A 115,343-nucleotide genomic window follows, 5' to 3' on the forward strand; every position below is an offset into this window, starting at 1 on the left:
GGGTTACGGCAAGTTACGATTGCGTGGATTCTTCAATGACGATCGGACCGAAACTCCCGGCCCATTCATTTCAGCACTTAATGATTATATCCTGGAAGACGTCAACTTTGGGGCAGCTTACTTTGTTGTTCACAACATAGAGGCTCGGCCAGTCATTAGAAAATCACGCAATAACCGCAGTAATCATCGATCCAACCGGAGTCACAACTCGCGGAACCGGAGTAATCACCGTAATCGCCGGAACCACTCATTTGAAGAGAAAAAAGTCTCAGCTCGCCGGCCATCGGTTGAAAAACGCAAGAATATGGTGGTCAAGACCGAAGAAAAATCAGAAAAGCATCACTTTATTATTCGTGAAAGTAAAAATTAACGAGAAGGATTGACTTGATGACAAAGTATAAAGGATATTTTATTGACCTTGATGGAACGGTTTATGCCGGTAAGAAACGAATTCCGGCCGCCAAACGATTTATTGAAAGGCTCCAAAAAGCTGGCATTCCATTTTTATTTGTTACCAACAATTCCACCCAGTTGCCCAGGGATGTAGTGAAGAATCTTGCCGACAATCATGATATTCATGTCCAACCGGAAAATGTTTACACTTCGGGGATGGCGACCGTTGACTATATGAATGCGCATAAAACATCCGACGAACCCTCTGTTTATATCGTTGGTGAGTTGGGACTCAAACAGGTGATTTTAGCAAATAATTATCGACTGGCTGCTGATCATCCTGACTATGTGGTTGTTGGCCTAGACTCCGACTTAACCTATGAGAAGCTCTCAGAGGCCGTATTAGCCATTAGAAGCGGATCGACGTTCATTGGTACCAATCCTGATACAAATATCCCTAAGGAGCGGGGGATGATGCCTGGGGCAGGCTCTGTGGTGAAGTTCGTTGAATATGCCACCCAAACTGAGCCGATTATGATTGGCAAGCCCAAAGCCAGAATTATCGACAGTGCCCTCACAAAAATCGGCCTCAATCAAAGTGAGGTCGTCATGGTTGGGGATAATTACAATACGGATATTAAAGCAGGAATTAATGCAGGTGTGGATACCTTGCTGGTATACACGGGGCTTTCAACGAAGACCCAAGTTGCTGATGAAGCCATTCAACCGACTTACCAAATTGATTCACTTGATGATTGGCGGCTATAATTTTGAAGCTATTAGGAAGACAAATTGGTTACGGGGCTGTGATTGTTCTAGGATGCTTGGCACTGGCAATCTTTTTGACGGTCAATAGTGTTTGGCTATTCGACATTAACATTCATCCTTTAAATTTGGCATCAGCCACCGGCTTAACGGCTGCTCAGATGCATCATGACTATGTCAGAATTATTGGCTATTTACAACTCCCGTGGATCCCGTCTTTAAAGCTGGACTATTTTTTTAGTTCTGCCAAGGGACTCCAGCATTTTCATGACGTTAAGAACCTGGTTTTGTTCAATAACGCGGTCGGAATCGTTTTGGTACCACTTGGTGGGTATCTGCTGCACCAGCTTAATAAAAAATCACTGACTTGGCTGTTGATAACCCCGATTAAAGTGATTATCACAGCTTCGTTAGTGATTATTGCGTTGATGTTTGTGAATTTTGAACAGGTTTTTATCGCGTTTCATGAAGTTTTGTTTCGTAACCAGGATTGGATATTTGATCCCAACACTGATCCGGTGATTAACATGCTGCCAGACACGTTCTTCCTGGAATGCTTTTTGTTGTTCTTTGTCCTGTTCTTTGGTGCAATGGCTGTGATCTACTGGATGGGCAGAAGGTCACTTCGAAAAGGATAAGCCCTTTATTGTGGGCTTCTCATCAAAATCCAAAGGATTAGATAAGCAATGATCCCTGGGAAAAATGGGGTAAATGCCAGGACCACAAAAATCACTCTGGCCAAGGTTGGATTCCACTGATAATGTTCAGCTAAACCGCCGATGACGCCTGCAAAGACTTTATTGGTTGCTGAACGATAAATGTTAATTTTCAAAATGATCATCTCCATGTTTTAATATATGTTTAAACTTACTATAACCAATTCGCATTTGCATTGCAATTATGCTATATTATTATGTTGTACAAAGGAAATAACTAGGAGAATTTTAATGTTAACTATTAATGTAAATGGAAATTTAGGAAACCAGGAAGTTGTCCTTTCTGACAATACAGTTGGAACGTTGACTGGTGCCAGAGTATTCGGCTCAGCAATGAGTGGTAATCAAGTTGTTCAATGGACTTTTATTTCAACCGGACACCAACATGAAGGCTTCGTCTATGCTGGAGAACTTATGGAAGGCTTAGTCATTCAGTCCATGAACGGAAACGATACGTATCAAATTCATTTCACGAAAAAATAATCAATAACAATTAGTGGCATACATAATGAGACTGGATATTGGAACCTCAAATATCTGGTCTCATTCTTTCTTAAAAGGAGATTATTATGACAGTTGGAATCGATAAAATCGGCTTTTTTACGTCAAACTACTATCTGGACATGACTGATTTAGCGAATGCACGTGGTGAGGATCCGAATAAGTATTTAATTGGAATCGGCCAGCAGCAACAGGCCGTGATTCCGCCAACTCAAGATGTCGTCACAATGGCTGCCAACGCTGCTGAAAAAATTTTGACTGAATCTGATAAGCACGATATTGATATGGTGATTTTTGGCACTGAAACCGGCATTGATAATTCCAAATCAGCCGCAATCTATGTTCAATCATTGTTGGGGATTTCCAGTCGGGCCCGTTCATTTGAAATCAAGCAGGCGTGTTACGGTGGGACCGCGGGAGTTCAAATGGCGGCCGATCATATTGCCATGCATCCCGAGAGCAAAGTGCTGGTCTTGGCGGCTGACATCGCCCGATATGGAATTGGCACTCCCGGTGAAGTGACTCAGGGCGGTGGGGCAATTGCAATGCTTTTGAGCGCTAACCCCAGCATCTTAGCCCTAGACAATCAAAGCACTTTTCACTCAGAAAACATCATGGATTTTTGGCGGCCATTTTATAAACGGGAAGCAATTGTTGATGGTCATTATTCCACAAACATTTATATTGATTTTTTTAATCAGACCTTCAAAGATTATTGCCAAAAATATCATCGCAATCTGAATGACTTTGCTGCGATTGCCTACCATCTTCCATTTACTAAGATGGGATTAAAGGCTCTCAGAACAGTGATCACAGAGGACGCTCATTCTCAACAGCTGTTAAAAGAATTTGACGCTTCGAAACGGTATAATGCCCTGGTCGGTAATCTATATACCGGTTCACTTTATTTAAGCTTGCTTTCATTATTGGCCAATTCTACCGATTTAAAGGCTGGTGATCGAATTGGTTTGTTCAGTTACGGTTCTGGTGCTCAGGGGGAATTTTACAGTGGCACCATTTCTGATGGCATGCATGCGGATAAAATGGCTGATGAATTTGAATCGGTGATTGCTGATCGGGTTCGGCTTTCAGTTTCCGAATATGAAAAAATGTATGCGGATGGATTGCCAACCACTGGTGGAGATGTTACATTTGATTCCGCCAATGATCCGAGTCGGTTCATTGTACTCGGTAGGCAAGCTGACCAGTTGGTTTATAAGGACCAAAAGGGATAAAAAAATAGACTAAAACATGATGTTTTAGTCTACAGGTTACAAACAATTACGAAATATCGCTTCGATAGAGGCTGACAACCTTACCCAGGATACTGACTTTGGTTAAGATAATCGGCGCCATCGTATCGTTTTCTGGTTGGAGTCGATAATGATCGCTCTCTTTGAAGAAACGTTTACACGTTGCTTCATTCTCATCGGTCATGGCAATTACAATATCACCATTGTCAGCAGTTTCCTGTTTGCGGACAACAACGTAATCACCGTCAAGGATACCAGCGTTGATCATACTTTCTCCACGAATCTGCAACATGAACAGTGGCTGATCACTGTGCGATAGTGCAGGGGGGAGCGGGAAATAGTCGGTCGCTTCTTGGACAGCCAGGATTGGTTCACCAGCAGTAACGGTTCCTAACACTGGAATTTGTTTCTGCTGGGGTTGCATTCCCAAGACATCCAAACCGCTGTCGGTTACTTCCAAAGCACGTGGCTTTGAGGGATCTTTTACGATGTATCCCTTACGTTCCAGTCGTGAAATATGACCGTGAACGGTTGAAGTGGAAGACAGATGAACAGCTTCACCAATTTCTCTAACCGTTGGTGGGTAACCTTGTTCATTAACTTGTTCCCAGATGTAATGTAATATTTGGTACTGTTTGCTTTGGGGATCATTCGTCGTTTTTGACATTTTAGACACCTCATAAGTCCTTTGTTAATGCCTTTATCGTATCATAACCCGGTCAACTTTTCAAACACATGTTCGCGTATTACAAAATAAATGTGTTATTATTAAAATTATTGGAGGGATTTCAATGAATGAACAAGAGAAAAAAGAATTACAATCCAAAATTGGTGACGACGTTTTTAAAGAACTGATTCCTAGAATTAACGAATTAGCTCATAAGGCCAAGGAAGAAGGCTTGACTGAAGTTGAAAAATTAGAGCAGGCCAAGCTTCGCAAGAAATACGTTGCCCATTTCCGTGAAAACTTTAAAAAGCAAATTGAAATGATGAAAGTTTACGATAAAAATGGCAAGGAGGTCACGCCTGGAAAAGTCAAAGAAGTACAACGTCACAAGGGTCTCCGCGACGATTAAACGTTCTGCCCGAGCCGACGAAACAGCAATTTGTAGATTAACCCTTTAATTCTATGGCATAATTGTGTAGAATTACTTAGTGATATTATAAAGGAGGCCTTGTCTTGGCAACTTGGATTTGGATATTAATCGTTGTATTGGCCTTGATCTTGGGCTTGGTTGGTGGTTTTTATGGTGCTCGGAGATATATGGAAAAGTACCTCAAAGAAAACCCACCATTCAGCGAAGATCAATTACGTCAATTGATGATACAAATGGGTCAAAAACCTTCCCAAAAGAAATTAAATCAAATGATGCACTCTATGCAAAACCAAACTGGTAAAAACTAGAATGCTTCTAATTATAAAAAGACCTAACAACAATTTGTTAGGCCTTTTTATTATGGATTTAGGATTCTTTTTTAGAAACATCGACATATTTAAAATCAGGGTTAACCGCATAGTCCAAGGCGTCAAACGCACTTTGCATCTCAACTTCAACTTGTTTTTGAAATTCATCGGTCAATTTTTGCTTGCGATCAATTGTGATTGGTTCACCAAATGCGATTGTGATCCGCTTGCGGGTGAAGAGTTGCTTGAAAGTGAGTGGACCCTGGTAAATTGCCGGTACTAATGGGACACCAGAAAGTTGAGCAATTAATGCTGCGCCACTTTTTAGCTGAGTGGAGTGTCGAGTTCCGGATGGAAAGAGAATTAACGACAAATCGGATTTTCTAAGGATTCGAACCGGTTTCTTGATTGCAGAAGGTCCTGGATTGTCACGGTCAACGGAAAATGCGTTGGCGTGCAACAGAATCCATCTCAAAATGGGGTTCTTAAATAATTCTTTTTTGGCCATAAAGCTAAATTTTTTAGGGCTACCAGCTAATGCAAAATAAATTGGATCAAACCATGTTCGATGAGGACCGACTAGGATATAATTACCCTTTGGAAGCCGTTCTTTGTGTTCATAGTGGGCATTGCCGTTGATAATGAACACCAAAATTCGAACAAGGACTCTCATGAATGAATAAAACAATTCATTTCCTTCTTTCATATCTGATAGAATTATATTAACTTAAAGTAGAACGGTTTGGCAAACTTAATTGTGAAGGAACAAAGTGATATGCAAGTAAACTTACATGGTGACGAACGAATTGATCAATTATATAGCAAAGGGATCCAAATTATTCAAAGTAAGGAAGTTTTTTCCTTTTCTTTGGATGCTGTATTGTTGGCAGATTTTGTTCAAACATCAGGCCATAAAACTAAAAAAATTGTTGATATGTGTGCCGGCAACGGGGCAGTTGGCTTGTTTTTAAGTGAGAAAACGAGTGCCCACATTACCATGATTGAAATTCAAGCAAGATTGGCGGACATGGCCCGAAGAAGTATTGAGCTTAATGGACTAGCCTCCCAGATAACAGTTGTGAATGATGATTTGAAGAATGCCGCCCACTATGTGAAAAAAGATTCAGTCGACATTGTAGCCTGCAATCCGCCTTATTTTGTGAATTATGAGACCAGTGAAAAGAATCCTAACCAATATTTGGCGATTGCCAGGCATGAAATCACAACCAATTTGAATGAAATTGTTGAATCTGCTGCCGGCTTATTGAAAATGAATGCCAAACTTTTCATGGTCTATCGGCCGGATCGGTTGACTGATTTGATAGTCGCCCTGCGAACGCATCGACTGGAACCCAAACGCCTAAAACTCGTGAGGCCACGGATTGGTGAAAATGCCAACATGGTCCTGGTTGAGGCTATCAAAGACGGTAAACCGAATGGATTAAAGGCTGAACGAGACATTATCACGTATGATGGCGATGAATATACAGATGAAGTAAAGAAGATGCTTTATGGAACAGACAAATAAATACTACATGTATGTCTTATTGTGCGATGACGATACACTTTACACCGGTTTTTCCACGGATGTTGAAAGAAGATTTCAACAACATGTGAAAGGGTTGGGTGCCAAATACACCCGATCACATCGGCCAATTAAAATTTTATTTAAAAAACAATTTGATACCAAACACGATGCATTGAGTGCTGAGTATGCATTTAAGCAGCTCACCCGCACGCAAAAAATTCAACATTTAGCTCAAGCGGGTATCAAAATGGAGTGAATTGTTGAACAAACTATGAAAAGTAGTGAAAATTATTATCAAAAAGTGTTATAATTTAGGTATTCTGTTAGGAGGTAATATTCGTGAAAATTATTGCATATGGCATTCGTGACGATGAGAAACCTTATTTAGACAAGTGGAGTGAAGAAAACCCCGACGTTGAAGTTGCTTCAACCGGTGAATTGCTTGACGACTCAACTGTTGACCAAGCAAAGGGCGCTGATGGTGTGGTTACATACCAACAAAAGCCTTACACTGCATCTGTTTTAGATAAATTAGGCAGCTTTGGGATTAAGTTCCTTTCACTTCGTAATGTGGGTGTTGATAACATTGACGCCGCAGCTGCAAAGCGTAACGGAATTCAAGTTACCAACGTTCCTGCATATTCTCCAGAAGCAATTGCCGAATTCACTGTAACTCAGTTAATGAGATTACTCCGTCGGACCAACACATTCGACCGTAAGCAAGCCAATGGTGACCTTCGTTGGGCACCAGACATTGCTGACGAATTGAACCAAATGACTGTCGGTGTCTTTGCAACTGGCCGAATTGGCCGTGCTGCAATGCGCATTTACAAGGGCTTTGGTGCCAAAGTTATTGCTTATGATATTTATCATAATCCAGAACTTGAAAAGGAAGGCGTTTATGTTGATACACCTGAAGAACTTTATGCTCAATCAGATGTCATTTCATTACACGCTCCCGCAACCAAAGAAAACGAACATATGATTAATGACAAGACAATCGCCCAAATGAAAGACGGTGTCTTCATCCTTAACCCAGCTCGTGGTGCCTTGATTGACACTGATGCTTTGATTCGTGGCCTTGATTCAGGTAAGATCGGTGGAGCTGCTCTTGATACTTACGAAAACGAAGTTGGTATTTTCAACACTGACTTTGGCAGCTTTGACAAGATCCCTGATGAAAGACTTAAGAACTTAATGAAACGTGAAAATATTTTGGTAAGTCCTCATATTGCCTTCTACACAAAACGTGCTGCTCGTAACATGGTATACTTTGCTATGGACGCAAACAAATCATTAATTAATACTGGTAAATCAGACAAATTAGTTGAACTTTAAAACTAAATAATCTGGATACAAAAATAGGTTTCAATCAGACATCATTGTCTGATTGAAACCTATTTTTTGATTAATCGACTTGAGCTGCCAAGTCCATAAGTAAATCCTTTAATTCTTCAGGTGTTTGGACGGTTTGATCCGGGATAATTTGTGGATCTGCAATCGGGCTTTGATGGCTATTGTACCAAACGGTTTCCCAACCAGCTTTTTTTGCGGGGACAATGTCTTCATAATAAGAACTGCCAATATACATCATTTCGTTACCGCGCAAATTGAATTTGCGATTCATTAATGTAAATATGAGGGGATCCGGCTTCTTCGCCTTGGCGTCCTCTGAAGTAATGATTTGCTCGCGATTGAACCAATGATGAAGCTTTAACTTCATGATCTTGGCCAGCTGAACATCGTTGGAGCCGTTTGTGATGATTCCTAGTTTGAATTTAGTGGTTAATGTGTTAAAAACGGTGGTCAGTCCATCAAATAGGTGAATTGAATTGCTTGCAGTCTCAAAAGCGGCTGCGAACGCATTGGCCGTTTCTTGGGTTAAGCCGGGTAAGTCAAATTTCTTAAATGTATGGTGTAGTGAATGGAAATTAATTTCCTCATCAGATAACTTCAGATCGGAGTCCGAGTTTGATTCTGCAATCGCTAATTGCTCCTGTTGGGTGAAGTTAGAGAAGATGTCATTCATTTGTTTTTCTGGTATATTTAAATTGAATGTTTCTTCGAAAGCTTGAACAAATGACGGCTTTGTATCATACAAAGTATCGTCAACATCGAAAACGATGGCTTTAATCATGTATATTCCTCCTCGCCACGAAATATCATTCTAACATGATTCATCGAAATTTAACAATTTTGACAAGAATTTAATGTGAAACAGGTATTTGTGCTTGCGCTTCCGCTGCTTTTCTTATATACTTTTAAAGGTGTTTTAAATACACACCTAACGTAATGCAATGGGAGTTGCCAGGGATGGTTCTCAAAGCAGATGATCGTTGGGGAGGATAAAAAAACAATATGGAGGCTACATCATGGCTGTTATTTCTATGAAACAATTACTGGAAGCCGGAGTACATTTCGGTCACCAAACTCGTCGTTGGAACCCAAAGATGAAAGAATATATCTTTACTGAACGTAATGGTATTTACATCATTGACTTACAGAAGACTGTTAAGTTAATCGATGTTGCTTACAACTTCATGAAGGACGAAGCTGCTAAGGGCGCCGTTGTTCTGTTCGTTGGTACTAAGAAGCAGGCTCAGGATTCAATTGCTGAAGAAGCAACTCGTGCCGGTCAATACTACGTCAATAACCGTTGGCTTGGTGGTACTTTGACCAACTGGGAAACTATTCAATCACGTGTTAAGCGTTTGAAGGATCTTAAGAAGATGTCAACTGATGGTACTTTCGACATCCTTCCTAAGAAGGAAGTTTCACTTTTGATCAAGCAGGAACAGAAATTGGAAAGATTCTTGGGTGGTATCGAAGACATGCCTAAGATCCCTGATGTTATGTTTATCGTTGATCCTCGTAAAGAGCAAATTGCTGTTCACGAAGCAATGAAGTTAAACATTCCAATCGTTGCCATGGTTGATACCAACACTGATCCAGATCAAATCGATGTTGTTATTCCATCAAACGATGATGCTATTCGTGCCGTTCGTTTAATCACTTCAAAGATGGCTGACGCTATTATCGAAGGCCGTCAAGGTGAAGATGACGTCAACGAAAAGACTTTTGAAGGCAAAGATGGCGACAAGAAGGACAAAAAAGAAGATTCAATTGAAGACATTGCAGACGCCGTAGAAGGCAGCAACGATTCTAAAAAATAAATATTAGCACTTAGGCTGACTCTATCGCTTTGGACCAATTTGGCCTTGGTGTGGAGTCAGTTTTTATTCACAATTAAAGGGAGGCCACTAAGATGGCAAAAATTTCAGCATCTCAAGTAATGGATTTACGTAAAAAGACTGGTGTTGGTATGATGGACGCTAAGAAGGCGTTGGTTGCTACTGACGGTGATTTTGACAAGGCAATTGAAGTATTACGTGAAAAAGGTGTTGCCAAAGCTGAAAAGAAGAGCGGCCGGGTTGCTGCCAATGGTTTGACAACGATTGCAACTAACGGTAATACTGCAGCGATTGTTGAAATCAACTCAGAAACTGATTTTGTTGCATCAAGTGATCCATTTAAGGAACTTGTTAAACGTGTCAGCGATGCAATTGTCGCCAACAAACCAGCCGACGTCGATGCTGCTATGGCATTAAAGACGGACAAAGGAACTGTTAAGGATGATTTGATTGAAACGACTCAAGTTACTGGTGAAAAAGTTACTTTGCGTCGTTTTGAAATTCTTGAAAAGAACGATGACGAAGCATTCGGTTCATACTTGCATAATGGTGGCTTGATTGGTGCCTTGGTTCAATTAAAGGGCGCTGACGAAGAAACTGCCAAGGATGTTGCAATGCACGTTGCTGCAACCAATCCTGAGTATTTGAATAAGGCAGAGGTTCCTGCTGACCGTTTAGCTCACGAAAAAGAAGTTTTGACTCAAGAAGCTTTGAACGAAGGCAAGCCTGAGAAGATTGTCGAAAAGATGGTTGAAGGTCGTCTGCACAAGTTCTTGGCAGAAATTTGCCTTGAAGACCAAGACTTTGTTAAAGATCCAGACGTGACAGTTTCCAAGTATGTTGCCTCAAAGGGTGGCTCAATCGTCAAATTCGTCCGTTACGAAGTTGGTGAAGGAATCGAAAAGAAGACTCAGAGCTTTGAGGATGAAGTTAGAGATCAATTGAAGTAGGCATCTTCACGATTACATTGGTTATTAATATCAGGGGTTAGGACAAACGCAAACTTTGTCCTGACCCTTTTTATTTTGAATTACCCCACCCCCTTTCTGACATATCTCTGTGAACCAGGTAAGAATATTTGATAAGAATTCTTGAATATCCTTGTTTTCTTGTTGATTGCAACGTTAATATGCTAAAATTAGTAGTAATGATTAACTATGGGAGGCACTTGGATGTCTAAAGTAAAATATAATCGAATTATTTTAAAATTGAGTGGAGAAGCATTAGCCGGAGATCGCGGCTTTGGAATCAATCCACCCGTTATTAAAAACGTCGCCCAAGAAATCAAAGATATTTTTAAATTGGGTGTACAAATTGGTATTGTTGTCGGTGGTGGCAACATGTGGCGTGGTGAAGCAGGTGCCGAAATGGGCATGGAACGCGCGCAGGCTGATTACATCGGCATGTTAGGAACTACGATGAATGGTCTCGCACTCCAGGATAACCTTGAACATTTAGGTGTACCAACCAGAGTGCAAACCTCAATTGAAATGCGTCAAATCGCAGAACCATACATTCGTCGAAAGGCCGTTCGACATCTTGAAAAAGGTCGCGTTGTTATCTTTGCTGCCGGAACTGGTAATCCTTACTTCTCAACGGATACCACAGCTGCATTGCGGGCTGCTGAAATTGGCGCCGATGCAATTTTGATGGCTAAAAATGGGGTTGATGGGATTTATTCATCCGATCCACGAACCCACAAAGACGCAACCAAATTTGATACACTTTCATATATGGATATTTTGGAAAAGGGCCTTAAAGTGATGGATTCAACGGCCAGTTCACTATCTATGGATAATCATATTCCATTGGTAGTCTTCAATTTGAATAAACCAGGTAACATTCGTAAGGTCGTTACTGGTGAAAATATCGGAACAACTGTGAAGGAGAAATAATTTATGGCAGATGCACAATCAGTATTAAGTGAAGCTAAAGAAAAGATGAAAAATACCCGTGAAGTTTTGGAACATGACATGGGTAGCATTCGCGCCGGTCATGCCAACGCCAGTTTGCTTAGTGGCGTGATGGTTGATTATTACGGTGCGCCAACACCTTTGAACCAAATTGCCTCAATTACGATTCCTGAAGCCCGGGTCATTTTGATTACACCTTATGATAAAAGTGCCCTCGAAGGCATTGAAAAGGGGATCTATGAAGCTGATTTGGGAATCAGTCCTGCCAATGATGGGACTGCCATTCGTTTGGCTGTTCCGGCGCTGACTGAGGACCGTCGAAAAGAAATTGCCAAACAAGTTAAAGCAACTGGTGAAAAGAGTAAGGTTGCTATCCGTAACGTCCGTCGTGAAGCAATGGATACCCTCAAACGCAGCAATAAGAGCGAGGATATCACCGATGACGAACTTCATCGTTTTGAAGATCAAGTTCAAAAATTAACTGATGAATCTATTAAAGGTGTCGATGGAATTGTATCCGACAAAGAACAAGAAGTAATGAACGGTTAGAAAGAGGGACAATATCATGGCAGACAATAATAACAATAATAATTCAGATAACGATGAAATTGCAGTGGTACCAGGTACTGACGAATTTGGCAAGATGCTCTTTAAGTTAAACACCCCGGTTACTGATGACAATTTAGGCGTTCTTGATTATAATGGCGGACATTTGCAACCTGTTCAAGACGGTTTGTATGCAATGCCTGCTTATGTCACTGATGGTTTTAACTTATTCTTTATCGTTTCTCAATTAGTTGAGAACGATTGGGTAATTGCATTTTCGACTGCTACAATTGAAAATGACAATGAGATCACTGACTTATCTGAACCATATACAACTGGCAAGGGTTTAAACTTGTTGGGTCAAAAGAGCCCGGAAGATGCCAATAAACTGTTGAAATATTTCAACACTTTGGCAGAAGCCAACCGTGGCGAATGGCGAATGGTTGAGCGTCCCGATGGCGAGTCTGATTAAAATTTAATCGCATTTTATGGCTGGGAAAAAACTTATGTTTTGTTCCAGCCATTTGGTGTTTAACGATATTTTGGCAGGGTAACGATTTTTGTCGCTGCTTAGGTTTAAATGATCTGTCAAAATTCATTTTTAAGGAGCGTGCAATGTTTAAGAACACACAAGACAATCAACAGTTGAACGTTGATAATATTCCAGCTCACGTTGCTATCATTATGGATGGCAATGGCCGCTGGGCACAAAAGCGGCATTTACCAAGAATTGCCGGTCATAAGCGTGGTATGGAAACTGTCAAAACAATTACCAAAGTTGCAAGTGATATCGGAGTGAAGGTTTTGACGTTATACGCATTTTCAACGGAGAATTGGAAACGACCCCATGATGAAGTGAGTTATTTGATGGGATTACCAGTCAAGTTCTTTAATGACTTTGTACCTGATTTGATCAAAAATAACGTTCAGGTTCGGGTGATGGGATTAATTGATCAATTGCCCGCTCAGACCCAAAAAGCCGTCAATGATGCTGTAAAAGACACTGCTGATTGTACTGGAATGATCTTAAACTTCGCACTTAACTATGGCAGTCGTTTAGATATGACGATGGCTGTTCAAAAAATTGGGCGTCAAGTCAAAGCTGGTATCCTTGATCCAAATAAGATTACCGATCAGACAATTGATGACAATTTGATGACGAGTTTTCTCGGTCAATTGGCCGATCCGGATCTATTGATTCGGACAAGTGGTGAGGAACGAATATCCAATTTCTTACTCTGGCAGATTGCTTATAGTGAATTGGTTTTTACAGATGTCTTGTGGCCTGATTTTGACAAATCAGTTTTTGAACAAATGATTTTAGAATATCAGCATCGTGACCGTCGTTTCGGCGGGATTAAAACTAGCAAATAGGGGAGAAACATCTTGAGACAACGTGTAATAACAGCTGTAGTTGCTTTATTAATCTTTATTCCGATCATTGTGATGGGAGGAATCTGGGTTGACATTGCTGCTTTGGCACTTGGAATTGTAGCAATTTCAGAAATTCTGGTAATGAAGAAGAAGTTACTGATTTCACCAGAATCAGTCATTGCTTATTTGGGGGTCTGTTCACTCATTCTGCCAAATGCTTGGACCAGTTTTTTACCAGGACATATCAGTCAGAACTTTGTGTTCTTCCTGTTTGTATTGATGCTCCTACTCCAAACGGTCTTGAGCAGAAACTTGTTCTCATTTGACGATGCTGGTGTGATTGCATTAGGTATGCTATACATCGGTATGGGGTTCCATTACTTTATCGCAGCTCGAGGATTAGGCTTGACCGTTTTGCTTTACGCTTTATTTATCGTTTGGGTAACCGATAGTGGTGCCTACATTTTTGGTAGAATGTTTGGTAAACACAAGTTGGCACCAAGAATAAGTCCTAATAAAACCTGGGAAGGATCAATTGGTGGTTCGCTTGCCGCAACCATTTTATGTACGATTTTTGTGGCGTTTTATCCAATTGCCGGCCACTCACTCTTGCAAATGTTTATTTTCACGATTATTCTCTCTATAGCTGGTCAATTTGGTGATTTGATCGAATCAGCATTAAAACGGTATTACGGTGTTAAAGATTCAGGCAAAATTTTACCCGGTCACGGTGGGATTTTAGACCGTTTTGACAGCCTATTGTTTGTGTTGCCAATGCTCCATTTACTCGCCGTCATTTAGTTTTTAGGAGGAAAGTGTCACTTGATAACTACAATTATTGTTTTTATAATCGTTTTCGGTATTCTTGTGATCTTTCATGAGTTTGGCCACTATATTACTGCTAAACGCTCGGGCATTTTAGTCCGAGAATTTTCCGTTGGAATGGGACCAAAAGTTTTCTATTATCGAAAAAATAGTACAACCTTTACTTTGCGGCTGCTACCATTGGGCGGTTATGTCCGAATGGCAGGTGAAGCAGACGATGGTGAGGATGAATTAAAACCAGGAACTCCAGTTACGCTTCAGTTGAATGATAACGGGGTAGTAACCTCCATTAATACCAGTAACAAACACTCACTGTTCCAAGGAATTCCCTTGACTGTGACTGATACCAACCTGGATGACAACTTGTACGTCAAGGGGTACGAAAATGGTGATGAATCCCAGATTAAATCATATCCGGTTGACCATGACGCCACAATTATTGAAAAAGATGGTACCGAGCTGCAGATTGCCCCTCGGGATGTTCAATTCCAGTCGGCATCGTTGCCAAACCGGATGTTAACTAACGTAGCTGGTGTATTTAATAACCTGTTGTTAGCGATCTTGGTCTATACAATCTTAGGGTTTGTTCAAGGGGGTGTAGCATCCAACACGAACAAAATTAACGTGATGCCTTCTGACTCAGTTGCCAGAACTGCTGGGGTCAAATCCGGTGATCGAATTATTGAAGTTGATGGTCACAAGACTACCGACTGGCAAGATTTGACCGTTCAGATTCGCTCAAAAGCCGATAAAAAAATCTCAGTTAAAGTTAACCGAAATGGTCAAGATAAGATTTTAACCATGAAGCCAAAAGCGCAAACTTCTGGTGGACAAAAATCTGGTTTTATTGGGATTACCCAATCAATGGATACCAGTTTTAAGGCTAAAATTCTTTCTGGATTCACAATGGCTTGGACTGTTGCTAAGCAACTATTTGGCGCACTTTGGAGCATGGTAAGTGGTCACTTTAGTCTCAATGACTTGGGTGGGCCGGTCGCAATCTTTGCCACTACTTCTCAAGCAGCTAAGATGGGGCTTACCGGCGTCTTAAACTTCTTGGCATTCTTGTCCCTTAACTTGGCGATCATTAACTTGATTCCAATTCCGGGGCTTGATGGTGGCAAATTAATTTTAAATATTTTGGAAGCCATCAGAAGAAAGCCGGTTTCTCAGACGACCGAAACGATAGTGACACTCATTGGTTTTGCATTCTTAATGGTGCTGATGATCCTGGTCACTTGGAACGATATTGAACGATATTTTTTACATTAATTAAGTAAATTTGAAGGAGAACCTTATAAATGAAACAGTCACAAATGCTAATTCCGACACTAAAAGAAACCCCTAAGGGTGCAGAAGCTTTAAGCCACCAAATGTTGGTTCGTGGTGGTTATATTCGCCAAATCTCAGCTGGTATGTATGCCTATTTACCAATGGCTTACCGGGTGTTGAATAAAATTGAAACAATTATCAGGCAGGAAATGGAAAAGACATCGGCGCATGAAATGTTGATGCCTGACATTTTACCTGCTGATCTCTGGAAAGAATCGGGTCGTTATGATACATATGGTCCCGAATTATTCAAATTTAAAAACCGGCATGAGACTGATTTCATTTTGGGACCAACTCATGAGGAAACCTTTACCGCGTTAATTCGCGACTCAATCAAATCTTACAAACAATTGCCTTTGGTCCTCTATCAAATTCAAAATAAGTATCGTGACGAAAACCGTCCTCGGTACGGTTTACTCCGAAGTCGTGAGTTCATCATGAAAGATGCATATTCATTTGCGACCAACGATGAAGACTTGGACAAAACCTACAATGCAATGGAACAGGCTTACCGAAATATTTTCGATCGAATTGGCTTAAAGTATAAAGTCATCATTGGCGACGGCGGCGCAATGGGTGGTTCAGATTCCAAAGAATTCTCTGCAATGGCTGCAGTTGGTGAAGACACCATCGTCTATTCAGATGAAAGCGACTATTTTGCCAACCTGGAAATGGCTAAGTCAAAAGTCACCGACAAACCATCCGATGCGCCTGAAGAAGCTTTAAAGAAGGTTGAGACCCCCAATGTTAAGACCATTGCGGAAGTCGCTGAATTTCTGAAAGTTTCAGACAAGCAAACGATCAAGTCAATGTTGTACATTGCCGATGAGAAACCAGTTATGGTTCTTGTTCGTGGTGATTACGATGTGAATGATGTGAAATTGAAGAACTACCTGGGCGCCGATTTTCTTGACTTGGCAACTGACGATCAAGCTAAAAAATACTTAGGTGCTGATTTTGGTTCACTCGGCCCCGTTGGTGTGGGTAATGATGTCAAAATTATTGCCGACCAACGTGTTGCAAATATGAAGAATGCTGTTGTGGGTGCCGATGAAGATGGTTATCACTATGTGAATGCTAATTCCGGCCGTGATTTCCGCATCGATGATGTTGATGACTTTGTCGTTGTCAAAGAGGGTGAGCCAACCCCTGATGGCAAGGGTACCTTAAAATTTACTCGTGGAATTGAAATTGGCCATATTTTCAAACTGGGAACTCGTTATTCCAAGAGTTTGAAAGCCAATGTGTTGGATGAAAATGGCCGGGCAGTGCCGGTCATCATGGGATCATACGGAATTGGTGTCAGTCGTTTGCTGTCAGCTATTTCCGAGCAAAATGCGGATGAAAATGGTTTAGTTTGGCCAAGATCTGTTGCGCCATTTGATGTTCATGTAATTCCAATTAATGCCAAGAAAGCTGTTCAAATGGACTTGGCTGAAAAGATTGAAAATCAATTAACTGATGACGGTTTCCAAGTACTGGTTGATGATCGTAAAGAGCGTGCAGGTGTAAAATTTGCTGATTCTGATCTGATGGGTATTCCATTGAGAATTACAATTGGTAAAAAAGCCGAAGACGGTATCGTGGAAATCAAGACGCGTAAGAATGGTGAGACCGTTGAAGTTAACGTTGATGAATTAAGCGATACAATCAAAAAAACGTTGAAGAATCTTGACTAATTATGTCGTAACTAATTAATATAGACGTATGTTTTCGTCACTTCTAAACTGGTTGGGCCAAAACTTGGGTTTTGTGTCCAACCAGTTGTTGTAAAAACGTTATTTTTAAAAGAGGTACTGTGATGAGTTTGGATCGAAATCAATTATTTGAAAAGCTGCTCGAACAGCTTCAGTGGACGCAGGCAAGTGAATTGCCTTATTTTAAAGATGCCAAAATTGACCGTCTGGAAGTCCATAAACAAAGTCAAAGATGGCAATTCGATATTTCAATACCCCGGATTTTACCGTTTGAAGTTTTTAACGATTTCAATGCCAGACTTCAGTCTGCATTCAAGGAAATCGCTGATGTTTCCCTCAATATTTCGGCTAATAATGATACCTTCACGGAGCAATTGCTACGTCAATATTGGCAATGGGTCGTCCCTCACAGTGGCGTCACGTCACCGTTAATGAAGGAACTCTGTGCCGACAAGTATCCATCAATTGTGGATTCACGAGTGGAGTTTATCGCTGAAAACGACATTGTAAAGGATTTTATGACCAACACTGCGTTGGGACCGATTGAAGATACTTTCCAACGGGCTGGATTCCCTGATTTTACGATTCATACGATCGTAGATGAAAGTTCATCGCAGCAAAACATTCAAGCACTCAAAAAGAAAAATGAAGCGGCCAACGCCCAGTTGGTCAAAAAAGCAAACCAAGCAATCCAAGAAAACGCCAAGTCCCACCCCAAGAAAAGTGGCGGGGGTGGTAAATCAACAATTGGTCGACGGATCAAGGATGATTTGCCAGTTATGAAAATGGAAGAGATTGTTGAAGAAGAGCGTTCGGTGGTGGTTTCTGGCTACGTTTTTGATAAAGAAATTCGTTCTTTGCGTTCTGGCCGTCAGCTTCTCATGCTAAAAATTACCGACTATACATCATCCATTCAGGTTAAAAAGTTTTCAAATAAGGGTGAAGAAGCCTTGTTTGATGGCATTAACGAAGGCGACTGGGTGAAAGTTCGGGGGAGTGTCCAAGAGGATAATTATTCTCACGAACTTACTTTGAACGCTTATGACATTAATCCAATTAAAACGGTTAGCCGAAAAGACACTGCACCTGACGATAAGAAACGGGTTGAGCTGCATCTTCATACAACCATGAGCCAGATGGACGCAACCAATAACATTGCCGATTTTGCCAAACAGGCTAAAAAATTTGGCCAAAAGGCACTGGCAATTACCGACCACGCCGGCGTTCAAGGATTTCCTGATGCTTTTCACGCCGGTCAAAAAAATGACATTAAGATGCTCTATGGTGTTGAAATTAATCTGGTTGATGACGGTGTTCCCATTACGTATAACGATAAGCATATGCCATTAAAAGACGCAACCTACGTCGTGTTCGATACTGAAACAACTGGGTTGTCCGCTATTTATGATAGGGTGATCGAACTTTCTGCGGTTAAAATGCAGAATAGTAACGTGATTGATCAATTTGAAGAGTTTATTGATCCGGGTTTTCACTTATCAGACAGGACCACGAATTTAACCTCCATTACCGATGAAATGGTTCATGGCTCGAAATCTGAAGAAGAAGTCTTCAAACTGTTCCGCGAATTTTGTGGGGACGCAATTGTCGTTGGTCATAACGTGACATTTGATATGGGCTTTATGAACACAGGTTATGTTCGTCATGGCATGCACGAAATGGAAAATCCAATCATCGACACGCTGACTTTGGCCCGATTCCTGTATCCTAATCTGCGTGGTTATCGATTAAACACATTGGCCAAGAAGTTTGACGTTAGCTTGGAACATCACCATCGCGCCATTTATGATGCTGAAACAACTGGTCATTTGAATTATCTTTTCTTAAAAGATGCTGAAGATCGATATGGAATTGTCTATCATGATGAGCTTAATGATCATATGACTGACAATGATGCTTACCGTCATGCCCGCCCATCCCATGCCATTTTACTGGCTAAGACTCAGGCTGGTTTGAAGAATATGTTCAAAATTGTGTCACTTTCAAACGTGAACTATTTCTATCGAGTTCCGCGAGTTCCACGGACGCAATTGGAAAAATATCGTGACGGTATTATTGTCGGCTCAGCCTGTTCATCAGGTGAAGTCTTTACGGCGATGATGCAGAAGGGTATGGATGAAGCCCGCCAAAAAGCCGGCTTTTATGATTATCTGGAAGTTCAGCCTAAGCGCGCCTATGCGCCTCTGATTGAATCCGGGCTCATTGCAGATGATAGCAATCTCGAACAGATCCTAACCAATATGGTTAAACTTGGCGATGAACTCAAGAAGCCGGTGGCTGCCACTGGTGATGTTCATTACCTGAATCCACAAGACTATATTTATCGCAAAATTTTAATCAATTCTCAAGGCGGCGCCAACCCATTGAATCGCCAAGAATTGCCAGATCTGCATTTCCTAACAACGGATGAAATGCTGGGTGATTTTGAATTTTTGGGTAAAGACAAAGCTGAAGAAATTGTGGTGACCAACACTAATAAAATTGCTGATGAAATCGAAGATGTTCATCCTCTGAAGGACAAGTTGTACACGCCCAGAATGGAGGGTGCTGAAGATGAAATCAAGACCCGGACGATGAATACTGCCCACGCGTGGTATGGTGATCCATTACCAAAGATCGTTTCCGATCGTTTGGATAAAGAGTTGAAGAGTATCATTGGTAACGGATTCTCCGTCATTTATTTGATTGCCCAACGACTGGTTGCCAAAAGTAACAAAGATGGGTATTTGGTAGGGTCCCGTGGTTCCGTTGGTTCCAGTTTGGTGGCAACTTTGACCGGAATTACTGAAGTCAATCCACTGCCGCCGCATTATCGTTGCCCAAATTGTCAGCATACAGAATTCTTTACTAAAGGTGAGTATAGTTCCGGCTATGATTTGCCTCATAAGAAATGTCCTGAATGTGGCACAAAAATGATTGGTGACGGGCACAACATTCCGTTCGAAACTTTCTTGGGCTTTACCGGAAACAAAGTTCCTGATATTGATTTGAACTTCTCTGGTGATTATCAGCCAATCGCCCATAATTACACCAAGGTACTGTTTGGTGAAAAGAATGTCTTCCGGGCTGGAACCATTGGTACAGTCGCTGACAAGACCGCATATGGGTACGTAAAGGCCTTTGAACGGGATAAAGGTGAAGTCTACCGCCAAGCTGAAGAAGATCGGCTGGCAAAGGGAGCGACCGGGGTTAAACGAACCACCGGCCAACATCCTGCTGGAATCATTGTTGTTCCCGATTATATGGATATTTATGATTTCACACCGATCCAATATCCAGCTGATGATCAAGACGCTGCTTGGCAAACAACTCATTTTGATTTCCATTCGATTCATGATAATATTTTGAAAATCGATATTCTGGGCCATGATGATCCAACCATGATCCGAATGCTCCAAGATTTGTCTGGGATTAACCCTAAGACCATTCCAATGGACGATCCGGGTGTGATGTCGATCTTCTCAAGCCCAAAGATTTTAGGCGTGACAGAAGATCAAATTCAATCCAAAACTGGAACCTTGGGTGTGCCTGAATTCGGAACGCGATTTGTTCGTGGGATGCTTGAGCAAACCCATCCAAGCAATTATTCAGAATTGCTTCAGATTTCTGGATTGTCACACGGAACTGACGTGTGGATGGGCAATGCTGATGAGTTGATTAAGAATGGGACAGCGACGATTGCTAACGTGATTGGATGTCGTGATAACATTATGACCGACTTAATCAACTGGGGCCTTGACCCCGAACTGTCCTTCCAGATTATGGAAAGTGTTCGTCATGGTCGGGGAATTCCAGATGATTGGCAAGCTGAAATGAAGAAGGCCAAGATTCCCGATTGGTACATTCAATCCTGTCTGAAGATTAAGTACATGTTTCCTCGTGCCCATGCGGCAGCCTATATCTTGATGGCGTTAAGAATCGCTTATTTCAAAGTTTATTTCCCGATGGTTTACTACGCTTCTTACTTCTCAGTGCGGGCCGATGATTTTGATATTGTCTCAATGTGCCGCGGCAAAGAAGCAGTTAAGAATGCGATGCGGATGATCAACGATAAGGGAATGGAAGCTTCTACCAAGGAGAAAAACTTGCTGACGGTTTTGGAACTGGCCAACGAGATGCTTGAACGGGGCTACAATTTCCAGATGGTTGATTTGGACAAATCCGATGCGAGTCAGTGGTTAATCGATGGCGACACTTTGATTGCCCCATTTAACTCAGTCCCTGGATTGGGTTTGAACGTGGCAAAGCAAATTGTTGCTGCTCGTGAAGACAAACCGTTCATCTCTAAAGAGGATTTAGCTAAACGTGGTAAGGTTTCTAAGACGTTGATCGATTTTATGACAGAGAACAATGTCTTGGCAGGCTTACCTGATGAAAACCAACTCAGTTTGTTTGACATGATGTAGAATTAATTACAAATTAATCAAGATGAGCGGGTACAGTGTGCCGGCCTTGTAATGAATCAAGCATTATGTTATAGTTAATTTACTAAATAACTTGTAAGGGAGTGAGCAGAGATGCTCGCTCTTTTTAATGGATAATTTTAGGAGGCCTATCTTTGAGCAATGTTGTTGAAACGGTCAAGCAAGTTGTTGAACCAATTCTTGAAAACCATTCTTTTTACTTATTCGATGTTGAGTTTGTAAAAGAAAACAAAAGCTGGTACCTACGGGTTTATATTGATAAAAAAGGCGGCATTACCATCGATGATTGTGTTCTGGTCAGCGATGAGTTAAGTGAAAAATTGGATGCAATGGATCCTGACCCGATTCCCCAAGCCTATTTCTTGGAAGTTTCATCTCCAGGAGCTGAGCGACCACTTCGTAATGATGAGGAGCTCAAGCAGGCAATTGGTGAGTACATTCATGTTTCACTCTACAAGAATTTAAACGGTAACAAGACGTTTGAAGGAACCCTTAAGTCACTTGATGACGATGTGATGGTCCTTCAAAATTCAAAGTGGGGCAAGCAGGATACACTTGAAATACCGCGGAATTTAGTTGCCAAGTCGCGGCTCGCAATTCAATTTTAGTTAAAGGAGACACAATAATGAGTAAAGAACTTTTAGGAGCGCTTTCTGCTCTTGAAGAAGAAAAAGGCATCAAAAAAGAGGTTGTCATTGAGGCCTTGGAAGCTGCTTTAGTTTCTGCTTACAAGCGAAACTACGGCCAAGCTCAAAACGTTGAAGTTTCATTCGATGATAAAAAGGGTGAAATGCATGTCTACTCCGTTAAGACGGTTGTGGATGATGTCACAGACGACCAACTTCAGGTATCTCTCGACCAGGCACTTGAAATTAACAAAGGCTATGAGCTTGGGGATGAAATTAAGTTTGAAGTCACCCCAAAGAACTTTGGCCGAATTGCTGCGCAAACCGCTAAACAGGTGATTATGCAGCGAGTTCGAGAAGCTGAACGGGAAAATGTTTTTGACGAATTCTCCAAATATGAGGATGAATTGGTAACTGGAACCGTTGAGCGTCAAGATACCCGGTTTGTTTACGTTAATCTGGGTAAGGTTGAGGCCGTAATGGGTTCAAAAGACCAGATGCCTAATGAAGTTTATCGTCCACAGGACAGAATCAAGGTTTATGTCACCAAAGTTGAGAATGCCACTAAAGGCCCGCAAGTCTTTGTGAGCCGAACAGCGACAGGGATGCTCAAACGATTATTTGAACAAGAAGTTCCAGAGATTTATGATGGTACTGTGGAGATTGTTTCAATCGCCAGAGAAGCCGGTGATCGTGCCAAAGTTGCTGTTCGTTCGAACAACTCGGACATCGATCCCGTCGGAACAGCCGTCGGCCCAAGAGGTCAGCGGGTTCAGACCATCGTGAACGAACTTCATGGTGAAAATATGGATATCGTTGAGTGGGACGAAGACGATGCATCATACATTGCCAACTCACTTAACCCTGCAGAAGTGATTGATGTCATTTTTGATGATGACAACGAACGTGCCTGCACGGTAATCGTTCCTGATTATCAACTGTCATTGGCAATTGGTAAGAAGGGCCAAAATGCCCGTTTAGCTGCGAAGTTAACTGGTTTTAAGATTGATATTAAATCTGAAACCGAAGCAAAGGAATTCTTTGCGAATAAAGAAGCGGCTTCAGACGATCCGGCCACTGATTCTGACGAAGGCACTGATCAAGCTGATCAGCCAGATGACTCAACGGATGTCGATGAATCTGCACAAGATGAATCTGCTGTTAATCCCAACCCTGATGATTCGGACGACAGCACTAACGACTAATTTTTAGGAGGTAATTTTTTGAAAAAAAGAAAAATTCCAATGCGTAAAGATATCGTTACTGGCGAAATGGCTCCAAAGAAAGAATTAGTCAGAATCGTCCGCGATTCAGACGGCCATGTTTCAATCGATGAAACCGGGAAAAAATCAGGGCGTGGCGCGTACATTTCGATTAACGTTGAAATTGCCAAGAAAGCCAAAGCTGCCCACACATTTGAAAAAGTATTTTCAACCACTTTGGATGACAACTTTTATGACGACCTCATTGCCTATGTTGATCATAAGCAAGCCCGAAAAGAGTTGTTCGAAGATGGACAATAATCAAGCAATACTTAATTTCTTGGGATTGGCCCGCAGAGCAAGCAAAATTGTTTCCGGTCAAGATATGTTATTGTCCCAAATTCGCAGCGGCAAGATTTTCTTCTTGTTTATTGCGACTGATACTGGCAAAGCAACCCAAAAGAAATTTAATGATAAGTCGAATTACTATCATATACCCGTGAATACCAGTTACACTAAAGCAGTGCTAAGTGATGCAATTGGAATGAAACGAACCATCATTGGAATTTCTGATCGGGGTATGGCCAAAAAATTGGTTGAATTAACCGATAATAATAAAGGAGAGTGATTATATGGGGAAAAAGCGAATTTACGAATTAGCTAAAGAACTAAATGTCTCCAGTAAGCAAATCGTTGACCGTGGTAACAAACAAGGCTTCGATATCAAAAATCACATGTCAACAGTTGACGCTAATCAAGAGCGCCAAATTAGAGCAATGTTTAGTAAGGGTGGCAGTAAACCTGCCAGTCATACCAGCAAACCAGCTGGTAGCGGCCAGCATACGGCGGCTAAACCAAGCCATCAAAATGCTGCCCATTCGACTAGTTCGAAACCTGCAGAACACCACACAGCAGCCCACGCACAAAGTCGGCCCGCTGCACACACAAATAACAATAACAGTGGTCATTCAGTAAGTCGGAATACCAATCAGGCAAACCATTCGGTAAACCACGGCAATTCTAACCACAATAGTTCCAACCGTTCAAATTCCACTCACAGCAATAACACAACTGATCAGCGGAATCATTCGAACAACAATCATTCAAACAATAATAACCACTCATCAAATTCGAACAACAATCATAACAGTTCAAATAATGAGCATCGGAATAATAATCATTCGAACAATGCCACTTCTCGTCCAGCAGCCAGCCATTCAAACGGCAGCAATACAACGTCAAGTAATCGTAGCAGTTCGAATAATTCTTCAAACCACACCAATAACTTCTCAAACCACAACACTGGCAGCGGTCGTTTTGGTGGCAGTTTGAACCGAAATAATAATCGTGGTGGCTCACGAAAAGCCAACAAGAAGCGGAACAAGAAACAGCGTAAGCAAAAGAATCAACGTTTGCGTGAAGTTGAACATCATGGTGCGCCAGAACGTAAGAGTCGGCCGTTACCAAAGGTTCTTGAATATCAAGACGGCATGAATGCCCAAGAATTGGGTAAGTTATTGCATAGAGAGCCTGCTGAAATTGTTAAGAAGTTATTCATGTTAGGCGTGATGGTTAACCAAAACCAATCACTTGATAAGGATACAATTGAAATTTTAGCTGCTGATTACGGTATTGAAGCTAAAGAAAAGGTCCACGAAGACTTATCAGATTTGGATAAGATCTTTGAGAAGGAAATGAAGAATACCGATCATTTGGTTTCTCGTCCTCCCGTTGTTACAATCATGGGACACGTTGACCATGGTAAAACAACCTTGCTGGATCACTTGAGACATTCACACATTACAGCCGGTGAAGCTGGTGGAATCACTCAAGCAATCGGTGCTTATCAAGTTCGTCATGGGGACAACCAGATTACCTTCTTGGATACCCCAGGACATGCGGCCTTTACTGAAATGCGTGCGCGTGGTGCCAACATCACTGATATCACTATTTTGGTGGTTGCTGCTGATGATGGGGTTATGCCTCAGACCATTGAAGCGATTAACCATGCCAAGGCTGCCAAGACACCAATCATTGTTGCCATTAACAAGATCGATAAGCCGGATGCAAATCCACAACACGTTACCGATCAATTAATGCAATACGGTTTGGTTCCTGAAAAACTCGGTGGTGATACGATCTTCGTTAATATTTCTGCTAAATTTGGCAAGAATATCGATGAATTACTTGATATGATTATCTTGGAAGCTGAAGTGATGGAATTAAAGGCTGATCCAGATCAACCAGCTGCTGGTTCCGTTATTGAAGCCCGTTTGGATCAAGGAAAGGGCCCTGTTGCCACTTTGCTGGTTCAACAAGGAACACTTCACGTTGGTGATCCAATCGTTGCTGGTCATACATTTGGTCGAGTGCGGACAATGACCAACGAACGTGGTCGTGAAGTTAAGAAAGCGACGCCATCAAGTCCTGTTTCCATTACTGGCTTGAACGAGGTTCCAGAAGCCGGTGACCGTTACGTTGTCTTCGACGATGAGAAGACAGCGCGGTCTGTTGGTGAGGAACGTGCCAAAGAAGCCCAAGTTGAAGAACGTCGTAAGACTACTCGAGTAACATTGGACAGCTTGTTTGATTCGCTTAAAGAAGGCGAAATGAAGGAAGTTGACATTGTTATCAAGGCTGACGTTCAAGGTTCAGTTGAAGCTTTGGCTAACAGTCTGCAAAAGATTGAAGTCGAAGGTGTCAAGGTTAATATTATTCATTCTGGCGTTGGTGCCATCAATGAAAGTGATGTTGCCTTAGCTGAAGCAAGTAACGCAATCATCATTGGTTTCAACGTTCGACCAACACCACAAGCTAAGTCTCAAGCTGACAGTGACCATGTTGATATTCGTCTTCATCAAGTTATTTATAATGCAATTGATGAAGTTGAATCAGCTATGAAGGGAATGCTTGCGCCAACATATACCGAAGAAGTAACCGGTGAAGTTGAAGTTCGTGATATCTTCAAGGCCTCTAAGGTTGGAACCATCGCTGGTGGAATGGTTGTCGATGGTGTCGTTGAGAAGAATAGTAAAGTTCGTTTGATCCGCGATGGTGTGGTTGTTTACACCGGCGAACTGAACAGTTTGAAACGCTTCAAAGATGACGTCAACGAAGTTAAACAAGGATTTGAATTAGGCTTGACCATCAAAGACTATAACGATATCAAGGTCGGCGATGTGATTGAGGCATACGTTATGAAACAAGTGCCTGTCAAGTAATTTGGAGGTGTTTCTATGGCTCATTATCGGGTTGGCCGATTGGAACAAGAAATTCAAAAAGAAGTCAATGACATTCTGTTAAAACGTGTCCGTGATCCTCGCGTTCAGGGCGTTACGTTAACAGGTGTTGAAGTGACCGGAGATCTTCAGCAAGCCACAATTTACTACAGTATTTTGTCTGATAAAAAAGAAGACGAAGATACAACTGCTAAGGGATTGGATAAGGCGACCGGATTAATCCGCGGCGAACTTGGTCATCGTTTAAGCATTTACAAAACGCCTGAGATCAAGTTTGAGCTGGACACCTCGGTTCAGTATGGTGACAAGATTGACCGCTTAATTAATAAATTAAATCAAGATGGTGAATAATCATCTCAACTGCCCACGCCTAAATGGCTGGGCAGTTTTTTGTGATATAATTTTCTTACATGAAAAAAATAGGAGAATTCGAATGGATGGCGTAATCGCATTATATAAAGAGCGTGGCATGACCAGTCACGATTGTATCAGCAAACTAAGAAAGATTTTGCACACCAAAAAAGTGGGCCACACGGGCACCTTGGACCCTAATGTGGACGGCGTCTTGCCAATTTGTATTGGGCAGGCTACCAAAATTAGCGAAATATTAATGCAATCCGGCAAAATTTATCGGGGTGCTATTACACTTGGCGTTGCCTATGATAGTGAGGATTTGGATGGCAATTTAATCGAACAGGTTCCGGTGACAACACCATTGGCCAACGACCAGATCAACGCAGCGTTGGCCAAGCTTACCGGCGATATTATGCAGACACCGCCAATGTATTCAGCGGTGAAGGTCAACGGGCATAAATTGTATGAGTATGCACGAAAGGGAATTACAATTGAACGCGAGCCACGGCCAATTCACATTGATCATTTCAAACAAATCAAACCATCGACTTATGATGCCACAGCGAAAACCCAGACAATTTATTTTGAAGTTGGCTGCTCTAAAGGGACCTATGTGAGGACTTTGGCGGTTGATTTTGGTAAACAAGTTGGTCTGCCATCAGTGATGTCTGACTTAACTCGGATCAAAAGTGGGGGCTTTGATATTTCTCAGACGTCTACTTTAGCAGAGGTTAAAGCCGCCGTTGATGATCAAAACGTCCAGGCGGTCCTTCATCCATTAGCTGAAGCCCTTGCTGATTACCCAATTTATCAATTGGATGACAGTCGCTGGGGAATCGTTTCTCACGGTGGTTTCTTAGATCAATCGATTTGTCCGGAAAAGGCACCGGTTGTCAGACTTGATTACCAGCAGCAGGTTAAAGCGTTATATAAATTTGATGAAACAGTCGGTCAATACAGACCGTTTAGAATGTTTTTAGCTTAATGAAGGTGGGTTGCTAACAATGAAAATTTCGAGATTACACTATCCATTGCCAGACGACTTTAAGGTTGAAGGACCAACAGTTGTTGCAATGGGATTTTTTGATGGCTTTCATAAGGGTCACCAAACAGTTTTACAGCGGGCAAAGGACGAAGCCGAAAAGCGCGGTGCTAAATTGGCCGTTTTAACATATGATCATCATCCGGCCATCGTCTACCGAAAGATGTCACCTCATGAACAGCGATACTTAACTTTGAATGATTATAAGATGCAGTTACTAAGCGATTTTGGTGTTGACCAAGTCTTCTTAGTCAACTATTCTTATGACTTCCAAAGCCAGACACCTGACGAATTTATTAAGAACTTCCTTAAGCGGTTCAATGCTGTGGCAGTCGTTGCCGGCTTTGATCACACGTATGGCGATAAAAAAGTTGCCACAATGGCCAACTTTCCGAAATATGCCAAGGGCGCGTTTGACGTTATCACGGTTTCTTCGGTAGACATTAATGACAAAAAGGTGAGTTCAACTCGAATTCGAATCGAATTGGATTCTGGCGATGTTGATAGTGTCACCGACTTGTTAGGACGACCATTTCAAACGCGGGGGGTCATTGTCCATGGTGAAGAACGTGGCCGCCTGCTAGGCTATCCAACTGCGAACGTTGAGCACTCGGAGTACCAGTGGCTGCCGGCGGTTGGCATTTATGTCGTAACCGTTCAAATTGCAGACAAAAAATATCTGGGAATGGCATCGATCGGGAGAAATGTGACTTTCTCTGACGTCCACCCAATGACTGTTGAAATCAATTTAATGGATTTTAACCGCAACATTTATGGTGAAGTGGTTAATGTGAACTGGCTTTCCTATCTCAGAAGTGAAATTAAATTTCAGACGCCAGAAGACCTGATTGACCAATTGGACAAAGACAAAACCGCTACTCGAGAATATCTGCAACAGCATCCTGAAGTTCTAAATTAGCACTATTAGCACTCTACACAAAATAATGCTAAAATAAGGCTATATTCCCTTGACTTATAACATATGGTTTGTTAAATTATAAATGTGCCTTAGCACTCGGGTATATTGAGTGCTAAAAAGAGGTGATTTGGGTGCTAACGGATAGGCAAAAAGATATTCTTCAAATAATCATTCGTGATTACACAAGAACGGGAATGCCAGTTGGTTCCAAGGCATTGGCTGAGGAGTTTCCGACCCACGTTAGTTCCGCGACGGTCAGAAATGACATGGCTGCACTTGAATCAAAGGGCTTAATTAATAAGACACACTTTTCATCAGGCCGGGTTCCTTCGATTGAAGGCTATCGGTATTATGTTGATAACCTGGTCCAACCAGATCCACTTGATGAAGGTGCCGAAGATTTAATCAAAACTTCTTTCAACAGCGAATTCAATCGAATTGATGAGATTGTTCAAGAATCGGCGAAGGTCTTGTCAGACTTAACCAATTATATGGCCTTGACATTTAATCCCGAGTCCGGTGACAACTTGAAACTTGGCGGTTTCAGGTTGGTTAAATTGGACGATCGGCAGGTTATGGCAATTATTGTCACCAACACCGGCCATGTGATCGACAAGATTTTCCGACTGGCAAACGTTTCATCTGAACAGTTGGAAACAATTGTGAACATCATCAACACCGAGTTGGTTGGCAAGCCATTAAAGGATGTCATGGACAAATTGAAATTTGATATTCCAATGCTCATGACCAAGTATATTCAGACACCTGAAGGATTCTTGAAAATCTTTGGGGATATGCTGGATGAAGCTGGACGTGATAAAGTGCATGTCGATGGCGAGCTGAATTTGTTGAAGTTCGCTGAACGGCAAAACATTGATCGTCTTAAGCCACTGTACAATTTGCTTGGCACTGAGGATTCGGTTTCAAAGATTATCGATCCGAATTCCAAAGATGTTCAGGTTCGAATTGGCGGCGAGCTTCGAAACGACCTGTTGAAAGATTATAGTATTATTACTGGAACTTATGATTTGAAAGAGTATGGCCACGGTGTGATTGCTGTGATTGGACCAACCCGAATGCCTTACTCAAAGGTCATTGGAATTGTCGGCGCTTTGCGGGAAGAATTGACGAAGAAGCTGCTCGGTTATTACGATGATGATAATGATTAATTTAAGGAGGCGATTGTTTGGCAGACAACAAAGATGATTCAGCCAAGAAGAATCAAAGTGGGCCAACGCAAGAAAAATCAACTCAACCAGATCAAGCTGCTAAAGAAGCAGTTAAACATGGCACTAAGGCTGATAAGACCAAGGCCCATGATTCAGATGAAACTAAAAAATTAAAACACACAGTGGTCGAATTGCAGAAGAAACTTGATGCAATGGAAGACAAGTTCTTGCGGGCAGAGGCGGATATGCGAAACATTGAAACCCATGCCAAGAAAGAACAAGCTGACTTGATCAAATATGATGGTCAGCAGTTGGCACATGACATTTTACCAATTGTTGATAATCTCCAGCGAGCCCTTAAAGTTGATGTCACCGACGAAAGTGGCAAGCAACTTAAGCAGGGTGTTTCAATGGTTTACGAGCATTTCAACAAAGCCTTGTCTGATAACGGGGTGGAAGTGATTGATGCGTTGAATAAACCATTTGATCCTAAGTTTGATCAAGCTGTTCAAACTTCGCCAGCTGATGATGATCATCCAGCTGACACCGTTGTTCAGGTCCTACAAGACGGATACCGTTTGAAGGACCGGGTTCTCCGACCAGCAATGGTTGTTGTAGCAAAATAAAACTTTAAAAGAAAAAGAGGATTATTTATGGCAAGTAATAAAATTATTGGTATTGATTTAGGAACTACTAACTCTGCCGTTGCTGTTCTTGAAGGCAGCGCGCCTAAAATTATTCCAAACCCAGAAGGTGCTCGTACGACACCATCAGTTGTTGCATTTAAAGATGGTAAGCCACAGGTTGGTGAAGTTGCCAAGCGACAAGAAATCACCAATCCAAATACGGTTCGTTCAATCAAGAGTCACATGGGTGAACAAGGTTACACCGTTGATATTGAAGGTAAGAAATATACACCACAACAAATTTCAGCAATGATTCTTCAATACATCAAGGAATTTGCTGAAGATTACGTTGGTGATAAGGTTGAAAACGCCGTTATCACTGTTCCTGCATACTTTAATGATGCTCAACGTCAAGCTACTAAAGATGCTGGTAAAATCGCCGGCTTAAATGTTAAGCGAATTATCAACGAACCAACCGCCGCAGCTTTGGCATACGGTATGGATAAGCAGGACAAAGATGAAAAGATCCTGGTTTACGATTTAGGTGGTGGTACTTTTGATGTTTCCATCCTTGAGTTAGGTGATGGTGTCTTCCAAGTACTTTCAACTAACGGTGATACTCATCTTGGTGGTGATGACTTTGATCAACGAATCATTGATTGGTTGGTTGAGGGCTTCAAGAAGGATAATGGCGTTGACCTGTCAAAAGACAAGATGGCATTACAACGTTTAAAGGACGCTGCTGAAAAAGCTAAGAAAGACCTTTCAGGTGTCACTGAATCAGAAATCAGTTTGCCATTTATTTCTGCCGGCGACAATGGTCCACTTCATTTGCAAACTACATTGACTCGTGCAAAGTTCAATGAATTGACTTCAGACTTGGTTGCTAAGACCAAGGTTCCATTTGACAATGCTTTGAAGGATGCTAAGTTAAGCACTTCAGACATTGACCAAGTTATCTTAAATGGTGGTTCAACTCGTATTCCAGCTGTCCAAGAAGCTGTTAAGTCATGGACTGGCAAGGATTCAAACCACTCAATCAACCCTGATGAAGCCGTTGCTTTAGGTGCTGCCGTTCAAGGTGGTGTGATTACCGGTGATGTTAAGGATGTTGTTTTGCTTGATGTTACCCCATTGTCACTTGGTATTGAAACCATGGGTGGTGTCTTCACGAAGTTGATTGACCGTAACACAACCATCCCTACCAGCAAGTCACAAGTCTTCTCAACTGCTGCTGACAATCAACCAGCCGTTGACATTCACGTTCTACAAGGTGAACGTCCAATGGCTGCTGACGATAAGACGTTGGGTCAATTCCAGTTGACTGACATTCCAGCTGCTCCTCGTGGCGTTCCTCAAATCGAAGTTAAGTTTGATATTGACAAAAACGGGATCGTTAACGTTTCTGCTAAGGATAAAGGAACTGGTAAAGAGCAAAAGATCACCATCAAGGATTCATCAGGTCTTTCAGACGATGAAATTCAAAAGATGATGAAGGAAGCTAAGGAAAACGAAGAGGCTGATAAGCAACGTAAGGAATCAGCTGATTTGAATAATGAAGTTGACCAATTGATCTTCCAGACTGATAAGACCCTTAAAGATGTTAAAGGTAAAGTATCAGACGACGAAATCAAGAAGGCTGAAGATGCTCGTGATGCCCTTAAGAAAGCCAAAGAAGATAACAACGTTGACGAAATGAAGTCAAAGAAGGATGATCTTAACAAGATCGTTCAAGATTTAGCTGTTAAGTTGTATCAACAACAAGCTCCTAAAGACGGTGGCGCTGCTGCCGGTGAAGGTGCCAAGGGTGGTTCAACTGATGGTAAATCTGACGGCAAGGGTGACGATGGCACCGTTGACGGCGACTTCCACGAAGTTCACGATGATGATAAAAAGTAATCTTTAAGCTAATATTTTTGATGAGAAGTCAAGGCCGGCTGGCTTTGGCTTTTTGTTAAAATATGGTATATTATCATGGTTAAGGAATTGAATGAGGATGGGAGTTTCTAATGGCAGAAAAAGATTATTATGATATTCTTGGAGTTTCCAAGGACGCCAGCGATGACGAAATCAAGCACGCCTATCGTAAGCTTTCTAAAAAGTGGCATCCAGACATTAATAAGGCTCCTAATGCTGAAGCAAAATTTAAAGAAATTAACGAAGCGTATGAAACGCTGAGTGATCCGCAAAAACGGGCCAATTATGATCAATACGGTTCAGCCGATGGTGCTGGTGCCGGATTTGGTGGTGGCCAAGGTGGCGGTTTTGGTAACTTTGGCGGCGGCGATGCCGGTGGCTTTGGTTTTGATGACATATTCAGCCAATTCTTCGGCGGTGGTCAACAAAGAACCGATCCCTCAGCACCACAGCAAGGCCGTGATCTTCAATACCAGATGACGCTTGAATTTGAAGAAGCCATTTTTGGCAAGAAGACGGTTATTAAATATAATCGTGAAGCACAATGTAAGACTTGTGGCGGAACTGGTGCCAAACCAGGAACGTCTCCAGTCACCTGTTCTAACTGTGGCGGCCGTGGATATGTGACTACTGAAACCAATACACCATTGGGCAGAATGCAGTCACGACAAGTTTGTCCTGTCTGCCATGGTACTGGTAAAGAAATTAAAGAGAAGTGCCCAACTTGTGGCGGTAGCGGTAAAACTGACGAACGTCATGAACTTGAAGTTAATGTGCCAGCTGGAATCGATGATGGCCAGCAGATGAGGCTTCAAGGCCAAGGTGAAGCCGGCGACAATGGTGGTCCTTACGGGGATTTGTACATTGTTTTCCGAGTTAAGCCAAGTAAGGACTTCACGCGTGATGGTGCAACGATTTATGTCAACCAGCCGATCACATTTGCCCGAGCTGCACTTGGTGGTAAGATCAAAGTCAAGACAGTTCATGGCGATGTTGAGCTGAAAGTGCCTGCTGGAACTCAGACTGGGACAACCTTCCGACTGAAAGGAAAGGGTGCACCTCGTCTTCGTGGTAACGGGAATGGTGATGAACGAGTCACTGTCAATGTTGTGACACCAAAGTCGCTTAATAAGAACCAAAAGATTGCACTTGAAGCATTTGCCAAAGCCAGCGGTGATAACATCGCCGGCAAGGGTGGTAGTAATTTTTTTGACAAGATGAAAGACGCTTTTGATAAATAACATGATCATTTACAGGGGTCAGCCGGCTGGTTTAGCCGTTGTTGGCCTCTTTTTATGTAAAATAACTTCCGCAAATCCCGTTTGACTTTGGATAAACGTTAATCGCTGGTATAATTGTAAATAGTTAAACAAATGAAAGTGAGAATACAACATGGATTTAGAAAAAATGAAAGAACATCAAAAATATATTCGAAACTTTTCCATCGTTGCTCACATCGACCATGGGAAATCGACCTTAGCTGATCGAATCCTGGAAATGACGGATACCGTTGCTAAACGTGACATGAAGGATCAATTGTTGGATAACATGGATCTTGAGCGAGAGCGGGGCATTACGATTAAACTGAATGCCGTTGAGCTGACTTATCATGCAAAAGATGGTCACGATTACGAGTTTCACTTAATTGACACCCCAGGACACGTCGACTTTTCCTATGAGGTTTCACGAAGCTTGGCTGCCTGTGAGGGCGCTGTGCTGGTTGTCGATGCTGCGCAAGGGGTTGAAGCTCAGACTTTGGCCAATGTGTACTTGGCAATTGACGATAACTTGGAGATTGTGCCGGTGATTAATAAGATCGATCTGCCGTCTGCTGAACCGGAAAAAGTCCGTACTGAAATTGAAAATGTCATCGGCCTGGATGCCTCTGATGCTGTCTTGGCCAGCGCTAAAAAGGGAATTGGGGTTCCAGAACTGTTGGAACAGATTGTGCATAAAATCCCTGCTCCTGATGGCGACGTTGAAGGGCCATTAAAGGCTTTGGTTTTTGACTCGGTCTACGATGATTATCGAGGCGTTGTGCTGAGCGTTCGTTTATTTGAAGGCACCGTTAAGCCTGGTGACAAAATTCGAATGATGAACAGCGGCAGCGAGTACGAAGTGACTGAAGTTGGTGTCAACTCACCGAAACCAGTGAAGCGCGATTATTTGATGTCTGGGGATGTGGGCTATATTACTGCCAGCATTAAGGACATCACCCAAACTCGAGTCGGTGATACAGTAACCAACGCGTTGGATCCCGCTGATGAGGCATTGCCGGGTTACCGGGAAATGCATCCAATGGTTTATGCCGGACTGTATCCGACTGACAACGCTAAGTTTGACGATTTGCGTGAAGCTTTGGAAAAATTAAAATTAAACGATGCCGCTTTGGAATTTGAGCCCGAAATCTCCAAAGCGTTAGGATTTGGTTTCCGTTGTGGCTTTTTGGGTCTGCTTCACATGGATGTGGTCCAGGAAAGACTCGAACGGGAATTCAATCTTGAATTGATTACCACGGCACCATCCGTTACGTATGAAGTGAAATTAACTGACGGTGAGTCGAAAACGGTTGAGAATCCATCTGAAATGCCGGATGTTTCATCGATCAAACAAATTTCCGAACCGTACGTCAAGGCAACCATCATGGTTCCTAACGATTATGTTGGACCCGTGATGGAACTGTGCCAACGTCGACGTGGTGAATTTGACACGATGGAATATCTTGACGAGTATCGGGTGAATGTGATTTATCACATGCCGTTATCTGAAATTATTTTCGACTTCTTCGACAAATTAAAATCCAGTACCAAGGGTTATGCGTCATTGGATTATGAGTTGGAAGACTACAAACCAAGTGATCTGGTTAAAATTGATATTTTGTTAAATGGTGAAAAAGTGGATGCTCTGAGCTTCATTTCTCATCGTCAATTTGCGGCTCCCCGTGCGCGGGACATTGTTGGCAAATTGAAGAATATTATCCCACGACAAAACTTCGAGATTCCAGTTCAAGCTGCGATCGGGGCCAAAATCATTGCCAGAACCAACATTAAGGCATACCGAAAGGATGTTACTGCCAAGTTGTATGGTGGTGATCGAACCCGACGGATGAAACTGTTGGAGAAACAAAAAGTTGGTAAGAAGCGGATGAAAGCTGTCGGGAAGGTTGATATCCCGCAAGAAGCCTTTATGGCCGTCCTTCAAACTGACGAGGAAGAAAAAGGCGACAAATAAATAACTAAAGTAAAATCCCATTACCCGGAATTTCATCCAAGTAATGGGATTTTTGAAATTGATTTATTTCGCTTCAGCTTCCATGCGGTCACAATTTGGGGCAATATGACTATAGATGGTTTCCAAATGCTCCAACTCTAATTTGTTGCTGATGACATCATTAAATAATTGCTCGACGGCAGCCGTCATGGCTTTTTCATCCGGCTGGGCGTCAGAGGATTCAACTTTTGCCTGCTGAATCTCGTACAATTCTTGTAAAAGGTTGATCAGGCGATGGCGGAAGTGAGAAAGTTGAATTGAAGTGGGTGCATCGGCATTTTCATGTTTAACATGATAGTCAAAGTACCGCTCCAGTTTTTCAACCGTATTCAATGATAGATTATCGACCCGTCTGGTGTGGTTTCTTAATCTGATAATAATTGAGGAGTTAACCCCCGTTAACTTCTGGATTTGATAGGCACTGTCATCACTATCGAGGACGGCCTGGATCTTTTCTCTAGTATTCATATTCATTTCCCCCAAATGACTAAAAATTTGATGATAAAAGCTCAGAACCTGTACCTGTTTACCCTGTCACAATTACCATATGACAAATGTCATATACTGTCAAACTTTTGAAAACTTGACGGGAAAATGGATTAGCCAATTCGTAATTCAGTAACGAGTTTTGTGTCGACGATCGGCGCATTGCCTTCGCCTTGATGGTGGACAACGCGATCAAGCAGGTCGTTATCAATAATGTATTGGTCAAAAAATTGCTTTGTCGGAACTTCTAACAAGCTGCGGTCGTGGGACTGTTCAAAAGCAACCTGATCAAGCACCAAATTTTGAGGGGTTGCAGAAAAAATATTATAAATTGCTTTGAGGGCAACCTCTCCTGATTTAAGAATGTGCGTATCTAAATAACTTCTTAGGAATAGCTGATGGCCTTCAAAAATCGTATCACTTGAATGTGACTCCAGAACTGCCCGATAGCGAATCTCGATGGTATCAGGGCGGATCTTATTAATAAATCGAACGCGAAATAATTCCATTATTCTCAGCTCCTTTACTACATCATATGATAAACTGATTAAGGAGTGCAACTTTGATTGATTATGCGAAAATGTTTGCGTTTTATCTCACATTCAATTATTATATATATTAATTCGTTTTTTATTCGATTTTAAAAATTAAAATTTAATAAGCTGGGAGGTGTTTATTATTCTAAGTCGAACAAAACAGTATTTGAGAAAAAATGGTTATTTCTATAAAAAAGAATATATTCGGCCTTTATTGACCCCGGACAATATTTACATTTTTAGATTTGGTCGTGAACGCTTGGATAACCGGCTTATTATTCGATACAGTCATAAGTGGACTGGCAGACAACGAATCAACGAAATTGATTTGCGTCTGCATAAGCAAAAGCATCCCCGGATTTTTGAAAATGAATCTGAGCTACTTAATTACTTGGAAGGGCACCTTTTGAAGCATGAAGCTAAGGTTCGTGCTCGAGAGAAAGAGAAACAAAAGGAACATGAGCATGAAGTATCTGACAGTGCGTCTAAGTGAGATAGATTCTAACAGGAAGCTGGTTTTTGCCTAAATTGGGCTGAAGCCAGCTTTCACTTTAGAATCAGATAAAGGAGAAATTCATGGATTGGACTGAATTATCAATTATCACAACCAGCGAAGCAGTTGAAGCTGTTTCTAATATTTTGATGGATCACGGCGCAGCGGGTGTTTCCATTGAAGATGCCAAAGATTTCGAAAAACTAAAGCCGGGACGCTATGGTGACCACGGGGAAATCGTTGATCCAAAAGATTTAACCCATATTTCTCAGGGAGCTATTGTGTCTGCTTACTATCCTAATAACCAGCAGATTGATCAACAGGCCAATCAAATTGCGGCCAAGGTCCGTGGTTTGACTGCATTTGGACTCAACCCTGGCCCAGTTGAAGTGAATTTAACACCGGTTGTCAACCAAGACTGGCAGACGGCTTGGGAGAAGTACTATCATCCAGTCTCAGTCTCTCGATTCATGACAATTGTGCCCAGCTGGGAGGATTACCAACCTAAAGTTCCGGAAGAAAAGATTCTCCGATTAGATCCTGGAATGGCATTTGGAACAGGGACCCACCCAACGACTCGATTATCGCTTCAAGCCTTGGAAATTGTGATGCAGGGTGGCGAATCGATCTTGGATGTTGGAACCGGCTCGGGCGTACTGAGCATTGCCGCAAAACTGATGGGTGCTGGTGAAATCAACGCTTTTGATGTCGATGAGATTGCAGTTCGCTCAGCCGAAAAAAACATTAAACTCAATCCTGCCGCGAAAGATATTCATGTAGCGGCCAATGACCTGCTTAAAGGAATCCACCAACAAGTTGACATCGTGGTCGCCAATATCCTTGCAGAAATTATCATCCCACTTGTTCCACAAGCGTGGGACAATTTGAAGCCGAATGGTTATTTTCTGACATCGGGAATCATCAAAGATAAATTTGAAACTGTCCGGGACGCGATGGCCGATCAGGGATTTGAAATTATTGAAACTTTGAAAATGAAAGATTGGTATGGAATCATTGCACAAAAGCCAAAGGATGAGGATTAACGATGCAACATTATTTTTTGGATCAAGCTTTAAAAACCGGCGAATCCGTTACATTGCCCAGCAATATTGGCCATCACTTGGGAAAAGTATTACGCGCCGAAGTTGGCGATCACTTTGAATTAGTCGCCCCTGACCATCAAGTTTTTGAAGCTCAGGTAAGCGCATTGGACGGAAATATTGTCAAGGCCAAGATTCTCACTCCAACTAATAAAGATGTTGAACTACCAGTGAATGTGACAATTGTCAGCGGTCTTTCAAAGGGCAACAAACCCGAATGGATCGTTCAAAAGGCAACTGAGCTTGGCGTTGCTCACATTATTTTCATGCCGATGAATTGGTCGGTCGTGAAGTGGAATCAAAAGGCTGCAAAGAAGATTGCCCGCTTGAATGAAGTGGCGTTAAGTGCTGCCGAGCAGTCGCACAGAAACATTGTGCCAACCGTCGAATATCTCGACGGACTGAAGGCCTTAACTCAGTTGGATTTTGACACCAAGCTGGTGGCTTACGAAGAATCAGCGAAGCAGGGTGAAGAAGCTAATTTGGTTAAAGCAGTCAAACAGACTGCAAAGGGCGGTTCGATTGTTGCTGTATTTGGACCGGAAGGCGGTGTCAGTGAGTCTGAAATTGAGGACCTAAAGGCACATGGCTTCATATTAGCTGGTCTTGGTCCGCGCATTATGCGAACAGAAACGGCCCCACTCTATTTCTTAAGTGCCATTTCCGTACTCACCGAACTGAGTGCGTTTGCTGAATAACTTTGACAACAATGATATTATTATGATAAAGAAGAATTGATGAACGCCTGCGGGCAAATGAGAGAAGAGTTGATACAATGGCGACTAAAATTTGGACACCAGACGATGTCATTGACAAGGTTTCTGAATACATGAACAAGGAACATGTTGATGAGATTCGTAAAGCCTATAAATTTGCTAAAATTGCGCATCAATACCAGAAACGGCAATCTGGTGAACCCTACATTACACATCCAACCCAAGTTGCAGGTATTTTAGCCGACTTGCATATGGATCCTGAGACGGTCTCAGCGGGTTTCCTACATGATGTAGTAGAAGATACCGGTGCTACTTTAAGCGACATTCAAGAGCTGTTTGGCCACGATATTGCCCTAATTGTCGACGGGGTAACCAAGCTGTCGAAAATTAAGTATAAATCAAGCGAAGAACGGCTGGCAGAAAACCACCGAAAATTACTGTTGGCAATGTGTAAAGATATTAGAGTCATGATTGTTAAACTGGCAGACCGGCTGCACAATATGCGGACGCTTAAATCGTTGCGCCCAGATAAGCAGCGCCGGATTGCCAGCGAGACGTTGGAAATCTATGCACCCATTGCGGACCGTTTAGGTATTGGAACCATCAAATGGGAGCTTGAAGATATCTCATTAAGATACCTCAACCCTCAGCAATACTATCGAATTGTCCATTTGATGAATTCCCGACGTGACCAGCGGGTGGATTATATTGAAAAAGCCATTAAAGAAGTCAAATCAGCTATTTCTGCTCTTGGCGTCAAAGCCGAAATTTATGGCAGACCAAAGCACATTTACTCGGTTTACCGGAAAATGGTGGAGAAGCACAAGCAGTTCAGCCAGATTTACGACCTGCTGGCAATTCGAGTAATCGTTGACTCAATTAAGGACTGTTATGCCGTTTTGGGTGCCATTCATTCAGAATGGAAACCAATGCCGGGGCGGTTCAAGGATTACATCGCGATGCCCAAGGCCAACATGTATCAGTCACTGCATACCACGGTCATTGGACCTGAAGGCAAGCCTTTAGAAGTACAGATTCGAACCGAGGAAATGCACCGGGTTGCTGAATTTGGTATTGCTGCTCACTGGGCATACAAGGAAGGCATCACGAGTGCCGTCAAAACGTCACAGGACAACAATAAACTCAACTGGTTTAAACAGATCATCGAACTTCAAGAAGATACCGATGACGCTGCTGATTTTATGGACAGTGTCAAAGGTGAGTTGTTTGGAGACCACGTATACGTCTTTACGCCTAAAGGGGATGTCTATGAACTCCCTAAGGGTGCAGGACCACTTGATATGGCTTACATGATTCATACTGAAGTGGGGAATCATACGACGGGTGCGCGGGTCAACGGAAAAATTGTGCCGCTGGATCACCAGGTTAAAACCGGTGATATCGTCGACATTATTACCGCAACTGGATCTGCAGGCCCCAGCCGTGATTGGCTGAAGCTGGTTCACACTAGACGAGCACGAAATAAGATTAAACAGTACTTCAGACAAGAAGACCGTGAGAAAAATATTGATGACGGTAAAAATCTGATTTCAAGGAAACTCCGCGAAGCTGGTTTTGAACCCAGTCGAATCATGATTCCTGATAAATTGGAGAAAGCTGCTGTTGACATGCATTATCAGCACGCTGACGATTTATTGGCAGCAGTTGGTTTCGGCGATGTTCAGCCAACTGGTGTAATCAATCGGTTAACTGAAGATGCCAGGGCGCAACTCAAAAAAGAGCGTCAAGATCAGGCCGAAAAAGAAGTTTTGGAAGGCCACCAGACAATTTCCGAAGATACCGAAAGTACCAAGAAGCAAAAGAAGCGGAAATCTTCAAATGGGATTGTGATCGAAGGCGTCGACAACCTGTTGGTTCGTTTAAGTCATTGTTGTACCCCAGTACCAGGCGACGAGATCGTTGGCTATATTACCAAAGGCCGTGGGGTTTCCATTCACCGGGTCGACTGCCCAAACATTCGGACAGCTGAAGAAAATGGTGAACGATTGATTCAAGTTGCTTGGGCCGACAACCCTGAAGAACGGACAATTTACGATGCCAGTCTCACGGTTCAAGGTTACAATCGGGCAGGCCTGTTAACTAATGTGTTAACGGCAGTCAACAGTGTCACCAAGTCGGTTTCTTCGGTAAATGGGCAGGTTGACAACAACAAAATGGCAACGATCACCCTGGCAGTTGGTGTTCGCAATTTGGAACAACTGGAGCGGTTGATCGGTGCGATTAAAAACGTTCACGACGTTTATTTGGTCGAACGAAAATTTAGATAGGAGTTTAGCTGAATGAGAGTGGTTTTGCAACGGGTTAAAGAAGCTTCGGTCAGCATTGATGGTACAGTACACGGCCGGATCGGCAAGGGATTTGCCCTGCTGGTTGGCGTCAGCGACACTGATGGCGATGAAGAGGTTGAATATCTGACCCACAAAATTAGTAAACTACGAGTGTTTGAAGATGAGAACGGTAAATTAAACCTCGATATTAACGCAGTGAATGGGGCAATTTTATCCATTTCCCAGTTCACGCTATACGCGGACACCAAGAAGGGCAACCGGCCGAGTTTCACAAAGGCTGGGGAACCAGCGCATGCCGACAAAGTTTATCAACAGCTGAATGAAAGTCTCCGACAAACTGGGTTGGATGTCCAGACAGGTGTTTTTGGGGCAGATATGCTTGTGAATATTCAAAATGATGGGCCGGTAACAATTATTTTTGATACAGATAATAAGTGATTTGTTTAGATAAAAAACAAAGTCGAATCGATGTGGTTCGGCTTTTTTAAGGAGTAACAGAATGATTAATCAATTGTTTTGGGATTTTGATGGGACACTTTTTGACACTTATCCAAAAATGGTGACTGCATTTGCACAAGCCTTGGGTGACCTGGAAATCGATGACGTCGAGATTGATAAAGTCCAGATTTATACAATCATGCGCCAACACGATGTTGGAACGGCAATTCGCAAGTTCTCAGCATTTTATGGAATTGATGAAAAAAAGCTGCGCAAGCTCAATAAGCAGTACCAAACCACGCTGGTTGAGGATGCATTACCATTTCCAGGGGCCAAAGAGGTACTTGAACTTGCCACTTCGATGAATGGCCGCAACTTTTTGCTCACCCATCGGGATGACCAAGCGAAAACGATGCTCAAAAAGTTTGACTTACTGGATTCATTTAGTGGTTTTGTGACTTCCAATCAGGATTTTCCACGGAAACCAAAGCCGGATTCAATTAATTGGTTAATTGAAACCAATCATGTGGACAGAAAAAAAGCGATCATGATTGGTGACCGCAAATTGGATGTCGCTGCGGGGCACAATGCAAATATCGCTTCGTGTTTGTTTGATCCTGATGGGACAATTGTTGATTCCGGAGATCCGGAAATCCGAGTCACAGAAATTAATGAACTCGTCCCTTGGCTGACAAACAAATAATTTAATTGTTGGTTTTAAAATAGTTTGCGATGCCGTCAACAACGTCATCAGCAAGCTTTTTTTGATAGGTTGGGTTTTGAATTTGTTTGAAATCTTTGCTGGTATTAATATAACCGCCCTCAATTAAAATCGCTGGGACTGAATTATCACGAATTACTAAGAAGTTCCCGAACTCAACGCCTCTGGAACTGAGTGGCAAGTTTTTCATTTGGTCGTTAACAGACTTTGCCAATTGCTTCGAGTCACCATTGTGGTAGAAATAACAGGTATACCCAGAAGCAACGTTATTTTCATCAGAAGAATCAAAGTGAAAACTGACAAATAGGTTTGCCGAAGAAGAATTGGCAATTTCTGGGCGGGCTGCCAATGGGACGGTTTTATCCGAACTGCGGGTCATGACCACCCGGGCACCACGCGCTTGGAGGTTTCTTTCCACTCGTTTGGCGACTTCGAGGGTGTAGCGTTTCTCGGGCTGTCCCGTCATCGACAGCGCGCCAGTATCAGAGCCACCGTGGCCAGGATCGAGAACAATTGTGGCTTCTGACAGCCGAGTAACATTTTGGACATTACTGTTTTGAACTAACCACGCGGCCACCCAGCCGATCGTCTTGTGTTGATAGATCACCTTAATCCAGTTGCTCTTGCGACTAATCACTTGGAGCCGCTGACCCTGTTTGACCTTTGCCCGAACCGAGTAGGTGACGTCCGGTCCGCTGCGGATATTTAACTGATTGACCTTCACGGTGACTGAATTGGACTCTAACGAGACGATCAGCACAAAGAACGTGATGATGATCGCCAAGGTTGCGACTATCCAGCTTTTGTTTTCCCAAATTCTTTTCACAGTTAAATCTTCCCTCACTCAAATAATAATATTATAGTTGAAATCAGCGCAAGTGGCCAGTCGGATTGGAAATCATGTCGATGTTCCCTTGACATTTGGTGGTTGGTACTCTAACCTTAAAGACAGTTAAATATTCAACCGATAAAAAGAACTATCAGAATAATCGATTTTCAGAGAGCGTTCGGTTGCTGAAAGAATGCATCGATTATTTTGAAGTGACACTTTTTGCTAAAGATGGTTAATAGTGAAATGCTATTCGTGCGAGCGTTATCCTTGAGAAATAATTAAGGTGGTACCGTGCGCATTGCACCCTTGTCTTCGGACAGGGGTCTTTTTTTTCGGAATTTAATATGGGAGGAAACAATTATGAGATATCAACGACCAAAAGGAACGGCTGATATTTTGCCAGGCGAAGCTCAAAAATGGAACTACGTTGAAGAGACTGCCCGGATGCTGTTTAACGATTATCGTTATCAAGAAATTCGGACGCCAATGTTTGAAAACTTTGACGTTTTTTCCAGAACGTCTGGTGATACTTCCGACGTTGTCACCAAAGAAATGTATGATTTTACTGACAAAGGCGATCGTCACATGAGCCTACGTCCTGAAGGAACTGCAGGCGTTGTGCGGGCCTTCGTTGAAAACAAGTTGTATGGACCGGAGCATCCACGTCCCGTTAAAGTCTTTTATATGGGCTCAATGTTTCGTTATGAACGGCCACAATCAGGTCGCCAGCGGGAATTTCATCAAATCGGTGTTGAAGCATTTGGCAGTGATGAGCCTGAATTAGATGTGGAAGTTATTGCAATGGGGATGGATTTGTTAAAGCAACTTGGCTTATCCGACCTCAGACTGGAAATCAACACCCTTGGAGATCAAAAGTCTCGGGATGCTTATCGTCAGGCGTTAATCGATTACCTTGATCCACATTTTGATGAACTAAGTGATGATTCCAAAGTTCGCTTGCACAAAAATCCACTTCGAGTGTTGGATAGCAAAGACAAACGAGATAAGGAAATCGTTAAAGATGCACCTTCAATTTTGGACTATCTTGACGAAAAATCTCAAAAACATTTTGATCGAGTTAAGTCTTTACTAGAAGCATTGAATATTCCTTACGTCATTGATCCTGATATGGTTCGGGGACTGGACTACTACAACCACACAATTTTTGAAATCATGGCTAATTCGAAGGCTCTTGGTGACGGCTACACAACTATTTGTGCTGGCGGACGCTATAACGGATTGGTTGAGCAGCTTGGTGGCCCAGAAATGCCAGGGATTGGCTTTGGACTTGGAATGGAACGCCTGATGGTATTGTTGGAAGCCCAAGGGGTTAAGTTCCCAGTTCTTGATCAGCTTGACGCGTACATTGTTGGCATTGGCGAACAGACCAGTGTTTTGACACTGCAAATTGTCCAGGCATTGCGAGCTGATGGCTTCGCTGTTGATCGAGACTATCTTAATCGCAAACCAAAAGCCCAATTTAAGAGCGCCAATAAGTTGAATGCGCAATACACGATCACCATTGGTGAAAGTGAATTGGAGAATAAGACTGCCAATGTTAAGCAGATGCGTACAGGTAAAGAAGTCACAGTTTCACTCGCTTCAATTTTCAAAGACTTTGATGATATCATTGCCCAATATTTTACAGATGATGAGGAGATTGATTAGACATGAAGAGAACCACTTATGCTGGCCTTGTTGATGAACAGCTCATCGGCAAGGAAGTTGTCCTAAAAGGCTGGGTCCAAAAACGTCGTGACCTCGGCGGCTTAATTTTTATTGAATTACGTGACCGTGAAGGTATCGTTCAATTGGTGTTCAGTGAGGAATTCGGTCAAGATGCTTTAGCCGTTGCCGACAAACTGCGTAGCGAATACGTTGTTGAAGCAAAGGGTAAGGTTGTTGCCCGAGATCCTAAAGAAATTAACCCTAAGATGAAGACCGGTAAGATTGAAGTCGATATTACCGATGCTAAAATCTTGGCAACCGCCAAGACGCCACCATTTTACATTCAAGACGGGATTAACGTTTCCGAAGATTTGAAGCTTAAGTACCGTTACTTGGATCTTCGTCGTCCTGAGATGCAGAAAAACATTTTGTTAAGAAACCGGATTATTCAATCAATTCACAGTTTCTTTGACAAAAACGGCTTCATCGATATTGAAACCCCAACGTTGACTAAATCAACGCCAGAAGGTGCCCGGGACTACTTGGTTCCTTCACGAGTATATCCAGGCTCGTTCTACGCATTGCCACAGTCACCACAACAATTTAAACAATTGCTGATGGGTGCCGGCTTTGACAAGTATTATCAAATCGCCCGTTGTTACCGTGATGAAGATTTGCGTGGTGACCGTCAACCTGAATTTACCCAGATTGATATGGAAATGTCATTTGCCGATCAGAAAGAAATCGAGGATGTCACCGAAGGCTTTATTGCCAAGGTAATGAAGGATGCCATGGGCATTGACGTTAAATTACCATTCAAGCGGATGGACTGGGATGAATCAATGGCTCGTTATGGAACCGACCAACCCGATGTTCGTTTCGGTATGGAATTGAAGGATCTTTCAGATATCATGAAGGACGTTGACTTCAAAGTCTTCTCTGGTGCCGTTAAAGATGGCGGCCAAGTTAAAGCCATTGCCGTTCCTGGTGGTGCTGAAAAGTATTCTCGTAAGGATCTCGACAAATTTGCCGATTACGTTGAACGTTTTGGTGCCAAGGGTCTTGCCTGGTTGAAGGTAACCGATGATGGCTTCAATGGTCCAATCGCCAAATTCTTCAAGGATGCTGATCTGCGTGAAAAGATTTTGGCAAAGGCGGAAGCCAAGCCTGGTGATTTGTTACTGTTCGCTGCTGATAACAGTCGGGTTGTTGCCAACACCTTAGCTTATCTGCGAGTTGAGATTGCTAAGGAACAAAACATGATCGACGAATCCAAGTTTGCCTTTCTCTGGATTGTTAACTGGCCATTATTTGACTGGGATGTTGACTTGAAGCGTTACGTGGCTGCTCACCATCCATTTACAATGCCTAACGAAAATGATGTTCATTACTTGATGAACGAAGGCGAAGACCCACATAAGGCTTATGCCCAAAGTTATGACATCATCTTGAACGGGCTTGAACTTGGTGGTGGTTCAATTCGTATCCATACCAGAGCGCTTCAGGAGAAAATGTTCGAAGCCCTTGGCTTTACCAAAGAGAGTGCCGAAGCCCAATTTGGTTACTTCTTGAATGCTTTGGATTACGGATTTCCGCCTCATGGTGGTCTGGCAATTGGTTTGGATCGTTTCGTCCGTTTGCTTGCTGACCGTGATAACATCCGTGATGTCATTGCGTTCCCTAAGAACTCGAAGGCTGTTGAACCGTTGACCAGTGCGCCACAACCTGTTGCAACCAAGCAATTGGAAGATCTTGGCTTATTCGTTGCCAAATCTGATGATAAGAAGTAATTAACAGTTTTTAAATTAATCAATTTGTATAAAATCCTGTAATCTATTCAATGATTACAGGATTTTTAATGTAATTTTTGTCAATTACGTTTATCATTAGGCAAGACGTTTAAAAAGTTTTCGAAGGGGATTTATTATGGATGATGTTTCCAAATTAATGCGTAGGCATACTTACGTTACCAAAATTTCAACCTCATTTATTTATGCGATTTTAGTATCAATTGCGGTTAATTTTTTCTGGACACCTGGACATATTTATTCTTCTGGGATTACCGGATTTGCGCAGTTGTTGAATACTATTAGTACCCGGGCATTTCCATTTGAAATTTCAACTGGGTTGGCTTTATTCATACTGAATTTGCCATTATTTGTCTTGTCGTGGCGGGCAATTGGCCACGAATTTACGATCTTTACGATTATTACCGTTTTCCTGTCCAGTTTTATGATTCAATTACTCAAACCGATTCCGTTGACCCACGATCCAATTATTTGTGCCATCTTCGGTGGAGCTGTCAATGGATTTGGAACCGGATTGGCACTGAGAAACGGGATTTCAACAGGTGGATTGGATATTTTGGGGATTGTCATTCGCCATCGAACTGGGAATTCGATTGGGACGATTAACATTGCATTTAACTCGTTGATTATCATTTCAGCTGCAATTATGTACGGCTGGCCATATGCGTTTTACTCCGTGCTGAGTTTAATTGTCAACGCGCGGATTATGGACATGACTTATACCCGCCAGCAGCGGATGCAGGTGATGATCATCACGACCAGGCCGAACACAGTGATTGATAGTGTTCAAAACCATTTGCGACGAGGAATCACAATTGTCCATAATGCGGAAGGAGCCTATCAGCATGATGCCAAAACGATTCTATTCACCGTTATTTCACGGTATGAAATGAACGAGTTGGAAGAGGCTCTACTGGAATCGGATCCAAATGCCTTTGCCAGCATCTCTGATTCCGTCAAGATTCTTGGCCGATTTTATGAACCTAAACCTTAACCGGATTTCTAAAAATTTCCTAAGAAACAAGTTCTCCAGAGGGTTTATGTTATAATATTTTTTGTGTGTGATCACAAAATACTGAAATACGGTGAAAATTTTGAAAGTCCTTTACTTATGGCTCATCAAATTATTCTCAATTTTGAATATTTGGCGGCCAAAAAACAAAGTAGTGTATGTGATGAGCTTTAATGATAATGTTGATTTCATCAAGCAATTGGCACAACGGCTACCTCATAAATATGTGTTGTACGTTCTTTATCGACCCAACACGGAAGCTGCCGCGACTGATTTAGCGGCCTTTGGCATCAAAACGCGACCATTTAAAGATGGTTTAAAGTTCGTGATGGACGATGTTTCGTTATTAATGTCGGCTAAGCTCATCATTTGTGATAATTACTATGCGTTTTTGGGTGGTTTAGTAAAGCTGTCGCTCGTCAAAATCGTTCAGATTTGGCATGCAGATGGTGCCATTAAAAAATTTGGCTGGGAGGATCCCACCACTGAGAAGCGCAGTTCTTCTGATAAACATCGATTTCAAAAAGTTTATGATCATTTTGATGAATATATTGTCGGTTCAAAAGCGATGGGCCAAGTTTTTGTCAATAGCTATCATGAAAATTCTGATAAGATGGAATTGTTGGGATATCCCCGTTCTGATCAGTATCTGAGTGAAGATTGGCAGAAGAAGGCACGTGAACGAATTTATCGTTCAGCACCGGAATTAAAGGATCATCGGGTGATTTTGTATGCTCCTACGTATCGGGAACATCAGGACTTTAAGTTACCCAAGGGACTTGGAAGTGCTTTGGCAGCTGATCCCAACGCGTTGGTGGTCGTGAAGCTGCACCCGGTGCTTCGTGATCGGGAAGTCCCAATGAGACGGATTGGTAATCCAAAGATTAAGTTTTATCATGAATTGGAAACTAGCGATCTGTTGGCGGTTGCCGACACCCTGGTGACTGATTACTCATCGGTGGCATTTGACTTTAGTTTGTTGCCAAACGCAAAATCAGTCATTTTTTTCATGTTCGATCTGGATAGTTATCAAAAAGATCCAGGAATTCAGGATGATTTTCTCGACTGGCTACCGGTAGAGCCGGTTTATAAGGTTGAGCAACTCAGAAATGAAATTTTGACATCGAAAGCCGTTAACTTTGATAAGTTTAACGAACATTGGAACACATATAATGATGGCCAGGCTACTGCGAGGGTCATCGACCGTTACATCAAATTCTTAGGGTCTAATTAAGGAGTGCCTCAAATTGAAAGAAGTCAGTACTTTAATAAAAGAGCAATTTCAAAACATTGGCATTATCTTCCGTATTTCAAAGTATGAAGATAAAGCAGAGTATCAAAGCCATTATTTAGGTTTAATTTGGGAATACTTGTACCCATTGATTCAAATTGGTATTTACTGGCTGGTATTTGGTATCGGCTTGAAACATGGGAATACCACTCATGGTGTTGATTATTTGGTTTGGATGGTAATCGGAATTACCCCTTGGTTCTTCATGAACCGCGCCAGCTTGGATGCTTCCAAGAGTATTTATCAGCGGGTAGGGATGGTTTCCAAAATGAAGTTTCCCGTTAGTATTTTACCGACAATTAAGATTGTTAGTAATTTGAGTGCCTTTTGGACGATGTTGGTCTTTTCGATCATCATTGGTTTCCTATACGGTGTCACGCCATCCATTTATTGGATTCAATGGATTTACTACTTCATTTGTATGGTTGCCTGGCTGATTGCCTTCGGGATCTTTAACTCAACCATTTCAGTGCTGGTTCGAGATTACCGAATTTTACTTCAGTCGCTTATGCGGATGCTGTTCTACATGTCTGGGGTTCTGTTTAACTTCCAGACAGATGCTTTCCCAGCGCCATTTGTTCACATCTTGCAGTTGAATCCATTTTTCTACGTGGTTTCAGGCTTCCGTGACGGAATGCTTGGGAGCGCTTGGTTCTGGCAGAAACCAACTTTAACCATTGTCTTTTGGGGAATGATTTTGTTCTTCCTGCTGGTTGGTTCACATCTGCATTACAAGTTCCGTTCAAGATTTGTTGATTTAATCTAGTTTTGAGGGTGAGTTTTTGAAACGTTCAATCATCAATTTTATTAAACTTATAGCCCGCTATATACTCATCGTGATGAACGATGGGTTTATTTGTATGCGAGTAAAAAAAGGCACCGTGTTGTTTGAAAGTTTTAACGGGAAAGATGTGAGTGATAATCCATTTGCTATATACAAGCAACTGATTAATGACCATCCAAGTGACCGTCAACGATACTATTTTAGTGTCAAACCCAGCGAGTATCAGAAACTGAGCAAGCAATATCCAGATATTCAATTTGTTAAACGGTTCACGCCGGGATGGGTAAAATATATTGCCCGGGCTGAATACTGGGTCATGAATTCCCGGATGCCAAAGTGGTGGCGGAAAAACAAGCAAACCGTTTTTATCCAGACTTGGCATGGAACACCACTCAAAAAATTGGGAGTCGATATTGACAACGTTGAAATCCCCGGCAGCAGTACCGCTGAATATCATCAGGAGTTTGTTACCGAGGCAGCTCGTTGGGATTATTTAATTGCCCCAAATCAGTATTCTCATGATATTTTTAAATCAGCCTTTAAGTATTCGGGACAGTTCTTGGACATTGGTTATCCACGGAATGATGTTTTATATACGGGTAACACCGCTGAGAACATCGCACAAATCAAGCAGGCTCTCTTCGGTTTTCAACCGAAACAAATTATCATGTATGCACCAACTTGGCGAGATGACAGTTTTTCCGAGCAGGGAAAGTATAAATTTGAAATGCCGTTTGACCTAAAGAAATTCTTTGAAAACGTTGACTCAAATACATTGTTGGTCATCAGACCCCATTACTTAGTCAAAGATAGGATTGATATCACCGGGTTTGAAGATCGGGTCAAGATTCTGGCAGATGTTGATATTAATCAGTTATACTTGATCACCGATCTTCTCATTACAGATTATTCGTCTGTGATGTTTGATTTTGCGAATCTGGAACGGCCAATGCTGTTTTATCCGTATGATTTGGCACATTATCGCGATCAATTGCGTGGGTTTTATTTTAAATATGATCAGGCCAATCTGCCCGGACCGATGGCAGAAAACCAAGCGGATTTTTATCAAGCTTTGAATGAATTTACTCAAGTCGGCAGTTTTGACAATTTTAGTCACAATCTTCAGGCCTTTCATCAAAAATTCTGCTCATGGGAAAATGGCCAGGCATCTGAAAAAGTTAGTCACTTAATTTTACAGGGAGGAAAACGTCATGAATGATGATCAATTTTTAATTGGGTCGCATGTCAGTATGAACGGCAAGGACATGTTCCTGGGTTCTGCCAAAGAAGCCGCCTCATATGGCGAAAATGTCTTTATGGTTTATACGGGGGCACCCCAAAATACCGTCCGAAAACCGATCGAGAAGCTGAATGCCGACGCCGGCAAACAGTATATGGTCGATAATGGTCTCAAAGAGGTGGTCGTCCACGCTCCATATATCATTAACCTGGGGAACACGTTGAAACCACAAAACTTCACTTTTGGCGTCGAATTCCTGCAACAAGAAATTCAGCGTGCCGAAGCAATTGGCGCTAAAGAGATTGTATTGCATCCTGGCGCTCATGTTGGTGCTGGGCCACAAAAAGCAATTGATCAAATCGCCAAAGGCTTAAACGAAGTGATCGTTCACGACCAACATGTTCAAATTGCATTGGAAACGATGGCTGGCAAGGGCACTGAAGTTGGCATTACTTTTGAGCAGTTGGCCGAAATTATTGACAAAGTTGATGATAATGACAAATTGTCAGTGACGTTTGATACCTGTCACACCAGTGATGCTGGTTATGACATCAAAAATGACTTTGATGGCGTCCTGAATGAATTTGACCATATTATCGGCTTGGACCGATTAAAAGTTATCCATCTTAACGACTCTAAAAACGAGCAGGGCAGCCATAAAGACCGTCACCAGATCATTGGTTTGGGAACGATTGGTTTTGACACACTGAACTATATTGCGCATCATGACCAACTAAAAAGCGTTCCCAAAATTATGGAAACGCCAATTTTGAAGGATCCCAACAATAAAAATATTAAATGGAATCCTCATGGTTATGAAGTTGCGATGCTCAAAAAGCAAAAATTTAATCCCAATATTATCGAAGATATGAAGGCCGGCAAACCATATTAATTTGTTGGTTTACCTAATCTTCAAATTCAGTTGTATCCAAGTTGAGACTCTCCAAAATAATTGTGGCGGTCTCTTCAATTGACTTGTTGGCCACGTTGATGGTTAAGCAGCCAATCTTGCGGTACAGCTTTTTTGCATAAGCTAATTCAGTCTTGATGTTTTTCGGATCTGAGTATGGGGTGTCGGCGTTAAGACCATAAGAAATCATTCGCTGCTTACGAATTTTACTCAATTTTTCCGGCGTGTTCAGCAAGCCGAACATTTTATCTTTATCAATCTCTTCAACTTCTTCTGGTAATTGAAGGTCTGGTCCGATTGGTAAATTGGCTACCCGTTGGTTCTGGTTGGCCAAATATAGGGACAATGGGGTTTTGGAGGTTCTTGAAACCCCAAGTAACACAATGTCAGCTTCCAATAAGCCTTTTGGATTTTTGCCATCATCATTTTCCACAGCAAATTCAATTGCTGAGATGCGTTCAAAATAATTCTGGTTCAAATCGTGAATGAGACCAGGAACATGGGCAGGTTGTTCGCCTGTCACTTGACTAAGCATGTTCATGGGTGTCTGAACACAATCAAAGTCATAGATGCCATTTTCTTTACAAAAATCTTTGACCATTTTACTCAGATCAATACTGACCAACGTGTGAAAAATCATCGCTTTTTTGTTGAGGGCAATTTTTAAAATCCCTCGCAGAATGGAGTCGGTTTGAATAAATGGGAACCGTCGAATTTCTGCCTTAACGTCCGGAAATTGAGATAGGGCCGTTTGCGCAATGGTCAGTGCGGTGGCACCACTAGAATCAGATATAATAAATATGTTTTGAGTTTCCATGATAAAATAACCCCCAAATTTATATTTGCTAATTAAATATTAACATGCCACAGCAATTTTATCTTAAATCATTGACGATATATCGATTAATATGTATAATTTACTTCGAACCGTTTTAGAAAGCACTTAATATGCTGATTAAACAGTTACATTTAAGCTCGGAGGGAGGGAATTTCATATGGCAAAGACAGTCGTTCGTAAAAACGAGTCTCTTGATGATGCTCTTCGACGCTTCAAACGTACAGTTTCTAAAAGCGGTACATTACAGGAATATCGTAAACGAGAGTTTTATGAAAAACCAAGTGTTAAGCGTAAGTTAAAGTCTGAAGCAGCACGTAAGCGTAACAATAAGAAGAAACGTCGTTTTTAATAAATGATGATTTAAAAGGTCGGAGCTAATGTTTATTAGTCTCTGATCTTTTTTAATGTTAAAATTTAAGTATTAACTGAAAAGAGGTTACTTTGATGAGTGTATATGATAAATTGCTTTCTGACATGAAGGATGCCATGAAGGCTAGAGACAAAGTCCGATTGGGTGTCATTCGTGGTATTAAAGCCCAAGTTATGAATGCCAAAGTAGCGGACGGAAACCACGATTTAACTGAAGATCAAATTAACGATATCATCATGAAAGAGATTAAGCAGCAAAAGGAATCTCTGGAAGAATTTCAAAAAGCTGACCGCCAAGATTTGGTAAAGGATCAGGAAGCAAAACTGAAAATTGCCGAAGAGTATGCGCCCAAACAACTTTCAGAAGATGAAGTTGAAAAGATTGTCCAAGACACCATGTCACAGGTTGGTGCTGAATCAATGGCCGACTTTGGTAAAGTGATGGGTGCCATCATGCCAAAAGTGAAGGGCAAGGCTGACGGCAGTGTGATTAACAAATTAGTTAAGAAGCAGCTGCAAAGCTAGAATGCTTTAGGTAACCACAACTTTGTGGTAGTATCTGAATAACGATTACTAATAAAAAGGAGCTCACTTACTTGGCTGATACTCAACAAGTTACAAGAGAGTTTATTGTATCCGACCCAAACGAATTATTGCAGATGGTGGGCGCTCAAGATGAGTTCATCACGATTATCGAAGAGGGCATGGATGTCTCTATCAATGTCTTCGGTAATTCACTGAGAGTGACTGGTCAGGACGAACCGGTTAGCATTACCCTGCACATTTTGGAGAATATTCTCTCTTTAATTCAAAAGGGAATTAATATTAACAGCAGTGACTTCATCAGTGCGATGAATATGGCCCAAAACGGCACCCTGGAGTACTTTAAGGATCTTTACAATGAAGTCCTTATCAAAGACGCAAAGGGCAAGGCTGTCCGTGTGAAGACCTTTGGACAGCGACAGTATATTCAGGCAATTAAGCACTCTGACGTCGCTTTTGGGATTGGGCCTGCCGGAACCGGTAAGACCTATTTGGCGGTTGTCATGGCCATCGCTGCGCTGAAAAAAGGCACTGTTGATAAGATCGTCTTAACTCGTCCGGCTGTTGAAGCTGGAGAAAGTTTAGGCTTTTTACCTGGGGACTTGAAAGAAAAAGTTGATCCATATTTACGACCGATTTATGATGCTTTGCACGCAATTTTAGGTGCCGAGCACACGGAACGGCTGATGGATCGTGGGACAATCGAAATTGCCCCGCTGGCATACATGCGTGGCCGGACTTTGGATAATGCATTTGTTATCTTAGATGAAGCTCAGAATACCACTAACATGCAGATGAAGATGTTTTTGACCCGTTTAGGTTTCGGCTCAAAAATGATTGTCAATGGTGACATTTCACAAATTGATTTACCAAAACATTCCGCCAGCGGGTTGGTTACTGCGCAAAAAATCTTAAAGGACATCGATCAAATTGAGTTTGTGACCTTTACCGCAAAGGACGTTGTTCGGCACCCAGTTGTTGCCAAAATTATCACCGCTTACGAAAAAAGCGGTAATTAATCTTTAATAGACTTGAGGAATTAATTTAATGGATTTAGAAATTTATGATAAAACTGAAAAAGGCGTTTCTGAAAAGGATCAGAAACTCATTCGGGATGTGTTGGATTTTGCCGGTTCATACATCCACTTGGCTGACAACACAGAGATGTCAGTGACCCTCGTCAATAACGACGAGATTCACCAAATCAACAAAAAGTATCGTGGTGTGGATCGAGCAACTGATGTGATTAGTTTCGCAATTGAAGATGACGACGATGATGATTTTCCAATCGTGATGGACAAAGAGCTAAAAGAAGCGATTCCAGAAAACATTGGCGATATTTTTGTTTCTGTCGATAAAGTTGCTGAACAAGCTGATTATCTTGGACACTCATTTGAACGCGAACTTGGATTCTTATGTGTCCATGGATTTTTACACTTAAATGGTTACGATCATATGAAGAAAGCTGACGCGGACGTCATGTTTCCGCTGCAAAAAGAGATTTTAAATGCATATGGACTCAAAAGATAAACGTAAACCACAATTGGATAAGAACAAAACATTCTTTCAGTCAGTCGGGCACGCGCTCGATGGGATTAAGCGACTTCTATTGGAAGAACGCAACTTCCGGATTGATTTGGTGGTGGCAATTGTTGTTTTGACTTTTGCCGTCGTCATGAAGATTAGCATCAACGAATGGCTTTGGCTGTTCGCCGCCTTTTTCTCTGTGATTGGTTCGGAAGTTCTGAACACAGTTGTTGAAAATGTCGTCGACCTGATCGTCGGCCACCATTTTGACTCACTGGCCAAACGGGCGAAGGATATTGCTGCCGGCGGCGTTTTACTGTCAGCACTTTTTGCTGTGATCATTGGGATGCTGATTTTTGTTCCCAGGTTCATTGCGTTACTAAATTAAGAGGGGTAAGAAATGGATAATCCAGATTTTCATTCAGGCTTTATTGCGATTGTCGGCCGACCAAACGTTGGTAAGTCAACGTTTTTAAACCGTGTCATTGGTCAAAAAATTGCCATCATGAGCGACAAACCACAAACGACCAGAAACAAGATTCAAGGTGTTTACACAACCAAGGACGCCCAAATTGTCTTTATTGACACACCGGGAATTCATAAACCTCAGAATAAACTGGGGGATTTCATGATGGAATCTGCTCTGTCAGCCTTGAAAGAGGTTGATGCAGTTTTATTCATGGTCAACGCGACCGAACATCGTGGTGCCGGTGATAATTTCATCATCGATCAATTGAAAAATGTTGATAAGCCGATCTATCTGTTAATTAACAAAATTGATGAGATTTCACCGGATGACATCATGCCGATTATTGAGCAGTATAAAAATGCCTTGGAATTTAAGGACGTCTATCCAATTTCTGCACTTCAAGGCAACAATGTGCCTGAATTGATTGACACTTTGATAAAAGAGCTCCCTAATGGGCCTCAATACTATCCAGCTGATGAGGTCACCGATCATCCTGAGCGGTTTGTCATCTCTGAATTGATCCGAGAAAAGGTCTTGGAGTTGACTCGCCAGGAGATCCCTCATTCAACTGCTGTCGTGATTGAAAGTATCAAAACCGAAGAAAGTCTCCTGCGAATTCGGGCCACCATTATCGTTGAGCGTGACGGCCAAAAGGGAATTGTCATTGGTAAGGGCGGCTCAATGCTTAAGAAGATTGGGACACTTGCCAGAAAAGATATCGAAAATATGATGGGCAATAAGGTCTTCCTTGAGCTGTGGGTTAAGGTTGAACCGCATTGGCGTGATAAAGCCAATCTGCTCAATTCCTATGGTTATCGAAAAGACAATTATTAGAGGTGAATCACTTTGTCAAAGGGTCAGCGAACGGATTTTAATGGTATTTTGCTCTATACAAAAGCCTATCGGGAACATGACCTGCTGATAAAATTTCTCACCAAGGAATTCGGCAAAAAGATGTTCCTGGTCAGAGGTGCCAAGCGGCCGAAGTTTAAGATGCGTGCAGCCATCCTGCCATTTACCTACGGCCTGTATGGCGGCGATATCATGGAATCGGGCTTATCGTATATCTTGAACGATAAGCATTTGGAACATTTTCAAAATATTAGTGAAGATATTACCAAGAATGCCTATGCCACTTATATCATGTCATTGATTGATCTCGCGTATCCGGATGGGGAACCAATTCCCGCCTGGTACGATAAGCTCTTGATTGGGATGAAATTGATTGACGAAGGCTTTGATGAGCAGATTATCACTAATATTTTTGAGGTCCAACTATTAAACGCTTATGGCGTTGCGCCGAACTGGGTTGACTGCACCATTTGCCATCGAACCGATCTACCGTTTGACTATTCCGAGGCATATGGTGGCTTGTTATGCCAGAACCATTGGGATAAGGATCCATACCGTATGCATTTGGATGCGCGGACCATCTATTATCTCCGGCTATTTTCCGTCGTCGATCTGGCCAAATTGACTCACATCAAGGTCAACGACCAGACAAAAAAGTCACTACGGGAAGTTCTTGACCAGATATATGCCAGAAGTGTCGGAGTTGTTCCGAAGAGTAAACATTTTATCGATCAGTTGGGAAAATTCAAGCTGTGATGGATAACAGCGTTGACAATAATTTAAATGTCAACTATGATTATTTTGAAATAAATAATTCAATGATGACAAAAGAAATTGGATGATGGATTTTTTAAACGAGATCAGGATAGTGTGAGCTGGTCAGAATCGATCATTTAAATGGCGCTTTTCGAGTTGAACAATTAAGTGCTGGTAGCAATACCAGAAGTAGGGTGGAACCGCGATTTCATCGTCCCTATGTTGAGTGGCTTAGTCTATAAGTCGTTGAACATAGGGACTTTTTTTCATGCTTTTTAATAATTAGGAGGAAATTTTATGACTGAAAAATTATCAGTTCAAGAGATTATCCTGCGGCTGCAGCAATATTGGTCAGCCCAGGGATGTATGTTAATGCAGGCCTACGATACGGAAAAGGGTGCCGGAACCATGAGCCCATATACATTCTTACGTGCCATTGGACCAGAACCTTGGAATGCCGCTTATGTGGAACCATCACGTCGCCCAGCTGATGGTCGATATGGCGAAAATCCCAACCGATTGTATCAACATCATCAATTCCAAGTAATTATGAAACCTTCTCCTGAAAACATTCAAGAATTGTATTTGAACAGTTTAAAGGAACTTGGGATTAATCCGCTCGAACATGATATCCGATTTGTTGAAGATAACTGGGAAAACCCTTCAATGGGTTGTGCCGGTGTTGGTTGGGAAGTTTGGCTTGACGGAATGGAAATCACTCAGTTCACTTACTTCCAAATTGTTGGTGGCCTGGAAATGGATCCAGTTGCCTCAGAAATTACTTATGGTTTGGAACGGCTTTCTTCTTATGTTCAAGACGTCAACTCAGTCTTTGATTTGAACTGGTCTGATGACGTCAAATATGGTGACATTTTCAAGGAACCTGAATATGAACATTCAAAGTATAGTTTTGAAGTTTCTGACCAAGAAATGCTTCTGAATTTGTTTAATGATTACGAACGAGAAGCCAAACGATTGTTGGCCCAAGATTTAGTTCACCCGGCTTATGACTACATTCTTAAGTGCAGCCACACTTTCAACTTGCTGGATGCAAGAGGCGCTGTTTCTGTCACTGAACGTGCCGGCTACCTTTCAAGGATCCGCAACCTCGCCCGTTCGGTTGCCAAAGAGTTTGTCGAAGCCCGAAAGCGATTGGGCTTCCCATTAATCAAAGATGAAAAGAAACGCCAAGAATTATTAAAAGACGACAAGGAGGAAAAATAATGGCTAACAATTTCTTATTAGAAATCGGCTTGGAAGAAATTCCAGCTCACGTTGTAACGCCCAGCATCAATCAACTTAAAAAGCGGGCCAGCGATTTCTTGAAGGATCAACGAATTTCATTTGCTGACATTAAAACATTCAGTACTCCTCGTCGTTTAGCTTTATACATTACTGGGTTGGCTGATAAGCAACCCGACATTGACAAATCTGTTAAGGGGCCTGCCAAGAAAATTGCTCAAGACGATGATGGCAATTGGACCAAAGCCGCGATCGGTTTTTCACGCGGTCAAGGTGCCACACCTGATGACATTACCTTCAAGGATGTCAAGGGAACTGAATACGTGTTTGTTGAAAAGCACATTGCTGGCAAGCCAGTTAAGGAAATTTTACCTGGAATGAAAGATGTTATCACCGCAATGACCTTCCCAACCATGATGAAGTGGGGAACCTACTCATTTGAATATGTTCGCCCAATCAAATGGCTGGTCGCACTACTCAATGATCAAGTCATTCCATTCAAGATTCTTGATGTTGATACGGATCGGATTACCTCAGGTCACCGATTCTTGGGTAAAGATATTGAATTGGCCAATGCAAACGAATACGAAGAAAAATTAACGGAACAGTTCGTGATTGCCGATGCTGCCAAGCGAAAAGAATTAATTTCCAAACAAATCAACAAAATCGCTGCTGACAATAATTGGAAAATTAACTTGGATCCTGATTTACTGGAAGAAGTTAACAACTTGGTTGAATGGCCAACTGCATTCTTTGGTAATTTTGACGAAAAGTATCTGACCATTCCAGACGAGGTGCTGATCACTTCCATGAAGGATCACCAACGTTTCTTCTACGTCACTGACCAGGACGGCAAGTTGTTGCCTCACTTCATTTCAGTTCGTAATGGAAATGATTATGACATTCAAAACGTGGTTGCCGGAAACGAAAAAGTTTTGACTGCTCGTCTTGATGATGCCATGTTCTTCTATCAAGAAGATCAAAAGAAGTCAATCGCTGATTACGTTGAGCGTCTGAAGAAGGTCAGCTTCCATGACAAGATTTCAACAATGTATGAGAAGATGCAACGAGTTCAAGTGATGTCAGCATACTTGGGTAAACTAGCTGGCCTTTCTGCACAGGAATTAAAGGATCTTAATCGGGCTGCTGCGATTTACAAATTCGATTTAGTGACTGGGATGGTCGGCGAATTTGCTGAATTACAAGGTGTAATGGGTAACAAATATGCCTTGTTGAACGGCGAGGATCAAGCCGTTGCCACCGCAATTTCTGAGCATTACATGCCAATTTCCGCCAATGGTGAGCTACCAAAAACGAATGTTGGGGCTATCTTGGCGATTGCTGACAAGTTGGACAGCATTTTGACGTTCTTTGCTGCCGGCATGATTCCAAGTGGTTCAAACGACCCATACGCACTTCGTCGTCAAGCTACTGGGGTGGTTCGAATTGTGGCTGACAAAAAGTTGAACTTTGACTTGGATGAAACCCTTGATAAGTTGATTGATTTGGAGGATCAAGCTAACGTCGCTCCGAAATTAGATATGAAGAGTCAGGTTGCAGCCGTCAGTGCCTTCACCAAAGATCGAATCAAACAATATTTGGATGACCTCGGTGTTCGTTATGATATCGCCGATGCGGTGACCTCTGGTTCTCACACCAATATTTTGTTCAATATTGCCAGTGCCAAGACACTCCAGGATCATAAAGATGAGGCCGACTTTAAGGACATCATCGAATCTCTTACTCGAGTACAGCGAATCTCCAAGAAGGGATCATTTGAAGCTGATGATTTGAATGTTGATCCAGATTTGTTTGAAAATGATTCTGAAAAAGCTTTGTACCAAGCAGTTTTGGATGCGTCAGAGGATTACACCGCTCAAAGTGCTGAGGAAGACTTTGACCGATTGTCACAGCTTAAAGATAAGATCAACGATTACTTTGACGCCACCATGGTCATGGCCAAAGATGAACAATTGAAGAACAACCATTTACGTCAATTAACAATTATCGCGAAGATGATTATGTACCTTGGCGATCTCGACAAGCTGGTTGTCAAAGGTTAATCTTCGAGGGCCAATGTTTGTACAAAGTTGACTTTTATGCTAATATTTAAATACGTATCGCTAGTAAAACAAGTCGCACTTTTCGGTGCGGCTTTTTACAGGTATTGAATTAGTTTTGAAGATGGGAGGCGAAGTAATGGCGAAGATCCCAGAAGATGTGATTGAAGAAATCAGGTCACAGGTTAACATTGTTGACGTTGTTTCCCAGTTTGTTCAATTGAAACAGTCCGGAAAGAATTTATTTGGCCTTTGTCCGTTTCATGAAGAGCGGACCCCATCTTTTTCAGTTTCAGAAGATAAGCAGATTTTCCACTGTTTTAGCTGTGGAAGAGGCGGGAACGTTTTCAAATTTATCATGGAACTGCAAAATGTTTCATTCCCAGAAGCAGTCAAAAAAGTTGCTGAGATGGAAAACATTTCCGTTGACGACAAGTATTTTCGTGAAAGCGGTCATTCTCAGACAAGTGCTGAGAATACGCAGCAAAAAGAATTGATTGACCTTCATGAGCAGAGTGTGAAGCTTTATAATCACATTTTGACGAATACCAAAATGGGCCAACCGGCGCTTGATTACCTCCACAAACGTGGAGTAACCGATGATACAATCGCCATTTATCAATTAGGATATGCACCAGCCCAACGTTTGTTGAAGCCATTTTTTGATGAACGTAAAGTGGACTTCCAATTACTTCGTAAATCAGGATTATTTTCAGAGGATCAGGATGGTCATTTGAGAGATCGATTCGTTGATCGGGTGATGTACCCAATCCGAAATGGATCAGGTCAGACAATTGCCTTTTCGGGTCGGTTATTAAGCACCGATTCGGATATGCCCAAGTATTTGAACAGTCCTGAGACTGAAATATTCAATAAACGTAAAGTTCTGTTTAATTTGGATTTAGCACGGCCAAATATCCGCAGCAAAGATCCAGCGATTCTCTTTGAAGGATTCATGGATGTCATTACCGCCTATCAAGCGGGGATTAAATCTGGAATTGCCTCAATGGGGACCAGTTTAACTGAACAACAGATTTATGATATTAAGCGGATTACCCATGAAGTCGTGATTTCATACGATGGTGATACGCCTGGTCAAAAGGCGATCAAACGCGCGATTGATTCGTTTAACGAGCAAAAGAGCAATCTGGAGATGAAAATTATCACTGTCCCGGATGGGATGGACCCCGATGAGTTTATTCGCAAAAAGGGTGCTGACAATTTTAAACAGCTGATTGATCATGCACAAGCACCGATTGAATTCGAATTAAGTTACCTTAAGAAACAGTACAATTTAGATTCTGAAGTTGATCAGAGCAACTACATTGCTGAAGCTTTAAAGCTGATTAGTCACGTAGATTCCAGTATTTCCCGGGATTTATATCTCAACCGGTTGGCGGATGAGTTCTCGGTGGATAAACAATTGCTGCAACAGCAGTTGGCACCACTGATTGCCCAACCTGCTCCGGCACCTGCACGGCAGCAATATAAACAGCCCGTTCAGGTGGCTAAGCAGCCAAAGCATTTCTCACTGGTTGAGAAAGCCGAGATGCAGCTTATGAATCGAATGCTGCACTACCATGACATTTGGTTAAAGGTAAGTAATGTTTCAGGATTCGCATTTGTTGATGATCAGTATCAAATGTTGTACCTTTTAGCGGAGGGTTATTTTACCAAGTTCGATGATTATAACGTTGCCACTTTCAGCAATTTGATTTCGGAAGATTCATTGCAAAGTCTATTAGTTGATATCGACATGCTCGAACTTCCCGATAATCCGACTGATGCTGAGATCAACAGTTATTTAAACATTTTAATGCATCGAGCCCCCGTGGAAGAAAAATTAAAGAAAAAACGGGCAGAACTCAAGCAAGCCGTTAAGATTGGTGATGTTGACAAGCAAAGAGAGTTAACAATTGAGATTGTCAAGCTTGAACAACAGAAGAGAATGAAGCAACAAGTATAACTTCAGGAGGCGTTTTGATGGCTACTAAAAAAACAGAAGATAAAGTAACAGAAACTAAGACAGCCGCAGCAAAGAAGACCACTGCTGCCAAAAAGACCACAACAGCCAAGAAAGCTACGACTGCAAAGAAGACCACTGCCACTAAAAAGACGACCGCAAAAAAGGCCACCGCTACTCGGGCTAAGTCGACTAAAGCCAAAACGACTAAGGCAGGCAAGTCAACCAAGAAAGCAGACAAGCCTTACAAAAAAGAATTTGATGCCATTGTGAAAGCAAACAAACCAATTGGCCATATCACCTATGATGAATTGGAAAAGAAGATTCAAAAGCCATATTCTCTGAGTGAAAAGGACATGGAAGGTTTGCTGGAAAGCATCGAAGATTCTGGAATCAGTGTCGTTGATGAGAAGGGTGATCCTGATCCACGGGCAATTGGGGCTGCCAAGAAAGTTACCAAGAAGGAGCTTTCAGACGTTTCCGCACCAACCGGTGTCAAAATCAACGATCCTGTCCGGATGTACCTGAAGGAAATCGGCCGGGTATCTCTATTGAGTGCCGACCAGGAAATTTCTTTAGCCAAGCGAATTGAAGCCGGCGATGAAGAAGCTAAACAAGAGCTTGCTGAAGCCAACTTACGACTGGTTGTTTCAATTGCCAAACGGTATGTTGGTCGAGGAATGCAGTTCCTGGATCTAATTCAAGAAGGTAACATGGGCTTGATGAAGGCTGTTGAAAAATTTGATTACCGAAAAGGGTTCAAATTCTCAACTTACGCAACTTGGTGGATCAGACAGGCGATTACCCGTGCGATCGCTGACCAGGCTCGAACAATTCGAATTCCTGTTCATATGGTTGAAACGATCAACAAGTTAATCCGAATTCAACGTCAATTACTTCAAGACCTTGGTCGTGAACCATTGCCTGAAGAAATTGGTGCTGAAATGGATATGCCAACGGAAAAAGTTCGTGAGATTTTGAAGATTGCTCAAGAACCTGTATCACTTGAAACTCCAATTGGTGAAGAGGACGACTCTCACCTGGGTGATTTCATTGAGGATCAAGATGCAACTTCACCAGCCGATCATGCTGCTTACGAATTACTCAAAGAACAACTCGAGAGTGTCTTGGATACTTTAACAGACCGTGAGGAAAACGTGTTGCGTTTACGTTTCGGTCTGGATGATGGTCGTACCCGCACCCTTGAAGAAGTTGGTAAGGTATTTGGTGTTACGCGTGAACGGATTCGACAGATTGAAGCCAAAGCTTTGAGAAAATTGCGTCATCCTTCACGAAGCAAGCAGTTGAAAGACTTCTTGGATTAATATAATCGATTAATAATTAAATTGAGGCCGGAACATTCACGTGTTCCGGCCTTTTTGTCGGCACGGCGATTCTGATAATGGAAAGTCCCACTGAAATCTGTCATTTTGCAATCGAATAATTTATAATGAATTTATACACAAACTTAGGAGCTTATTTATGAATAGCACTCATTTATCAAAACGACTACAAACTGTTAGCGATCATGTAGAAGCTGGCAGCCGCTTGGCAGATATCGGTTCAGATCACGCTTACTTACCAATTCATCTGGCAAAGAATCACATTATCGATTACGGTGTGGTGGGCGAAGTTGCCAAAGGACCGCTTTCAAATGCAATTTCAGAAATAAAAAAGGACAATCTGTTAGATGTTTTGCATCCTCGGTTAGCTGATGGACTCGCCGCAATTCAAGCCGGAGACAACATCGATGCCATCACAATTGCTGGAATGGGTGGTAACTTGATTACCCATATTCTCGAGGAAGGCAAAGCCAAATTAACTGGCCAAGAAAAGCTGATTCTCCAGCCAAATGTTGGCGAACCAGCCGTCAGAAAATGGCTAATGACCCACCAGTATCGCATTTTTGCTGAACAAATCCTCGAAGAAGACGGCCACATTTACGAAATCATAACCGCTAAAAAGTCGCCAGTTCCAGTCACGTACTCTGACCTGGAGCTCAAGTTTGGCCCGTTTCTACTGAAAGAAAAGTCACCGGTCTTCGTCGCTAAATGGCAGGAAGAAATTGGCCTCTTGCAGCGAGTGATTCATAATATGCAAAAGGCGGTCGAACCAGACATTGCCAAGATCGATGCGATTCAGTCAGAAATTAAGACAATTGATGAGGTGATCAAGATTGAAAGCTAGAGATTTAGTCGAACGATTTGAACAATTTGCACCCAAAAAACTTGCCATGGATAAAGATCCCGTTGGTCTGCAGATTGGGTCATTAGATCAAGAAATTCATAAGGTGATGACCACCCTGGATGTGAGACCCGAAGTCGTTGACGAAGCAATTGACAATGATGTGGACTTCATTTTTGCCCACCATCCGGTCATGTTCCATCCCGCACATAATCTTGATTTAGACGATCCACAAAATGCCATGTATGCCAAAATTATTGCCAACCACATCACCGTTTATGCCGCCCATACGAATTTGGATTCGGCTGATGGTGGGATGAATGATTGGCTGGCAGAATCATTACAACTCAGTCATTTGACCGGATTGGTGCCTGCTTATGACGAGTCGGTTTTTCGGCTAACTGTTCAAGTGCAGAAAGTCTATGCGGCTGCAGTTAGAATGTCATTGGTTGATGCTGGTGCGCAAGCAAGCGCTGATCAATACAGTGGTTACACTTATGAAATTGACGGTACAGTCTACTATGTTCCCAAAGCCGGTGCTGATCCGACAATGGGTGCGGCCGGTGAACCGAATGAGATTGAAGATTCTCGACTGGAGTTTGAAGTTCCCGAAAAAAATCTCCACAAAGTTTTGCGGACTTTGGCGGATGTTCATCCTTTAGAAAAACCACTGTATAATTTAATTCGGCTCGAGGACAAGAAACATCATTTCACAATGGGCCGGATTGGCGATCTGCCACGCAGTATGACTGTCAAAGAATTTGCTGAATATTGTAAACAGGTTTTCTCCGTTTCTGGACTCCGGGTCATCGCCAAGGACTTGACCAAACCCATTCAACGGATTGCCATTCTTGGCGGCGATGGGGGTAAATTCTTCCACTTGGCTCAGCAGAAAGGCGCCGATGCCTATGTGACCGGGGATGTCTATTATCACACCGGCCATGACATGTTGGCCGCCGATTTTCCTGTGATTGATCCCGGACATCACATTGAAAGCATTTGTATCCCCAAATTGGCCAGCATGTTCAAGCGTTGGTCAGACGACAATGACTGGCACCTCGATGTTTATCAGTCTAAAATCAATACTGATCCGTTCACATTTATGTAAAGCAAAAGGAGATCATAATTATGGCAAAATACGCAGAATTGATTCCTAATTTTTTGAAATTCGCTAAAATTAATACTAGATCAGATCCTAATTCAACCACGATTCCATCATCAGATAGAGAAACTAAATTCTTGAATAATCTCAAGGAATTACTGACTGAAATGGGCTTGGAAAATGTTCATACAAACGAACAAAGTGCCTATGTCTTTGCGACCTTACCTGCTAATATCGATAAAAAAGTGCCGACAGTTGGGTTTATTTCACATATTGATACCGCAGATTTTAATTCGGAAAATATTAATCCAAAGATCGTCGAAAACTATGATGGTCATTCAGTGATCAAATTGGATGAAAAAGGCGAATACACTTTGGATCCTAAAGTGTTCCCAAGTTTGAAGAAATACGCTGGTCAAACTTTGATTACCACCGACGGTTCAACGCTGTTGGGCGCCGACGATAAAGCCGGTGTTTCTGAAATCATTTCCGCGGTGAAATATCTACAAGCTCATCCAGAAATTAAACATGGCGATCTCAAGATTGCTTTTGGTCCTGATGAAGAGATTGGGACTGGGGCTGATCATTTTGATGTCAAAGATTTTGGTGCCGACGTGGCCTATACCGTTGATGGTGGCCCACTGGGCGATTTGAATTACGAAACCTTCAACGCTGCCGATGCCAAGGTTGCGATCAAAGGGACCGATGTCCATCCGGCTGAAGCAAAGGGCATCATGGTCAATGCAATTCAAGTCGGCATGGATTTCCACGCTGCTTTGCCTGACTTTGATCGACCTGAGAAAACCCAGGATCGAGAAGGCTTTTTCCACTTGTATGACTTCCAGGGAACGGTTGATCACACCGAAATGGGTTACATCATCCGTGATCATGACCGGGATCGCTTTGAAGCCCGTAAACGACTATTCAAAGGGATCGCCAATCAAATGAACAGCGACTTTGGTGAAGACCGTGTCAAAGTCACCATTAAAGATCAGTACTACAACATGGGCGAAATCATTAAGAAGGATCCAACTCCCGTTAAGATCGCCGAACAGGCAATGACCAATGTTGATGTGAAGCCACATGTCTTCCCAGTTCGCGGTGGAACGGACGGCTCCAAGATTTCTTATATGGGTCTGCCAACGCCAAACATTTTTGCCGGTGGTGAAAATATGCACGGTCGATTTGAATATGTTTCCGAACAGACGATGGAAAAAGCGGTGGATGTTGTTCTGGAAATTGCAAAATTGTACGCTGAAAAGTAATAGGTCAAAAAAGGTCAAATTATTGTTCAGTGCATTAAAAATTTGATAGTATAGCTTTAGTGGTTTGGAATGAAAAGATTGATTTTTGTTTCGAACCTTTTTATTAAAATCAATTTCTAAATTCTATTAATAAGGTGATAATTGAATGAATCCTGATAATTTAACTGAAGCAGTGACACAGGCAATCTCCCAAGCACAACAGATTGCCGCAACTCGTAAGCAGCAAAACATCACAGTTGCCCATTTATTTAAATTTCTGGTTCAACCTGGTGAGTTGGCACGAGAAATTTATTCGCAACTGGGTTTGAATTTGGAAGATGTCAATTCTGAGTTGGATGCTGAAATTGATGGCATTGCCACAGTTGAAGGCAGCAATATCAACTATGGTCAATCACTGTCTTCGAATCTGTATGAACTACTGCAGAACGCAGAACAGATCAAAAATGAATTTGGCGATACTTACATTGCCGTTGACACCTTGACGATTGCGGTCATGCAGCTTCACGGTGACAAATTCGCCGATTATTTAGCTGGTAAGGGCATCACTGAACAAAAGGTCCGTAATGTGGTCGAGAAGATTCGTGGCGGACAAAAAGTCACAACTAAGAACCAAGAGGACAGCTACCAATCACTTGAAAAGTATGGGACTGATTTGGTTCAAGCTGCTCGGGATAACAAATTGGGCCCGATTATTGGTCGGGATGAAGAAATCCTGGATGTGATTCGAATTCTCTCACGAAAGACAAAAAACAACCCAGTGCTGATCGGCGCCCCAGGTGTGGGTAAAACTGCCGTGGTTGAAGGATTGGCCATGCGGATTGCTTCAAATGATGTCCCAGAAAACTTGAAGAATAAAACCATTTTCCAATTGGATATGGGATCATTAATCGCCGGGGCCAAATACCGTGGTGAATTTGAAGAGCGACTGCAAGCTGTTTTGAAAGAAGTCAAAAAAGCTGAAGGTCAAATCATCATGTTCATTGATGAAATTCACAACATTGTTGGTGCCGGTAAAGCAGAAGGCAGCATGGATGCCGGCAATATCTTGAAGCCAATGCTGGCAAGGGGTGAGCTTCATTTGATTGGGGCCACCACCATTGATGAATACCGGAAGTACATGGAAAAAGACAAGGCCCTTGAACGCCGGTTCCAGCGGGTGATGGTCCACGAACCATCCGTTGAGGATACGGTCACCATTTTAAGAGGTCTCTCTGAAAGTTTGGAGATTCACCATGGCGTAAGAATTCACGATAATGCTTTGGTGGCTGCAGCCAAACTCTCTGACCGGTACATCACCGACCGTTACTTGCCGGACAAAGCTATTGATTTAGTTGATGAAGCCTCAGCTGAGATTCGGGTTGAAATGAATTCCAGTCCAACCGAACTTGATCAGTCAAAGCGCCAAATGATGCGTCTTGAGGTTGAGGAAGCGGCTTTGAAGCAGGAAACTGACGAAGCTTCCAAAAAGCGCCTCAAAGAGGTTGAAGAAGAATTAGCTAACATTAAAGAAAAGGTTAATCAACTGAATGCACGTTGGTCGCAGGAAAAAGAAGCGATCAAGAAGATTTCTGATAAAAAGAAACAGCTTGATCAGGCTAAAAACGACTTGAAACAAGCTGAAAACACCTATGATTTAAACAAGGCAGCTGTTTTACAACATGGTACGATTCCACAATTGGAAGCTGATTTGAAGAAACTTGAAGACAATGACCAACATTCAGACTGGCTGGTCAGCGAATCGGTGACCGCTAACGAGATCGCCGATGTTGTGAGTCGAGAAACCGGGATTCCGGTGACCAAATTAGTTGAAGGGGAACGTAAAAAGCTGCTCCATTTGGCAGACAATCTCCATAAACGGGTGATTGGCCAAGATGCTGCGGTCACTGCCGTCTCAGATGCCGTTATTCGCTCACGTGCGGGCTTGCAGGACCCAAGCAAGCCATTGGGTTCATTCTTATTTCTAGGCCCTACTGGGGTTGGTAAAACTGAATTAGCCAAGGCCTTAGCCGAAGACCTCTTTGATTCCGAAGATCACATGGTTCGAATCGATATGTCGGAATACATGGAAAAAGAATCAGTTTCAAGGCTCGTCGGAGCTGCCCCAGGATATGTTGGTTATGAAGAGGGCGGTCAGCTGACGGAAGCTGTTCGTCGAAATCCATACACGATTGTGCTGTTTGATGAAATTGAAAAAGCCCATCCGGATGTCTTTAATATCTTGCTGCAGGTTTTGGATGATGGCCGTCTGACTGATAGTCAAGGGCGGACGATTGATTTTAAAAACACAATTTTAATTATGACTTCTAACTTGGGATCGGATATTTTGCTTGAAGGCACTGATGAAAATGGTGTGATTTCAGATGAAGCCCAGAAGCAGGTGAACCAGTTGCTCAAAGCATCATTCAAACCAGAATTTCTCAACCGAATCGATGATGTGATTACCTTTACACCATTGACCAAAGCGGATATTGAAAAGATTGTTTTGAAATTAATTAACCAATTATCTGGCCGGACAAAGGCTCAAGATATTAAGTTGTCGATTTCGGATGAAGCCAAACGCTGGATTGCGGACAATGGTTATGAACCGCAATATGGTGCTCGACCACTTCAGCGATATGTCACCAACGTTGTTGAAACACCTCTGGCTAGAATGATCGTGGCTGACCAAATCAAGCCGCACAGCGTTGTTCATATTAATCTTGATGGTGACAAGTTGACGTTTGTGCCAGAACAGTTGCCAGCTGATAAGCCAATCTAAACTGGCAGGAAAATGGAGGAGGATTTTGCCGTGTTAACCCATTACACCATTCCAACTGGGAACCGAACACAGCTAGCTGTTGCCGTTTTTCCGACGGATCAGGCCAAAGGAATTGTCCAGATCATTCACGGGGCACTTGAGCACAAGGAGCGGTATTATGAGTTTGCTCAATTTTTGAGTGCTCATGGCTACGTCACTGTTGTGTCGGATAATCGCGGCCACGGCGCATCGGTCTCACAGGATGATCCATGGGGCATCATGCGCAGCATTCCCCAGTTAATTGATGACCAGCTTTTAGTGACCAAGTTTATCAAAGATCAGTATCCAGGATTGCAAGTCAGCTTGTTTGGTCACTCATTCGGGTCGATTTTAGCCCGATTATATCTCCAGCATCATGATAATGAAGTCAATGCAGTGGCACTAACTGGAACGGCGAATTATATTCCAATTGTGCCGTTGGGGCTTTTGATTGGTAAGGCATTCTTGAAAATTTACCCGGAAAATGCCAAATGGACTTTCTTGTCAAAGATATCCGGTCTGGCACCGGGCGATCATTCCTGGTTGAGCTATGATCACGAAAATATTCGCAAAGTAACTGAAGATCCATTGATGATGGACGAATATCCGGTAAAAAGCTTAGTTACATTGTGGCAGGGGGATTTTGCCCTTAAACAAATCCACCATTTTGATTGTGCCAACCCCCATTTACCAATTCTGAGCTTGGTTGGGGCAGAGGATAAATTCAGTGGTGGTGAAAAAGGGTTGGCCGACACAGTTTCGACCCTTCATAAAATCGGGTATCAAAATGTGATCAGCATTCGTGAACCACACATGAAACACGAAGTTCTTCAAGAAACTAAGCGAAGCGTCGTTTTTGACCGGCTTCTGAAATTTTTTGAAATTCACCGCTAATGATGATTAAGTATGACAAAAAAAGCTATGGCAGAAACTGCCATAGCTTTTTACGTTTCAATGAAACACTAATCTTTTGATTTACTTGATGTTGCTGAATCCTTGCTGATAAGATAAATACCGTTGACAGCAATAAATGCGGTAAGAGCGGCAGCAATCCCAATCTGGGAAGGATCCCATGTTCGTACTTCAAGGGCGGAACCTATGTAACCAATGATTTCTCCAAAGATATAAGCCCATAAAACAGCCACGATATTTGAACTAATAAGTTTCATGTCTAACGCCACCTCACAATCAATAGCATTTTAGCATATATTTTGTGAAAAATCATCATTTATTTAATTTGGAATTCGAATGTGGGCTTGATAAATTTGGTATAATTTCAGTTAGGAAAGAAGGGCAATATTGTGAGTTATGTTCCATTGCAGGTAATCAGTTCATATAGTTTGCTTCAAAGCCCGATTCGAATAGCGGAATTGATTTCCGAAGCCAAGGATCGTGGCTATCAGGCCCTCGCTCTGACAGATCTCAACGTGATGTACGGCGCTGTTGAGTTTTACGATGCTTGTTTGAGTGCGGGCATCAAGCCGTTAATTGGCCTGACACTCCAATTGCCCGGATTAATTTTGACCGACAAAAATTACAGCTTGGTACTGCTTGCTAAAAATCAGCAGGGGTATGCGAACCTGCTTAAATTATCGACTTTAAAAATGACCTTGCCCGAGCTAACCGTTTCTCAGTTAACTGATTATTTGAGTGACTTATTTGTCATTTTGCCGCCATTGGGTGAAATGAACGATCTGCTGCTTCAAGGGCGTTCTGAAGATTCCGTAGCGTTAATCGATCAATTGAAGTCCCTTGGGGTTGACCGAAATTCACTCAAAATTGGCGTGGATTATCATTCTTCTGATAGTGTAATTGATATGTTGAGCAAGTTAGCTGCTGACCAACAGGTAGCCTTGGTGGCGGATTCACCGGTGGATTACATCAATGCCACGGATTATTTTCCAATGCAGGTCTTAAAAAATATTGCTGCCGGGACCAAAATCGCTAACGTTGACCAACTTAGCAAACAAGTCGGCCCATATTGGTTGCGGCCGGCAGCCCAGGTTGAACAAGAGTATCGACAAATTCACCTGGCCGATTCATTGAACCAGGTCGAGCGCATCGCTTCAGAATGTAATGTTGAAATTAAAAAGCAACAGCCGAAATTACCGCAATTTGATACGCCAGATGGCATTGATTCAGGATCTTACCTGCGCCAATTATGCGAAAAAGGATTGCGTGATCGGCTCAAGAAAAATAAAATTTCTGATCCAACACCTTATCATCAACGACTGGATCGGGAATTATCGGTGATTCATTCGATGGGCTTTGACAATTATTTCCTGATTGTTTGGGATGTCATTAACTTTGCCCACCAGACCAATATCATTACTGGACCAGGACGTGGTTCAGCGGCCGGCTCTTTAGTTGCGTATGTGTTAACAATCACCGATGTTGATCCAATTAAATACGATCTGCTGTTTGAACGTTTCTTGAACCCAGAGCGGGTGCAGATGCCTGATATTGATTTGGATATTCCCGATGATAAGCGTGATGAAGTCATTCAATATGTTCATCAAAAATATGGTCACAAACGGGTGGCTCAGATTATCACGTTTGGGACCCTCGCTGCCAAGCAGTCAATTCGAGATGTCGGCCGGGTCTTTGGTTTGAACACCACCCAACAGGATCAATGGTCTAAAGCAATTCCCAGTGCTTTTCACGTCACTTTAAGGGATGCCTTGGATAATTCTCAACGATTGAAGAATCTGGTAGCGGATAGTCCATTGAATGAGGCCCTTTACCAAACCGCCCAAATTCTTGAAGGCTTGCCGCGTCATTACTCGACTCATGCCGCCGGACTTGTTTTAAGTGATGATCCTTTGGTTAATTTGGTGCCTCTCCAAAATGGAAATGAGGGCCTCTTAATGACCCAATATTCCAAGGATTATGTTGAATCAGTCGGGCTGCTCAAAATGGATTTTCTGGGTCTGCGGAACCTGTCGATTTTGGCGGATGCCTTACATCAGGTTAAACTAACGACCGGCAAAGATCTGGATATTTCAGCTGTGCCTTTAAATGATGCCAAAACTATTCAGTTATTCGCCGATGGCAACACCACCGGAATTTTTCAATTTGAATCAAACGGGATTCGTAACGTATTGCGAAGATTGCATCCGGAGCGATTTGAGGATGTTGCATTGGTTAACGCGCTATATCGGCCTGGACCGATGCAAAATATCGATGAAGTGGTCAAACGCAAGACGAACCATGAGGCCTTGACCTATCCGGATGATTCCCTGGAAGATATTCTAAAACCGACATACGGGGTGATCGTTTATCAAGAGCAGGTCATGCTGGTTGCTTCTAAAATGGCCGGATTCTCACTTGGACAAGCTGATATTTTACGGCGGGCAATGAGTAAGAAAAAGCTCGGTGTGATGGAGCAGATGAAAGTTCAATTTATGAGCGGCTCCAAACAGCGCGGGTATTCGGAACAAGTTGCTGACAAAGTGTTTGACTACATTGAGCGATTTGCTAACTACGGCTTCAACAAATCTCATGCGGTTGCATATAGCAAGATGGCGTACGAACTAGCTTACTTGAAAGTGTATTATCCTGGTGAATTTCATGTTGCCTTGCTAAACTCAGTCAACAATAATTCCGTGAAGATCAAGGAATACTTATTGGATGCCAAATCAATGGGGGTAAAGGTGGTTGGTCCGAACATCAATACAAGTGAGGCCAGTTTTACTTATCAAGATGGGCAGATTGTCTTTGGCTTAGATTCAATCAAGGGTGTCCGGCACGATATGGTGCTTGATTTATTGGCAGAACGGCAGAAAAACGGTGTCTTTAAATCATTCCCTGACTTTCTCAGTCGATTGTCGACCAAATATCGAAAGGTCGAACTGATCAATGCCTTGATTTATGCTGGCGCACTGGATGTTTTCCCATTCAATCGCTCAGAATTGATCGCTGCAGCTCCGGAGTTCATCAGTTCGGTTGAGTTGAGCGGCAATTCAATGAGCTTATTTAAGGCCTTGGAGCCGAAAATGCCCAGGATGCCGGAAATGCCGTTAATGGACCGACTGGAAAAAGAAAATGCCTATTTGGGTGCGTATTTGTCTGGTCACCCAACCGAAAGATTTGCCACATTGGCTCAACGATTGGCTGCTGAAACAACCAGCACGATTGCTGAAGGAATGAAGAATATATACTTGATTCTTTACGTAACCAAAGTGAAAATTATTCGGACTAAGACCGGCAAGCAGATGGCGTTTGTCGACGGTAACGATCAAGTGGGGGAAACTTCGGTGACCGTTTTTCCAAATTTATTTGCTAAAAGCCAGTCATGGCTTCATAAAGATTTGGTTATCCTCATCAAAGGCAACGTTGAAAAGACCAACGATCTTCAAATTGTTGCCAACGAAATGGAACCGGCTGCCAATGCACTTCAAAATTTAAAGCAGTCAACTTCTCAACAGAAATGGTTTCTTCGAATTGATAGTGATCATGATAAAAACACAATGTTTCACAAACTAACTGACTTGAGTAAGCAATATCCTGGTCAAGTTCCCGTCATCGTTTTTGAAATGCAAACTAAAAAAACGTGGCAGCTAGACCGAAATCTGTGGTTAAATCAAAGCCAGGATCTTAAAGAACAATTAATCACAATCTTTGGCAGGAATAATGTGGTTTATAAGTAATATTTTGACTTAATTTTCTACCAACCAGCACTTTTAAGTAAAGGCTTTCATTTGCGGTATGCCTAACTTTCCAATTCTGGCAAAAATTATATAAGTTCATTGATGCCCAAAAGGTGGGCGACAACCCGCGCAAAAAGTGATAAAATACGATTGAAATCTAAAAGGATACCGATACGTTATTTAAAGTGTTTTTACAACATTTTCAATAGGGTGTTGAGTGCCCAAAAACCGAAGGAGAGATTTTACTTATGAAGAAAACTAAGATCGTAAGTACATTAGGCCCAGCAAGTACTGATGTCGAAACAATTACCAAGTTGATTGAGGCTGGAGCTAATGTTTTCCGATTTAACTTTTCACATGGTGACCACCCTGAACATCTTGATCGTATGAACAAGGTTCACGAAGCTGAAAAGAAGACTGGTAAGACTGTTGGAATTATGCTCGATACTAAAGGTGCTGAAATTCGTACCACTGTCCAAAAAGACGGCAAGATCGAATTCCACACTGGTGATGTTTTCCGTATTTCAATGGACGCAAGTCTTGAGGGTACTAAAGAAAAGATTGCCGTTACCTACCCAGGACTCTTTGACGATGTTCACGAAGGCGGCCATGTACTTTTCGATGATGGTTTGTTGGACACTGTTGTAACCAAAAAAGACGCTGCTAACAAAGAATTAGTGGTAACTGTTCAGAACGACAGCACCCTTGGTTCACGTAAAGGTGTTAACGCACCTGGCGTTTCAATCAACCTGCCTGGTATTACTGAAAAAGATTCAGATGATATCCGTTTTGGCTTGGACAATGACATCGACTTTATTTCAGCATCATTTGTTCGTAAAGCTCAAGATGTTTTGGACATTCGTGAATTGCTTGAAGAAAAGCACATGGAACATGTTCAAATCTTCCCTAAGATCGAATCACAAGAAGGTATCAACAACTTTGACGATATCATCAAGGTATCTGATGGTTTGATGGTTGCTCGTGGTGACATGGGTGTTGAAATTCCAGCAGAAAACGTTCCGTTGGTACAAAAGACTTTGATCAAGAAATGTAACCAACTTGGCAAGCCAGTTATCACCGCTACTCAAATGCTTGATTCAATGCAAGAAAATCCACGTCCTACACGTGCCGAAGCTTCTGATGTTGCCAATGCCGTCTTTGATGGTACTGATGCAACCATGCTTTCTGGTGAAAGTGCTAACGGTGACTATCCTGTTGAATCAGTTCAAACTATGGCTCGGATCGATGTTAAGGCTGAAAACGCATTTAGCGAATTTGGTACCCCACGTCCTCAATTCGACTCAAGCGATGTAACTGAATCAATTGGTGACTCAGTTGCCCGTGTTGCTAAAGAATTAGGTGTTCACTGTATCGTTGCTGCAACCCGTTCAGGTTACACTGCAAAGATGATTTCTAAGTATCATCCAGATGCAGACATCCTTGCCATCACATTTGACGAACGTACTCGTCGTGGTTTGATGGTTAACTGGGGTGTTCACCCAATCTTAGTTGACGAAGTTAAGAGCACTGATGAAATCTTTGAATTAGCTTCAAAGAAAGCTCTTGAAACTGGTTTAGCCAAGGAAGGCGATTTGATTATCGTTACTGCCGGTGTTCCAGTTGGTGAAAGTGGTACTACTAACTTGATGAGAGTTCAACTCATCGGTTCAAAGTTGGTTCAAGGCCAAGGTGTTGGTGACAAGACTGTTATTGGTAAAGCTGTTGTTGCTAAGAACGCAGCCGATGCTAAGAGCAAGGTTACTGAAGGCAGCATTTTGGTTACTAAGTCAACTGACAAAGAATATCTTCCAGCTATCGAAAAGGCCAGCGCCGTTGTTGTTGAAACTGGCGGCTTGACTTCACACGCAGCTGTTGTTGGTATCTCAATGGGTATTCCAGTTGTTGTTGGTGCCCAAAACGCTACCACCAAGATTTCCGACGGTGAATTAATCACTGTTGATTCACATCGTGGTGTGATTTATCACGGTGCTTCATCATCAATCTAAATTTAACTTGTGAGTGATCACAATTAATAATGACAGGTCCGGGCGGTTAATCCGTTCGGACCTGTTTGTGATTATTGATCCCGCGGTCGAAATTTTCCTTGAAAACGTGTAAAATAAGAACAAGATGGATTAGATCGGAGATAAGCATGAATAATATTATTGCGCAAGTGTTGACTGGTAAGGTCATCGATGAAAATGACAAGGACTATTACGTTCAGATTGAGGGAGAAACTTTTCTGCTCGACAAAACTGAAGTCAAGAAACCTTTGAAGATCGGTGCTAATTTTACTGGTTTCACTTATGAAAATGAACAGCATAAAATGCAAATTACAAGAAATATTCCAGACATCCGCCGCGATCATTACGGATTTGCGACAGTTGTGAAGGAAAAGTTTGGGTTGGGTGTCTTTGTGGACATCGGTTTGCCTAACAAAGATGTCGTGGTTTCAATCGATGAATTGCCAACCGTTCGCTCATTGTGGCCACAAGATGGCGACAAGCTGCTGATTGACTTAACGGTTGATAACAAGAACCGAATTTGGGGCCATCTGGCCGATGAGGAGATCTTTGCGGCAATTGCCAAACCAGCCAAGGATGATTTGCAGAACAAGAACCTGAAGGCACGGGCATATCGCTTGAAGATTTCTGGTACCCGTCTGTTAACAGAAGACTATAATTTAGCTTTTCTGCACCCAGATGAACGGTTAATGGAGCCGCGACTGGGAGAAGAAGTTGAAGGCCGTGTGATTGGAATGCTGCGTGATGGCAGTGTCAATATTTCGACCAAGCCGCGAGCTTACCAAGAGATTGGCGAAGATGCGCAAATGATTTTAGCTGCAATTGTGCATACTGATGATAAACAGCTCGCCTTCAGCGACAAGAGCACGCCGGACTCAATCAAGGATTACTTTGGTATAAGTAAGGGCGCTTTCAAACGTGCGTTGGGTCATCTGCTCAAAGAGAATTTGATTGTTCAAGAAGACGGTCACATTTCATTAAAGAAGTAGGGTCTTAACATGCACGAACAAATTGAGGACTATCTTCATTATTTGAGAGTTGAACGCGGGCTTTCAGACAATACAATTAAAAGCTATCGGCAGGATTTGCAAGAGGCCGGTGCTTTTTTTGACAAGCATGCCAGCTCACTGAAAAAGATTGACCAGTTTGTCATTCTGAATTATCTGGAGACCTTGCAGCAGCAACATAAGGCACGCAATACGATAATTCGTGTCGTTTCAACGTTGCGGCGGTTCTTCCAATATCTGGTTCAATTCAATGTCATCAAAGATGATCCGATGTTGAAAGTCGATTCGCCCAAGAAGGCGCAAACCCTGCCGGATGTGTTGACCGTGACGGAGGTTAATCAATTGCTGTCAATGCCGGATGTCCACAAAAAGTTGGGTGTTCGTGACCGGGCCATTTTGGAAACCCTCTACGCCACCGGACTGCGGGTTAGTGAATTGGTCAACCTCAAGTTAGGCGACCTTCATTTGCCGATGAATCTCCTGCAGACAATTGGTAAAGGTGACAAGGAGCGGATCATTCCGATTAGCGATGTGGCGATCGACTGGTTGAATCAATACATGAAAACGACTCGGGTGCAGCTGCTCTCAGGAAAGCCCAATACGGAATACTTGTTTTTGAACGCCCACGGGCGTCAATTGACTCGCCAAGCAATTTGGCAGATGATCAAGAAGTATGTTCACCAAGCAGGCATTAAGCGTCATGTGACACCACATACATTGCGGCATTCATTTGCGACGCATTTGTTGGAAAATGGGGCCGACTTACGAATTGTTCAGGAATTGTTGGGCCACTCGGATATCTCGACAACTCAGATTTATACACATGTTTCGCATAAACATTTGACCGAAGTCTATAATAAATTTCATCCAAGAGCATAATTAGCGAGGTTAGATAAATGTTATATCAATACCGAAAAGATTATGAAAAAATAACCATGGGCCTGTTTTCACTGGTTTCTGAACTTCAAAATATGGATTTGGTAGCTCAAGAAATGAACTGGTACGCCGCTAAAGACAACCGACTGATTTATCTGTGGCGGGATCCTTCCAATAACTGGTCGGGGTTAGTTGGCATTGAACTCCAAAATGAGCAACTATTGGTTCACCAATTGGTATTGACGCCACAAAGCGTCAGCCAAGGAAACTACAACCGAATTTTTGATGACCTTCAAGATCTTTATCCAAAATACAAGATTGTGGTTGGCTTTGAAAATCGCGCAGCCTGGGAAAAATGGGAGAACGCAACTAACCATGCCTGACACAAAACAGCCAGAACTACATTTGAATGATTTCGATGGGCCGCTTGAAGTCCTCCTGCATCTGATTCAGGAATCTAAAATGGATATCTATGACATCCAAATTTCCAAGATTACTGAACAATATATGCAATATATTTATGATGCTCAACAATTGAATTTAGAAATTGTCGGTGAGTATTTCGTGATGGCCGCCAAATTGATGGTAATCAAGTCAAAGTTGCTGCTGCCAACAATTACTGATGATGATCCTGATGAGACCCAAGCCGATCCACGTGAGGAGTTGGTCTCCCAACTTCTGAACTACAAACGGTATAAGCTGGTGGCTGCTGACATGAAAAAGCGGGAGGCCCGTCGACGGGAAAGCTTTACCCGCTCAGAGTTAACGATGCCCCCGACCAAAGAAGAACTAATCCAGCCATCACCATTTAACAGTGGTGATATCATGGCCAGTTATGTGGATGCGTTGAAGCAATTTAAGTACAACAAACCGATGTCGACGGTTATCCACGAGTGGGAATTCACAATTGAAGGCCAGAGCCAGCGGGTTCGTGAGCTTTTAAGCCAAAGTCGTGACCAAATTTCCTTTGACAAACTGGTTGCCAATTCGACTCAAACTGAGGAAGTGGTGACTGATTTTCTGGCGATTTTGGAAATGGCGAAGTATAACGAAGTTCGGTTAAATCAGTCCGATGTTAAATCGGCAATCCAAATTCGAAAGGGGCCCGGATACGTTGATCAGTAATTTAGCAAAAATTGAATCACTCTTGTACGCATCCGGTGACCAAGGGATCACCCTTCGGCAGATTTCTCAGCGGACTGCATTAACGGTTGCCGCGTGTCGGCAATTGTTGGAGAAGATTGTTGAGAAATATGCCCAAGATGAAGATAGTGGTCTCAAAGTATTTGTCAGCGACAACGTTTATCGATTGGGCACTAAGGAAGAATTATCCGAATTGGTTGGAGACTACGTCAATGACGCTAAGCCACGGGTTTTGTCCGAGGCGGCGTTGGAAACCATTTCAATTATTATGTATAATCAGCCGATCACCAGAATTGAGATCGATCAGATCCGGGGCGTCAACAGCTCAGCTATCTTGCATCGACTGGTGAATCAGGATCTGATTGAAGTGACTGGCATTAAAGACGAAGTCGGCAATCCCAAGCAGTATGGCATTACCAATTTTGGTTTAGATTACTTCGGACTGAAATCATTAAAGGACTTGCCGCCACTGCCCAAGGATGAAGTTCTTGACGATGACACCAGCGATTCATTGTTAACCCGTTTTAATAAGGAAATTGATCAAAAAAATTAGGAGGTGGATGTATGAACGAACAACGTTTACAAAAAGTGATTGCCCATGCGGGAGTTGCATCCCGACGGAAGGCTGAAGATTTAATTGCAACCGGCCACGTGAAAGTTAACGGCGAGGTTGTTAAGGAATTGGGAACTAAAGTGACGCCCAACGACGAGGTTAAAGTCGATGAGGTGCCGATTTCAAAGGAAGCCCCAGTGTATTATCTGCTTTATAAGCCACGCGGCGTCATTACCGCCGTGACTGACGACAAACATCGTAAGACGGTTGTCGACATTTTGGACGAAGTGCCTGAACGAATTTACCCAGTTGGGCGTCTGGACTACGACACGTCAGGTTTGCTGTTGTTAACCAACGATGGTGATTTGGATAACAAATTGACCCATCCTAAATATGAAGTTGAAAAGACTTACGTTGCCAAGGTGAAAGGGATTGTCACCAATGACGATCTCAAGCACTTGCGGACCGGTGTTGTGATTGAACATCGTAAAACTGCCAAAGCAAAGACCAAATTGATCCGCACCAACAAGGATTCATCAATTGTTCAATTGACAATTCACGAAGGTCGTAATCATCAGGTCAAAAATATGTTTGAAAAAATCGGTCACCCGGTTGAAAAATTAAGCCGGGAGACATACGGCTTCTTAACCTTGAAAGGTTTACAACCGGGCGATTATCGGCCACTTAAGCCACATGAAGTTGAAGAGCTGAAAGAATTGACCGACAAGACAAATCGTTGACATTCAATTCAGTTCTGCTATATTTAAGTTAATTAAATTGGTTTATCTTCAGGGCAGGGTGTGATTCCCGACCGGCGGTGATAGTCCGCGACTCACGAGTGATCGTGCTGAGCTGGTGAAATTCCAGTGCCGACAGTAAAGTCTGGTATGTAGAAGATTAAATTTTACACGCTTTTTATGATGCCCTGACAAATTCTTTTTGTCAGGGCATCTTTTGAAGATTGACCATTGGAGGAGAGGTTTTTTCAATGGAAAATAGTGGTAAGCATGCACAGTTTGCAACAACTCGGTTAGTGGAAATGTCTGTTTTTGCAGGTCTTTCTTATGTTTTGATGTTTTTGTCAGTGCCGATCATTCCGATCGTGCCATACATGCGGTTGGATTTAGCTGATATGCCGATTTTACTGGGGACCGTTTTATTTGGACCGGTTGGCGGCATGACGATTGCTGGTTTAAAAGCGTTGCTGTACTGGGTCACTACCGGTGCAGACGTGATTAACTTCATCGGTGTCGGGTCATCATTAATTTCATCGTTAGTCTTAATTTGGGCCTACTATTTGGCTGATCGCCTGTTTTCATTTACCAGCGGTTGGAAGAAGGCCAGTCTGGTCGTCTTGACGATGGCGGTTTCCTTGACGATCATTATGTCGCTCACCAATTGGTTAGGCGTCATTCCACTTTACATGAATTTGATCGGTATGAAGCTGGGCTTCCCACTTGCCACTGTGATTTTATCTGGAGTGGTTCCCTTCAACTTCATTAAAGGAATTGTCGTCGGGGCGGTCTTTTATCTGATTAAAAACAGTTTCCTGCCGCGCTTAAAGTTTCGGTAAAATTCAGTAGTCACATTCAAAACGTTTCGTATATAATTAAATAGTGAGTACTCTTAGAAGCTAGGACAAACTTACCGGTTTGGACTGGCTTTTTGTTTGGAGGTTTATACATGGAGTTAGGCATTCTCTTGTTAATATTTGGAAGCGATCGGCAGTTTCGCCGCGTCAAGGCAGTCAAAAATACCTTGCGTGGGCGACGAACAGTTTCCAATTTATACTGGGCATTGCAGTACGGAATGCTTGATTTTGTGGACGCATTGCATGGCGAGCAATTCGGTGATGACCAAAAGACGTTGACTGCATTAAAGTCACAGGGATTGGTTGATGCCGATGATGCGTTTCAGATTCAGTTAACGCCCAAGGGGATTACTCAGCAGCAACAATACTTGAACCAGTTAATGCCACTGAAATATTTGGCGATCGCTTCCAAATATGACGTTGCCAAATTCATGCAGCGATTCAGTTTTGCTGTCCAAATTGTTTCCGAATATAGTTACGGTAACTCTAAATACTATCCGCAAAGAATTGATTACTTTGAAGATCAACTGTTGAAACGTTGGTTTGTTCAAAATAAAGAAAATGATTTACCGAATCATTTTCACAAAGAGCTGAATGACTTTTTGGGTGATCTTGGAGATGATCACTTGGCGGACACCTTCACTGAAAGTTTGATTGGGCATCATTTTTCGGGATTAACTGCGGATCAGATCGCATCTCAACACCAAGTGCCGGCTACAATCATTGAGCTTCAGTGGCTTCAGCTGTATGGTAAGCTGCTGACCAATTTATTAAGTCTGCCGAAGAACAATGTCTTTTCAATGCTGACAGCCGACTTGGAAAAGCCGATTGTTTCCAACAGTGCCAGGGAAACGTTTGATATGTTTCTCCGTCAGGGGGATGGAAATCTGGGACTGATCTCAAAGCGTCGTAAAATCAAATTGACCACGGTTTATGAGCACTTGCTGGAAGCGGCGATAATGGCGCCTGTTAAGGGGTTCCCATATCAAGCCCTGATTTCGTCAGATTTAATGGGCCAGTTACGGGCACATCAACCAGAAAATGTGGGTGACTGGAATTTTCAGGATGCCAGTCATGCAATTCCCAACTTAGAATTCTTTCAGTTTCGACTTTTTCAAATCTATAGGAGCAAATCGACTGATGAAGATTAATTTGCAAAGTAAATTAAAAAAATATTTTGGCTTTGACGAATTTCGACCGGGTCAGGAAGCAATTTTGCGGCATTTGCTGGGGAATCAAGACACACTGGCAGTTTTACCAACTGGTGGCGGGAAAACCTTGCTGTACCAGATGTATGGGGCTGTGACTCATCAAAGAGTCATTATTGTGTCGCCACTGATCTCATTGATGCAGGATCAAGTGAGCCGGCTGCAGTATTTGGGCTCCAAAAGAGTGGTTGCCCTTACTTCTGCCCTGGATTTTCAGGAGAAATCGATTATTTTAAATCATTTAAGCAATTATCAATTTATTTATGTTTCTCCTGAAATGTTGGCAAATGACCAAGTCCTGCGCAGAATTCGAAGCTTGAACGTTGGCTTGTTTGTCATTGATGAGGCGCACTGCATTTCCGAATGGGGGCCTGACTTTCGGCCAGATTACTTGAAGTTGGGCAAGGTTCGCCAGTTGTTGGGTAAACCATTGACATTGATGATGACCGCGACTGCGACGAAGCTGGTTCGTCGGGACATCATTGATCATTTGGACTTTGAAGACGGGGATGTTCAACAAATTATCTTGCCGGTTAACCGGCCAAATATCTTTTTGGCGGCCAAAATTTTGCCTAATCAACAGGAAAAAGATCAGACATTGATTGATTTGGTCCGCCAACTCCATGGTGCCGGGATCATTTATTTTTCCAGTAAAAGCAAAGCCGAACAGGCCGCAGTTGCCCTGACTAACCAGACTGACCGTCGAGTGATGGCCTATCACGGCGGGATGGATAATCAGCGTAGATTCCACATCCAGCAGCAATTTATGGATGGCAATCTCGACATTGTCTGTGCGACCAGCGCATTTGGAATGGGCATTGATAAGGACGATATTCGGTTCGTGATTCACTATCATCTGCCGGCAAACATTCAAAGTTACGTTCAAGAAATTGGCCGCTGTGGCCGCGATCAACAGCCTGGCTTGGCAATTCTGTTATATGAGCCTAATGATCGCTATCTGCAAATGAATTTGATTGATAACACGATTCCAGAAGCCGGCTTATTACGGTATTTGTATCGGCATCCCAAAGCAATCACGGATGACGATCAGTTCCGTGTGATTCAATATTATTTTGATAACGATTATTCACTAGACCAGGCAGCCGCCATATTTGACCGTTCACGGCAACGCCGAATCACCGAGCTGGGATCGATGGTGCAATATATTTATCATGATGGCTGTCGACGGGATGAACTGCTTAAATACTTTGATGAGAAGTTATCGACCGAAGATCGAAATCAAAATTTCTGCTGCGACAACGATGTTGATTTCTGGAATCATTGGCAGGATTTTAATGATAAATATTTGGATCAACAGGACGATGCTTCAAAAAGTGTGTCAAGAAGTTGGCATGAAGTCATCGATCAACTGTTTTTATCAAAAAATTAAGGTAAATTTAATCAGATTAATGATAAAATAAGTTTGTCTATATCCTGATCAAAAGGGGGTTCAATATGAATTCGAATGATGAACACAAAAAAACTGACGAAGATCAGCCATGGAATCAAACATTTTCTGAGGATCGTGACGAAAATGGCAATCTTTCTCGGGTTAAGCTCAGAAAGCAAAGTCAGAATCATCATCTGATTACCATTGTTTTGGCTGCGTTGATTTTGATCGTGGCAATTGTGGCATTGGTGTATGGATTAGTGCGTCAAAGCGCCATGGGGAATGATTCTAAGAGTGCTGAGTCGTCATCTGTCCGAGTTGTCCGCCAAGATACAGCAAAAAAAAAATCTTCAGCAACCCCAAAATCCAAATCGGATTCAACTAAAGCCAAGTCAACTGTGAAACATCGGACTGATAAGGCCGCCAAAGAATCCCAAAAAGCTGCGGTAAGGCAATCATCTGCCAGTTCTAATACAACTGCTGCATCTTCCAGCACCCAGTCCAGTGCGACTAGTCAGTCCAGTCAAGCAGCGAGTTCATCAACTAAGCGGCCAGCTTCAACTGCCGGACACAAATATGTGACCGTTCAGGCTGGCCAGGGGATGTTTCGGGTTGCGTACAACAATGGTTTAACCACTGCTCAACTGATGCAGATGAACGGCTTAACGTCCAGTTCACAGCTGTATCCAGGCCAACGTCTGCGGGTTAAATAGTTTCAAGATTCAAATTAAAATAATGTCAGGTAAGGAATGTTAGAATGCGAAAAAATGGATTACAAGTAGCAATTGATGGACCGGCATCGGCTGGTAAAAGTACGGTTGCCAAGTTGGTTGCCAAACAGTTCCACTATGTTTACTGTGACACCGGTGCCATGTACCGGGCAATCACATTAAAAGCAATTCGGGAAGGCGTTTCATTCGATAACGTTGCTGAAATTGCTAAAATTGTCAAATCATCAAAGATCACTTTTGAACCCAGCGATGACGGTCAAAAGGTTTTTATCGACGGCAAAGAAATCACCGAAGCGATTCGTCAAGAAGACGTGACCAATTCTGTTTCCGCAGTTGCCGCAATCGGTGATGTGCGCAAGGAACTAAGCGCTCAGCAGCAGGCGATTGCTAAAGACGGTGGCATTGTAATGGATGGTCGTGACATTGGAACATCTGTTTTGCCAGATGCTGAAGTCAAAATCTTTTTGATTGCCAGCGTTGCCGAACGAGCACAACGACGTTACAAAGAAAACATTCAAAAAGGCATCAATACTCCGCTAGATGAATTACAATTGGAAATTGAGGCTAGAGATTATAAAGATTCTCATAGAAAGATTTCACCGCTAACCAAGGCTGAAGATGCTGTAGAGATTGATACGACGTCACTTTCTATTGATCAGGTCGTCTCAAAAATTGCAAATGTTATAAATAAAACACTGAAATAGCAACTAATTGGTCAATTGACTGGTAATATTGGTCAATTTAAGATAAAATTATGATTAGAGTTGTTTCAAGGAGGAATTGTTTGATGAGTGAAAATGCAAATAATGATAAAAATGATTTATTAAACGCTTTAAATAGCGTTAATGAAGTAAAAGTTGGTGACGTTGTCACTGGTGAAGTTTTGGCCAAAGACGACAGTCAACAATTAATCGTGGGTATTGAAGGTTCAGGTGTTGAAGGTGTTGTTCCACCACGTGAGCTTTCATCTGACCAAAATGTTGATGACATTAAGCAGGGCGACAAGCTTAAGTTGGTTGTTACTTCCCGTATCGGAAGCGACAAGGAAGGCGGAAGTTTCCTGCTTTCATCAAAGCGTTTGGAAACCCGTAAAGTTTGGGACGAATTGGCTGAAAAGTCAAAGAACGACGAAACGATTACTGCCAAAGTCAGCCAAGCTGTTAAAGGCGGCTTAGTTGTTGATGCCGGTGTTCGTGGATTTGTTCCAGCCTCAATGATCTCTGACCACTATGTTGATGATTTGAATCAATTTAAAGGTCAAGAACTTGAATTAAAAGTAATTGAAATTGATCCAGTTGAAAATCGTCTTATTTTATCTCATAAGGCAATTGTTCAAGCTGAAAAAGCAGAAGAACGTGAAAAGTTGATGCAAACTCTTCACGAAGGCGATATTGTTGAAGGAACTGTTGCCCGTTTAACCAGCTTTGGTGCGTTTGTTGACCTTGGCGGCATGGACGGATTGGTTCACGTCTCACAAATCGCTTATGAACGTGTTGACAAGCCTTCTGATGTTTTGAAGGTTGGTCAAAAGGTTCAAGTTAAGGTATTGTCAGTTGACTTCGACCGTAACCGAATCTCACTTTCAATCAAACAAACTCTTCCAGAACCTTGGGACGGAATCGAAGAAAAAGCTCCAGTTGGCAGTGTTCTTGAAGGAACTGTTAAGCGCCTTGTTGATTTCGGTGCCTTTGTTGAAGTCTTCCCAGGTGTTGAGGGATTAGTTCATATTTCTCAAATCGCCCACGAACACATCGACAAGCCTTCTGATGTTTTGAAGGTTGGCGAGAAGATTCAAGTTAAGGTTCTTGATGTGGATACTGACAGAAAACGTTTGGCATTATCAATTAAAGCTTTGACTGATGCTCCTGAAGAAGAAGCTAAGCCAAAGAAGTCAAACAACCGACCATCACGTTCACGTAAGTCTAACGACCGTTCAATCAGTAATGCTCCGGAAGAAGAAACCGGCTTTACTTTGGGCGACCTCATTGGTGACGAATTGAAGAAGTCCGGCAACAATGACGATGATGATAACAAATAATCAATTATTTAAATCATGAAAAGGGGCTGGAAACAAAACGTAAGTTTTGTCCCAGCTCTTTTCTTTCTGAATTTACTTAGCAAAGGAGGGATTTATATGGCATTGCCAACAGTTGCATTTATTGGCCGTCCAAACGTTGGAAAATCAACAATTTTTAACCGGATTGCCGGCGATCGAATTTCGATCGTTGAAGATACACCGGGTGTGACCCGGGATCGAATCTATTCTCATGGAGAATGGTTGGCAACTAAATTTGCGATGATCGATACTGGTGGTATTCAGATCAGTGACGCACCGTTTGCAACCCAAATTAAAAGTCAGGCTGAAATTGCCATTGATGAGGCAGATGTGATTGTCTTTATTGTCAGTGGCAAAGAAGGGGTCACCGCTGATGATGAACAGGTGGCTAAGATTCTTTATCGTAGCGACAAACCAGTTGTATTGGCGGTAAATAAAGTTGATAACCCTGAAAGCCGTGAAGATATTTACGAGTTCTATTCACTTGGGTTTGGCGATCCAATGCCAATTTCCGGTGTCCATGGCCTTGGCCTTGGCGATTTACTCGATAAAGTCGTTGAAAAGTTCCCCAAGACAGATGAAAAAACTGATAACGACGATATCCGATTCAGCATCATTGGCCGTCCCAACGTTGGGAAATCATCGTTGGTTAACGCGATTTTGGGCGAAGATCGGGTCATTGTTTCAGATATTGCTGGCACTACCCGTGATGCGATTGATACGCGTTTTGAAGCAGATGGCATGAAGTTCACGATGGTCGACACTGCCGGGATTCGTAAACGAGGCAAAGTTTACGAAAACACTGAACGTTATAGTGTGATGCGGGCAATGAAAGCCATTGACCAAAGTGACGTCATTTTATTTGTGATGAACGCAGAAGAAGGCATTCGTGAACAGGATAAAAAGGTTGCTGGTTACGCTCACGAGGCTGGTAAGGCAATCATTACAGTCGTTAACAAATGGGATACTCTTAAAAAGACTAACCATACGCAACAGGATTTCGAAACTTTAATTCGCAATGAATTTCAGTATATGGCCTATTCACCAATCATCTTTGTTTCTGCTGTCACCAAGCAGCGCATTGAGAAACTACCTGAACTGATCAAACGGGTTTACGATAACCACGAAAAGCGGGTTCAGTCATCTGCTTTGAACGACGTCATCATGGGCGCGGTTGCCGTTCATCCAACTCCAACGGTTAACGGAAAACGACTGCGAATTTATTACGCCACTCAGGTCGTCACTGGGCCACCAACTTTTGTGGTTTTCGTCAATAATCCAGACTTGATGCATTTCTCATATGTCCGCTTCTTAGAAAATCAAATTCGGGATAATTTTGACTTTACCGGAACCCCCATTAGAATCATCAAGAGAAGCCGAAAATAGACCGAAAATGCTCGTTTTTTAACAAAATCTTGATTTTTAGGCGTTTATCGGCACTAAATTAGGCAAAACCATTGCAATGACGGCGTTCTTATGCTATCTTTGAAAAAGAAATGATGTTGTAAAAGGCGTTATTTCAGCATTCCGGATTTGTGAGAATTCGACTTGCAATGTTTTACATACCTATCTTTGAGGGAGGTGAATACACTCATGGCAAATAAAGCAGAATTAGTAACCAATGTTGCAACTGCAACTGGTTTGACTAAAAAAGACGCTACATCAGCTGTGGATGCAGTATTTGAATCAATCCAAGCTAGTTTAGCAAAAGGTGACAAGGTTCAATTAATCGGTTTCGGTAACTTTGAAGTACGTCAACGTGCCGCTCGTAAGGGCCGTAACCCACAAACAGGTCAAGAAATTCAAATTCCTGCAAGCAAAGTACCAGCTTTCAAACCTGGTAAGGCGCTCAAGGATGCTGTTAAATAGTATTCATCTGTTAAGCCAGAACGGCATTTGTCGGGCTGGCTTTTTTTATACACTTTGGAGGACAAACATGAGCTATTCAAAAACTGCTTTAGACCAACTTGAAGGCGGCCAAATTGATGATTTTAAGAAATCATTCCAGCAGGCACTCGACAATGACTCGGATGACCTGCTTTATTCCTTGGCTGAAGAGCTGTATTCACTCGGCTTTTCCAATTACTCAAATACTATTTACGAAAAACTATTCAAAAAATATCCTGAAGATGATGGCTTAAAAATAAATTTGGCTGAATTAGCGATTGATGACGATCAAGATGACAAGGCGCTGAATTATTTGTCCCAGGTTCCCCAGGAATCAGACGAATATGTCCGTTCGTTGATGGTAGCGGCCGATTTATACCAGACCCAGGGAATGTTCGAGATCAGTGAGCAAAAGCTCTTAGAAGCCCAAAAATTGGCTCCTGATGAGGATGTCATCAAGTTTGCCTTGGCTGAATTTTACTTCACTACCCGAAACTACCGCAAAGCAATTAATTTATACTTGGATTTGATTACGTCTGGTACGTTGGAGATGTCATCCGTCAATCTGGTTGAGCGGCTGGGGGTTTCCTACGCTGAAATCGGCAAATTCGAGCAGGCGATGGGGTATCTGGAACAAATCAAGCCGATCAACATGAACAGTGATGTCAAATTTGAATTGGCATTCACCTATTTCAATTTAAAAGACTATCAAAAAGCGATCAAGACCTTTGAAGATTTACGGGATTCTGACCCCCAATACAGTTCTCTGTATCCTTATTTGGCTGATTCTTATGTCAATCTAAAACGGGTACCTGAGGCTTTGAAGGCGATCCAAGAAGGAATTTCAATCGATCAATTCAACGAAAAGATCTGGCAGAAAGCTGGCCAAATCGCGGAAATGGCCAACGAGGATGATCTGGCATTGAAGTACTTCCAAAAAGGCCATGAAATCGCCCCTGACGACATGGAGATCTTAACCCTACTATCTGATTGGTATATCGCTCACGAACGATACAGCGACAATCTGAAGATTCTGGAGGGGGTCTTGGAGGACCACGTCGTTGATGCGCACTTGGCCTATAATTTAGCCCTCTCATATCAAAATACCGGTGAAACTAAAAAAGCTGCCAATAATTATGAATTGGCAGCCAATGAATTGTCGGACAACCCGGAGTTCTTGAAGCATGCCACGCTATTTTACCGAGAACTTGGCAAGCCCGAAGTTGAGAAGAAGTATTTGAAACAATATTTGGATCTTGTTCCAGGCGACATGGAGATGGAAGAGCTGTGGGACGAGATGTAGATTGTAACGAGCAACGGGTGGGGCGGTTTCTAAGGGTACTTTGATTGAAGTCCCTGGTTCTGGGGCTTTAATTAAAGTGCCCTTAGAAGTTAGCCCCAGTTGCGTCGGCACACGTTTCGACTAGAGTGTAACGAGACCCGGTAGATGCAGTCTCTAACCTAAATTTGGTTTAAGCCCTGGGCTTGGGGTTTAAACCAAATTTAGCTTAGAGGTTAGCATCTGGGTCATCGGCACACGTTTCAGCTAGAGCGAAGGCAAGTATCCACCAATCAGCCTCCCAACATAAAAAAAAGAGCCACTGATCATATCAGCGACTCTCAACATACATATAAAACTAAAGCAACTTAAACCGTTTAGGCCGCTTATAAGTGAACCCTTCACCAATCGCTTCGTTAACCTCAATAATCGAAATAAAGGCTTCCTCATCAATCGATTCGACCAATTTCTTGAGAGTATGCAGCTCACTGGGTGAAACAACACAATAGACAATTTGCTTGGAACGATGGGAATAGCCACCTTCAGCATTGAGGAAGGTCACACCGCGATGTAATTCGTTTTGAATGGCATTTGAAATCTTTTCGGATTCATTGCTGATAATTAAGATTCCCCGTGCGGTGTAAGCGCCTCGCTGGGTAAAGTTGACAATCATCGAAAAGATCCAAACGTAAATTAACGTATATGCCATCTGGCGCACATTCAAATAAATTAATGATGAAAGCAAAACGGCGACATCAATTGTCAACAGTGTTTGTCCCATCTGAACACCTTTGAATCGTTCGAACAATCTGGCAACAATGTCAACACCACCGGTTGTGCCGCCAAACCGGTAAACAATCCCACAGCCAAAGCCACCAAATAAACCAGCACCGATAGCCGAAAGCAGTAGATCGTGGTCAATGTTAATCACAATTGGCACTCGCTGCCAAATCCATAAAAAGACGGCCAGCGCGATGGTTCCGTATAAAGTGTAGAACATATCTTTCTTTCCTAAGAAACGATAGCCAATGGCAAACAACGGAATGTTGACCAAGATCGTCGAGTAAGCTGGATCGATGTGAAACAGTGCTCGCAAAATCAAAGTAATACCTGTGACACCGCCATCCGCCAAATGATTATAAATGTTAAAGAAGACAATCCCAAATGAGTAAATTGCCGTCCCGGCCGCAATTACCAGCAGGTCGACAAATGAAATATCAATTTTAAAGCGGCTCTCTTTTTTCGCCATCGTTTTTCCTCCCTGAATGATCTGACAACTCATCATAGCAATTCTGGCAGATATTTGGCAATGATTTCAGCGTTCTTTTTGTTTCACACCAAAATTCTGTTAAAATTACATCAGGATAAATATTAAATGGATGGCGATAATTGTGCGGATGGTAGAGATTCCTAAAGAGTTCCATGAGGCATTACCAATTTTACAAAAAATTGAATCGGCAGGCTACGAAGCCTATTTTGTCGGCGGTTCTGTGAGAGATACGATTTTAAAACGACCGATTCACGATGTGGATATTGCTACCAGTGCGTACCCCAGTGAAGTAAAGGCGTTGTTCAAACGGACTGTAGACACTGGAATCGAGCACGGAACTGTGATGATCCTTGACCATGGGACTGGATATGAAGTGACGACTTTTCGAACAGAGTCCGGCTACCAGGACTATCGACGCCCGGACAAGGTGACTTTTGTCCGTTCATTAAAAGAAGATCTGAAGCGTCGGGATTTTACAATTAATGCGCTGGCATTGGCTGAAAATGGCCAAGTGACTGATCTGTTTGGTGGCCTGGAAGATATGAAAAAACGGATTATTCGAGCAGTTGGCGATCCCAACGAACGGTTCAATGAAGATGCTCTGCGGATGATGCGAGCAGTCCGATTTGCCAGTCAATTGGATTTTAAAATTGAGGATGAGACCCTTGCCGGCATCAGCAAGCACAGTGAATTACTGGAAAAGATTGCTGTGGAACGTTCGCACACTGAATTTGTTAAAATGATGCTCGGTGTTGATGCCGAAAATGGTTTGAATATCATGTTGGAAACAAATTTGTATCAGCATGTTCCAGTATTGGGGCAATACTTGCCGCAGCTACAACAAATCGTTGCCAGTAAATTTGAGCTCACTAATGAAGTTCAGGTTTGGTCACTTTTAGCCTTTCGATTTGGCTTTTCTTCGAAACAGATTTCCACCTTCTTAAAAAAGTGGAAGACCGCCAATAAAATAATTAATGATGTTATACTTACCGTTGAATTACTTTTTGCGATCCAACGGAATGATGTTACCAATTTAACTTTGTATCATGTTGGCTGCTCAAACGTCGATAACGCAATTGCGGTCATGGCAGATCATTCCAAAACTGCCAACCTGCCGGAAAGATACAATCAACTGCCAATCAAAAATAAAAAGCAGCTGCAGATTACCGGAGGCGTTTTAATTAAAAAGGGCGTCTTGAAGCCCAGTCCACAGCTTGGTAAGGTTTTGGATTATCTTGAACAAAATGTGGTTGCTGGAAAGATCGCCAATCATCAAGACGAGCTTGTCAAAGCAGCCGTTAACTTTCTAAATGAGGACTGATAACTGAATGGAAACAATGCGTGTTGAAAACTTAGCAAAAACGTATGGTGAAAAAACGTTATTTGATAAGCTGAATTTTATTATTAATGAACATGACCGAATTGGATTGATTGGAACCAACGGAACCGGGAAAACTTCTTTGCTCAACGCAATCGCAGGAATCGACCATGATTCCACCGGTGACATTATTACCTCCAAATCATACACAATCGGCTATTTAAAACAGGACCCCGAACTCGATGATCAATTATCGATCATGGATGCCGTTTTTTCGGGCTCCCAAGCTGTCTATCGGACAATTCGAAACTATGAAGCATCACTAAAAGAATACTCGGCGCATCCCGAAGATGAGGACGCTGCCAAACGTTACACGAAAGCAGAAGCCCGCATGAATGAGGAAGATGCCTGGAATGCGCAAAACGACGTCAAGACCATTTTGAACCAGCTGAAAATTACGGATTATAATCAAAAAATTTCCGAATTATCTGGTGGTCAGCGTCGCCGAGTTGGTTTAGCACAAGTTTTGATTCAAGCGCCTAATTTATTACTGCTCGATGAACCAACCAACCATTTGGACTTTGATTCTATCGACTGGCTGGAGAACTACTTAGCTGGTTACAAGGGTTCCTTGATCGTCGTGACCCATGATCGATATTTTCTTGACCACGTTGCCAATAAGATTTGGGAATTGTCATTTGGAAAATTGTACCAATATGATGGAAATTACCAGGATTATGTCCAACAAAAAGCCACTCGAGTTCAAGGCGAGATACAAGCTGAGCATAAGACCCAGCAGCTTTACAAGCAGGAATTGGCTTGGATGAAGACTGGCGCCAAGGCGCGTTCTACTAAGCAGCAGGCCCGGATTAATCGATTCAATGATTTGAAAGAAAACGTCGGTACCTTGCAGCTTGACCAGGATGTCAATATTTCACTTGGCCAGACTCGTTTAGGTAAAGAAGTGCTCAAAATGAAGGACGCCAATCTCACTATTGACGGTAAAACGATCCTTAAAGATTTCAATATCCTTGTTCAACCCAACGAACGGATCGGGATCAGTGGTGAGAACGGTGCTGGGAAAACCAGCCTGTTAAATGTGATTGCCGGTCGTTTGAAGTTGGATTCTGGCATTATCAAAGTCGGTGAAACTGTCAAGATTGCTTACTATACTCAGTTAACCGAACCGATTCCAGAAGATAAACGAGTCATCAGTTATTTGAGCGAGATTGGTCAACAAGTGACTGACAATACCGGTCAAAAGATCAGTGTGGCCGAATTGCTTGAAGAATTCTTGTTCCCACGTTTCATGCATGGCACGTTGATTCGTAAGCTCTCGGGTGGTGAAAAACGGCGCCTGTATCTACTGAAATTGTTGATGCAGCAGCCAAACGTTTTACTCTTGGATGAGCCGACCAACGATTTGGACATTGCGACTTTGACTGTTCTGGAAGACTATATTTCTAAATTTCAGGGAACTGTCATCACGGTTTCTCATGACCGTTACTTCTTGGATAAGGTTGCCGACAGGTTATTGATTTTCCAAGGCAACGGGGTGATTGAAGAACACCGCGGCCGATTTACGGATTACTTGGCTTCATTAAAAAAGTCACCAAAGCAGGCAGCTAAACCGGCGTCAAATACGTCCACTGACCAAGCTGGTACTTCAAGTGAAGCCAGCGACTCAACGGACACGGATAAGCAAGAGAAGAAGAAACTCACTTATTCTGAAAAAATCGAGTATGATCATATCGAAGACGATATTGAAAAACTTGAATCTCAAATTGAAGACATTGATAAACAGATGCAGACCAATGGTTCGGATTATGATAAGCTGGCTGATTTGCAGGCTCAAAAAGACAAATTATCCGCTGAATCCGATAAAAAGATGAAGCGTTGGGAATATTTGAGTGAATACGCAGAGTAATTGTAATCATTAACGTTCTTTCAAAAAGGAGAATTGCTATGTTAGAAGATGCATATTTAGATCTGGCACGTTACGTTTTAGAAAATGGTCATAAGAAAACTGATCGGACCCACACAGGGACTATCAGTACTTTTGGCTATCAAATGAGATTTGATTTATCCAAGAGATTTCCATTGCTGACCACTAAAAAGGTGCCTTTTGGATTGATTAAGAGTGAACTTCTATGGTTTTTGAAGGGTGACACCAACATTCAATTTTTGCTGAAACACAAAAACCACATTTGGGATGAATGGGCCTTTGAAAAGTTTGTTAATTCAAACGACTATACCGGCCCGGATATGACTGACTTTTCCCATCGTGCTCAAAAGGATCCTGAATTCAGCAAAGTTTATCATGAGCAAAAGAAGCTTTTTTGTGATCGAATTGTGGAAGACGACGACTTTGCGCAAAAGTATGGTGATCTGGGCTTGGTTTACGGCAGTCAGTGGCGTGATTGGAAGACTTCAACCGGCGGCACCATTGATCAAATTCAAAATGTGATTGATTTGATCAAGACACATCCAGACTCAAGACGGATGATTGTTTCCGCTTGGAATCCAGAGGATGTGCCGACCATGGCCTTACCACCGTGCCACACATTATTCCAATTCTATGTCAATGATGGCAAACTCAGCTGTCAATTGTATCAACGCTCGGGTGATATTTTCCTTGGTGTTCCATACAACATTGCCAGCTATGCTCTGCTGACTTCAATGATTGCCAGAGAATGCGGTTTGGAAGTTGGCGACTTTGTTCATACCTTTGGGGATGCGCACATTTATCTCAACCATATTGACCAAGTTAAGGAGCTCTTGACTCGCAAACCTCGTCAAGCACCTGAACTTTGGCTGAATCCTGAAAAGAAGCATTTGGATGAATTTGAAATGTCAGATATTAAGGTCAAAAATTATGATCCATATCCGGTTATCAAAGCACCCGTAGCTGTTTAGGAGGACACCGATGTTATCTTTTATTTGGGCAGAAGATGCCAACGGATTGATCGGTGCTGCCGGTCAATTGCCATGGCATTTGCCTGACGACATGCACTATTTTAAGCAAACAACGATGGGGAATACGATTATTTCCGGATCACGGACATTTCGAAGTTATAATCGACCATTACCTGGTCGTGAGAATATCGTTGTTTCCAGCCAGACTGATTTTCCGGCAGGCATAGAAGTTGTCTCATCAATTGCACGGTTATGCGGAATAATTGCCGAAAATCCAGATAAAGAATATATCGTGACCGGCGGCGCAAACTTATTTTCCCAGTTGCTCTCGCAGGTTGATCGGCTTTATCGAACTAAAATTGACGCAACATTCTCTGGAGACACTTATATGCCAGCCATCGATTATTCATTGTTTGATCAAATCAAATCAGTTAAAGGGGTTGTGGATGCCAAAAACAAGTATCCACATACCTTCGAAGTTTTTGAAAGAAAGACAAACTAGGCATAAATGCTTATGAATCTTTTCGCAAACTTTGATATAATTGTGTGTGGACTATAAATAAATTATTAATTTTGTAAAGAAACGAGTGGCGCAAATGGCAAAAGTAAAAATTGTGACGGATTCATCCGCTCAACTTACAGATGAAGAACTCAAACAATACGGAATTACGATTGTTCCATTAACAGTGATGATCGATGATACTGTGTACATTGACCGTGACACAATCACCAATGAAACCTTTGTTCCTCAAATGCTTGCTGCACATGACCTGCCAAAGACAAGCCAACCACCAGTTGGTAAATTTGTGGAAGCGTTCGATCAATTGGGCGAAGATGGCAGTCAGGTTCTTTGTTTGGACATGCTGGAAGCAATCAGTGGGACTGTCCATGCTGCAGAACAGGCGGCAACTTTAAGTAAGGCTGACGTAACAGTTGTTGACAGCCAGAGTACTGACCGTGGATTAGGCTTTCAAGTGATTGAAGCTGCTAAACTTGCTCAACAAGGTGCTGATATGAAGACAATTTTAGCCAGAGTTGATAAAGTACGTAGTAATACCAAGTTGTATCTTTGCGTCATGACTTTGGACAACATTGTTAAAGGCGGCCGGCTTCATCCCATTGCTGGAGCGATTACCAATTTCTTAAATATCAAGTTAGGGCTTCAGGTTACTGGCGGCAAACTTAAAATTATTTCTAAAGGTCGTGGCGATAAGTCACTTAAAAAGTTTTTCAATGGTATCATTGATGAAATGAAAAACACGCCTTCTATCAAGTCGATTGGCATTTCATATGTCACTGAGACCGAAGTGTTAAAGGATACTGTTCAAAAGCTTAAGGCGGAGTTCCCAGATGCTTCATTTTTGGAGCGGGTCACTTCACCAACCATTTCCACCCACACTGGAAAGGGTGCCTTCGCGTTAATTTATTACAGTGATCCTGAATAATGTTAGATGAATATTGCTTGAAGGGGCGAGACAAAGCGGGCGTTTTGTTATCACCCCTTTTAGATTTTTATGAGAGGTTGTTTCTGTGAGTAAAAATAAACATATCAAACAAAAACAGCATCATTTTCATTGGTTGCTCCTGCTGCTTGGGATCGTCGTGATTGGTGCGGCGGCTTTTGGCGGTTACCATTTTCTTAATTCGGGGACGACTTCGCTCCCCAAAGAGGTGAAGTTGACTGCAGTTGGTGACTCATTGACCCAAGGAGTTGGGGATCCAACTGCTAAAGGCGGCTATACCCATTTGATTCGTGAAAAAGTCGCTGACAAGAATCCAAGTGTGAGAATGTCAGTTGCTAACTACGGAATCTCTGGTGAGACAACCAACCAGATTAATCATCGGGTGGTTCATTCCAAACGGCTGCAGAACAGTCTTCGCCAGGCAAACGTCATTACGATCACTACTGGTGGTAACGATCTGCTCAAATTTTTAAAAGCTAATGTCGTGGGTTTGAACAAACACCAGTTGGATCGGAAAATGACGGGTTACTGCCAAACATACCAGACCAGGGTGACACGGTTGTTCAGAAACATTCGCCATTTGAACCGGCAGGCACCGATTTTTGTGTTTGGGATTTACAACCCGGTATACGTCTACTTTCCACAGGTCAGTTATATTAATGATACGGTGATTCATACCAACCAAATTACCAGTAAAGTCATTAATCAACAGCACGGCATGTATTTTGTGTCGATTAACAAACAGTTGACGGATGGTCAGTTTAAGACGGCTAAATCCAGGAAATCCTTGGAGGAGAAAGCAGCCGCCAGTATCATTGCTGAAGGGCACAATTCACCAGCAGATATTGAACAGCTGCTGGATGGGCAACCGGCTCAATCCAACAAATATCTGTCAAACGATGATCATTTCCATCCAAATTTAACCGGTTATAAAATCATGACCAACCAACTTTATAAACAAATGGCGGCACATATTACTTGGCTAAAGGAGTAAGTTTGAATGAGAAATGCCTCAAACAAAAGTAAACAGCGAAACCCGTGGAAAATTGCTTTTATAGCACTCATCAGCATGTTGATCATCGCAGCGGCTGGCGTTTTTTTAGCGGTGTCACTTTCTTCATCCATTAACAAGTCAGTTAATCAAAAGTCAACCAACACATCAGAACCAATTTCTGCGACGATCAACAAAACCCAGTTGAATCAGTTATCCAATTATTACTTAGGGCGACTGCAAAAGGGTTCGGCAGCTCAATATCATTTCGAAGTGGGAAATGAAGGAATTGTCTATGGGTCACTCAAGTTATTAGGTTCAAGTGTTGATTACTCACTGACGTTTGATCCCAAGGTGATGCCAAATGGCAATATTGAACTCCATGCAAATAAGCTTGCGTTAGGCAAGTTCCCGGTGCCAATTAGTTTTGTTCTGATGTATGTTAAGCAAAATTACAAACTGCCCAAATGGGTTCAATTGATTCCAAAGGATAAAACCATCAAACTTGATATTATTCATATGAATGGTGACAATGGAATCAATTATCGCGCACGAACCATTGATATGAAGGGTCAGGGTAAATTCACCTTTGACATTCTTTTGCCGCAAACAGACAAGGAGGATTAGTATTGAACAAAACATTCTATCAATTTCTGATGACCAAACGTAACCCGGGAAGTACTGATCCTGAGGCTGAGTTTGCCAACAATGCATTTTATGATCAGTCATTTCCCAAACAGGAAGATGAATTTGATGAACTATCCAAATATTTAGAAGAAAATGCTTCATACCTTCCCACCATGGAAATATTTGATTCGGTGTGGAAGGAATACCAAGAAAGCTTTTAGGAAGTGAAATAATGGCAGTAACAATACAATGGTTTCCAGGACATATGGCTAAAGCAATCCGCCAATTCGAAGAAAATCTTTCTTTGGTTGACGTCGTATTCGAAGTGATTGACGCCAGAATTCCACTGACTTCTCAGAACCCCGAAATTAAACGGATTAGTGCTGATAAGCCTCATCTTTACATTATGACCAAACGGGACCTGGCAGATCCAAAGCGAACCAATGCTTGGCTGCAATATTTTGCCGAACATGATCAACCCGCAATTGCGATTGACGCCAAAACTAAATTTGGAATTAATAACGTCATCTCAGTTATTTCGCCAATTTTGCACGATAAATTGCAGCGTGAGCAGGATAAAGGGATGAAGAAGCGGCCAATTCGAGCTATCAGTGTGGGCGTTCCCAATGTTGGGAAGTCGACAGTCTTGAACCGATTGGTGAACCGTCGGGCAGCTCAAGTCGGTAATCGACCTGGCGTTACCAAGGGCCAACAGTGGCTCAAATCCACCGATAAATTGGAATTGCTGGATACGCCGGGCATTTTGTGGCCTAAATTCTCCAGTCAGGAGGTTGCCAACAAATTAGCATTCACAGGTGCGATTAAGGAAAGTGTCTATGCCAGTGACGATGTTGCCTTATTTGGCTTGAAAGAAATTAGACAATTAAATCCCGAAGGACTGAAGGATCGTTATCATTTGAATGATGATGATCTCGACTTATCCGATGTTGATTTACTTTTGCAGATTACCAAAAAAGTTGGTATGCGCGACGATTATGAGAGAGGCTCCGACCGGATTATTCAAGATTTCCGTTCTGGTAAAATTGGCCGGTATACCCTTGACGATCCCGAAGTGGTGAACGACGATGACCAAGCTAACGATTAAAGAAATTAAACAAGTGTTGGCTGAGATCGAGGACCTTACTGATCCTCAATTAGCTGAATTGAAAAGCGATCCTCGTAAAGGTGTCCAAACAGCCACCCGTGCCACAATCAAACGGCTCCAAAAAAAGGCAGAAGCTTTGGCTGAATTTGAGCATCGTTTTAGATATGAACGTTCATTTTGGCATCACGGATTACAATACGTTGCCGGCGTGGATGAAGTCGGTCGTGGCCCATTGGCAGGGCCAGTGGTCTCGGCTGCGGTTATCTTGCCGCACGATTTTGATCTAATTGCGGTCAATGATTCTAAGCAACTGACACCATCCATCCGGGCTGAATTAGCACCGAAAATCCGGGCGGAAGCTTTGAGTATTGGAATTGGGATGGTTGATAATCACGGCATCGATGAGTTGAATATTTATCAAGCCACCCGAGTTGCCATGAAACAAGCAGTCGAAGCTTTGGACCCCCGGCCCGAAGAGATTATTGTCGATGCCATGCAGATCCCAGTACCAATTCGACAAACTCGATTGATCAAAGGGGATGCAAAAAGCATTAGTGTCTCCGCTGCCAGCATCGTTGCAAAGGTGTACCGGGATCATTTAATGGATGAATATGCCAAACGCTATCCCGAATATGATTTTCCGCACAACGCGGGTTATGGGACGGCTAAGCATTTAGCAGCTTTAAAAGCGTACGGTCCGACTCCGATTCACCGAATGACCTTTGCGCCAGTTAAAAAATTTAGCAAAAAATAAATATTTTTACGTAATTACTCTTAAAAGGATGAAGACAATGCTTTTAAGAGATTTTTTATTGAGAATCCATTTATGTAAGGGAATTGGCATTATTGGCAAATCAAAAATTTACACTTGGATGGACCGAGTCGGCTGGAACGATCTGCAAATCCCGACGGCAGGCTTTTTGAGTGCGGTCGCTCAGCTAAATTCACGGAATTCGGCAGTTTTTCGACAAAGTTATGAGCAGTTGATTCAAGATGATGAACAGGTGATCAAATTAGTCGATGGCGAACGCTGGTTGACCATTGTCGATGCTGAGTATCCATTGCAGCTGCGAGAATCGTACGCACCACCATTAGTTTTATTTTACCGTGGAGATTTGGACCTATTGAAGCATCCATTGTTGGGGATTGTCGGTGCGCGAGACTGTACCTCATATTCCGTTGAAATCTTAAAAAATTTGATTCCTGGAAGAGTTTCCAATACAATGACTATTGTGTCGGGGCTCGCAAAAGGAGTTGATACACTGGCCCATCAATGTGCGATTGCCAATAACGGTTGTACAATCGGAGTGATTGGGACGGGGATGGATATTTGCTATCCATATTCCAACCAAGACCTCCAAGCCAGCATCGCCCGGGATCATTTGCTGATCAGCGAGTATCCGAACCACACGAAGGGCTACCGCAACCATTTTCCAGAACGTAATCGAATCATTGCCGGGTTGGTGCAAAGCGTTTTAGTCACCGAAGCCAAGCAACACTCGGGCAGTTTAATTACGGCTAATTTAGCGCTTCAAAATAATCGGAATGTGTTAGCAGTTCCGGGATCGATTTTAGCACCGCTTTCTGTTGGCACGAATGAATTAATTGTTGCCGGTGCAAAACCGGTCTTACGCGATTTGGACATTCTGGAGGAATACTTTCACACCGGGATTTAGAAGTTCATTAGTTGACACTTCAAAATTCCTGCAATATGATGTGGTAGATTTGTAATAAAAATTCCTACAATAATATAACTAAAAATAAGCAGTTTTGAGGGGAGAAAATATGGCAACTTCTACAAAAACCAAACCAAAAGCCAAAGCAAAAACTAAAACCAAGCGAAAATCGCCTAAAAAAAATCTGGTGATTGTTGAGTCACCAGCCAAAGCTAAGACTATCGAGAAGTATCTTGGTCGCTCATATAAAGTTGTGGCCAGCAAAGGACATGTGCGTGACCTGCCTAAGAGTAAGATGGGGGTCGACATTGATCACGACTACGAACCACACTACATTTCCATCCGTGGTAAAGGTGACACGATCAAAGAATTACGTTCCGCTGCTAAAAAAGCCAAAAAAGTTTATCTTGCAGCCGATCCCGATCGTGAAGGGGAATCAATTGCGTGGCATTTACAGCACATTCTTGATTTAGATCCGAATGATAATAACCGGGTCGTCTTTAATGAAATCACTAAAGGCGCTGTTAAGGAATCATTCAAGCATCCCCGTAACATCGATATGAATTTGGTGGATGCCCAGCAGGCTCGCCGAATCCTCGACCGATTAGTGGGTTATTCCATTTCACCATTACTCTGGCAAAAAGTTAAGAAGGGCCTAAGTGCCGGACGAGTTCAATCAATCGCACTTTGGTTGATTATCGAGCGGGAAAAAGCCATCAAGGACTTCACGCCAGAAGAGTATTGGTCCATTGACTCTGAATTTAAAAAGGGACGCAGCAAATTCAAAGCTTCATTCTATGGCTTGAATGGCAAGAAAAAAGAACTGCCAAATAATGAGGCAGTTCAAAAGATTCTGCAACAATTAGATCCTAAAGGTGATTTTGATATCACCAAGGTAACCCGACGTGAACGCAAGCGTCAGCCACAACCACCATTTACCACCAGTACGATGCAACAGGAAGCCAACCGTAAGTTGAATTATCGGACTCGGAAAACCATGATGGCTGCTCAACAATTATACGAAGGAATCAACATCGGTAAAGAAGGCAGTCAAGGCTTGATTACCTATATGCGTACTGATTCAACCCGGATTTCTGTGATTGCCAAGCATGAAGCTTCGAAGTTCCTACACGAAGAATATGGTGCCGAATATGCTGCAACCAAGCCTATTAAGGGTAAGTTGCCTGAAGGTGCCCAAGATGCCCATGAGGCGATCCGGCCAACTTCAGTATTCAGAACACCAGCTAGTTTGAAGAAGTACTTGACCCGAGACCAGTTCAGGTTATACCAAATGGTTTGGTCAAGATTTGTGGCCAGCCAAATGACGCCAGCAATTATGGACACGATGGCAGTCACAATTGAGCAAAACAACGTTGTTTTCAAGGCCAATGGTTCCAAGATGAAATTTGATGGTTTCTTGAAAGTTTATGGTGATAGCAAAGAAAAAGACAATCTATTGCCGGACTTGGAAACTGGCGATGTTGTCAAGTTGGTTAAGAATAATCCAGATCAACATTTTACTCAGCCACCTGCACGATACAGTGAAGCCACGCTGATTAAAGCCCTTGAAGAAAAGGGTGTTGGCCGGCCATCAACTTACTCACCAACTATTGATACCATTCAACGTCGATATTACGTTAAAGAAGTTGGTCGCCGATTTGAGCCAACCGAATTAGGTGAAATTGTTAACAAGATTATTGTTGAGTATTTCCCTGATGTCGTTAATATTGATTTCACGGCTAACTTGGAAGGTAAACTTGACCAAGTTGAAGAAGGTAAAGAGAATTGGATCAAATTAGTTGATACATTCTACAAGCCATTTTCAAATGAAGTCGATGCAGCAACCAAGAATATGGAAAAAGTTCAGATCAAAGATGAGCCAGCAGGCATTAATTGTGAAATCTGTGGTGCACCAATGGTCATCAAGATGGGCCGGTACGGCAAGTTCTATGCTTGTTCACGATTCCCGGATTGTCGAAATACCAAGGCAATTGTCAAGGAGATCGGCGTCATTTGTCCTAAGTGTCATGAAGGTCAAGTGATTGAACGAAAATCAAGGAAAAATCGAATTTTCTACGGCTGTTCAAGATATCCCGATTGTGACTTTGTCTCATGGGATAAACCAATCGGCAGAGATTGTCCAAAAGACGGTCACTTCTTAGTCGAAAAGCGGGTAAAGGGCGGCACCCAAGTTGTTTGTCCAAACGGCGACTATGAGGAACCGGCACAAAAATAAGTGTGCGACGAGACCCGTTTAGGGCCCGGAGCATAAAAGAGAAGCACCAATGATGAACGCACTTGGTTTATCGTTGGTGCTTCTCTTTTATGTAGTAGGGTCCTGGGTCGTCGGAGCATAGCTCAGAAGCAGAAGGGAGCTGTAGGAGAAATAACAATTACAAAACCTGCACAATCTAAATCATTGTGGAAATCCTACCCAAACATTTTTCCACCGCCCCTGACCGATCTTTGCCAATATTCCATTTCAATCATCAAGATTCCACCTGAGCCAACTCAAATTTTCCGTCCAATTCTCTTTTGTTCCACAATGCACAAAAGGGTGTAAAATCAAGTTGATAGAAGATTAGGGGAGGCTTTACAATGTTTTCATCAAAACACAGTAGTTGTACAACTATTTTAGTTGGCAAGAAGGCCAGTTATGACGGGTCAACCATTATCGCTCGGAATGAAGATGCGGGGGAAGCAGTCCACCCAAAGAAGTTTGTGGTTGTTGAATCAGAGGATCAACCACGCGATTATCATTCAAAATTAACTAACTTTGCTGTTAAATTACCAGAGAACCCATTGAGATATACCTCAGTGCCCGATGCTGTCCCTGGCGAGGGCATTTGGGGTGAAGCCGGTATCAATGCCCATAATGTGGCAATGAGTGCGACAGAGACGATTACGACCAATGCGCGGGTCATCGGTGCCGACCCATTTGAAAAGGATGGTCTTGGTGAAGAAGATCTCTTGACCATCACGTTGCCTTACATTAATTCTGCTCGTGAAGGTGTCCAACGGGTTGGTAAGCTGCTTGAGAAGTATGGCACTTATGAATCTAACGGGATTTTGTTCTCAGACGTCAATGAAATTTGGTACATGGAAACTGCCGGCGGCCATCACTGGGCTGCTCAGCGGATTCCAGATGATGCCTATGTGATTGCACCTAACCAAACAGGGATTCAAGAAATCGACTTTGATGATCCTGACAGTTTCATGTTCTCAAAGGACCTCCGCAAATTTGCACAAGCTCATCATCTGAATCCATCAAGTCATTTTAACTTCAGAAAGATTTTTGGTTCCGATACTCAGTTGGATCGTCACTACAACACACCACGGGCTTGGTATGGTCAGCGTTACTTTGACCCTGAATCAGTCAAGGACAAGACACCGATGAGCAATGATTTGCCATTTATTTGTCACGCCAACCGTAAGATCACCATTGAAGATATCAAGTTTGTTTTGAGTTCCCATTATCAAGACACGCCTTATGATCCATTTGCGCCTGGTGCAGATTACAAGACAGTTCCATACCGGCCAATTGGAATCAACCGTAACCAGGAATTATCCATTCTGCAGTTACGTCCAGGAATTCCTTCAGCCTACTCGGCAATTCAGTGGCTGACATTTGCTTCCAATCCATTTAACACGTTGACACCATTCTTCACCAACGTGGTGAATACACCGGATTGTTACCGCGATACCACTGGCACTTTAGACAGTCACAACGCATATTGGGCAAACCGTCTCATTTCGTTGATTGCTGCTGATCATTACCAAGAATTGATGCAGGACATTGAAGACTATCAACTCAAGGCAATGGGCTATGCGCATGAGCGAATTGCCCAAGTTGACAAGCAAATGGCTGAAAAAGAAGCTTCTGGCTCGCACGTTGTTAGAGCACTGGGACAAGCAAATGCCCGTACTGCTGATCGGATCATGAAAGATACAGAAGATCTGCTAACGAAGCTGGTTGTTAAAGCCAGCCAAGATGTTCCGGGTTCATTCACTCGAGAACATTATTAAAATTCGGTATTCAAAAAGGATGTTCCACAAACCAGCAGTTTGTGAAGCATCCTTTTTTAAATCGTAGCATATGGGGCAGTGATGTCCTATTTGTGTTGGATAAAAAACTGGCATTGATGTTTTCCATCAATACCAGAAAGTTTAGACCACAAATTTGAAGGAAAATTCATCTCAGTTTTTGAATCTATTCAAAATGATGAGTTATGGGGGAAAAACTATGTGGAAGCAATTTAGAATCGAGAAACAATTTAATGATTCCTTTTGTCCCACATGTTTTTTAAAATAATGACACATATAAGAAAGACTGTTGCGCCGATTCCAACCCATAAACCTTGGTGATAAATTCCAATGAAATTCTTGATTGCTTGGGAAATTCCCCAGGCTATGAAGATCAGTATAATCACTGTGGTGATCCGAATTAATAATTTACTCATGGGTTTATTCATCCTTTAATTAAGCTAAGATACCGAGCACGTCAACGATTTTGACAGTCCAGCATTTCTTAGAAGTGGGTGAGATCGGTGACAAAAACTTGGCCACTCGCTACATTGATAGTTTTTTGCCAAATGCTTACAAATTTCTTTTCAGAAACCCACCTACCAATCAATAATGAAACTTTTGAGTACATCTTCTTTCGAAGAGTCCCTTCAACATACCTCATCCCATATTTTCAACCGAGAGTAGTCATAAGCTTCCAATCTGCTTGATCGGGACCGTATATTGGATCGTTTGATTGAAGATTATTTGAGTATGGAAAACTTCTTTCAGCGTTTCTTTAGCGAGTTCGTTGTCTGATTCTCTTAGAACAATATCATTGTCAATTCTATTAGTATCGTAGTCTGTGGCTCGTATAGCAGTACTTTCCTCTAAAGCATCAATAGTACCAACAACAGATATTGTAAAACCTTTTTTAGCTCTTATAGATTCATGTCCTGGGTAAAGTTGATTGGTGATAAATCAGTCGAATTGGTAATCAAATCACTTATCAAGCTGTTGTAAGCATTCAGTCCAGTTTTAGCATTGTCAAAGTTAACCTTGGTTAAGTAATCACCAAGTTCGACGTTGGATAAACCGGCGATGGCCGCATCAGCCTGTTTAACGGATTGCTGGAACTTGACCCGTAACTTCGCTTTCGTGTCATTTAGTTTCGGGCCAAACTTAACGTAGTGGGGATCAACTAACACGCCGGCAAGTTTGTAAGTCCAATAAGCTTGGTTGGGTGCATAACTGCCGGAAGCGTTTTGATAAGCTTTTGGTGTATCATTGGCGCCCGCATAGAATGGCACAAAGGAACTTTGAGCAGCGACACCCATCGCCAACCACTGGATCCCAGCGGCTGCAGTAGGCATATTTGGCCGAATTTGGAGGATATGAGCCTCTTGCGTCTTGGCTAGGCTAATTGGTCGGTAAAGGTGTTGATCGTGCTCAGAGCCCTCACCAATGGGGTCAAATGAGGTGCCTTGATAATGGGAACTTAAGAAGTCTTGAACATCAAAGACACTTAATTTTCGATTAGCATGGTTAATGAACGGCATTTCCTGACTGGTAGGTTCAAAATTCAATTCGGGCGAGAACATTTTCAGGCCGTACCAAACCCGTGGTGTGTTGTAATACGTATCGGACAAATCAGCCGTTCCAAAAATCTTTCGGAAGTTAAATGTCTTCCCAGAAAGATCCGGATTCAAATGGTTTTCAGCAACAAAGTCGCGGATCTTGGGTGACCACATAAAATTGTCAGGATCGTCAAAGTCAATTTCTTGAATGGCACTTTGATTGGCAATAACCGCATATCCATCATCTGGAATGCGTTGGGCAACCCAGTTGTGGCCGCCGCCAGTTTCCATATACCAAGCTTCATTTTTGTCGGCAAAGAGGATCCCATTTGATTCTGAGGTCCCATAGTATGCGACAATTTGACCTAAACGCTGAACACCTTCACGGGCGGTCTTGACGTATGGTAGGACAACGGTGATCATGGCTTCTTCGCCAATGCCGTCTTCTTCAAGCGGATCAGCACCCAAAGCCAATTTATTGGTATAAGTACTTTCAGTGGCACTCATCGCAACGCCGTATTCGTTAAAGCCATCTTCTTCAAATAACCCGAATTTTTCAGTCCATTCAGGAGTGGCCGAATACTTGAATCTGATTTTGGGTAAGGTGAGTTTAAAACCATTATCATTAGATGAAAATTCTGGTTCGTCATCGAATTCTTGATGCTTATGGATAACATAGTTCTTTGGCCAGGAAGACTTACTGTCCTCGTTTCGGGCAATCATAATTGAGCCATCGATGCTGGCGTTTTTACCAACAATCATGCTGGTACATGCAGAAAAGTTTTTGTAAGGTATCATTTTTAAAATCTCCTATTTGCAGTTGACTATTGCTTTCGTTATTGTATCATTTTTTGTTATAAATCGGTTCGACAGTGTTCAAACGTTCATTTGCATATTGCAGGCAAAAAATATTTAAGGTATACTTTTGCCATTCAAAACAAATGGAGGAATTTTACACATGCCAATCGTAGATATTCATTTAATTGCCGGTCGTTCTCAAGATCAATTGAAGGGTCTGGTTGAGGACGTTACTGCTGCCGTTGTTAAAAACACTGGTGCACCAGCTGAACACGTTCACGTTATTTTAAGCGAAATGGAAAAGAATCGTTACAGTGTTGGCGGTGTGCTTAAAAGCGACGAAAAGTAATTTTGAAATTCATCAATTAGCCTGCAATCCAATCATTGTGGGCTTTTTGTTTGAGATTCTGTTTGAATGAATGAAAGAAAATTCTTTTACTTTTATAAAGTTTGACTGAGGGTTGGTTTGCCAATCGATATTATTGTATACTTAACGAAGAGAAAAGGCGTATAAACGCACGAATAATAGGAATGGAGACCTTTACATGAATGATCAGCAATACATAATGTCCATTGATGAGGGGACAACAAGTACCCGGGCAATATTGTTTAATAATGATGGGGATATCGTTGGTAAGGCACAACGGGAGTTCCATCAGTATTTTCCAAAATCAGGCTGGGTTGAACATGATGCCAATGAGATTTGGAATGCCGTTCAGTCAGTCATTTCTGAAGCCTTGATTAACGCAGATGTGCAACCCTACAAGGTGCGCGGAATTGGTGTCACCAATCAACGGGAAACGACGGTGATTTGGGATAAGAACACCGGCGAGCCAATTTATCACGCAATTGTTTGGCAGTCTAAACAAACTGCCGCGCTGGCTGATCAGCTCAAACGCGATGGTTATAATGACATGATCCACGACAAAACCGGGTTGATCATTGACTCATATTTCTCAGCAACCAAGATCAAGTGGATTTTGGATAATGTTGAGGGGGCCCGTCAAAAGGCCGATAATGGTGACCTGTTATTTGGGACGATCGACACTTGGGTTCTTTGGAAACTCACCGGCGGAAAAGTTCATGCAACTGACTATACGAACGCCAGCCGAACCATGCTATTTAACATTCATTCTTTAACTTGGGACAAAGATATTCTCAAATTATTGAACATTCCGGAAAGTATGTTGCCTGAAGTTCATTCTTCATCAGAGATTTATGGCTACACTTCCGGCTACTCATTTTCAGGCGTCCAAGTGCCAATCGCCGGGATTGCCGGTGACCAACAGGCCGCTTTATTCGGTCAAATGGCTTTGCAGCGTGGTATGATCAAAAATACCTATGGCACCGGTGCTTTCATTGTGATGAACACCGGTGAAGAGCCAACTCTTTCCAAACGCGGCTTGTTGACAACAATTGCATATGGCATCAACGGTAAGGTTAATTATGCGCTTGAAGGAAGTATCTTTGTTGCCGGCTCGGCCATTCAGTGGCTTCGAGATGGTATGGAGATGGTCAAATCATCCCCTGATTCAGAGCAAATGGCCATTGACGCTAAAAGTACTGATGGCGTTTATGTCGTGCCAGCCTTCACCGGCCTTGGTGCGCCTTACTGGGATCAGGATGCTCGTGGGGCAGTCTTTGGCTTAACCCGCGGGACGACCAAAAATCAATTCGTTAGAGCGACCCTGGAATCATTGGCTTATCAGACAAGGGATGTTGTTGATACTATGGCTGCTGAAACTGGGATTGATTTGAAGTCTCTGGCAGTTGATGGTGGGGCAGCGAACAACAATTATTTGATGCAGTTCCAAGCAGATATCTTGGGCACACCAATTCAGCGAGCTTCAATTTCAGAAACCACCGCGTTGGGTGCTGCATACTTGGCAGGCTTGGCAGTCGGTTTCTGGGACTCAATCGAAGAGATCAGAAGAACGGTTAAATCACGAGATAACTTCGAACCAAAAATGGATGAGCCCACTCGCCACAAGCTATACTCCGGCTGGCAAAGAGCGGTTAAGGCAACCATTTCCTATCATTCAGATGAAGATTAGTTAATCATTTTGAAATCAAAAAGCGACCGGCCAAAAATTGGTCAGTCGCTTTTATGTTCATTATTGTCCTACAGCAATATCTAAATGATCCTGTAGATACCGGGCAACGCCGTCATCATCGTTAGTGAAATCAGTGACTTCATCGGCAGAATTTTTAATTTTGTCGATGGCGTTTTTCATAGCGACACCGGTTCCGGCATACTCCATCATGGTCAGGTCATTGCCTTCATCGCCAAACGCAATAATATCTTTTTGCAGAACACCATAGTAATCGGCCAGGAATTTTAACCCGGTTGATTTGTGGACACCTTTGGTTGCAATTTCAACGATTGGATGTGGGCCACCCCAAGGGGAGACTTCCACTTGATCACCAAATTGTTGTTCAACGAAATTAATCAGGCCTTGCTTCAATTCCGGCTCCACTTGAACCGTGATACTAATCGGATTAGTCTTTAAGCTCTTTCGACTTAACACCTGATTAGTTTTCAAACTGCTTGGGAAAAAGCCAAAGCCGGTATTAAGACCGCGGTTGGCCAAGAACATGTCTCGTCCCTCCACGGCAATGAGGGAAAGGCCGAGCGGCTTGCTTTTTTCAAGTAATTCCGTCACGATTTCTTTATCGATGGTGTATTGGTATTCACGATTCCACTCTTGATGTGGTAAAATGCCAAGGTTGCCATTGAAATTAATCATTGGGGTTTCCAATTTTAAATCATCATAAAAATTTTCAGAAAGTCTATTGGGACGGCCGGTCACAATGCTCACTATGTAGCCCTGCCGTGCAGCTGCACGAATGGTTTCAGCGGTTTGTGGGCTGATCTGGCTGTCATCGTTTAAGGTGGTGCCGTCCAAGTCGAGTGCGATTAATTTTTTCGTAATTGTGATCACTCCTTACTAACATATCCATTCATACTATCTGAAAACTCATAACACGTCAATTATTAGTACCCAAAAGGGAGATTAGAATGCATTTACCAAGTGATTTTATTCATAAATACCAACAATTAATGGGGGAAGTGGAAGCCGATAAGTTCATTGCCAGTTTTGATCAGCCGACCACTCCAGGCTTCAGAATCAACCCATTGAAGGCTCATCGGCCAGCCGATTTGGACCTGAGCGAACCCACTGAACATTGCCAGTTTGGCTATCATGGCCAGGTGAGTGGGAAGACCGTTGATCATCAAAGTGGCGCAGTTTACAGTCAGGAACCCAGTGCCATGTACGTCGGCGAGGTCGCTCATCCTAATCTCAATGAGAAAGTCCTGGATTTATGTGCCGCACCGGGGGGTAAGACCACCCACCTGGGAAGTTATCTGAAAAATACTGGCTTGTTGATTGCCAACGAGATTGATAGTAAGCGCTCTAAGGCATTAGTGGAAAATGTGGAACGGTTTGGGATGACCAATACGATTGTGACCAATACCGATCCAGATCACTTAGCTGCCCAGCTGCCGGAATTCTTTGACCGGATTTTGGTGGATGCTCCATGTTCCGGTGAAGGGATGTTCAGAAAAGATCCCGATGCTATTCAGTATTGGAGCCTGGATTATCCAGTTGAATGTGCATCCCGACAGCGAACGATTTTGACCCAAGCAGTTAAGAATTTGAAGCCAGGTGGAGAACTGATCTATTCGACCTGTACATTCGCACCGGAAGAAGATGAACAGATCATTGCCTGGTTGGTTGACACCTATGGTTTCGAAATTCAACCCATCAAGAAGTTTGCTGGGATGGATGATGGCAAACCTGAATGGGCAAATGGAAATGCTGACTTAACGAAGTGTGTCCGTATTTTCCCACATCACTTTAATGGTGAAGGCCACTTCATTGCCAAACTCAAAAAGCCGGTCAACATTGACAACGTGAAGGAACCACGACGTTTTCGCGGGATTAGTAAAAATATCGAAATGCCGACGAAGGATCAAAATCAATTATTTGATCAGTTTGCCAAAGAAACACTTAATCATGTTCATTTCCAGAAGTTGGTCGTCTTTAAAGATCACTTATACTCAGTGCCTGAGGAGACCCCCAATCTTTCTCGGGTCAAGATTGTGCGGTTGGGATTGGAAATTGGCACATTCAAGAAAAATCGCTTTGAACCTAGCTATGGCTTAGCCTTGGCACTGCACCCAGATCAAGCTGTTCAAAAAATAACGATTGATCAGGCTGAATGGCAGAAATATGTCCATGGTGATACCTTCCAAGTTAGCTCAGACCTGAAGAAGGGCTGGTATCTGTTAGTCTGTGAAAATCAGCCGGTTGGCTTCGCTAAAGTTGTCAACGGAACGGCTAAGAACTTCTTTCCAAAAGGGTTGAGGTTTGCCGTTTAAAAAAGAGTTAAATCACAATCTGAGAAGGTAATTCTCAGTTGTTGATTTAACTCTTTTTAGTAGGTCAATTTTCTTTGATTTAAATATGAAATAAGTTGTGGGTCAAGAAGTAGTCGTTGTTGCTGCAAATCAGAAATGCTCTGGCAATTCAACATCAACATGATGGCTTTTAGTCCATACTGCCATTCTTTAATGTCAGCGATGATTTGATCATCACTTTGATGGATGATGTCGTGGAGAAAATAGCCAGCAACGCCAACCGCTGATGCGCCTAACGCTAAGCATTTAGCGACATCTAATGGTGATTTGACCCCTCCGGAAGCAATGACAGTCAATTGATTGTTAAATGAGCGGGCTTCCATTAGGGATTCAATTGTGCTCAATCCCCAATTTTTGAGGTAGGCCATATCTTTAGAGTGACGGCGGAAATTTTCGATGGCCGCAAAATTTGTGCCACCATGACCGCTCACGTTCACAGACTCAACGCCAATTTTGGCGAGTTGCGCGATCGTTTCTTGACTCATCCCAAAGCCAACTTCTTTGACAACAACTGGCACGTTAACGTGTTCAACAATTTGTTGGATGTTTTCAACAAAGTCGAACTGACGATCACCTTCCGGCATCACTAATTCCTGGGCAACGTTAATGTGGAGTTCCAGTGCATTGGCACCAATCATATCAACCGCAGCTTGGGCGTCTTCGAAAGGATGATTGGCCCCAATATTGGCAAACAAAACGCCATCCGGATTGGTTTGTCGAACCACCGTGAAAGAATCACTCACGCTGGGGTCACTCAAGCCAACGCTTTCTGAGCCAACTGCCATCGCTAGGCCAGTTGCTTTGGCAATTGAAGCCAGCCGACGATTAATTTCTTTTGTGTGTTCACTGCCACCAGACATGGCTTCGATGTAGAAAGGCGTCTTTAGTGGAATCCTGGCAATCTGGGTTGAAAGATCGATTTCGTCTAATGAATATTTAGGCAGGCTGGTGTTAATAAAACGAACACCGTCAAAAGCGGTGTCGTCATTTGTGTAAAATTTTTCGGCCAACGAAACGTGCTCGTCTTTTCGATGTGAGTGTTGTGACGTCATATGCTACTCCTTGTCGAGATCAATGACTGGGTGCACTTTAAGAGTGAGCTGTTGAATGCCATTCTCCTCCCAATGCTTGATCATTGAATCAATATCGGTATCCTTGTCAGCAACCACAATTCCGCAATCTCCACCTCCGGCACCGGAGGATTTAGCAGCTGCGGCATGATCCACAGCAATATCACACATTTTTTTGAGAATTGGCGTTTCAATTGGGACTTTGGTGAACTCAGCCAAATGCTGGAGAATTTCTCGATTGCGACGAATACCATGTTTGATGACTGAAAGACTCCCATCTTTGAAGCCGTCAATCAGTTCTTCCAGGCAGGATTTGCTTTCTGCTAAAAATTGCGAATAAGTTTCGTGCTGATTGCTCTTCTGAATCGCCACTTTATCAACTAAATGAGAAGTAGACGCCGGAGAACCTGTCCAGCCGATGATTAATTTTAAGTCATCGGGGGGAGTCAGTTGGGTAATTTTGAGATGCGGCCATGGTTTATTGACCAACTCGATGAGATCTTCCTGCATTCTGGCAGCCATTAACCAGCTGCGATCAAAGGAGCGGTAGGCGATCCAACCACCATAAACGCTGGCGGCAATGTCGCCCAGTGAGCCATTTCCTTGGACATCTAAATGAGCAATCGCTGATAATTTGAATAGTTTGCTTTTGGTTAATGGTAATTTGTAAAATTGACAGAGTGCCTTGACGGTTGCAACAGTGACAGCAGCCGAAGAACCCAAACCGTACTTTTTACCATTGGGACTATCCAAATCACTATTAATCCGCAGGTCATAGACTTCCATCGACCGGCCAAGTGATTGGGCGTATTCTTCAGTCAAGTGAATGGCTGAAATTATGTAGTTAAAAGTATTATCACGATTATCAAGAATCATTTGATCGCCACGACGGCGCCAGTAAACAGAATCCTCGCGATATTGTTTTGAAACGATACTGCCGTAAGACTTGCTCCGAGAAATTTCGACAGTAACGAATTGGTCAAGAGCCACAATAATAGAAGGGTAGCCGGTTTCGACTACCGCGTATTCACCGGCGATATATAATTTTCCCGGAGCTTTAACCTTAATCAACGGATCATTTCCTTTCTTGCTTATAAATATTTCACACCCGGTCCTGGCTGAGCAACCGTGACTTTTTCAGGCCCGAACATTTTCGAAAATGTGTCAGTAATTGCGGC

The 115,343-nt window shown here is 42.5% G+C and carries 110 protein-coding genes and 1 riboswitch (2 of these 111 running past the window's edge); of the genes, 95 read left to right on the forward strand and 15 right to left on the reverse strand.

Going from position 1 to position 115,343, the window contains the following annotated elements; genetic code table 11:
* The 3 genes in view from FD05_RS08385 to FD05_RS08395 are tightly spaced (at most 17 nt apart) and all read left to right on the forward strand, a layout consistent with a single transcriptional unit that may run on beyond the window.
* Window positions 1-370 carry the 3' portion of a YutD family protein gene (locus FD05_RS08385; protein ID WP_020280388.1) on the forward strand. It extends 212 nt beyond the left edge of the window, so 370 of the gene's 582 nt are visible here — the last part of the coding sequence; the start codon falls outside the window, past its left edge; it ends in the stop codon at window positions 368-370.
* A gap of 17 nt (window positions 371-387) precedes the next feature.
* The gene (locus tag FD05_RS08390; RefSeq protein WP_020280387.1) at window positions 388-1,161 is read left to right on the forward strand and encodes a TIGR01457 family HAD-type hydrolase; all 774 of its coding nucleotides are present in this window, start codon (window positions 388-390) and stop codon (window positions 1,159-1,161) included.
* Between the two features lie 2 nt (window positions 1,162-1,163).
* The gene (locus FD05_RS08395; protein WP_082588375.1) at window positions 1,164-1,796 is read left to right on the forward strand and encodes a TIGR01906 family membrane protein; all 633 of its coding nucleotides are present in this window, start codon (window positions 1,164-1,166) and stop codon (window positions 1,794-1,796) included.
* Window positions 1,797-1,801: 5 nt separating this feature from the next.
* Here FD05_RS08395 and FD05_RS08400 read toward each other — a convergent pair whose 3' ends face one another.
* Complete coding sequence (locus tag FD05_RS08400; protein ID WP_020280385.1) at window positions 1,802-1,990, reverse strand: PspC domain-containing protein; 189 nt, start codon at window positions 1,988-1,990, stop codon at window positions 1,802-1,804.
* Between the two features lie 115 nt (window positions 1,991-2,105).
* On the opposite strand from FD05_RS08400, the gene FD05_RS08405 reads away from it, so the two are divergent.
* Complete coding sequence (locus tag FD05_RS08405) at window positions 2,106-2,357, forward strand: hypothetical protein (protein ID WP_020280384.1); 252 nt, start codon at window positions 2,106-2,108, stop codon at window positions 2,355-2,357.
* A gap of 86 nt (window positions 2,358-2,443) precedes the next feature.
* Window positions 2,444-3,610 carry a hydroxymethylglutaryl-CoA synthase gene (locus tag FD05_RS08410; RefSeq protein ID WP_020280383.1) on the forward strand — a complete coding sequence of 389 codons (1,167 nt, stop codon included), beginning with the start codon at window positions 2,444-2,446 and terminating at the stop codon, window positions 3,608-3,610.
* A 46-nt stretch (window positions 3,611-3,656) separates the two neighbouring features.
* Here FD05_RS08410 and lexA read toward each other — a convergent pair whose 3' ends face one another.
* Window positions 3,657-4,295, reverse strand: coding sequence for a transcriptional repressor LexA (gene lexA / locus FD05_RS08415; protein WP_020280382.1), 639 nt, complete (start codon window positions 4,293-4,295; stop codon window positions 3,657-3,659).
* A 124-nt stretch (window positions 4,296-4,419) separates the two neighbouring features.
* On the opposite strand from lexA, the gene FD05_RS08420 reads away from it, so the two are divergent.
* Together FD05_RS08420 and FD05_RS08425 are read left to right on the forward strand one after the other, a co-directional pair.
* Window positions 4,420-4,704 (forward strand): DUF896 domain-containing protein, encoded by a 285-nt coding sequence (locus FD05_RS08420; RefSeq protein WP_020280381.1) that lies wholly within the window; start codon window positions 4,420-4,422, stop codon window positions 4,702-4,704.
* A 104-nt stretch (window positions 4,705-4,808) separates the two neighbouring features.
* Complete coding sequence (locus FD05_RS08425) at window positions 4,809-5,033, forward strand: YneF family protein (protein WP_020280380.1); 225 nt, start codon at window positions 4,809-4,811, stop codon at window positions 5,031-5,033.
* A 58-nt stretch (window positions 5,034-5,091) separates the two neighbouring features.
* Here the strand turns inward: FD05_RS08425 and FD05_RS08430 are convergent, their stop codons facing one another.
* Window positions 5,092-5,721: a lysophospholipid acyltransferase family protein gene (locus tag FD05_RS08430; protein ID WP_039932401.1), complete on the reverse strand. Its 630-nt coding sequence runs from the start codon at window positions 5,719-5,721 to the stop codon at window positions 5,092-5,094.
* An 87-nt stretch (window positions 5,722-5,808) separates the two neighbouring features.
* On the opposite strand from FD05_RS08430, the gene FD05_RS08435 reads away from it, so the two are divergent.
* From FD05_RS08435 to FD05_RS08445, 3 genes are all read left to right on the forward strand, one after another.
* A complete protein-coding gene (locus FD05_RS08435) occupies window positions 5,809-6,561 on the forward strand; it encodes a tRNA1(Val) (adenine(37)-N6)-methyltransferase (RefSeq protein WP_056938583.1) in 753 nt (250 codons plus the stop codon).
* Window positions 6,545-6,817: a GIY-YIG nuclease family protein gene (locus tag FD05_RS08440; RefSeq protein ID WP_039932399.1), complete on the forward strand. Its 273-nt coding sequence runs from the start codon at window positions 6,545-6,547 to the stop codon at window positions 6,815-6,817. The genes FD05_RS08435 and FD05_RS08440 overlap by 17 nt, the downstream gene beginning before the upstream one ends.
* Before the next feature lie 83 nt (window positions 6,818-6,900).
* The gene (locus FD05_RS08445; RefSeq protein ID WP_020280375.1) at window positions 6,901-7,899 is read left to right on the forward strand and encodes a D-2-hydroxyacid dehydrogenase; all 999 of its coding nucleotides are present in this window, start codon (window positions 6,901-6,903) and stop codon (window positions 7,897-7,899) included.
* Window positions 7,900-7,969: 70 nt separating this feature from the next.
* Here FD05_RS08445 and FD05_RS08450 read toward each other — a convergent pair whose 3' ends face one another.
* Window positions 7,970-8,698, reverse strand: coding sequence for an HAD family hydrolase (locus tag FD05_RS08450; protein ID WP_020280374.1), 729 nt, complete (start codon window positions 8,696-8,698; stop codon window positions 7,970-7,972).
* 235 nt (window positions 8,699-8,933) lie between these two features.
* On the opposite strand from FD05_RS08450, the gene rpsB reads away from it, so the two are divergent.
* The 23 genes from rpsB (at window position 8,934) to lepA (ending at window position 36,206) form a co-directional block, all read left to right on the forward strand.
* Window positions 8,934-9,734, forward strand: coding sequence for a 30S ribosomal protein S2 (gene rpsB / locus FD05_RS08455; RefSeq protein WP_020280373.1), 801 nt, complete (start codon window positions 8,934-8,936; stop codon window positions 9,732-9,734).
* 92 nt (window positions 9,735-9,826) lie between these two features.
* Entirely contained in the window at window positions 9,827-10,702 is an 876-nt protein-coding gene (gene tsf / locus FD05_RS08460) for a translation elongation factor Ts (RefSeq protein ID WP_020280372.1), read from the forward strand.
* 222 nt (window positions 10,703-10,924) lie between these two features.
* Window positions 10,925-11,647, forward strand: coding sequence for a UMP kinase (gene pyrH, locus FD05_RS08465; RefSeq protein WP_020280371.1), 723 nt, complete (start codon window positions 10,925-10,927; stop codon window positions 11,645-11,647).
* Between the two features lie 3 nt (window positions 11,648-11,650).
* Window positions 11,651-12,214 (forward strand): ribosome recycling factor, encoded by a 564-nt coding sequence (gene frr / locus FD05_RS08470; RefSeq protein ID WP_020280370.1) that lies wholly within the window; start codon window positions 11,651-11,653, stop codon window positions 12,212-12,214.
* Between the two features lie 16 nt (window positions 12,215-12,230).
* Complete coding sequence (locus FD05_RS08475; RefSeq protein WP_020280369.1) at window positions 12,231-12,683, forward strand: hypothetical protein; 453 nt, start codon at window positions 12,231-12,233, stop codon at window positions 12,681-12,683.
* A 143-nt stretch (window positions 12,684-12,826) separates the two neighbouring features.
* Entirely contained in the window at window positions 12,827-13,585 is a 759-nt protein-coding gene (locus tag FD05_RS08480; protein ID WP_020280368.1) for an isoprenyl transferase, read from the forward strand.
* 12 nt (window positions 13,586-13,597) lie between these two features.
* Entirely contained in the window at window positions 13,598-14,386 is a 789-nt protein-coding gene (locus FD05_RS08485) for a phosphatidate cytidylyltransferase (protein WP_039932393.1), read from the forward strand.
* A gap of 21 nt (window positions 14,387-14,407) precedes the next feature.
* Window positions 14,408-15,682: an RIP metalloprotease RseP gene (rseP, locus tag FD05_RS08490; RefSeq protein WP_039932392.1), complete on the forward strand. Its 1,275-nt coding sequence runs from the start codon at window positions 14,408-14,410 to the stop codon at window positions 15,680-15,682.
* A 29-nt stretch (window positions 15,683-15,711) separates the two neighbouring features.
* On the forward strand, window positions 15,712-17,421 hold the full coding sequence (locus FD05_RS08495) for a proline--tRNA ligase (protein WP_020280365.1): 1,710 nt from the start codon (window positions 15,712-15,714) through the stop codon (window positions 17,419-17,421).
* Window positions 17,422-17,543: 122 nt separating this feature from the next.
* Window positions 17,544-21,863, forward strand: coding sequence for a PolC-type DNA polymerase III (locus tag FD05_RS08500; protein WP_020280364.1), 4,320 nt, complete (start codon window positions 17,544-17,546; stop codon window positions 21,861-21,863).
* Window positions 21,864-22,015: 152 nt separating this feature from the next.
* A complete protein-coding gene (gene rimP, locus FD05_RS08505; protein WP_020280363.1) occupies window positions 22,016-22,489 on the forward strand; it encodes a ribosome maturation factor RimP in 474 nt (157 codons plus the stop codon).
* Window positions 22,490-22,506: 17 nt separating this feature from the next.
* Window positions 22,507-23,712, forward strand: a complete 1,206-nt coding sequence (nusA, locus tag FD05_RS08510; RefSeq protein ID WP_020280362.1) for a transcription termination factor NusA — start codon at window positions 22,507-22,509, stop codon at window positions 23,710-23,712.
* A gap of 18 nt (window positions 23,713-23,730) precedes the next feature.
* Window positions 23,731-24,030, forward strand: coding sequence for an RNase P modulator RnpM (gene rnpM, locus FD05_RS08515; protein ID WP_020280361.1), 300 nt, complete (start codon window positions 23,731-23,733; stop codon window positions 24,028-24,030).
* Window positions 24,020-24,337, forward strand: a complete 318-nt coding sequence (locus FD05_RS08520; protein ID WP_020280360.1) for a L7Ae/L30e/S12e/Gadd45 family ribosomal protein — start codon at window positions 24,020-24,022, stop codon at window positions 24,335-24,337. The genes rnpM and FD05_RS08520 overlap by 11 nt, the downstream gene beginning before the upstream one ends.
* Window positions 24,338-24,341: 4 nt before the next feature.
* The gene (gene infB / locus FD05_RS08525) at window positions 24,342-26,930 is read left to right on the forward strand and encodes a translation initiation factor IF-2 (RefSeq protein ID WP_020280359.1); all 2,589 of its coding nucleotides are present in this window, start codon (window positions 24,342-24,344) and stop codon (window positions 26,928-26,930) included.
* A gap of 15 nt (window positions 26,931-26,945) precedes the next feature.
* On the forward strand, window positions 26,946-27,299 hold the full coding sequence (rbfA, locus tag FD05_RS08530) for a 30S ribosome-binding factor RbfA (RefSeq protein WP_020280358.1): 354 nt from the start codon (window positions 26,946-26,948) through the stop codon (window positions 27,297-27,299).
* A gap of 82 nt (window positions 27,300-27,381) precedes the next feature.
* Window positions 27,382-28,287, forward strand: coding sequence for a tRNA pseudouridine(55) synthase TruB (gene truB, locus FD05_RS08535; protein WP_020280357.1), 906 nt, complete (start codon window positions 27,382-27,384; stop codon window positions 28,285-28,287).
* A 19-nt stretch (window positions 28,288-28,306) separates the two neighbouring features.
* On the forward strand, window positions 28,307-29,263 hold the full coding sequence (gene ribF / locus FD05_RS08540) for a riboflavin biosynthesis protein RibF (RefSeq protein ID WP_020280356.1): 957 nt from the start codon (window positions 28,307-28,309) through the stop codon (window positions 29,261-29,263).
* Window positions 29,264-29,388: 125 nt separating this feature from the next.
* Window positions 29,389-30,432, forward strand: coding sequence for a heat-inducible transcriptional repressor HrcA (gene hrcA / locus FD05_RS08545; RefSeq protein WP_039932482.1), 1,044 nt, complete (start codon window positions 29,389-29,391; stop codon window positions 30,430-30,432).
* A 17-nt stretch (window positions 30,433-30,449) separates the two neighbouring features.
* Window positions 30,450-31,058, forward strand: a complete 609-nt coding sequence (gene grpE / locus FD05_RS08550; RefSeq protein WP_020280354.1) for a nucleotide exchange factor GrpE — start codon at window positions 30,450-30,452, stop codon at window positions 31,056-31,058.
* A gap of 27 nt (window positions 31,059-31,085) precedes the next feature.
* A complete protein-coding gene (dnaK, locus tag FD05_RS08555; RefSeq protein WP_020280353.1) occupies window positions 31,086-32,957 on the forward strand; it encodes a molecular chaperone DnaK in 1,872 nt (623 codons plus the stop codon).
* A 110-nt stretch (window positions 32,958-33,067) separates the two neighbouring features.
* Window positions 33,068-34,216 carry a molecular chaperone DnaJ gene (gene dnaJ, locus FD05_RS08560; protein WP_020280352.1) on the forward strand — a complete coding sequence of 383 codons (1,149 nt, stop codon included), beginning with the start codon at window positions 33,068-33,070 and terminating at the stop codon, window positions 34,214-34,216.
* Window positions 34,217-34,367: 151 nt separating this feature from the next.
* Window positions 34,368-36,206: a translation elongation factor 4 gene (lepA, locus tag FD05_RS08565; protein WP_020280351.1), complete on the forward strand. Its 1,839-nt coding sequence runs from the start codon at window positions 34,368-34,370 to the stop codon at window positions 36,204-36,206.
* Window positions 36,207-36,269: 63 nt separating this feature from the next.
* Here lepA and FD05_RS08570 read toward each other — a convergent pair whose 3' ends face one another.
* Both FD05_RS08570 and FD05_RS08575 read right to left on the reverse strand, forming a co-directional pair.
* The gene (locus FD05_RS08570; RefSeq protein ID WP_020280350.1) at window positions 36,270-36,713 is read right to left on the reverse strand and encodes a hypothetical protein; all 444 of its coding nucleotides are present in this window, start codon (window positions 36,711-36,713) and stop codon (window positions 36,270-36,272) included.
* Window positions 36,714-36,844: 131 nt separating this feature from the next.
* A complete protein-coding gene (locus FD05_RS08575; RefSeq protein WP_020280349.1) occupies window positions 36,845-37,240 on the reverse strand; it encodes a hypothetical protein in 396 nt (131 codons plus the stop codon).
* Between the two features lie 160 nt (window positions 37,241-37,400).
* Between FD05_RS08575 and FD05_RS08580 the strand changes: the two genes are divergently transcribed.
* The 6 genes from FD05_RS08580 (at window position 37,401) to FD05_RS08605 (ending at window position 43,026) form a co-directional block, all read left to right on the forward strand.
* The gene (locus FD05_RS08580) at window positions 37,401-37,760 is read left to right on the forward strand and encodes a hypothetical protein (protein ID WP_039932389.1); all 360 of its coding nucleotides are present in this window, start codon (window positions 37,401-37,403) and stop codon (window positions 37,758-37,760) included.
* An 83-nt stretch (window positions 37,761-37,843) separates the two neighbouring features.
* Window positions 37,844-38,803, forward strand: coding sequence for a 50S ribosomal protein L11 methyltransferase (gene prmA / locus FD05_RS08585; protein WP_020280347.1), 960 nt, complete (start codon window positions 37,844-37,846; stop codon window positions 38,801-38,803).
* Window positions 38,804-38,805: 2 nt separating this feature from the next.
* On the forward strand, window positions 38,806-39,558 hold the full coding sequence (locus FD05_RS08590; RefSeq protein ID WP_020280346.1) for a 16S rRNA (uracil(1498)-N(3))-methyltransferase: 753 nt from the start codon (window positions 38,806-38,808) through the stop codon (window positions 39,556-39,558).
* Between the two features lie 77 nt (window positions 39,559-39,635).
* The gene (locus FD05_RS08595; protein WP_020280345.1) at window positions 39,636-41,864 is read left to right on the forward strand and encodes a RelA/SpoT family protein; all 2,229 of its coding nucleotides are present in this window, start codon (window positions 39,636-39,638) and stop codon (window positions 41,862-41,864) included.
* Window positions 41,865-41,876: 12 nt separating this feature from the next.
* Complete coding sequence (dtd, locus tag FD05_RS08600; protein WP_039932383.1) at window positions 41,877-42,323, forward strand: D-aminoacyl-tRNA deacylase; 447 nt, start codon at window positions 41,877-41,879, stop codon at window positions 42,321-42,323.
* Window positions 42,324-42,384: 61 nt separating this feature from the next.
* Complete coding sequence (locus FD05_RS08605; protein WP_020280343.1) at window positions 42,385-43,026, forward strand: HAD-IA family hydrolase; 642 nt, start codon at window positions 42,385-42,387, stop codon at window positions 43,024-43,026.
* 1 nt (window position 43,027) lies between these two features.
* On the opposite strand, the gene FD05_RS08610 is transcribed toward FD05_RS08605, so the two are convergent.
* The gene (locus FD05_RS08610; protein ID WP_020280342.1) at window positions 43,028-43,870 is read right to left on the reverse strand and encodes an N-acetylmuramoyl-L-alanine amidase family protein; all 843 of its coding nucleotides are present in this window, start codon (window positions 43,868-43,870) and stop codon (window positions 43,028-43,030) included.
* Window positions 43,871-44,236: 366 nt separating this feature from the next.
* On the opposite strand from FD05_RS08610, the gene hisS reads away from it, so the two are divergent.
* From hisS to FD05_RS08645, 7 genes are all read left to right on the forward strand, one after another.
* On the forward strand, window positions 44,237-45,544 hold the full coding sequence (gene hisS / locus FD05_RS08615; protein WP_020280340.1) for a histidine--tRNA ligase: 1,308 nt from the start codon (window positions 44,237-44,239) through the stop codon (window positions 45,542-45,544).
* A 2-nt stretch (window positions 45,545-45,546) separates the two neighbouring features.
* Window positions 45,547-47,334: an aspartate--tRNA ligase gene (gene aspS / locus FD05_RS08620; protein WP_020280339.1), complete on the forward strand. Its 1,788-nt coding sequence runs from the start codon at window positions 45,547-45,549 to the stop codon at window positions 47,332-47,334.
* A gap of 136 nt (window positions 47,335-47,470) precedes the next feature.
* Window positions 47,471-48,346, forward strand: a complete 876-nt coding sequence (locus tag FD05_RS08625) for a YitT family protein (RefSeq protein ID WP_020280338.1) — start codon at window positions 47,471-47,473, stop codon at window positions 48,344-48,346.
* Window positions 48,347-48,446: 100 nt separating this feature from the next.
* Window positions 48,447-49,598 (forward strand): CDP-glycerol--poly(glycerophosphate) glycerophosphotransferase, encoded by a 1,152-nt coding sequence (locus FD05_RS08630; RefSeq protein WP_020280337.1) that lies wholly within the window; start codon window positions 48,447-48,449, stop codon window positions 49,596-49,598.
* Between the two features lie 13 nt (window positions 49,599-49,611).
* Window positions 49,612-50,421 (forward strand): ABC transporter permease, encoded by an 810-nt coding sequence (locus tag FD05_RS08635; protein ID WP_020280336.1) that lies wholly within the window; start codon window positions 49,612-49,614, stop codon window positions 50,419-50,421.
* 16 nt (window positions 50,422-50,437) lie between these two features.
* Window positions 50,438-51,658, forward strand: a complete 1,221-nt coding sequence (locus FD05_RS08640) for a CDP-glycerol glycerophosphotransferase family protein (protein ID WP_039932382.1) — start codon at window positions 50,438-50,440, stop codon at window positions 51,656-51,658.
* Window positions 51,651-52,571 (forward strand): deoxyribonuclease IV, encoded by a 921-nt coding sequence (locus FD05_RS08645; RefSeq protein ID WP_020280334.1) that lies wholly within the window; start codon window positions 51,651-51,653, stop codon window positions 52,569-52,571. Before FD05_RS08640 ends, FD05_RS08645 begins: the two co-directional genes overlap by 8 nt.
* 13 nt (window positions 52,572-52,584) lie before the next feature.
* Here FD05_RS08645 and FD05_RS08650 read toward each other — a convergent pair whose 3' ends face one another.
* Window positions 52,585-53,406 carry a pyruvate, water dikinase regulatory protein gene (locus tag FD05_RS08650; RefSeq protein ID WP_020280333.1) on the reverse strand — a complete coding sequence of 274 codons (822 nt, stop codon included), beginning with the start codon at window positions 53,404-53,406 and terminating at the stop codon, window positions 52,585-52,587.
* Between the two features lie 178 nt (window positions 53,407-53,584).
* On the opposite strand from FD05_RS08650, the gene rpsU reads away from it, so the two are divergent.
* From rpsU to FD05_RS08730, 16 genes are all read left to right on the forward strand, one after another.
* Window positions 53,585-53,776, forward strand: a complete 192-nt coding sequence (rpsU, locus tag FD05_RS08655) for a 30S ribosomal protein S21 (RefSeq protein ID WP_003553874.1) — start codon at window positions 53,585-53,587, stop codon at window positions 53,774-53,776.
* Between the two features lie 95 nt (window positions 53,777-53,871).
* A complete protein-coding gene (locus tag FD05_RS08660; protein ID WP_020280332.1) occupies window positions 53,872-54,321 on the forward strand; it encodes a GatB/YqeY domain-containing protein in 450 nt (149 codons plus the stop codon).
* Between the two features lie 71 nt (window positions 54,322-54,392).
* Window positions 54,393-55,358, forward strand: a complete 966-nt coding sequence (locus tag FD05_RS08665) for a PhoH family protein (protein ID WP_020280331.1) — start codon at window positions 54,393-54,395, stop codon at window positions 55,356-55,358.
* A gap of 28 nt (window positions 55,359-55,386) precedes the next feature.
* Window positions 55,387-55,869, forward strand: coding sequence for an rRNA maturation RNase YbeY (ybeY, locus tag FD05_RS08670; protein ID WP_020280330.1), 483 nt, complete (start codon window positions 55,387-55,389; stop codon window positions 55,867-55,869).
* The gene (locus FD05_RS08675) at window positions 55,847-56,254 is read left to right on the forward strand and encodes a diacylglycerol kinase family protein (RefSeq protein ID WP_051990574.1); all 408 of its coding nucleotides are present in this window, start codon (window positions 55,847-55,849) and stop codon (window positions 56,252-56,254) included. Before ybeY ends, FD05_RS08675 begins: the two co-directional genes overlap by 23 nt.
* Window positions 56,255-56,266: 12 nt before the next feature.
* Window positions 56,267-57,169, forward strand: a complete 903-nt coding sequence (era, locus tag FD05_RS08680) for a GTPase Era (RefSeq protein WP_020280328.1) — start codon at window positions 56,267-56,269, stop codon at window positions 57,167-57,169.
* Window positions 57,170-57,181: 12 nt separating this feature from the next.
* Entirely contained in the window at window positions 57,182-57,943 is a 762-nt protein-coding gene (recO, locus tag FD05_RS08685; protein ID WP_020280327.1) for a DNA repair protein RecO, read from the forward strand.
* A gap of 297 nt (window positions 57,944-58,240) precedes the next feature.
* Complete coding sequence (glyQ, locus tag FD05_RS08690; RefSeq protein WP_020280326.1) at window positions 58,241-59,167, forward strand: glycine--tRNA ligase subunit alpha; 927 nt, start codon at window positions 58,241-58,243, stop codon at window positions 59,165-59,167.
* Window positions 59,167-61,248, forward strand: a complete 2,082-nt coding sequence (gene glyS / locus FD05_RS08695; protein ID WP_020280325.1) for a glycine--tRNA ligase subunit beta — start codon at window positions 59,167-59,169, stop codon at window positions 61,246-61,248. Before glyQ ends, glyS begins: the two co-directional genes overlap by 1 nt.
* Before the next feature lie 136 nt (window positions 61,249-61,384).
* Complete coding sequence (gene dnaG / locus FD05_RS08700) at window positions 61,385-63,211, forward strand: DNA primase (RefSeq protein WP_020280324.1); 1,827 nt, start codon at window positions 61,385-61,387, stop codon at window positions 63,209-63,211.
* A 17-nt stretch (window positions 63,212-63,228) separates the two neighbouring features.
* Window positions 63,229-64,533 (forward strand): RNA polymerase sigma factor RpoD, encoded by a 1,305-nt coding sequence (rpoD, locus tag FD05_RS08705; protein WP_020280323.1) that lies wholly within the window; start codon window positions 63,229-63,231, stop codon window positions 64,531-64,533.
* Between the two features lie 157 nt (window positions 64,534-64,690).
* Window positions 64,691-65,395, forward strand: coding sequence for a tRNA (adenine(22)-N(1))-methyltransferase (locus FD05_RS08710; RefSeq protein WP_020280322.1), 705 nt, complete (start codon window positions 64,691-64,693; stop codon window positions 65,393-65,395).
* Window positions 65,385-66,500 (forward strand): Nif3-like dinuclear metal center hexameric protein, encoded by a 1,116-nt coding sequence (locus FD05_RS08715; protein WP_020280321.1) that lies wholly within the window; start codon window positions 65,385-65,387, stop codon window positions 66,498-66,500. Before FD05_RS08710 ends, FD05_RS08715 begins: the two co-directional genes overlap by 11 nt.
* A gap of 20 nt (window positions 66,501-66,520) precedes the next feature.
* Window positions 66,521-67,759: a peptidase T gene (pepT, locus tag FD05_RS08720; RefSeq protein ID WP_020280320.1), complete on the forward strand. Its 1,239-nt coding sequence runs from the start codon at window positions 66,521-66,523 to the stop codon at window positions 67,757-67,759.
* Window positions 67,760-67,904: 145 nt separating this feature from the next.
* Window positions 67,905-70,517: an ATP-dependent chaperone ClpB gene (clpB, locus tag FD05_RS08725; protein WP_020280319.1), complete on the forward strand. Its 2,613-nt coding sequence runs from the start codon at window positions 67,905-67,907 to the stop codon at window positions 70,515-70,517.
* Between the two features lie 12 nt (window positions 70,518-70,529).
* Entirely contained in the window at window positions 70,530-71,429 is a 900-nt protein-coding gene (locus FD05_RS08730; protein ID WP_039932370.1) for an alpha/beta fold hydrolase, read from the forward strand.
* Window positions 71,430-71,497: 68 nt separating this feature from the next.
* Here FD05_RS08730 and FD05_RS08735 read toward each other — a convergent pair whose 3' ends face one another.
* Entirely contained in the window at window positions 71,498-71,704 is a 207-nt protein-coding gene (locus tag FD05_RS08735; RefSeq protein ID WP_039932368.1) for a YjzD family protein, read from the reverse strand.
* Between the two features lie 132 nt (window positions 71,705-71,836).
* Between FD05_RS08735 and dnaE the strand changes: the two genes are divergently transcribed.
* From dnaE to FD05_RS08820, 17 genes are all read left to right on the forward strand, one after another.
* Window positions 71,837-75,184 (forward strand): DNA polymerase III subunit alpha, encoded by a 3,348-nt coding sequence (gene dnaE, locus FD05_RS08740; RefSeq protein WP_020280316.1) that lies wholly within the window; start codon window positions 71,837-71,839, stop codon window positions 75,182-75,184.
* 248 nt (window positions 75,185-75,432) lie between these two features.
* Complete coding sequence (pyk, locus tag FD05_RS08745) at window positions 75,433-77,190, forward strand: pyruvate kinase (protein ID WP_020280315.1); 1,758 nt, start codon at window positions 75,433-75,435, stop codon at window positions 77,188-77,190.
* Between the two features lie 146 nt (window positions 77,191-77,336).
* A complete protein-coding gene (locus FD05_RS08750) occupies window positions 77,337-78,197 on the forward strand; it encodes a CvfB family protein (RefSeq protein WP_020280314.1) in 861 nt (286 codons plus the stop codon).
* 9 nt (window positions 78,198-78,206) lie between these two features.
* The gene (xerD, locus tag FD05_RS08755) at window positions 78,207-79,094 is read left to right on the forward strand and encodes a site-specific tyrosine recombinase XerD (protein ID WP_020280313.1); all 888 of its coding nucleotides are present in this window, start codon (window positions 78,207-78,209) and stop codon (window positions 79,092-79,094) included.
* A 17-nt stretch (window positions 79,095-79,111) separates the two neighbouring features.
* On the forward strand, window positions 79,112-79,474 hold the full coding sequence (locus tag FD05_RS08760) for a hypothetical protein (protein ID WP_039932367.1): 363 nt from the start codon (window positions 79,112-79,114) through the stop codon (window positions 79,472-79,474).
* Window positions 79,467-80,216 carry a segregation and condensation protein A gene (locus FD05_RS08765; RefSeq protein ID WP_039932365.1) on the forward strand — a complete coding sequence of 250 codons (750 nt, stop codon included), beginning with the start codon at window positions 79,467-79,469 and terminating at the stop codon, window positions 80,214-80,216. Before FD05_RS08760 ends, FD05_RS08765 begins: the two co-directional genes overlap by 8 nt.
* A complete protein-coding gene (gene scpB, locus FD05_RS08770) occupies window positions 80,206-80,787 on the forward strand; it encodes an SMC-Scp complex subunit ScpB (RefSeq protein WP_020280310.1) in 582 nt (193 codons plus the stop codon). Before FD05_RS08765 ends, scpB begins: the two co-directional genes overlap by 11 nt.
* An 11-nt stretch (window positions 80,788-80,798) precedes the next feature.
* Complete coding sequence (locus FD05_RS08775; RefSeq protein ID WP_020280309.1) at window positions 80,799-81,527, forward strand: pseudouridine synthase; 729 nt, start codon at window positions 80,799-80,801, stop codon at window positions 81,525-81,527.
* A 40-nt stretch (window positions 81,528-81,567) separates the two neighbouring features.
* Window positions 81,568-81,689, forward strand: a riboswitch (FMN riboswitch).
* An 86-nt stretch (window positions 81,690-81,775) separates the two neighbouring features.
* Window positions 81,776-82,360: an ECF transporter S component gene (locus tag FD05_RS08780; protein ID WP_020280308.1), complete on the forward strand. Its 585-nt coding sequence runs from the start codon at window positions 81,776-81,778 to the stop codon at window positions 82,358-82,360.
* A 110-nt stretch (window positions 82,361-82,470) separates the two neighbouring features.
* Complete coding sequence (locus tag FD05_RS08785; RefSeq protein ID WP_020280307.1) at window positions 82,471-83,529, forward strand: helix-turn-helix domain-containing protein; 1,059 nt, start codon at window positions 82,471-82,473, stop codon at window positions 83,527-83,529.
* Window positions 83,519-84,976, forward strand: coding sequence for a RecQ family ATP-dependent DNA helicase (locus FD05_RS08790; protein WP_020280306.1), 1,458 nt, complete (start codon window positions 83,519-83,521; stop codon window positions 84,974-84,976). The genes FD05_RS08785 and FD05_RS08790 overlap by 11 nt, the downstream gene beginning before the upstream one ends.
* A 65-nt stretch (window positions 84,977-85,041) precedes the next feature.
* Entirely contained in the window at window positions 85,042-85,689 is a 648-nt protein-coding gene (locus tag FD05_RS08795) for a LysM peptidoglycan-binding domain-containing protein (RefSeq protein ID WP_056938584.1), read from the forward strand.
* A 44-nt stretch (window positions 85,690-85,733) separates the two neighbouring features.
* Window positions 85,734-86,411: a (d)CMP kinase gene (gene cmk / locus FD05_RS08800; protein WP_020280303.1), complete on the forward strand. Its 678-nt coding sequence runs from the start codon at window positions 85,734-85,736 to the stop codon at window positions 86,409-86,411.
* An 83-nt stretch (window positions 86,412-86,494) separates the two neighbouring features.
* On the forward strand, window positions 86,495-87,745 hold the full coding sequence (rpsA, locus tag FD05_RS08805) for a 30S ribosomal protein S1 (protein ID WP_020280302.1): 1,251 nt from the start codon (window positions 86,495-86,497) through the stop codon (window positions 87,743-87,745).
* A gap of 96 nt (window positions 87,746-87,841) precedes the next feature.
* On the forward strand, window positions 87,842-89,149 hold the full coding sequence (gene der / locus FD05_RS08810; protein WP_020280301.1) for a ribosome biogenesis GTPase Der: 1,308 nt from the start codon (window positions 87,842-87,844) through the stop codon (window positions 89,147-89,149).
* 207 nt (window positions 89,150-89,356) lie between these two features.
* Window positions 89,357-89,632 carry an HU family DNA-binding protein gene (locus FD05_RS08815; protein ID WP_020280300.1) on the forward strand — a complete coding sequence of 92 codons (276 nt, stop codon included), beginning with the start codon at window positions 89,357-89,359 and terminating at the stop codon, window positions 89,630-89,632.
* A gap of 67 nt (window positions 89,633-89,699) precedes the next feature.
* Window positions 89,700-90,953 (forward strand): tetratricopeptide repeat protein, encoded by a 1,254-nt coding sequence (locus tag FD05_RS08820; protein WP_020280299.1) that lies wholly within the window; start codon window positions 89,700-89,702, stop codon window positions 90,951-90,953.
* A 334-nt stretch (window positions 90,954-91,287) separates the two neighbouring features.
* Here the strand turns inward: FD05_RS08820 and FD05_RS08825 are convergent, their stop codons facing one another.
* On the reverse strand, window positions 91,288-92,178 hold the full coding sequence (locus tag FD05_RS08825) for a YitT family protein (protein ID WP_020280298.1): 891 nt from the start codon (window positions 92,176-92,178) through the stop codon (window positions 91,288-91,290).
* Between the two features lie 130 nt (window positions 92,179-92,308).
* Here FD05_RS08825 and FD05_RS08830 point away from each other — a divergent pair, with 130 nt between their 5' ends.
* From FD05_RS08830 to FD05_RS08890, 13 genes are all read left to right on the forward strand, one after another.
* Entirely contained in the window at window positions 92,309-93,520 is a 1,212-nt protein-coding gene (locus FD05_RS08830; RefSeq protein ID WP_039932361.1) for a CCA tRNA nucleotidyltransferase, read from the forward strand.
* A 7-nt stretch (window positions 93,521-93,527) separates the two neighbouring features.
* The gene (locus tag FD05_RS08835) at window positions 93,528-95,444 is read left to right on the forward strand and encodes an ABC-F family ATP-binding cassette domain-containing protein (protein WP_020280296.1); all 1,917 of its coding nucleotides are present in this window, start codon (window positions 93,528-93,530) and stop codon (window positions 95,442-95,444) included.
* A 38-nt stretch (window positions 95,445-95,482) separates the two neighbouring features.
* On the forward strand, window positions 95,483-96,433 hold the full coding sequence (locus FD05_RS08840; protein WP_020280295.1) for a thymidylate synthase: 951 nt from the start codon (window positions 95,483-95,485) through the stop codon (window positions 96,431-96,433).
* Between the two features lie 10 nt (window positions 96,434-96,443).
* Complete coding sequence (locus tag FD05_RS08845; RefSeq protein WP_020280294.1) at window positions 96,444-96,935, forward strand: dihydrofolate reductase; 492 nt, start codon at window positions 96,444-96,446, stop codon at window positions 96,933-96,935.
* A 94-nt stretch (window positions 96,936-97,029) separates the two neighbouring features.
* Window positions 97,030-97,878 carry a DegV family protein gene (locus tag FD05_RS08850; protein WP_020280293.1) on the forward strand — a complete coding sequence of 283 codons (849 nt, stop codon included), beginning with the start codon at window positions 97,030-97,032 and terminating at the stop codon, window positions 97,876-97,878.
* Window positions 97,879-97,963: 85 nt separating this feature from the next.
* Entirely contained in the window at window positions 97,964-98,890 is a 927-nt protein-coding gene (locus FD05_RS08855) for a GDSL-type esterase/lipase family protein (protein ID WP_020280292.1), read from the forward strand.
* Window positions 98,891-98,896: 6 nt separating this feature from the next.
* The gene (locus FD05_RS08860) at window positions 98,897-99,514 is read left to right on the forward strand and encodes a YpmS family protein (protein WP_020280291.1); all 618 of its coding nucleotides are present in this window, start codon (window positions 98,897-98,899) and stop codon (window positions 99,512-99,514) included.
* 2 nt (window positions 99,515-99,516) lie between these two features.
* Entirely contained in the window at window positions 99,517-99,735 is a 219-nt protein-coding gene (locus FD05_RS08865) for a YozE family protein (RefSeq protein WP_020280290.1), read from the forward strand.
* 11 nt (window positions 99,736-99,746) lie between these two features.
* Window positions 99,747-100,619, forward strand: coding sequence for a ribosome biogenesis GTPase YlqF (ylqF, locus tag FD05_RS08870; protein ID WP_039932359.1), 873 nt, complete (start codon window positions 99,747-99,749; stop codon window positions 100,617-100,619).
* On the forward strand, window positions 100,600-101,373 hold the full coding sequence (locus tag FD05_RS08875) for a ribonuclease HII (protein ID WP_020280288.1): 774 nt from the start codon (window positions 100,600-100,602) through the stop codon (window positions 101,371-101,373). The genes ylqF and FD05_RS08875 overlap by 20 nt, the downstream gene beginning before the upstream one ends.
* A gap of 37 nt (window positions 101,374-101,410) precedes the next feature.
* Window positions 101,411-102,295, forward strand: coding sequence for a DNA-processing protein DprA (dprA, locus tag FD05_RS08880; RefSeq protein ID WP_020280287.1), 885 nt, complete (start codon window positions 101,411-101,413; stop codon window positions 102,293-102,295).
* A 109-nt stretch (window positions 102,296-102,404) separates the two neighbouring features.
* Window positions 102,405-104,531, forward strand: coding sequence for a type I DNA topoisomerase (topA, locus tag FD05_RS08885; RefSeq protein WP_020280286.1), 2,127 nt, complete (start codon window positions 102,405-102,407; stop codon window positions 104,529-104,531).
* 362 nt (window positions 104,532-104,893) lie between these two features.
* Window positions 104,894-106,321, forward strand: a complete 1,428-nt coding sequence (locus tag FD05_RS08890) for a C69 family dipeptidase (RefSeq protein WP_020280285.1) — start codon at window positions 104,894-104,896, stop codon at window positions 106,319-106,321.
* A 917-nt stretch (window positions 106,322-107,238) separates the two neighbouring features.
* Here FD05_RS08890 and FD05_RS08900 read toward each other — a convergent pair.
* On the reverse strand, window positions 107,239-108,672 hold the full coding sequence (locus FD05_RS08900) for a C69 family dipeptidase (RefSeq protein ID WP_039932354.1): 1,434 nt from the start codon (window positions 108,670-108,672) through the stop codon (window positions 107,239-107,241).
* 160 nt (window positions 108,673-108,832) lie between these two features.
* Here FD05_RS08900 and FD05_RS08905 point away from each other — a divergent pair, with 160 nt between their 5' ends.
* Both FD05_RS08905 and glpK read left to right on the forward strand, forming a co-directional pair.
* Entirely contained in the window at window positions 108,833-109,021 is a 189-nt protein-coding gene (locus FD05_RS08905; protein ID WP_013727873.1) for a 2-hydroxymuconate tautomerase, read from the forward strand.
* Between the two features lie 196 nt (window positions 109,022-109,217).
* Window positions 109,218-110,726, forward strand: coding sequence for a glycerol kinase GlpK (gene glpK, locus FD05_RS08910; protein WP_020280282.1), 1,509 nt, complete (start codon window positions 109,218-109,220; stop codon window positions 110,724-110,726).
* Between the two features lie 60 nt (window positions 110,727-110,786).
* Here the strand turns inward: glpK and FD05_RS08915 are convergent, their stop codons facing one another.
* Window positions 110,787-111,614, reverse strand: coding sequence for a Cof-type HAD-IIB family hydrolase (locus FD05_RS08915; protein ID WP_020280281.1), 828 nt, complete (start codon window positions 111,612-111,614; stop codon window positions 110,787-110,789).
* A gap of 77 nt (window positions 111,615-111,691) precedes the next feature.
* Here FD05_RS08915 and FD05_RS08920 point away from each other — a divergent pair, with 77 nt between their 5' ends.
* On the forward strand, window positions 111,692-113,056 hold the full coding sequence (locus FD05_RS08920) for an RsmB/NOP family class I SAM-dependent RNA methyltransferase (protein ID WP_020280280.1): 1,365 nt from the start codon (window positions 111,692-111,694) through the stop codon (window positions 113,054-113,056).
* A 56-nt stretch (window positions 113,057-113,112) separates the two neighbouring features.
* Here the strand turns inward: FD05_RS08920 and fni are convergent, their stop codons facing one another.
* The 3 genes in view from fni to mvaD are tightly spaced (at most 20 nt apart) and all read right to left on the reverse strand, a layout consistent with a single transcriptional unit that may run on beyond the window.
* Window positions 113,113-114,147 (reverse strand): type 2 isopentenyl-diphosphate Delta-isomerase, encoded by a 1,035-nt coding sequence (fni, locus tag FD05_RS08925; protein ID WP_020280279.1) that lies wholly within the window; start codon window positions 114,145-114,147, stop codon window positions 113,113-113,115.
* Window positions 114,148-114,150: 3 nt separating this feature from the next.
* The gene (locus FD05_RS08930) at window positions 114,151-115,236 is read right to left on the reverse strand and encodes a phosphomevalonate kinase (RefSeq protein ID WP_020280278.1); all 1,086 of its coding nucleotides are present in this window, start codon (window positions 115,234-115,236) and stop codon (window positions 114,151-114,153) included.
* A gap of 20 nt (window positions 115,237-115,256) precedes the next feature.
* Window positions 115,257-115,343, reverse strand: partial view of a diphosphomevalonate decarboxylase gene (mvaD, locus tag FD05_RS08935; protein ID WP_020280277.1) — the 3' end only. Its footprint extends 900 nt past the window's final position; only the last 87 of its 987 coding nucleotides appear in the window; its start codon lies off the right edge, out of view — the gene reads right to left on this strand; the stop codon is at window positions 115,257-115,259.

Origin of the sequence: Lentilactobacillus otakiensis DSM 19908 = JCM 15040, from assembly GCF_001434145.1 — a bacterium.
GTDB lineage: Bacteria > Bacillota > Bacilli > Lactobacillales > Lactobacillaceae > Lentilactobacillus > Lentilactobacillus otakiensis.

Coding starts and splice junctions, on each gene's coding strand:
- FD05_RS08780 (WP_020280308.1), top strand. CDS start 81,776: ATGGAAAATAGTGGTAAGCATGCACAGTTTGCAACAACTCGGTTAGTG.
- FD05_RS08645 (WP_020280334.1), top strand. CDS start 51,651: ATGAATGATGATCAATTTTTAATTGGGTCGCATGTCAGTATGAACGGC.
- FD05_RS08475 (WP_020280369.1), top strand. CDS start 12,231: ATGGCAGACAATAATAACAATAATAATTCAGATAACGATGAAATTGCA.
- FD05_RS08775 (WP_020280309.1), top strand. CDS start 80,799: ATGAACGAACAACGTTTACAAAAAGTGATTGCCCATGCGGGAGTTGCA.
- FD05_RS08890 (WP_020280285.1), top strand. CDS start 104,894: ATGTTTTCATCAAAACACAGTAGTTGTACAACTATTTTAGTTGGCAAG.
- dnaK (WP_020280353.1), top strand. CDS start 31,086: ATGGCAAGTAATAAAATTATTGGTATTGATTTAGGAACTACTAACTCT.
- FD05_RS08440 (WP_039932399.1), top strand. CDS start 6,545: ATGGAACAGACAAATAAATACTACATGTATGTCTTATTGTGCGATGAC.
- glpK (WP_020280282.1), top strand. CDS start 109,218: ATGAATGATCAGCAATACATAATGTCCATTGATGAGGGGACAACAAGT.
- dtd (WP_039932383.1), top strand. CDS start 41,877: ATGAGAGTGGTTTTGCAACGGGTTAAAGAAGCTTCGGTCAGCATTGAT.
- rpsU (WP_003553874.1), top strand. CDS start 53,585: ATGGCAAAGACAGTCGTTCGTAAAAACGAGTCTCTTGATGATGCTCTT.
- aspS (WP_020280339.1), top strand. CDS start 45,547: ATGAAGAGAACCACTTATGCTGGCCTTGTTGATGAACAGCTCATCGGC.
- FD05_RS08450 (WP_020280374.1), bottom strand. CDS start 8,698: ATGATTAAAGCCATCGTTTTCGATGTTGACGATACTTTGTATGATACA.
- clpB (WP_020280319.1), top strand. CDS start 67,905: ATGAATCCTGATAATTTAACTGAAGCAGTGACACAGGCAATCTCCCAA.
- FD05_RS08605 (WP_020280343.1), top strand. CDS start 42,385: ATGATTAATCAATTGTTTTGGGATTTTGATGGGACACTTTTTGACACT.
- FD05_RS08405 (WP_020280384.1), top strand. CDS start 2,106: ATGTTAACTATTAATGTAAATGGAAATTTAGGAAACCAGGAAGTTGTC.
- nusA (WP_020280362.1), top strand. CDS start 22,507: ATGAGTAAAGAACTTTTAGGAGCGCTTTCTGCTCTTGAAGAAGAAAAA.
- FD05_RS08575 (WP_020280349.1), bottom strand. CDS start 37,240: ATGGAATTATTTCGCGTTCGATTTATTAATAAGATCCGCCCTGATACC.
- FD05_RS08765 (WP_039932365.1), top strand. CDS start 79,467: ATGCCTGACACAAAACAGCCAGAACTACATTTGAATGATTTCGATGGG.
- FD05_RS08905 (WP_013727873.1), top strand. CDS start 108,833: ATGCCAATCGTAGATATTCATTTAATTGCCGGTCGTTCTCAAGATCAA.
- FD05_RS08435 (WP_056938583.1), top strand. CDS start 5,809: ATGCAAGTAAACTTACATGGTGACGAACGAATTGATCAATTATATAGC.
- rbfA (WP_020280358.1), top strand. CDS start 26,946: ATGGCTCATTATCGGGTTGGCCGATTGGAACAAGAAATTCAAAAAGAA.
- FD05_RS08495 (WP_020280365.1), top strand. CDS start 15,712: ATGAAACAGTCACAAATGCTAATTCCGACACTAAAAGAAACCCCTAAG.
- FD05_RS08830 (WP_039932361.1), top strand. CDS start 92,309: ATGGCGATAATTGTGCGGATGGTAGAGATTCCTAAAGAGTTCCATGAG.
- FD05_RS08480 (WP_020280368.1), top strand. CDS start 12,827: ATGTTTAAGAACACACAAGACAATCAACAGTTGAACGTTGATAATATT.
- FD05_RS08595 (WP_020280345.1), top strand. CDS start 39,636: ATGGCGACTAAAATTTGGACACCAGACGATGTCATTGACAAGGTTTCT.
- pyk (WP_020280315.1), top strand. CDS start 75,433: ATGAAGAAAACTAAGATCGTAAGTACATTAGGCCCAGCAAGTACTGAT.
- FD05_RS08420 (WP_020280381.1), top strand. CDS start 4,420: ATGAATGAACAAGAGAAAAAAGAATTACAATCCAAAATTGGTGACGAC.
- FD05_RS08850 (WP_020280293.1), top strand. CDS start 97,030: ATGGCAAAAGTAAAAATTGTGACGGATTCATCCGCTCAACTTACAGAT.
- FD05_RS08790 (WP_020280306.1), top strand. CDS start 83,519: ATGAAGATTAATTTGCAAAGTAAATTAAAAAAATATTTTGGCTTTGAC.
- dprA (WP_020280287.1), top strand. CDS start 101,411: ATGCTTTTAAGAGATTTTTTATTGAGAATCCATTTATGTAAGGGAATT.
- cmk (WP_020280303.1), top strand. CDS start 85,734: ATGCGAAAAAATGGATTACAAGTAGCAATTGATGGACCGGCATCGGCT.
- FD05_RS08675 (WP_051990574.1), top strand. CDS start 55,847: ATGCATATGGACTCAAAAGATAAACGTAAACCACAATTGGATAAGAAC.
- FD05_RS08835 (WP_020280296.1), top strand. CDS start 93,528: ATGGAAACAATGCGTGTTGAAAACTTAGCAAAAACGTATGGTGAAAAA.
- rpoD (WP_020280323.1), top strand. CDS start 63,229: ATGGCTACTAAAAAAACAGAAGATAAAGTAACAGAAACTAAGACAGCC.
- prmA (WP_020280347.1), top strand. CDS start 37,844: ATGGATTGGACTGAATTATCAATTATCACAACCAGCGAAGCAGTTGAA.
- FD05_RS08920 (WP_020280280.1), top strand. CDS start 111,692: ATGCATTTACCAAGTGATTTTATTCATAAATACCAACAATTAATGGGG.
- frr (WP_020280370.1), top strand. CDS start 11,651: ATGGCAGATGCACAATCAGTATTAAGTGAAGCTAAAGAAAAGATGAAA.
- FD05_RS08650 (WP_020280333.1), bottom strand. CDS start 53,406: ATGGAAACTCAAAACATATTTATTATATCTGATTCTAGTGGTGCCACC.
- FD05_RS08795 (WP_056938584.1), top strand. CDS start 85,042: ATGAATTCGAATGATGAACACAAAAAAACTGACGAAGATCAGCCATGG.
- FD05_RS08590 (WP_020280346.1), top strand. CDS start 38,806: ATGCAACATTATTTTTTGGATCAAGCTTTAAAAACCGGCGAATCCGTT.
- xerD (WP_020280313.1), top strand. CDS start 78,207: ATGCACGAACAAATTGAGGACTATCTTCATTATTTGAGAGTTGAACGC.
- pepT (WP_020280320.1), top strand. CDS start 66,521: ATGGCAAAATACGCAGAATTGATTCCTAATTTTTTGAAATTCGCTAAA.
- fni (WP_020280279.1), bottom strand. CDS start 114,147: ATGACGTCACAACACTCACATCGAAAAGACGAGCACGTTTCGTTGGCC.
- FD05_RS08875 (WP_020280288.1), top strand. CDS start 100,600: ATGACCAAGCTAACGATTAAAGAAATTAAACAAGTGTTGGCTGAGATC.
- FD05_RS08730 (WP_039932370.1), top strand. CDS start 70,530: ATGGAGGAGGATTTTGCCGTGTTAACCCATTACACCATTCCAACTGGG.
- FD05_RS08570 (WP_020280350.1), bottom strand. CDS start 36,713: ATGAATACTAGAGAAAAGATCCAGGCCGTCCTCGATAGTGATGACAGT.
- FD05_RS08845 (WP_020280294.1), top strand. CDS start 96,444: ATGTTATCTTTTATTTGGGCAGAAGATGCCAACGGATTGATCGGTGCT.
- dnaG (WP_020280324.1), top strand. CDS start 61,385: ATGGCGAAGATCCCAGAAGATGTGATTGAAGAAATCAGGTCACAGGTT.
- glyS (WP_020280325.1), top strand. CDS start 59,167: ATGGCTAACAATTTCTTATTAGAAATCGGCTTGGAAGAAATTCCAGCT.
- FD05_RS08750 (WP_020280314.1), top strand. CDS start 77,337: ATGAATAATATTATTGCGCAAGTGTTGACTGGTAAGGTCATCGATGAA.
- dnaJ (WP_020280352.1), top strand. CDS start 33,068: ATGGCAGAAAAAGATTATTATGATATTCTTGGAGTTTCCAAGGACGCC.
- hisS (WP_020280340.1), top strand. CDS start 44,237: ATGAGATATCAACGACCAAAAGGAACGGCTGATATTTTGCCAGGCGAA.
- topA (WP_020280286.1), top strand. CDS start 102,405: ATGGCAACTTCTACAAAAACCAAACCAAAAGCCAAAGCAAAAACTAAA.
- lepA (WP_020280351.1), top strand. CDS start 34,368: ATGGATTTAGAAAAAATGAAAGAACATCAAAAATATATTCGAAACTTT.
- FD05_RS08390 (WP_020280387.1), top strand. CDS start 388: ATGACAAAGTATAAAGGATATTTTATTGACCTTGATGGAACGGTTTAT.
- ybeY (WP_020280330.1), top strand. CDS start 55,387: ATGGATTTAGAAATTTATGATAAAACTGAAAAAGGCGTTTCTGAAAAG.
- FD05_RS08900 (WP_039932354.1), bottom strand. CDS start 108,672: ATGATACCTTACAAAAACTTTTCTGCATGTACCAGCATGATTGTTGGT.
- FD05_RS08735 (WP_039932368.1), bottom strand. CDS start 71,704: ATGAAACTTATTAGTTCAAATATCGTGGCTGTTTTATGGGCTTATATC.
- FD05_RS08815 (WP_020280300.1), top strand. CDS start 89,357: ATGGCAAATAAAGCAGAATTAGTAACCAATGTTGCAACTGCAACTGGT.
- FD05_RS08820 (WP_020280299.1), top strand. CDS start 89,700: ATGAGCTATTCAAAAACTGCTTTAGACCAACTTGAAGGCGGCCAAATT.
- FD05_RS08625 (WP_020280338.1), top strand. CDS start 47,471: ATGGATGATGTTTCCAAATTAATGCGTAGGCATACTTACGTTACCAAA.
- ylqF (WP_039932359.1), top strand. CDS start 99,747: ATGGCAGTAACAATACAATGGTTTCCAGGACATATGGCTAAAGCAATC.
- FD05_RS08520 (WP_020280360.1), top strand. CDS start 24,020: ATGGACAATAATCAAGCAATACTTAATTTCTTGGGATTGGCCCGCAGA.
- era (WP_020280328.1), top strand. CDS start 56,267: ATGGATAATCCAGATTTTCATTCAGGCTTTATTGCGATTGTCGGCCGA.
- FD05_RS08500 (WP_020280364.1), top strand. CDS start 17,544: ATGAGTTTGGATCGAAATCAATTATTTGAAAAGCTGCTCGAACAGCTT.
- rpsA (WP_020280302.1), top strand. CDS start 86,495: ATGAGTGAAAATGCAAATAATGATAAAAATGATTTATTAAACGCTTTA.
- FD05_RS08825 (WP_020280298.1), bottom strand. CDS start 92,178: ATGGCGAAAAAAGAGAGCCGCTTTAAAATTGATATTTCATTTGTCGAC.
- der (WP_020280301.1), top strand. CDS start 87,842: ATGGCATTGCCAACAGTTGCATTTATTGGCCGTCCAAACGTTGGAAAA.
- FD05_RS08860 (WP_020280291.1), top strand. CDS start 98,897: ATGAGAAATGCCTCAAACAAAAGTAAACAGCGAAACCCGTGGAAAATT.
- rpsB (WP_020280373.1), top strand. CDS start 8,934: ATGGCTGTTATTTCTATGAAACAATTACTGGAAGCCGGAGTACATTTC.
- FD05_RS08660 (WP_020280332.1), top strand. CDS start 53,872: ATGAGTGTATATGATAAATTGCTTTCTGACATGAAGGATGCCATGAAG.
- FD05_RS08710 (WP_020280322.1), top strand. CDS start 64,691: ATGAATAGCACTCATTTATCAAAACGACTACAAACTGTTAGCGATCAT.
- FD05_RS08760 (WP_039932367.1), top strand. CDS start 79,112: ATGTTATATCAATACCGAAAAGATTATGAAAAAATAACCATGGGCCTG.
- FD05_RS08840 (WP_020280295.1), top strand. CDS start 95,483: ATGTTAGAAGATGCATATTTAGATCTGGCACGTTACGTTTTAGAAAAT.
- glyQ (WP_020280326.1), top strand. CDS start 58,241: ATGACTGAAAAATTATCAGTTCAAGAGATTATCCTGCGGCTGCAGCAA.
- infB (WP_020280359.1), top strand. CDS start 24,342: ATGGGGAAAAAGCGAATTTACGAATTAGCTAAAGAACTAAATGTCTCC.
- tsf (WP_020280372.1), top strand. CDS start 9,827: ATGGCAAAAATTTCAGCATCTCAAGTAATGGATTTACGTAAAAAGACT.
- pyrH (WP_020280371.1), top strand. CDS start 10,925: ATGTCTAAAGTAAAATATAATCGAATTATTTTAAAATTGAGTGGAGAA.
- ribF (WP_020280356.1), top strand. CDS start 28,307: ATGAAAATTTCGAGATTACACTATCCATTGCCAGACGACTTTAAGGTT.
- FD05_RS08410 (WP_020280383.1), top strand. CDS start 2,444: ATGACAGTTGGAATCGATAAAATCGGCTTTTTTACGTCAAACTACTAT.
- truB (WP_020280357.1), top strand. CDS start 27,382: ATGGATGGCGTAATCGCATTATATAAAGAGCGTGGCATGACCAGTCAC.
- lexA (WP_020280382.1), bottom strand. CDS start 4,295: ATGTCAAAAACGACGAATGATCCCCAAAGCAAACAGTACCAAATATTA.
- FD05_RS08785 (WP_020280307.1), top strand. CDS start 82,471: ATGGAGTTAGGCATTCTCTTGTTAATATTTGGAAGCGATCGGCAGTTT.